Source organism: Hymenobacter aerophilus DSM 13606 (assembly GCF_000382225.1).
Taxonomy (GTDB): Bacteria; Bacteroidota; Bacteroidia; order Cytophagales; family Hymenobacteraceae; genus Hymenobacter; species Hymenobacter aerophilus.
This window is the reverse complement of sequence record NZ_KB907815.1, coordinates 1-91,192: the sequence shown is the minus strand read 5'-3', so window position 1 is coordinate 91,192 and position 91,192 is coordinate 1. Positions and strand designations below refer to the sequence as shown.

The 91,192-nt window shown below is 63.0% G+C and carries 79 protein-coding genes; 40 read left to right on the top strand and 39 right to left on the bottom strand.

The annotated features are described in order from the left end of the window. A partial coding sequence (locus tag H145_RS0112695) for an integrase core domain-containing protein (RefSeq protein ID WP_026351484.1) occupies positions 1-208 on the top strand: 208 nt, incomplete at its 5' end. 281 nt (positions 209-489) lie between these two features. Here the strand turns inward: H145_RS0112695 and H145_RS0112690 are convergent. The 5 genes from H145_RS0112690 to H145_RS0112670 form a co-directional block, all read right to left on the bottom strand. After that, a complete protein-coding gene (locus H145_RS0112690; RefSeq protein WP_026351483.1) occupies positions 490-1,353 on the bottom strand; it encodes a dienelactone hydrolase family protein in 864 nt (287 codons plus the stop codon). 108 nt (positions 1,354-1,461) lie between these two features. Beyond that, entirely contained in the window at positions 1,462-2,778 is a 1,317-nt protein-coding gene (locus tag H145_RS0112685; protein ID WP_019948533.1) for an ABC1 kinase family protein, read from the bottom strand. Positions 2,779-2,939: 161 nt separating this feature from the next. Further along, a complete protein-coding gene (locus H145_RS0112680) occupies positions 2,940-3,626 on the bottom strand; it encodes a TetR family transcriptional regulator C-terminal domain-containing protein (RefSeq protein WP_019948532.1) in 687 nt (228 codons plus the stop codon). Positions 3,627-3,668: 42 nt separating this feature from the next. Continuing rightward, positions 3,669-4,988 carry a cryptochrome/photolyase family protein gene (locus tag H145_RS0112675; RefSeq protein ID WP_019948531.1) on the bottom strand — a complete coding sequence of 440 codons (1,320 nt, stop codon included), beginning with the start codon at positions 4,986-4,988 and terminating at the stop codon, positions 3,669-3,671. A 31-nt stretch (positions 4,989-5,019) separates the two neighbouring features. Then, a complete protein-coding gene (locus H145_RS0112670) occupies positions 5,020-5,733 on the bottom strand; it encodes an SDR family NAD(P)-dependent oxidoreductase (RefSeq protein WP_019948530.1) in 714 nt (237 codons plus the stop codon). A gap of 209 nt (positions 5,734-5,942) precedes the next feature. Here H145_RS0112670 and H145_RS0112665 point away from each other — a divergent pair, with 209 nt between their 5' ends. From H145_RS0112665 to H145_RS21200, 5 genes are all read left to right on the top strand, one after another. Continuing rightward, positions 5,943-7,151 (top strand): OmpA family protein, encoded by a 1,209-nt coding sequence (locus H145_RS0112665; protein WP_019948529.1) that lies wholly within the window; start codon positions 5,943-5,945, stop codon positions 7,149-7,151. Between the two features lie 65 nt (positions 7,152-7,216). Then, positions 7,217-8,131, top strand: a complete 915-nt coding sequence (gene rhuM, locus H145_RS22270) for a virulence protein RhuM/Fic/DOC family protein (protein WP_169513192.1) — start codon at positions 7,217-7,219, stop codon at positions 8,129-8,131. Between the two features lie 238 nt (positions 8,132-8,369). Then, positions 8,370-11,819 (top strand): pyruvate carboxylase, encoded by a 3,450-nt coding sequence (locus H145_RS0112655; RefSeq protein ID WP_019948527.1) that lies wholly within the window; start codon positions 8,370-8,372, stop codon positions 11,817-11,819. 137 nt (positions 11,820-11,956) lie between these two features. Next, entirely contained in the window at positions 11,957-12,682 is a 726-nt protein-coding gene (locus H145_RS0112650) for a hypothetical protein (RefSeq protein WP_019948526.1), read from the top strand. A 98-nt stretch (positions 12,683-12,780) separates the two neighbouring features. Then, entirely contained in the window at positions 12,781-14,109 is a 1,329-nt protein-coding gene (locus H145_RS21200; protein ID WP_019948525.1) for a M20/M25/M40 family metallo-hydrolase, read from the top strand. A gap of 148 nt (positions 14,110-14,257) precedes the next feature. Here H145_RS21200 and H145_RS0112640 read toward each other — a convergent pair whose 3' ends face one another. The 8 genes from H145_RS0112640 to H145_RS0112605 all read right to left on the bottom strand — a co-directional run bounded on the left by H145_RS0112640 (position 14,258) and on the right by H145_RS0112605 (position 26,663). After that, positions 14,258-15,121, bottom strand: coding sequence for a transporter (locus H145_RS0112640; RefSeq protein ID WP_019948524.1), 864 nt, complete (start codon positions 15,119-15,121; stop codon positions 14,258-14,260). A 232-nt stretch (positions 15,122-15,353) separates the two neighbouring features. Beyond that, positions 15,354-17,828 (bottom strand): M1 family metallopeptidase, encoded by a 2,475-nt coding sequence (locus tag H145_RS21195; protein WP_019948523.1) that lies wholly within the window; start codon positions 17,826-17,828, stop codon positions 15,354-15,356. A 187-nt stretch (positions 17,829-18,015) separates the two neighbouring features. Beyond that, on the bottom strand, positions 18,016-21,180 hold the full coding sequence (locus H145_RS0112630; RefSeq protein ID WP_019948522.1) for an efflux RND transporter permease subunit: 3,165 nt from the start codon (positions 21,178-21,180) through the stop codon (positions 18,016-18,018). A gap of 126 nt (positions 21,181-21,306) precedes the next feature. Further along, positions 21,307-22,416, bottom strand: coding sequence for an efflux RND transporter periplasmic adaptor subunit (locus H145_RS0112625; RefSeq protein WP_019948521.1), 1,110 nt, complete (start codon positions 22,414-22,416; stop codon positions 21,307-21,309). Between the two features lie 118 nt (positions 22,417-22,534). Further along, on the bottom strand, positions 22,535-23,815 hold the full coding sequence (locus H145_RS0112620; RefSeq protein ID WP_019948520.1) for a TolC family protein: 1,281 nt from the start codon (positions 23,813-23,815) through the stop codon (positions 22,535-22,537). 186 nt (positions 23,816-24,001) lie between these two features. Then, a complete protein-coding gene (locus H145_RS0112615; protein ID WP_019948519.1) occupies positions 24,002-25,363 on the bottom strand; it encodes a sensor histidine kinase in 1,362 nt (453 codons plus the stop codon). 137 nt (positions 25,364-25,500) lie between these two features. Then, positions 25,501-26,175: a response regulator gene (locus tag H145_RS0112610; RefSeq protein WP_019948518.1), complete on the bottom strand. Its 675-nt coding sequence runs from the start codon at positions 26,173-26,175 to the stop codon at positions 25,501-25,503. Between the two features lie 146 nt (positions 26,176-26,321). Next, complete coding sequence (locus H145_RS0112605) at positions 26,322-26,663, bottom strand: tetratricopeptide repeat protein (protein WP_019948517.1); 342 nt, start codon at positions 26,661-26,663, stop codon at positions 26,322-26,324. Between the two features lie 72 nt (positions 26,664-26,735). Here H145_RS0112605 and H145_RS0112600 point away from each other — a divergent pair, with 72 nt between their 5' ends. From H145_RS0112600 to H145_RS0112585, 4 genes are all read left to right on the top strand, one after another. After that, on the top strand, positions 26,736-27,476 hold the full coding sequence (locus H145_RS0112600; RefSeq protein ID WP_019948516.1) for an electron transfer flavoprotein subunit beta/FixA family protein: 741 nt from the start codon (positions 26,736-26,738) through the stop codon (positions 27,474-27,476). A 109-nt stretch (positions 27,477-27,585) separates the two neighbouring features. Beyond that, on the top strand, positions 27,586-28,563 hold the full coding sequence (locus H145_RS0112595) for an electron transfer flavoprotein subunit alpha/FixB family protein (protein ID WP_026351481.1): 978 nt from the start codon (positions 27,586-27,588) through the stop codon (positions 28,561-28,563). 152 nt (positions 28,564-28,715) lie between these two features. After that, the gene (locus H145_RS0112590; RefSeq protein WP_019948514.1) at positions 28,716-29,336 is read left to right on the top strand and encodes a bifunctional nuclease family protein; all 621 of its coding nucleotides are present in this window, start codon (positions 28,716-28,718) and stop codon (positions 29,334-29,336) included. Positions 29,337-29,540: 204 nt separating this feature from the next. Next, positions 29,541-30,080, top strand: coding sequence for a YfiT family bacillithiol transferase (locus tag H145_RS0112585; RefSeq protein WP_019948513.1), 540 nt, complete (start codon positions 29,541-29,543; stop codon positions 30,078-30,080). A gap of 131 nt (positions 30,081-30,211) precedes the next feature. Here H145_RS0112585 and H145_RS0112580 read toward each other — a convergent pair whose 3' ends face one another. Beyond that, positions 30,212-30,997: an ABC transporter ATP-binding protein gene (locus H145_RS0112580; protein WP_019948512.1), complete on the bottom strand. Its 786-nt coding sequence runs from the start codon at positions 30,995-30,997 to the stop codon at positions 30,212-30,214. Between the two features lie 81 nt (positions 30,998-31,078). Further along, on the bottom strand, positions 31,079-31,810 hold the full coding sequence (locus H145_RS0112575) for an MlaE family ABC transporter permease (RefSeq protein WP_019948511.1): 732 nt from the start codon (positions 31,808-31,810) through the stop codon (positions 31,079-31,081). A 117-nt stretch (positions 31,811-31,927) separates the two neighbouring features. Here H145_RS0112575 and H145_RS0112570 point away from each other — a divergent pair, with 117 nt between their 5' ends. After that, positions 31,928-32,638, top strand: a complete 711-nt coding sequence (locus H145_RS0112570; protein WP_019948510.1) for an SDR family oxidoreductase — start codon at positions 31,928-31,930, stop codon at positions 32,636-32,638. A gap of 17 nt (positions 32,639-32,655) precedes the next feature. Here the strand turns inward: H145_RS0112570 and H145_RS0112565 are convergent, their stop codons facing one another. Both H145_RS0112565 and H145_RS0112560 read right to left on the bottom strand, forming a co-directional pair. Beyond that, the gene (locus H145_RS0112565; RefSeq protein WP_157541513.1) at positions 32,656-33,087 is read right to left on the bottom strand and encodes a hypothetical protein; all 432 of its coding nucleotides are present in this window, start codon (positions 33,085-33,087) and stop codon (positions 32,656-32,658) included. 26 nt (positions 33,088-33,113) lie between these two features. Continuing rightward, positions 33,114-33,869 carry a GIN domain-containing protein gene (locus tag H145_RS0112560; RefSeq protein WP_019948508.1) on the bottom strand — a complete coding sequence of 252 codons (756 nt, stop codon included), beginning with the start codon at positions 33,867-33,869 and terminating at the stop codon, positions 33,114-33,116. A gap of 37 nt (positions 33,870-33,906) precedes the next feature. Here H145_RS0112560 and H145_RS0112555 point away from each other — a divergent pair, with 37 nt between their 5' ends. From H145_RS0112555 to gldC, 7 genes are all read left to right on the top strand, one after another. Further along, positions 33,907-34,602 (top strand): SDR family oxidoreductase, encoded by a 696-nt coding sequence (locus tag H145_RS0112555; protein WP_019948507.1) that lies wholly within the window; start codon positions 33,907-33,909, stop codon positions 34,600-34,602. Positions 34,603-34,744: 142 nt separating this feature from the next. Then, a complete protein-coding gene (gene gldA, locus H145_RS0112550; RefSeq protein ID WP_019948506.1) occupies positions 34,745-35,665 on the top strand; it encodes a gliding motility-associated ABC transporter ATP-binding subunit GldA in 921 nt (306 codons plus the stop codon). 158 nt (positions 35,666-35,823) lie between these two features. After that, positions 35,824-36,549, top strand: a complete 726-nt coding sequence (gldF, locus tag H145_RS0112545) for a gliding motility-associated ABC transporter permease subunit GldF (RefSeq protein ID WP_019948505.1) — start codon at positions 35,824-35,826, stop codon at positions 36,547-36,549. Between the two features lie 112 nt (positions 36,550-36,661). Continuing rightward, complete coding sequence (gene gldG, locus H145_RS0112540) at positions 36,662-38,410, top strand: gliding motility-associated ABC transporter substrate-binding protein GldG (protein ID WP_240471700.1); 1,749 nt, start codon at positions 36,662-36,664, stop codon at positions 38,408-38,410. 29 nt (positions 38,411-38,439) lie between these two features. After that, positions 38,440-38,724 (top strand): hypothetical protein, encoded by a 285-nt coding sequence (locus tag H145_RS0112535; RefSeq protein WP_019948503.1) that lies wholly within the window; start codon positions 38,440-38,442, stop codon positions 38,722-38,724. Positions 38,725-38,914: 190 nt separating this feature from the next. Beyond that, positions 38,915-40,039: a DNA polymerase III subunit beta gene (gene dnaN, locus H145_RS0112530; protein ID WP_019948502.1), complete on the top strand. Its 1,125-nt coding sequence runs from the start codon at positions 38,915-38,917 to the stop codon at positions 40,037-40,039. A gap of 162 nt (positions 40,040-40,201) precedes the next feature. After that, positions 40,202-40,540, top strand: a complete 339-nt coding sequence (gldC, locus tag H145_RS0112525; RefSeq protein WP_019948501.1) for a gliding motility protein GldC — start codon at positions 40,202-40,204, stop codon at positions 40,538-40,540. Positions 40,541-40,636: 96 nt separating this feature from the next. Here gldC and H145_RS21190 read toward each other — a convergent pair whose 3' ends face one another. The 5 genes from H145_RS21190 to H145_RS21185 form a co-directional block, all read right to left on the bottom strand. Beyond that, entirely contained in the window at positions 40,637-41,143 is a 507-nt protein-coding gene (locus H145_RS21190) for a hypothetical protein (RefSeq protein ID WP_019948500.1), read from the bottom strand. 222 nt (positions 41,144-41,365) lie between these two features. Then, positions 41,366-41,902, bottom strand: a complete 537-nt coding sequence (gene dcd / locus H145_RS0112515) for a dCTP deaminase (RefSeq protein ID WP_019948499.1) — start codon at positions 41,900-41,902, stop codon at positions 41,366-41,368. Between the two features lie 117 nt (positions 41,903-42,019). Continuing rightward, positions 42,020-42,904 (bottom strand): hypothetical protein, encoded by an 885-nt coding sequence (locus H145_RS0112510; RefSeq protein ID WP_019948498.1) that lies wholly within the window; start codon positions 42,902-42,904, stop codon positions 42,020-42,022. A 205-nt stretch (positions 42,905-43,109) separates the two neighbouring features. Then, positions 43,110-44,441, bottom strand: coding sequence for a glutamate-1-semialdehyde 2,1-aminomutase (gene hemL, locus H145_RS0112505; protein ID WP_019948497.1), 1,332 nt, complete (start codon positions 44,439-44,441; stop codon positions 43,110-43,112). Between the two features lie 99 nt (positions 44,442-44,540). Continuing rightward, positions 44,541-46,292 carry an ABC transporter substrate-binding protein gene (locus H145_RS21185; RefSeq protein WP_083937782.1) on the bottom strand — a complete coding sequence of 584 codons (1,752 nt, stop codon included), beginning with the start codon at positions 46,290-46,292 and terminating at the stop codon, positions 44,541-44,543. A 259-nt stretch (positions 46,293-46,551) separates the two neighbouring features. Here H145_RS21185 and H145_RS0112495 point away from each other — a divergent pair, with 259 nt between their 5' ends. The 8 genes from H145_RS0112495 (at position 46,552) to H145_RS0112460 (ending at position 56,536) form a co-directional block, all read left to right on the top strand. Further along, positions 46,552-48,045 carry an NADP-dependent isocitrate dehydrogenase gene (locus H145_RS0112495; protein WP_019948495.1) on the top strand — a complete coding sequence of 498 codons (1,494 nt, stop codon included), beginning with the start codon at positions 46,552-46,554 and terminating at the stop codon, positions 48,043-48,045. A 211-nt stretch (positions 48,046-48,256) separates the two neighbouring features. Next, on the top strand, positions 48,257-48,949 hold the full coding sequence (locus H145_RS0112490; protein WP_019948494.1) for a TetR/AcrR family transcriptional regulator: 693 nt from the start codon (positions 48,257-48,259) through the stop codon (positions 48,947-48,949). Between the two features lie 39 nt (positions 48,950-48,988). Next, positions 48,989-50,701, top strand: coding sequence for a peptidase domain-containing ABC transporter (locus tag H145_RS0112485; protein ID WP_019948493.1), 1,713 nt, complete (start codon positions 48,989-48,991; stop codon positions 50,699-50,701). 59 nt (positions 50,702-50,760) lie between these two features. Then, a complete protein-coding gene (locus tag H145_RS0112480) occupies positions 50,761-52,146 on the top strand; it encodes an HlyD family secretion protein (RefSeq protein ID WP_019948492.1) in 1,386 nt (461 codons plus the stop codon). 100 nt (positions 52,147-52,246) lie between these two features. Continuing rightward, on the top strand, positions 52,247-53,710 hold the full coding sequence (locus tag H145_RS21180; RefSeq protein WP_019948491.1) for a TolC family protein: 1,464 nt from the start codon (positions 52,247-52,249) through the stop codon (positions 53,708-53,710). Between the two features lie 296 nt (positions 53,711-54,006). Continuing rightward, complete coding sequence (locus H145_RS0112470) at positions 54,007-54,771, top strand: DUF1361 domain-containing protein (RefSeq protein WP_019948490.1); 765 nt, start codon at positions 54,007-54,009, stop codon at positions 54,769-54,771. Between the two features lie 81 nt (positions 54,772-54,852). Next, positions 54,853-56,274, top strand: a complete 1,422-nt coding sequence (gene dgt, locus H145_RS0112465) for a dGTP triphosphohydrolase (protein ID WP_019948489.1) — start codon at positions 54,853-54,855, stop codon at positions 56,272-56,274. Positions 56,275-56,326: 52 nt separating this feature from the next. Next, on the top strand, positions 56,327-56,536 hold the full coding sequence (locus H145_RS0112460; protein WP_019948488.1) for a hypothetical protein: 210 nt from the start codon (positions 56,327-56,329) through the stop codon (positions 56,534-56,536). A 41-nt stretch (positions 56,537-56,577) separates the two neighbouring features. Here H145_RS0112460 and H145_RS0112455 read toward each other — a convergent pair whose 3' ends face one another. The 4 genes from H145_RS0112455 to H145_RS23370 form a co-directional block, all read right to left on the bottom strand. Continuing rightward, entirely contained in the window at positions 56,578-59,850 is a 3,273-nt protein-coding gene (locus tag H145_RS0112455) for an AsmA-like C-terminal region-containing protein (protein WP_019948487.1), read from the bottom strand. A gap of 116 nt (positions 59,851-59,966) precedes the next feature. Beyond that, entirely contained in the window at positions 59,967-60,443 is a 477-nt protein-coding gene (locus H145_RS0112450; protein ID WP_019948486.1) for a nucleoside deaminase, read from the bottom strand. A gap of 521 nt (positions 60,444-60,964) precedes the next feature. Next, positions 60,965-61,342 (bottom strand): hypothetical protein, encoded by a 378-nt coding sequence (locus H145_RS0112445; RefSeq protein ID WP_019948485.1) that lies wholly within the window; start codon positions 61,340-61,342, stop codon positions 60,965-60,967. Between the two features lie 71 nt (positions 61,343-61,413). Beyond that, positions 61,414-61,584, bottom strand: a complete 171-nt coding sequence (locus tag H145_RS23370) for a DUF2256 domain-containing protein (protein ID WP_019948484.1) — start codon at positions 61,582-61,584, stop codon at positions 61,414-61,416. A gap of 209 nt (positions 61,585-61,793) precedes the next feature. Between H145_RS23370 and H145_RS0112435 the strand changes: the two genes are divergently transcribed. Both H145_RS0112435 and H145_RS0112430 read left to right on the top strand, forming a co-directional pair. Continuing rightward, the gene (locus H145_RS0112435; protein ID WP_019948483.1) at positions 61,794-62,534 is read left to right on the top strand and encodes a class I SAM-dependent methyltransferase; all 741 of its coding nucleotides are present in this window, start codon (positions 61,794-61,796) and stop codon (positions 62,532-62,534) included. Between the two features lie 132 nt (positions 62,535-62,666). Beyond that, positions 62,667-63,095: an acyl-CoA thioesterase gene (locus H145_RS0112430; RefSeq protein ID WP_019948482.1), complete on the top strand. Its 429-nt coding sequence runs from the start codon at positions 62,667-62,669 to the stop codon at positions 63,093-63,095. Positions 63,096-63,173: 78 nt separating this feature from the next. Here H145_RS0112430 and H145_RS0112425 read toward each other — a convergent pair whose 3' ends face one another. The 4 genes from H145_RS0112425 to H145_RS0112410 all read right to left on the bottom strand — a co-directional run bounded on the left by H145_RS0112425 (position 63,174) and on the right by H145_RS0112410 (position 67,259). Further along, complete coding sequence (locus tag H145_RS0112425; protein WP_019948481.1) at positions 63,174-63,710, bottom strand: DinB family protein; 537 nt, start codon at positions 63,708-63,710, stop codon at positions 63,174-63,176. Between the two features lie 187 nt (positions 63,711-63,897). Then, entirely contained in the window at positions 63,898-64,881 is a 984-nt protein-coding gene (locus H145_RS0112420; protein ID WP_019948480.1) for a pyruvate dehydrogenase complex E1 component subunit beta, read from the bottom strand. 96 nt (positions 64,882-64,977) lie between these two features. Further along, positions 64,978-65,406, bottom strand: coding sequence for a hypothetical protein (locus H145_RS0112415; protein ID WP_019948479.1), 429 nt, complete (start codon positions 65,404-65,406; stop codon positions 64,978-64,980). 38 nt (positions 65,407-65,444) lie between these two features. Beyond that, positions 65,445-67,259 carry a tetratricopeptide repeat protein gene (locus H145_RS0112410; protein WP_019948478.1) on the bottom strand — a complete coding sequence of 605 codons (1,815 nt, stop codon included), beginning with the start codon at positions 67,257-67,259 and terminating at the stop codon, positions 65,445-65,447. Positions 67,260-67,421: 162 nt separating this feature from the next. On the opposite strand from H145_RS0112410, the gene H145_RS0112405 reads away from it, so the two are divergent. Continuing rightward, positions 67,422-67,640, top strand: coding sequence for a PspC domain-containing protein (locus H145_RS0112405; protein ID WP_019948477.1), 219 nt, complete (start codon positions 67,422-67,424; stop codon positions 67,638-67,640). Between the two features lie 205 nt (positions 67,641-67,845). Here H145_RS0112405 and H145_RS0112400 read toward each other — a convergent pair whose 3' ends face one another. The 4 genes from H145_RS0112400 to hutH all read right to left on the bottom strand — a co-directional run bounded on the left by H145_RS0112400 (position 67,846) and on the right by hutH (position 72,976). Further along, on the bottom strand, positions 67,846-68,877 hold the full coding sequence (locus H145_RS0112400; protein ID WP_019948476.1) for a glycosyltransferase family 2 protein: 1,032 nt from the start codon (positions 68,875-68,877) through the stop codon (positions 67,846-67,848). Between the two features lie 130 nt (positions 68,878-69,007). Continuing rightward, entirely contained in the window at positions 69,008-69,343 is a 336-nt protein-coding gene (locus H145_RS0112395) for a YbaB/EbfC family nucleoid-associated protein (protein WP_019948475.1), read from the bottom strand. Positions 69,344-69,420: 77 nt separating this feature from the next. After that, the gene (locus tag H145_RS0112390; protein ID WP_157541502.1) at positions 69,421-71,370 is read right to left on the bottom strand and encodes a T9SS type B sorting domain-containing protein; all 1,950 of its coding nucleotides are present in this window, start codon (positions 71,368-71,370) and stop codon (positions 69,421-69,423) included. A gap of 106 nt (positions 71,371-71,476) precedes the next feature. Further along, on the bottom strand, positions 71,477-72,976 hold the full coding sequence (hutH, locus tag H145_RS0112385) for a histidine ammonia-lyase (RefSeq protein ID WP_019948473.1): 1,500 nt from the start codon (positions 72,974-72,976) through the stop codon (positions 71,477-71,479). 234 nt (positions 72,977-73,210) lie between these two features. On the opposite strand from hutH, the gene H145_RS0112380 reads away from it, so the two are divergent. Next, the gene (locus H145_RS0112380) at positions 73,211-73,405 is read left to right on the top strand and encodes a hypothetical protein (protein ID WP_019948472.1); all 195 of its coding nucleotides are present in this window, start codon (positions 73,211-73,213) and stop codon (positions 73,403-73,405) included. A gap of 29 nt (positions 73,406-73,434) precedes the next feature. Here H145_RS0112380 and hisS read toward each other — a convergent pair whose 3' ends face one another. From hisS to H145_RS0112365, 3 genes are all read right to left on the bottom strand, one after another. Then, positions 73,435-74,862: a histidine--tRNA ligase gene (hisS, locus tag H145_RS0112375; RefSeq protein WP_019948471.1), complete on the bottom strand. Its 1,428-nt coding sequence runs from the start codon at positions 74,860-74,862 to the stop codon at positions 73,435-73,437. A gap of 89 nt (positions 74,863-74,951) precedes the next feature. Beyond that, positions 74,952-75,317, bottom strand: coding sequence for a hypothetical protein (locus H145_RS0112370; protein WP_019948470.1), 366 nt, complete (start codon positions 75,315-75,317; stop codon positions 74,952-74,954). A 129-nt stretch (positions 75,318-75,446) separates the two neighbouring features. Beyond that, on the bottom strand, positions 75,447-76,106 hold the full coding sequence (locus H145_RS0112365; protein ID WP_019948469.1) for a DUF2459 domain-containing protein: 660 nt from the start codon (positions 76,104-76,106) through the stop codon (positions 75,447-75,449). Positions 76,107-76,325: 219 nt separating this feature from the next. On the opposite strand from H145_RS0112365, the gene H145_RS21175 reads away from it, so the two are divergent. The 5 genes from H145_RS21175 to H145_RS23360 all read left to right on the top strand — a co-directional run bounded on the left by H145_RS21175 (position 76,326) and on the right by H145_RS23360 (position 80,662). Beyond that, a complete protein-coding gene (locus H145_RS21175; RefSeq protein WP_157541501.1) occupies positions 76,326-76,700 on the top strand; it encodes a hypothetical protein in 375 nt (124 codons plus the stop codon). A gap of 133 nt (positions 76,701-76,833) precedes the next feature. Beyond that, entirely contained in the window at positions 76,834-77,622 is a 789-nt protein-coding gene (locus H145_RS21170; RefSeq protein ID WP_019948467.1) for an MbnP family protein, read from the top strand. 177 nt (positions 77,623-77,799) lie between these two features. Continuing rightward, positions 77,800-78,822, top strand: a complete 1,023-nt coding sequence (locus H145_RS0112350; protein WP_019948466.1) for a hypothetical protein — start codon at positions 77,800-77,802, stop codon at positions 78,820-78,822. A gap of 155 nt (positions 78,823-78,977) precedes the next feature. Further along, the gene (locus H145_RS21165; RefSeq protein ID WP_019948465.1) at positions 78,978-80,102 is read left to right on the top strand and encodes a cytochrome-c peroxidase; all 1,125 of its coding nucleotides are present in this window, start codon (positions 78,978-78,980) and stop codon (positions 80,100-80,102) included. Between the two features lie 233 nt (positions 80,103-80,335). Further along, on the top strand, positions 80,336-80,662 hold the full coding sequence (locus H145_RS23360; protein WP_157541498.1) for a hypothetical protein: 327 nt from the start codon (positions 80,336-80,338) through the stop codon (positions 80,660-80,662). A gap of 312 nt (positions 80,663-80,974) precedes the next feature. On the opposite strand, the gene H145_RS0112340 is transcribed toward H145_RS23360, so the two are convergent. Then, positions 80,975-83,497 carry an outer membrane beta-barrel protein gene (locus H145_RS0112340; protein ID WP_083937781.1) on the bottom strand — a complete coding sequence of 841 codons (2,523 nt, stop codon included), beginning with the start codon at positions 83,495-83,497 and terminating at the stop codon, positions 80,975-80,977. A 663-nt stretch (positions 83,498-84,160) separates the two neighbouring features. Here H145_RS0112340 and H145_RS0112335 point away from each other — a divergent pair. The 5 genes from H145_RS0112335 (at position 84,161) to H145_RS0112315 (ending at position 90,653) form a co-directional block, all read left to right on the top strand. Next, positions 84,161-85,408, top strand: a complete 1,248-nt coding sequence (locus H145_RS0112335; RefSeq protein WP_019948463.1) for an efflux RND transporter periplasmic adaptor subunit — start codon at positions 84,161-84,163, stop codon at positions 85,406-85,408. A gap of 180 nt (positions 85,409-85,588) precedes the next feature. After that, the gene (locus tag H145_RS21160; RefSeq protein ID WP_019948462.1) at positions 85,589-87,064 is read left to right on the top strand and encodes a TolC family protein; all 1,476 of its coding nucleotides are present in this window, start codon (positions 85,589-85,591) and stop codon (positions 87,062-87,064) included. Between the two features lie 345 nt (positions 87,065-87,409). After that, on the top strand, positions 87,410-88,078 hold the full coding sequence (locus H145_RS0112325) for an ABC transporter ATP-binding protein (RefSeq protein WP_026351476.1): 669 nt from the start codon (positions 87,410-87,412) through the stop codon (positions 88,076-88,078). Between the two features lie 125 nt (positions 88,079-88,203). Continuing rightward, the gene (locus H145_RS0112320) at positions 88,204-89,454 is read left to right on the top strand and encodes an ABC transporter permease (RefSeq protein WP_019948460.1); all 1,251 of its coding nucleotides are present in this window, start codon (positions 88,204-88,206) and stop codon (positions 89,452-89,454) included. After that, the gene (locus H145_RS0112315; RefSeq protein ID WP_019948459.1) at positions 89,451-90,653 is read left to right on the top strand and encodes an FtsX-like permease family protein; all 1,203 of its coding nucleotides are present in this window, start codon (positions 89,451-89,453) and stop codon (positions 90,651-90,653) included. Before H145_RS0112320 ends, H145_RS0112315 begins: the two co-directional genes overlap by 4 nt. A gap of 276 nt (positions 90,654-90,929) precedes the next feature. On the opposite strand, the gene H145_RS0112305 is transcribed toward H145_RS0112315, so the two are convergent. Continuing rightward, on the bottom strand, positions 90,930-91,192 hold a 263-nt coding region (locus H145_RS0112305; protein ID WP_019948457.1), incomplete at its 5' end, for an IS5/IS1182 family transposase.

The window sequence follows — 91,192 nt, the reverse complement described above, 5'->3', positions numbered from 1 at the left end:
GCATCAGCGCGTGTACTCGCTGGCGCAGGCACAAACGGTACTGCAACAGGCCGTGCACCTCTACAACTACCAGCGTCCCCACCTGAGCTGTGACATGCTGGTGCCGGATCAGGCGCATCAGAAAGAGGGGAAGCTGAAACGGCGATGGCGCAACTACTACCGCCAGCAGGTCGTGGACGATAGCGTGGTCAACGAAAAAACGGACTAACTTCGGTTGGTCAATAGAAATCCGGACTAACAACAAAAACGGTCAACGCTTTTCAGGACGGGTCAAACAAGTGAAAGTCAGTTAAAAGGTAGCTATTTGCGCACTTACACACCAGGATGCGCCTGCTCTTTCTGCCGAAACGGAAAAGAAAAAGGCTGCCTCATTGAGGCAGCCTTTCGGGATTAAGACTACGTATCCTCCGGCTACACGCAAAGTAGAGTCATGCTCACAACCGTCTACAAAATCCGTGAAATCCGTTAAAATCCGCGCTAATCCGTGGTCTACTTGAGCTTGAGGTTCTTCTTGAGGTAGGCTACCGATGCGGCGTGGGCGTCCTCGGCCAGAGCCTTGCTGTATTTGGGGTTGGAGGGGTTGGCGAAGGCGTGGTCGGCGTCGTAGGCTTTCACGGTGAGGCCTTTTTTAGCGGCCTTCATGTTCTTTTCGAACTCGGTTACCACTTCCTGATTGATCCACTGGTCCTGCTTGGCGAAAATCATCAGCACATCGGTGTTCAGGGTTTTGAGCTTGGCCACATCCTTCTCGGGCATACCGTAGTACATCACGCAGCCCACCGCCTGCTTGCCGGCCAGCAGCGCCGTTTGCAAACTCCAGCCGCCACCGAAGCACCAGCCGATGCTGGCTACCTGGGCCCGGGGCCCGGCGTGCAGCAAAGCGCCTTTGATAATGGCTTCGGCCCGGGCAGTCTTCACACCCTGCATCAGCTTGCCGGCCTCGTCGGCCGTGGCGGCTACCTGGCCATCGTACAGGTCGAGGGCAATGACGTTGGTGCCGGGCAACTCCTTGGCCAGGCGGGCGGCCTCCTGCTTGATGTAGTCGTTGAGGCCCCACCACTCGTGGATGACGAAGAGGTACTTGTCTGAGCGGATGTTGGGCTTGATTTCGAAGGCCTTGCTCGTGCCGCCGTCGGTGGTCGTGAACTCTATCATCTCGCCGCCGCCAGCGTAGCGGAAGGGCAGGGGCGCATCGTGGCCACCCGAGAAATCCACATTGGAAGCCAGCATAGCGAAGGTTTCGGTGGCGTTGGGGCCGGCGGCCGGCTTGCTGCAGCAGCTCATGGAGGTTTGGGCCGAAGCCATGGAAACCACGCTCAGCAGCGCGGCGCAAAGGGTCCAGAATCTTTTCATGGGGAGAAATAAAAGGGTGCGAAAAATACCCCGACCCTTTTCGTGTAGCTACACTGATAGGTCGGGGTTGCTCTTAACCGAAAGACAGTAGATTGGTTTTGCGCCCCGCTATTCGGCGCCGGTGCGGATGCTGGCCCGGAGCTCGGTGAGCAGCGCGTAGAGGCCCACGTAGGTGCGGTTGAGGTAGATAAAGTGCTCGGAGCCGCGGGGTTCGCGCTGCTCCCGTAGCTCGGGCTGCTGCATCAAATCGTCGCCGAGGGCGTAGAGGGCCTGCATGTAGCTGGGGTCGCCGAAGTCGAAGCGGGGTTGGCGGAACGGGCGGCCCACCAGTTCCAGCGAGGCCTGCATGGTGCGCACGTAAAAGTCGCGGCGGGCGGGCGCGTCGGCGGAGTGCAGCACGCCACCTTCTTCGAGCAGGGCGGCCAGCCGGGCCGGGTCGGCCAGGGTTTCGGGGGTGAGCAGGGCCGTGAAAAGGCGGTGCACATCTTCGGGAATTTCCTTCACGCAGCCGAAATCGAGCACGCCCACGGTGCCGCCCTCGTCGGCGCGGAGTAGGAAGTTGCCGGGGTGCGGGTCGGCGTGTACCCGGCGCAATTCGTTGAGCTGGAACATATAAAAGTCCCAAAGGGCTTGGCCGAGCTGATTGCGCACCTGCTGGCTGGGCTCCGTCAGCAGAAATTCGCGCAGGTGCTGGCCCGGCAGCCAATCCATCGTCAGGATGCGCGCCGCCGACAGCTCGGGGTAGTAGCGCGGGAACTGTAAATGGGCTAGGTTGTTGCAGGCGGCGGCAATTTCCTGGCCCCGGCGCAGCTCCAGGGCGTAGTCGGTTTCCTCGATAAGGCGGGTTTCCACCTCCTGCATGTAGGGGCGCACGGTGGCCTCATCGAGGCCCAGCACCCGCAACGCCAACGGCTTCACCAGCCGGATGTCGGAGCGGATGCTGTCGGCCACGCCGGGGTACTGCACCTTCACGGCCAGCTCCCGGCCATCCTTACGGGCGAAATGCACCTGCCCGATGCTGGCCGCCTGCCGGGCTTCGCGGTCAAACTCATCAAACAGCTCAAACGGCGACTTGCCAAACGCATCGCGGAAGGCCTTGACCACTAGCGGACCCGAGAGGGGCGGAGTCTGGTACTGGGCCTGGGCAAACTGGTCGGCGTAGGCGATGGGTAGCAGGTTTTTCTCCATTGCCAGCATCTGGGCCACCTTCAGCACCGAGCCCTTCATCTCGCTAAGCGTACCGTACAACTCGGCGGCGTTGGCCGCGTGCAAATCGGCCATCGTACTATCGGCGCCTACGGCCCGCTTGGCGTAGTGCTTCACGTAGTTGGCCCCCACGTTGAGGCCGGTTTTAGCAAACCGCGCCGCCCGCGCCACTTTGGTGGTCGGCAGCGAGGTGAGGGACTTGGCAGGGCTATCGGACATTAGAAAAGGGTATCGAGGGATGGTACTAACGAAACTGAACGTCATTCAGAGCGAAGCGAAGAATCTCGCATGCAACGGTAACTCCTTGCGTCAGGAATACTTTAGCACGCGAGATTCCTCGCTTCGCTCTGAATGACGTTCCAGCAACTGACAACTAAAAATTACCGCCGGTGCCGCCGGCTGTGCAGCAGGAAGCGCACGAAATCCACGGCCGAATCGAGGGTGTTGCGGCCCACGAGGTCGAAGCTGAGCGTGACGGCTTTTTCGATGGCGGCATCGGTGCGCTCAAAGTCCACGGTGTCGTCTTTGGCGAAGAAGCCAAGCACGAACAGCACTTGCTGCCAGAAGAAGCGGGGGTAGCCGTCCTGCACAAGCTTGCGGCTGGCTACCTCGTCGGTGCGGCGGCCTTCGCGCAGGATTTCTTCCACGAACTCCTCAAAATCCTGGCGGAAATCGTCGAGCACGCGGGGCGTGAAGCCAGGCATCGGGCGGCGCTCGAAGGAGCGGCGGACGCTTTGCAGGGCGTAGCTGCGGTTGCGCTTGAGAATCTCAATCAGCGTGTAGTAGAAGCCCAGCAGCTTTTCGCGGGCACCGTACTGCTCCCAAACCGGCTCGCGGGCGGCCGTTTCGCGGGCTTCGCGGCCAAAGTCGGCCCAGATTTCGCGGTCGATGGCGTCGAAGTTGGCGTACACCCGGTAGAACTCCTGCTCGGGCAGGCCCAGCTTTTTGGTGAGCTTGTACACCGACTGCGGTGGATGGCCCTTTTTGAGGACGTAATCGAAATATGCCTGCTTGATGCGGGCCTTGGGCGTGGCCGCTTCGGGCGCGGCAGTGGTCGGCTGTTTCATATCAGAGGTATAACAAGAAGCTGTACAGTAGGGTTTCGCACGCTACCCCGCGGCCCGGTAGGCCGCTCGCAGCGTATCAATAGCCCGCTGCCGGGCAAATTTGTGCTCCACGATGGGAGCGGGGTAGGCGGCCGTGCCGTATTCGGGCACCCACTGCTTCACGTAGGCCAGGTCGGGGTCGTAGGTTTCGAGCTGACTTTGGGGGCTGTACACCCGAAACCACGGGGCGGCCACCACGCCGGTGCCGGCCATCCATTGCCAGTTGCCCACGTTCTGGCTCATGTCGTAGTCGAGCAGCGTGTCGGCAAAATACCGGTCGCCCCAGCGCCAGTCGATGAGCAGGTGCTTTACCAGAAAGCCGGCCGCCGCAATGCGGGCCCGGTTGGGCAGGTAGCCGGTAGCGTTCAGCTCGCGCATGCCGGCATCCACGAGCGGGTAGCCCGTCTGGCCCGCGCACCAAGCCGCAAATTCGTCTTCGTTGTTGCGGTAGGGCACCTGGCGCAGGCGCGGGTCGAAGCTTTCGGTGGCCGTGCCGGGGTAGTGCCAGAGCAGCATCATGAAGTAGTCGCGCCACACCAGCTCGGCCAGCAGCTTGGGGTTGAGCTCCCGGGCCTGGCGCATCAGCTCGCGTACGCTCAGGGTGCCGAAGCGCAAGTGCACCGAGCGGCGCGTGCTACTGTCGACGAGGCCCGGCCGGTCGCGGGTTTCGTGGTAGTTGCGTACCAGCGCCTCGGTGGGCAACTCGTTGGCCGGTACGAACTGCTCGCGTCGCGCAAAACCCATCTCGGCCAGCGTGGGCCGTACCGGCACATTGGCCAGCGCGTGCAGGTGCTCCGCTGTAAACAGCTCGGCCGAAGGGTACGGCGCCAAGTCTGGGTCCTGCACTTTCTCCAGCCAGGCTTTGCGGTAGGAGCCGAACGTGCGGGCCGGTTTGCCCGACTTGCCCAGTAGCTCGTTTTTGGCGAAAATCACCTGATCCTTGAACGCGTAAAAATCCGCGCCGTGCTGCCGGGCCAGCGCGGCCACGGCCCCGTCGCGCTCGGCGGCGTAGGGCTCGTAGTCTTCGTTGGTATAGATGGCGGCCACCTCATACTGGCGCAGCAGCTGCTCAAAAACTTCCAGGGGCCGGCCGTAGAAAGCCAGAAAAGAGCCGCCGGCTGCTGCGGTTTCGCGGCTCAGCCGTTCCACCTGGTCGTAAATGAACGTGACGCGGGCATCCTGCCGGGAAGGCAGCAAATCCAGGATTTCGCGGTCGTAGATGAACAGCGGCAGCACCGGATAGCCGCTTTGCAGAGCGGCCGCGAGGCCCGCGTTGTCGTGCACCCGCAGGTCGCGCCGGTGCCAGAAAAGGACGCATTTCATCGGCGGGCAGAAGGAAGTTCAACCAAGGTGTTTACTTCAGATTGCCCATGCCGCCATCCACGTTCATCACCTGTCCGGTGATGAATGAGCCGTGGTCGGAGAGCAGGAAAGAGGCCATGTAGGCCAAATCCTGGGGCTGGCCGATGCGCTGCAGCGGGTGGCGCTTGGCACCGGCTTCCTGCTTTTCGGGCGTGTTGAGCAAGGCGGCGGCCAGGGGCGTATCGGTGAGCGAGGGCGCCACGCAATTCACGCGGATGTTGCTGCCGGCGTACTCGGCGGCCAGCGCGCGCGTGAGGCCCTCCACGGCCGCTTTAGCTGTGGCAATGCTGGCATGAAACGACATGCCCGTATCGGCCGCCACGGTGCTGAACAGCACGACGGAGGCGCCATCGGCTTTCTTGAGCCGCTTCATGCAGGCCTGCAGCACCTGCACCGCGCCCAGCACGTTAAGCTGGAAATCGGCCTGAAAATCGGCCAGCGGAATCCGCTCGAAGGGCCGCAGCTTGATGGAGCCCGGGCAGTACACCACGCCGTGCAGCACCTCGGGCAGCGCGTCGAGGGCGGTGCCCAGTAGCTGGGTCACGTCGAGCTCCACGAAGGTCGTGTTCAGCTCGGCCAGCTCGGGCGAGTGGGTGCGCGAGGCCGTGTAGAGGTTGGCGTTGAGCTTGCTGAGCAGCCGGGCCGTGGCCAGCCCAATACCCGAAGAGGCGCCAATGATGAGAATGTTCTGGTCCGCGAATTCCATGCGTGGGAGGTTAGGTGAGGGGGCGGCCAGAGAACTAGGACATGCAGGGAAGGTTTCTGGCCGTTGGCAGGAAATGACGGAGCGGTGAAATATCTGTCATTATAAATATAATTAAATAGAGAAATAATTTTGTATTTTGATGTGCATCAGTCAGCATTGTGCTTACATTGGGTTACTGATTTATTTGGTTCGGTCTTCAATACATTCTTATGAAACGCTTCTCTACTTTCCTGCTGCTCGTTCTGCTGGGGCTGCTGAGTCTGGCCACGCCCGGAGTGGCCCAGGAGCTGGTGGGCATCGTCGGCAACGTGATGGCGCCCAACAACCAGGCCCTCGAAAAGGCGGCGGTAGTAGTGGTGCACGGGCCCAGCCAGACCCGCACCACGACCACCACCGATGAGGCCGGTAACTTCGCCTTCAAGGGCCTGGCAGTGGGCGGGCCTTACCTGCTACAGGTCAGCCAGACCGGTTTTCAGCCCCAGAAAATCGAGAACATCTTTCTGCTGGCCGGCAAAACGGCCAACGGCACGTTCGTGCTTTTCCCCGTGGAAAAAGGGCCGAACCAAACGCCCAACCGCGACTACCTGACCTATATTCAGCAGTGCCGCATTATTCCGCCGGGCGAGGCGGCCACGGCTGCCCGCGCGAAGGCCGCAACTGCTGCCAAACCGGCCGGCCGCCCGGCGGCCGTTGCCACCAAACCAGCCGCCGCTCCGCCAGCCACTCCGGCAGCAGTTGCAGCAGCCGCTCCGGTAGCTGCCGCAACTCCTTCGCCGCCTACCTCAGCCCAACCGGCTGCAGCGCGGCCAACTGCTCCTCTGCCGGCGGCCGCCGCCCGGAGCCGGCCGCGCTACCAGCCGGGAAGCCGCCGGGCGGGCACCATTGCGCCGCCGCTGGTAGACGGGCACTACGACGCGAAATCGGGTTACTACATTTACCACACCGGCACGCCCATCACGCTGCCGCTGCCCAAAGGCCAGCAGGTGCGTAATGTGGGCCGCCAGTCCACCGAAAGCCAGCTTTACCAGTTCCTGAGCAGCCCCCGCCAGCAGGTAGATACCGTGGACCGCACCCGGGGCTGGATCAGCTTCGACCGGGTATTCTTCATGACGGGCCAGGCCACGCTCACGCCCGAATCGAGAAATCAGCTCAAAAACATTGCGCTTTTGCTGCAGAGCTATCCGCAGGCCCGCCTCAAAATAGGCGGCTACACCGACAGCGTGGGCAACTACCAGATGAACCGGCAGCTGAGTGAAGCCCGCGCCCGCACCGCTTGGACTGCCCTCGTGGAAATGGGCGTGAGCCCCTCGCGCCTCGAAGCCCGCGGTTACGGCCCCAACTACCCCATAGCCTCCAACGAAACTGCCGCCGGCCGCGCCATGAACCGCCGGTTGAGTTTGCGGGTGCTGACGAAGTAGGCCGGAGTAGTAGTCGAAATGCAGTAGTTTCAAGTGCGCGCTAGCATCCCTTCCGCTTTACTTCCATGTCCTCTTCCAATATCCTGCTCTACCAGTCGGCCGATGGGCTAACCCGCCTTGACGTGCAGCTTCAGCACGAAACTGTTTGGCTCACCCAAGCCCAGATGGCGGAGTTGTTCGACACAACCAAGCAAAACATCAGCCTTCATACCCGGAATGCATTTCGTGAGGGGGAATTAGAGGAAAGTTCAGTTGTCAAGGATTTCTTGACAACTGCCGTCGATGGCAAGAATTACCAGACCAAGCACTACAACCTCGACGTAATAATTTCAGTCGGCTACCGCGTGAAGTCCCGCCAGGGTACCCAGTTTAGGCAGTGGGCTACACGGACGCTGCGTGAGTTTCTGGTGCAGGGATTTGCATTGAATGAAAAGCGGCTGCGCCAGGATGCCCAGCAGCTGCGGGAACTGAAACGGCTGCTGGCCCTGCAGGGTGAAATAGTGGAGAATCAGGAACTCACGCCCGACCAGACCACGGCGCTACTCCGAGTGCTCAGTGACTACGCCCGCGCCCTCGACGTGCTCGACCAGTACGACCACCAGCGCCTGCGCGTCGTGGCCACCTCGCCCGATACGCCGTTCGAGCTAACCTACGAGGCGGCTATGCGGGCCGTTGATGGGCTGCGGGCTCAGTTTGGCGGTAGTACGTTGTTTGGGCGCGAGAAGGACCAGTCGTTTGAAAGTTCGGTGCGCACCATCTACCAGAGCTTTGGAGGCGAGGAACTGTATCCGAGCGTGGAAGAAAAAGCGGCCAACCTGCTCTACTTTGTAGTGAAGAACCATTCGTTCTCTGACGGCAATAAACGCATTGCCGCCTTTAGCTTCGCTGACCTTCGGTTCTGTTCGTATGGTTTATGGACAAAAACGGCTGCCTCTACAAGCCCGACGGTTCGCGCCGCCTCGCCGATAATGCCTTGGTAGCCCTCACACTGCTTATTGCTGAAAGCAAGCCCGAAGACAAGGAGGTGATGGTGACGCTGGTCGTAAACCTTATCAACCGGGAAAACTGAGTTGTCGAAGCCAGTGGCCAGGTTAGACGGGCAGCAACAGAGCTGAGGCGGCACAAAATTTCGCTGTCAGCAAATATTCGCTAACGTTTTTGCGTCGCCTTCCGTAGCTTGCGGCATCTTCCTTCGTGACCCCTATTCCTTCCTGCCGCATGAATATCCGTCGTTTACTGGTCGCCAACCGCGGCGAAATTGCCATTCGCGTGCTGCGCGCCGCCACCGAGCTGGGCATCCGCACCGTGGCCATCTACACCTACGAAGACCGCTACTCGCTGCACCGCTACAAGGCCGACGAGGCCTACCAGGTGGGCCGCGACGATGACCCGCTCAAGCCCTACCTCGACATTGAAGGTATTATCCGGACAGCTAAAGAGAATCAGGTTGATGCCATTCATCCCGGCTACGGCTTCCTGAGCGAAAACGCCACGCTGGCCCGCCGCTGCCGCGAGGAAGGCATCATCTTCGTCGGCCCGCGGCCGGAGGTGATGGATGCGCTGGGCGACAAGGTGGCCGCCAAGCGCGTGGCCGTGGAGTGCGGCGTGCCCATCATCGAAAGCAGTGAGCAGGACCTGACCGACCTGGAGGTGGCGCTGGTGGAAGCCCACCGCATCGGCTACCCGGTGATGCTGAAGGCGGCCAGCGGCGGCGGCGGCCGGGGCATGCGCGTCATCCGCGACGATGAGCAACTGGAGCGCGGCTTTTTTGAGGCCCGCAACGAGGCGCTGAAGGCCTTTGGCGACGACACCGTATTTCTGGAGCGGTTCGTGGAGCGGCCCAAGCACATTGAGGTGCAGTTGGTGGCCGACAACCACGGCGGCCTCACGCACCTCTACGAGCGCGACTGCTCGGTGCAGCGCCGCTACCAGAAAGTGGTGGAAGTAGCCCCCTCGTTGCACCTGACGCCCGAAATGCGCGAGCAGCTCTACGAGTACGCCCTTCGCCTGGGCCGGGCCGTGGGCTACAACAACGTGGGCACTGTGGAATTCCTGGTGAACCCCGAGCTCAACCGCATCTACTTCATAGAAGTGAACCCGCGCATCCAGGTCGAGCACACCGTGACGGAGATGATTACCGGCGTCGACCTGATTAAAACCCAGCTCTACGTGGCGGCCGGTTACCGCCTCACCGACCCCGAAATCAACCTGGGGCCCGAGGTGGTGCCGATGAAAAACGGCTACGCCATCCAGTGCCGCATCACCACCGAAAACCCTGAGCAGGATTTCAAGCCCGATTACGGCACCATCACGGCCTACCGCTCGGCCGGCGGCTTCGGCATCCGCCTCGACCAGGGCTCGGTGTACAGCGGGGTGCGGGTGTCGCCGTTCTTCGATTCGCTGCTGGTGAAGGTGTCGACCCAGGCGCCCACCCTGGCCGATGCGGCCCAGAAGATGGCCCGCACCCTCGACGAATTCCGGGTGCGTGGGGTGAGCACCAACATCCAGTTCCTGCAGAACATCATTGCCCACCCGGTTTTCATGGCCGGCGAGGCCAACGTCGACTTCATCAAAGACCACCCCGAGCTGTTCCGCTTTCAGCAGCGCCGCGACCGGGCCACCCGCATCCTGCGCTTTCTGGGCGACGTGAGCGTGAACGGCCACGCCGACGTCGCGGGCAGCGTCGACCCCAAAAAGGAGCTGCGCAAGCCCCGCCTGCCCGAATCGGACCTCACGGGCCCACCGCCGGCCGGCACCAAGCAGCTGCTCACCGAGCTGGGCCCCGAGGGGTTCTCCAAGTGGCTGCGCGCCGACCCCCAAATCCACTACACCGACACCACGCTGCGCGACGCCCACCAGAGCTTACTGGCCACCCGCATGCGCACCTTCGACATGCTGAAGGTGGCCGGCCGCTACGCCCACGAGCACCCGCAAACCTTCTCGCTGGAGTGCTGGGGCGGGGCCACATTCGATGTGGCGCTGCGCTTTTTGCACGAAGACCCCTGGGAGCGGCTGGCCAAGCTGCGCGCCGCCGTGCCCAACATTCTGCTCCAGATGCTGATTCGTGGGGCCAACGGCGTGGGCTACAAGGCCTACCCCGACAACCTGACCGAGCGGTTCGTGCAGCAGGCGGCCGAAACCGGCATCGACGTGTTCCGCATATTCGACTCGCTGAACTGGATGCCGGGCATGGAGGCCTGCATTGGCTTCGTGCGCAACAAAACCGACCGGCTCGCCGAGGCCAGCATCTGCTACACCGGCGACCTGCTCGACGTGAGCCGCCACCAGAAGTACAACCTCGACTACTACCTGCGGCTGGCCCGCCAGATTGAGGACGCCGGCGCCCACATCCTCTGCATCAAGGACATGGCCGGCCTGCTGAAGCCCTACGCCGCCCAGGAGCTGATTACGGCCCTGCGCGACACCATCAGCCTGCCCATCCACCTGCACACCCACGACACCAGCAGCCTGCAGCCGGCCACCTACCTCAAGGCCGTGGAGGCCGGCGTTAACGTGATTGATGTAGCCCTAGGCTCGCTCTCGGGCCTCACCTCGCAGCCCAACTTCAACTCGGTGGTGGAGATGCTACGCGGCCAGCCCCGGCACCGCGAGTTCAACCAACTCTCGCTCAACGAATTCTCGACTTACTGGGAAACGGTGCGCGAGTACTACTACCCCTTCGAGTCGGGCCTGAAGGCGGGCACCTCGGAGGTGTTCCAGCACGAAATTCCGGGCGGGCAGTACTCCAACCTGCGGCCCCAGGCCCAGGCGCTGGGTTTGCTCGACAAGTTCGAAACCGTGAAAACGACCTTCGCCGACGTCAACCAGCTGTTCGGCGACATCGTGAAGGTCACGCCCTCGTCGAAAGTAGTCGGCGACATGGCGCTGTTCCTGGTATCCAACGACCTGACCACGGCCGACGTGCTGGCGAAGGGCGAGACGCTCAACTTCCCCGAGTCGGTGCGCCAGCTGTTCCGCGGCGACATTGGCCAGCCCGAAGGCGGCTGGCCCGCCGACGTGCAGGCCGTGGTACTGAAAGGCGAGCAACCCTTCACCGACCGGCCCAACGAACACCTGGCCCCGATTGACTTCGAGCAGGAGCAGGCCAATTTCAAGGAAAAGTTCGAGGTCGAAGGCAAGTTCACCGACGTGCTCTCGTGGCTGCTCTACCCCAAGGTGTTCGAGCAGTACTGGGACTTCCGCCAGCAGTACGGCGACGTGTCGGTGGTGCCGACGCCGGTGTTTTACTACGGCCTGCAGCCGGGCGCCGAAACGCTCATTGAAATTGCCCGCGGCAAGAGCATCATCGTGGGCCTGCAGAGCATTGGCCCGGTGGACGAGGACGGCAACCGCACGCTGTTCTTCACCCTCAACGGCCAGACCCGCAACCTCAAAATCCGCGACCAGTCGGTGGAGGTCAAGCGCATTATGAACCCGAAAGCCGACAAAGCCAACCCCCGCCAGCTGGGCGCGCCCCTGCAGGGCCTGCTGAGCCGGGTGCTGGTGAAAAGCGGCGAGCCGGTGCGCAAAAACACGCCCCTGTTCATCATCGAAGCCATGAAGATGGAAACCACCATCACCGCCCCCGACGACACCACCGTGCAGGCCGTAAACCTGGCCGAGGGCACGCTGGTAAACGCCGACGACTTGGTGCTGACGCTGGGGTAGGGTAGGCGAGCAGGAAAGGAGAAAAGCCCAAGGCAAGGAAGGTTGAATCCTGTCATGCTTCGGGCTTTTCAGCGGCACTGGTTACTGGCCTGAAAACCGTAGCTTTAGCTTTTCTGTCTTTGCTATATCATTCGGTTATGAAAGCTAGATATATTGCCCTGCTGGCGGGTCTGCTGCCGCTCAGTGCCGCCGCCCAGCAGTCGGCTGCCGACCAAATGGGGGCTGCCGGGCAGGCCAACCTCAATAGCTTAGTGGCAGGTGCTCCCACCGTAGTTCCGGGGGGCAACAGCGCCAACACCGTGGGCTCGCCTTACCTAGACAAACGGTGGCTGCCGGCCCGGCTGAAAATGAGCAATAACCTGCCGCTGGCTCCGGTGCCCATTAAGGTGGACATCCTGAACCAGCGACTGCTGATGCGGCCTCTGAATAAGCCTACTGATTCGCTGCAACTCAACGACCAGCTCGTAGCGGGTTTCGAGCTGGATGAGCCGGCTACCCCACTCGCGCCGGCCCGCACCCGCATCTTCCGCCGCTTCACCGAGTCGCCCAACCCGCGCCACCAGGCCGACTATGTGGAGGTGCTCCACAAAGGCCGCTACACGCTGCTCAGGCGCTATATCAAGCAGCTTAATAAAGCCGATTCGCACCAGGCATATGGCAGCAGCCGCAACTACGACGAGATTCTGGACAGCAGCCAGTATTTCCTGCTACGGCCTGACAAAAAGTTGGTGCCTTTAAAGCTGACACTGAAAATGCTGCAGGCCGCCGCGCCCGAGCTAGCCCTGAAAACCGTTTCCGGAGCCGAGACAGCTAAAACTGACACCGACTGGGCGGCGGTATTGGCCACTGCAGAAGCCCGGTAAGTGCTTCGTGCTGCAGGTTTTAGAAAATTGCGCCGGTGAAATAAGAATACTGTAGAAGCACTATGCGTAAAATCCGGGGCAAGATTCTATTTTGCGCCATGGTTAAAGCTATTGTTCTCGTTTTGCTGCTCGGGCTGTCGGGCGGTTCGGTTTGTGCCCAGAAAAAGCCGGTGAAGCAGCCCGCCGCCCCCGGCGTGTCGGCCGCCACCGTGGAGCGCGTGGTGCGGACGCTGGCCGCCGACGATATGCTGGGCCGCGCTTCGGGGCAGCCGGGGGGCGAAAAAGCCGCCGATTTTCTGGTGGCCGAGTTCCAGCGCATCGGGCTGGAGCCGCTGCCGGGCCTGACTGACTTTTCGCAGTCGTTTCCGGTGTACGAGGCCCACACCAAGCCCATCCTGGTATCGGTGGACGGAGCAGTGGTGCCGGCCGAGCGGTATGTGCTGGTTTCGGGTCAGCCCAAGCTGAACTGGATGCATTACGACGAGCCCTCCCCCCGCGTCATAACCATCGGGGCCAAGGACAACCTGCTCAAGGAAATCCGGCCGCTGCTCAACCCGCAGGCCAACACTATTGTGTTCGTTGATACGGCACAGGCGAAAGCGTTTAAGCGCGTGGCCGGCTTTGTGGCGCGTGCCGGGCTGCGGCCCGATAAGCCGGCGCCGTTTTCCACCCTGCTTGTGCTGGGCGCGGCCCCGGCCGGCCCGCTCAAGTTTCTGGTGACGGCTACCACCGACATCCGCACGGTGATGCTGCGCAACGTGGTGGGCGTGCTGCCGGGGCTGGATAAGAACCGGGCTCAGGAGCAGGTTGTGTTCAGCGGCCACTACGACCACATCGGGATTCTGCCCGCCGTGGCCGGCGACTCGATTGCCAACGGGGCCGACGACGACGCCAGCGGCACCACGGCCGTGGTGGCGCTGGCCGAGTATTTCAAGCAGCGCCACAACAACGCCCGGCCGCTGGTATTCGTGGCCTTCGTGGCCGAGGAAATTGGGGGCTTCGGGGCCCGCTACTTCTCGCAGCAGCTACCGCCCGCGCAGGTGGTGGCCATGTTCAACATCGAAATGATTGGCAAGCAGGCCAAATTCGGGCCCAACACGGCCTTCATCACGGGCTTCGATAAGTCGGATTTCGGCCGTTTGCTCCAGCAGAACGCTCAGGGTTCGGTGTTCCGGTTCGAGCCCGACCCGTATCCCGAGCAGAACCTGTTCTACCGCTCCGACAACGCCACGCTGGCCCGCCTGGGCGTGCCGGCCCACACTATCAGCACCGACCAGATTCCGACCGACAAGCTCTACCACTCGGTCAATGATGAAGTGGAGAGCCTCGACCTGCCCAACATGACGGCTGTCATCACGGCCATTGGCCGCGCCGCTGCCCCCATCATCAGCGGCCAGCAAACCCCCACCCGGATAGTTGGTGAGTAGAAAAGTCCTGTCATCCTGAGCGCAGCGAAGGACCTTGTCCCACCAAGAAAGAACCGCTATTATGGCCGTTCTTGGTGGGACAAGGTCCTTTGCTGCGCTCAGGATGACAGGATAGTTCGCTCACTCAGCAAGCCACTCACTCGCTCACTCACTTGCCCAACCGGGCGCTGATGCCAGCGCCGATGCTGAAGCCGCCAGCGGCTGGCGTGAGGCCGTGGCCGGCGGTTACATCGAAGCGCAGGCCGGGCAGGGGGCGGTAGTAAAGGCCCGATGTCAGGCCCGGGAGCCAGCCCTGCTGGCGCTGCCAGGTGGCGTAGGTTTCGGCCAGAAACCCAAAGTGGGTGCCCGCGCCCAGCGGGCCGTTGAGGGCCAGCGTGGTCAGGTACTGGCCCTGCTTGGTGCCCTCGGCTTTAAAACCCTGCTGGCGGAAGCCGAAGTTGCCTTCCAGCCCGTACCGCTGCCCCAACTGCTGCGACACCAGCAGCCGGCCCCCGGGCTCCAGCTGCTTGCCGGTAAAGCTGGCGTCGCCGTTGCGCAGGTTCATGTCGAGCAGCACCACTACCTGCGAGCGGGCATTCTGGGTGCTGGAAGCCAGAAATTTGGCACCCACATTGAGCGGGGCAAAGCCCGCCGGGCCGGCGAAGGGCAGCGCGGGCGTATCGCCGAGGGGGCGGGGGGCGGTTGGGGTGCGCAGGTAGTGCTGGGTGGCGCGCAGCTCGATGTGGTTGAAAAAGCCCACCCGCAGCGTGCTGCCCCACACCTGGCGGCCGGCGTAGCTGTTGTTGCCGCCCGCATCGTAGCGCGTCAGGCCGGTTTCGAACTGAAACTGGCCGGGATACAGCATGTTGGTGGTGATGGTCTGCCCGGGCCGGTCGGGGCGGATGAGGCGCACGAAGGGCGACTCGCTGTTGGGGTTGAACGCGGCCTCGGCGTCGGCCGATTGAGCCAGGGTGCAGACCGGGGCCGCCAGCAACGGCAACGCGCCGGCAATCAGCAAGGTGGTTTTGCGCATGGCCCCCAAGACGCCCAGCCGGCGCGAATGGTTCCTGCCGCTAGTGCTTAACTGCTAGCGAGTTGTGCTTATCGTATAGCAACTTGGGCTCAGCCAATAACGACTAAAGTATCAGCGTAAAACAGAAAAGTCCTCACCGCAACTACGGTGAGGACTTTCACATATACCCCCTAAGCCCTAAGCCCTAAGCCCTAAACCCTAAGCCCTAAGCCCTAAGCCCTAAGCCCTAAGCTTACTTAGCGGCCCTGATGGCTTCTTCGGCCGCTTGGATGATGGCCTGCTGGTCGGCGGGCTTGTTCTGCTTCACCTTCTCCAGCATGGCCAGCACGGGTTGGTCGAGGCCGTACTGCTTGTACTGGATGGCCATTTGCTGGAGGCGGGCCACACCCTCGCGGAGCACGGTCGGGTCATTCAGGCGGGCCATGAAACCTACAAGGCTTTCCATCATCTGGAACTTACCCTGCGGGCCGGCCGCATCGAACTTGTCGCGCACGTAGGGCCAGGTGCTGGCGTCGCCCACCTCGGCGTACACGCTGGCAATGGCGGCGGCTACATCGGCTTTGGCATCGGGCTCCAGCGCCTTGGCGCGGGCCAGGGCCTGCTTGGGCTGCACAGCGGCCAGGCCTTCCAGGGCGGCCCCCTGCACGGCGTACGACTGGCTGTTGAGCGACTTTAGAAACAGCTTCTCATCTTTCTTGTCGCCGGCCGCTGCCAAGGCCTGTAGCATAAGTGCCTGGTTGTTGGTGTTTTTCTCCTGCGCCAGCTGCTTGCGAATAAGCGGAGTGGCCGCTTTAGCCACTGCTTTGTCATCGAGCTTGAGGGAGGAAAGGGCGGCGCGGCGGATGAACTCGCTCTTGTCGCTCAGGGCCGCGAAAAGCAGCTGGCGGGCGGCCGCATCGGTGGGCGGCAAGGAAGCCGCTTGAGCTACCGCTTCGCGACGGTCCACGTAGCGCGGGGCGTGGCGGTACTGATAGGCGAACTGGGCGAAGGGCTTGTTGTCCTGCTTCTGCCACAGCGTCGTCTTGTCGGCGTCCACGTTCACGAGGTCGGGCTGGGTGGCGGCGGGCAGGCGCAGCACTTCGGTGGCCTTGCGCAGCACCACCTTGTGGCGGGTGGGCTTGCCGCTGCTGCTGTACACATCAATGGCCATCGGCAGCTCAAACACCTGGCCCGGCTGGTTCTGCTTGATGGTAACCACCTGCTCCTTATTGAGCTGGTCGTAGCTGTAGTCGATGGAAACCATGGGGTGGCCCGCGCCGAAGTACCACTGGTTGAAAAACCAGTTCAGATCCTGGCCCGACACGGCCTCGAAGGCCAGGCGTAGCTGGTGGGCTTCGGCGTTGCCGAACTTGTTATCGGTGAGATACTTCTGCAGGCTCTTGAAAAATACTTCGTCGCCGAGGTAGTTGCGCAGCATGTTCAGCACCTGGCCGCCTTTCTGGTAGCTTACCAGGTCGAACATGTCTTCCTTGTCGGCGTAGTGGAAGCGCACCAGGTTTTTCTGGGCGTCGCGGGGGCTGCGCAGGTAGTTGCGCATGTTCTGGTAGGCGTGGGCGTCGCCGGCCTCCTGGCCGTACTTGTACTCGGCCCACAGCGCCTCCGAAAAGTCGGCAAACGACTCGTTCACCGTCAGGTTGCTCCAGCTTTCGGCCGTTACCAGGTCGCCAAACCACTGGTGGAACAGCTCGTGGGCAATAACCGACTCGCCCCGGTCGTACTCGGCATCCAGCGCCTCGCGGGCATCCTTCTGCAAAAAGTCGCCGTGCAGCGTGGCGGTGGTGTTTTCCATGGCCCCGCTCACGTAGTCGCGCACCACAATCTGCGCGTACTTGTTCCACGGATACTCCACGCCGAGCTTCTTGGAGAAGAACTCCAGCATTTCGGGCGTGTTGCCGAAAATCTGCTTGGCGAAGGGCGCGTACTTGGGCTCCAGGTAGTAGTTCACCTCCTTGCCCCGCCAGGTGTCCTTGGTAATCTTGAAGTCGCCCACGGCCATCATAAACAGATAGGGCGCGTGGGGCAGGTCCATTTTCCAGGTGTCGGTGCGGGTGCCGTCGGCGTTGGGTTTCTGGCTGATTAGCGCCCCGTTGCTCAGCGTCACGTACTTGGCCGGCACGGTCATGGCAATTTCCTGGGTCGTCTTCTGGTTGGTGGCGTCAATGGTCGGAAACCACACCGACGAGGCTTCCGTCTCGCCCTGGGTCCAGATTTGCACCGGCTTGCCGGCCACGCTGCTATCGGGGTTGATGAAGTACAGGCCCTTGGCATCAGTAATGGCGGCGCTTCCCTTGGTTTTCATCTCGTCGGGCTTGGCCACGTACTCGATGTACACGGTGTAGTCCTGGCCGGCGGGGTAGGTTTTATCGAGCTTGATATCGAGGAATTCGCCCGTGTTTTTGAAGGTCAGCGCTTTGGCATCGCCCTGGCCCACCATCGTTACCGAACCGATATCCATGCCCTTGGCATCGAGGCGCAGCGAGTCGGTGGGGTAGGCGTGGGGCTTCAGCGTAACCCATTCCTTGCCAATGAGCTGGCGCTTGCCGTAGTCAAAGCGCACGTCGAGCTTGGTGTGCACCAGGTCGTTGATTTTGGTGCGCGAGGCGCGGTAGGTGGCCAAAGCCACCGAATCGGGGCGGGCGGGGGCTTGCTGGGCCAGGGCCGGCGTGGCAAACAGCAGCCCGAGAGCCAGCAGGAAGGGTTTGTTCATCGGAGTAAGTAGGAGGGGAAACGAGGCTGCTAGTTGCAAACTTTTCGGCACAGATGCGCTACAAAGATGCGGCGGCGCCAGTAGTGCCTACAGATGCCAAAAGCAGGGCCGGGGTTGCGCCTTCGGGGATGCGAAAAACCAGTTGCGCAACTCCGGCCCGTCAGCCTAACCTACCCGGCCCGGCCCGTTAGCCCACCAGTACCGGCTCGCGCTTCTGCTGCGGGTGCAGGGTGGGGGCGTCGGTGGAGTGGGTGTGCGCGGCGCGGTAGGCCCGCTCGAATATCAGCGGGAAGATGAACAGCGTGAGCAGCGTGCCGGTAATCAGGCCGCCAATTACCACAATGGCCAGGGGCTTGCTGGTTTCCGAGCCGATGCCGGTGCTGAGGGCGGCCGGCAGCAAGCCAATGGTGGCCATCAGGGCCGTCATCACCACCGGCCGCACCCGCGACGTCAGGCCGTCGGCAATGCTGCGGTCGAGGCTCAGCTTGCGCACCATGTTCTGCTTGAATACCGATATCAGAATCACCCCGTTCTGAATGCAGATACCAAACAGGGCAATGAAGCCGATGCCGGCCGAAATGCTGAAGTTGGTGTGCGTAAGCAGCAGGGCCGCAATGCCGCCGATGATGGCAAACGGCACGTTCAGCAGCACCAGTCCGGCATCCTTGAGGTTGCCAAACAGCATGAACAAAATGAAGAAGATGAGGGCCAGCGACACAGGCACTACCTGGGCCAGCCGCTCGGTGGCGCGCCGCTGGTTTTCGAAGTCGCCGGTCCATTTCAGGCTGTAGCCCTTGGGCAAACCCACTACGTCGTTCACCTTTTTCTGGGCCTCGGCAATCGTCGAGCCCATGTCGCGGCCCCGGATGCTGAACTTGACGGCGGCGAAGCGGGTGTTGTCGTCGCGGTAGATGAGCGAGGGGCCGGTGACTTCCGAAATGGTGGCAATTTCCGACAGCGGCACGGTTTTGCCGTTGTGGGTGGGCACCATCAGGGCCGAAATTTCGGCGGGGCGCTGGCGGAACTGCTCCTGGTAGCGCACCCGAATCGGGAATTTCCGCTCGCCCTCGTACAGCTGAGTGGCCTGCTTGCCGCCCACGGCCATTTCCAGCACGGCGTTGGCGTCGCTTTTGCTCACGCCGTACTGGGCCATGCGCTCCTCGTCGAGGTCGACGTGCAGCTCGGGCTGGCCGATGTTGCGCAGCACGCCCAAATCGTCGATGCCGTCGATGCGTTTGAGCACGCCATACACCTGGCGGGCCTTTTCCTCCATCAGCCGGAGGTCGGTGCCGTAGATTTTGACGGCAATCGAGCCCTTCACGCCCGAGGCGGCCTCTTCCACGTTGTCGGTAATTGGCTGGGAGAAGTTGAAATCGACGCCCGGAAAGCGGCTGAGCTTCTGCTTCATCTGCGCAATCAGGGCCTCGCGCCGGTCCTTGTGCTTCATCCGGGCCTGCACTTCGGGTGTGTGCTTGAGCTGCACCAGAAACTCGTTGTTGTAGAAGCCGGTCGGGTCGGTGCCGTCGTTGGGCCGGCCGGTCTGGCTCACTACGTCGCCCACCTCCGGGAAGCTCAGAAACACGCGCCGCATCTCGTTGCCCAGCTTGTTGCTTTCGTCGAGCGAGATGCTGAGCGGCAGCTGGGCCCGCACGTAAATCGAGCCTTCGTTCAGCTCGGGCAGGAACTCGGAACCCAGAAAGTGAAACGAGCCCAGGCCCAGCACCACGGCCGCGGTGGCCACCAGCAGGCTGGCCGTTTTGCGGGCGTAGGTGAAGGCAAAGATCCGTTGCGCCCCCCGGTTCACGGCGCGCACGAAAAAGTTGTCCTTTTCCACCACGTTCTTTTTGAGCAGCAGCGAGGCCAGCACCGGCACGAGCGTAAGCGTAAAAATCAGCGCTCCGAGCAGGGCGAAGCCCAGCGTCCAGGCCAGGGGCGAAAACACCTTGCCTTCTACCTTTTCGAAGGAGAAAATGGGCAGCAGGGCCGTGATGATGATGGCCTTGGAGAAGAAAATGGCCTTGCCCATGTCGCGGCCGGTTTTCTTGATGAGGCCCAGCTTGGCGAGCTTGTTGAACCGGGGCATGCCCACCTTGTGGGCTTTGTGGTCGAGGGCCACAAACAGCCCCTCCACCATCACTACGGCCCCGTCGATGATGATGCCGAAGTCGATGGCGCCCATGCTGAGCAGGTTGGCGCTCATGCCCCGCAGCCGCAGGCAGATGAAGGCAAACAGCAAAGCCAGCGGAATAATAATGCCCACAATAACCGTCGTGCGCCAGTCGGCCATAAACAGGAACACGATAACCGTCACCAGCACCATGCCTTCGAGCAGGTTGTGAATCACGGTTTCGGTGGAGAAGTCGATGAGCTGCTGCCGGTCGTAGAAAGTGCTGATTTTGACGTCGGAGGGCAGAATCTTATCGTTCAGCAGCGCCACTTTCTCCTTGAGCCGGGCAATTACCTCCGTCGGGTTTTCGCCCTTGCGCATCACCACAATGCCTTCGAGCACATCATCGTGGTAGCCCCGGCCCACGCGGCCCAGCCGCGGCAGCGCCGACTCGTGCACGAGGGCCACGTTCTTCACCAGAATCGGGGCCCCGTTCACGTTTTTGACAACCGTGTTGTTGATATCGGCGATGTTGTTGAGCAGGCCGATACCGCGCACCACGTAGTTCTGCTGGCCCTGGCTGATGACGTCGCCGCCCACGTTGATGTTGCTGCGCTGCACGGCGTTGTAGAGGTCGAGCGGGGTGAGGCCGAAGGTCTGCAGCTTGCCGGGGTCGGCGCTGATTTCGTACGCTTTCACCTCGCCACCGAAGCTGTTCACGTCGGCCACGCCGGGCACGGCCTTCAGGTTGCGCTCCACCACCCAGTCCTGCAGGGTTTTCAGCTCGCGGGTGGTTTTGGTTTTGCTTTGCAGCGTGTAGCGGAAAATTTCGCCCGTGGGGCCGTAGGGTGGCTGCACGTCGGGGTCGGCGCCCTCGGGCAAATCGGCCTGGCTGAGCAGGTTGTTCACCTGCACGCGGGCAAAGGCGTCGTCCACGCCATCGTCAAAAATCACCTTCACCACCGACAGCCCAAACAGGGTAGTGGAGCGGATGCTGGTTTTTTTCTGAACCGGATTGAGGGAGATTTCGATGGGGGCCGTCACGAACTTCTCCATCTCTTCGGCCGAGCGGCCGGGCCACTGGGTGATGATGGTAATTTCGGTGTTCGTTACGTCCGGGAAGGCCTCAATCGGCGTGTTGCGGTAGCTGATGACCCCGGCCACGATAACGGCCAGCGTCATCAGAAATACAAAGCCCCGGTTGTTAAGCGAAAAGGCAATAATGCCCTGGATGAATTTGTTCATTTGTCTTGAGCTGCAAGCTGCCAGCCACAAGCGGCAAGCTTGGGGCAGGCAAATAGGTAAGCAGGAAAAAGTGCTGGTAGAGCGTCAAAGCTTGCCGCTTGTAGCTGGCAGCTGGCAGCTCAAATACTAATCATTCAGCTCGTTGTACACCAGCAGCGGGTTCTGGGCGATGATTTGTTCGCCCTGCTGCAGGCCCGATGCCACGTAGGCGGTGCTGCCCACGGTTTTAGCCACCTGCACTTCGCGGGTTTCGATGTGGTGCCGGTCGTTGAAGACCAGCACGAAATGGCGGTTTTTGTCGAAGACCACGCACTTGGCGGGAATGGCCAGCATTTGGGCGGTGCCGGTGGTCGATACCTTGATTTGGGCGTACATCGCGGGCTTAAGCAGGTAGCCAGGATTGGCCAGGCGCACGCGCACCTTCATCGCCTTGCTCTCGGGGTCGAGCACGTTGAACACCTTGTCGATGCGGCCGCTGAAGTGCTGGTCGGGGTAGGAGAGGGTCGTCACGTCGGCCGCGTAGCCCTGCTGCACCCGGCTGATATCCGACTCGAATACGTTGGCCATAATCCACACGTCGTCGAGGTTGCTTATGGTGAACAGGCTACCCACGTTGTCGGCGTTGAACTGCATGTGGTCGGTCACGTTTTTCTCGGTGACGAAGCCCGAAATCGGGGCCCGCAGCGTGTAGGTGCCATCCGCCGATACGCCGTACACGCTCAGCTGCTTGCGGCTCTTGCCCACGTTGCTCTGGGCCTTGCGCAGCTCCTGGCGCGCCAGGCTCACGTCGCGCTCCGAGGCCAGCCCCAACTTGTACTGGTCGTCGAGCACCGAGAGGTTTTTGCGGGCAATGGCGAGGTCGGTGCCGGCGGTGCTGCTCTGATTCTGCAGGTCGGCAATTTCCGAGCTCCGAATCACGGCCAGCACCTGGCCCTTGCTTACGTGGTCGCCCAGCTCCACGCTCAGCTGCTCCACCACGCCGCCCACCAGCGGGTATACCTGCACGGTTTTGTCGCCGTCGGCGGCAATCTGGCCGGTCAGCGTCAGCTCGTCGCGCACGGGCTCCAGGCGCACCGTGTCAATCCTCAGCTCCCGCAGCATCTGGTCCGACAGGGTAAAGCCCGCCTCGGCCTTGGGGCTGACGGCGGCACTCTGGTCGTCGCTCTTGGAACAGCCCGCCAGCGTCAGGAGCGTGAGCGAGAAGGTAAAGGGGAGGAGGGGGCGGAAGCGGGGCATATGGTTGGGGCTTGAAGGCGGGCGAGGGTCCCAGGGCTAAAGCCCTGGGCTACGGAGGGGAAAAGACTGCTGAATGGGCTGCTGACTAGCCCGGGGCTTCAGCCCTGGGACGTTGGGGCTAGCGGAACACCGGCCGGCCCACGGCGTAATTCAGCTGCTCGAAGGCGCGCACGCGGATGGCGCGCAGGTTGTTGAGCTGCAGCAGGTTGTTCTTGTAGCTCTCGTAGAAATCGAGGTACTCGACAATGGTGAGGTTGCGCTTGGCAAAGCTCTGGTCGATGCCCACCATCAGGCGGTCGAAGTCGCCGGTATCGCGGCCGGCCCCCTGGTAAAGCGCATCGGTCTGGTAGGCCTGGCGCCAGGCTTCCTGCACATCGTTTTCGGCCTGCAGCTGCTGCTGGCTCAGCTGCGCCCGGCTGATGTCAACCTGGTTCCGGGCCGTGCGGATGTTGCCCTGGTTGCGGTTGAACAGCGGCACGGCCACGCCCAGCGTCAGGGCGTTGTAGTTCTGGATGTAGTTGCCGGCCCGGTCGTACACGTAACCCACGGCCAGGTCGGGGGTGGCCAGGGCGCGCTGGTAGCGTAGGTTCTGGGTTTGCTGCTGCACGGCCGCCTGCCGGGCCCGCACGTCGGCGCGGTTTGCCTGGGCCGAGTCGATGAGCTGCTGCTCGGAGTGGCCGGTTAGCGTCAGGGCCCGCAGGCGGGCGTCGTCGGCCTGGAGCAGGTAGTAGGTGCCGGCTTCATCGCGCAGCAAAATGCGCAAATCGGCCTGCTGGGCGGCTATTTCGGCCAGCAGCGCCTGCCGCTCGTTGCGCAGCTGAAAGAGGAAAGCCTTGAGGCGGACAACTTCCTTGAGGGCAATGTTGCCCTTCTCGTACTGGCTTTGGTACAGGTTCACGGTGCGCTGGAAGCTGGCCACTTCCATATCGTACACCCCCACGCTTTGCTGCTTGTAATACAGGTCGTAGAACGTGCTGCGGAGCTGGTAGCGCAGCGTGCGCAGCAAATCATCGAACGTAAACTGCTCAATCAGCATACCCTGGCGGGCCACGTTGGCGGCGGCGCGGCGGCGGCCGGCCAGCGCAAACAGCTGCTGCACCTGCACAATGGTATTGCCTTGGCGCGTTACATCAAGCGCACGGTGGGTGTACTGATTGTAGGCGTTCTGCTCGACGGAAATCGTGGGGTTGTCCCAGAGGCGGGCCTGCTGAATCTGGGCCTCGGCGGCCGAAATGCTGTAGCGCTGGGCCAGCAGCTGCAGGTTGCCGGCCAGAAACCGCTGCTCGGCCTCGGGCAAGGTGAGGCGCAGGGTGTCGGAACCCAGCGGGGCCGCCGTAGCGGAAAGAACGGAAAAGCAGGGTAAAAGCGCCGCTGTCAGCAGCAGGAAAAAGCGAAGCATAACCGGGTTCGGGGTTGGTTATGCAAGAGTACGCCCCCCGTATTAGGAGCAAATTAGAGCCGGATTAGAAACAGATTAGAATGGAAAAAACAGTTGCTAGCTGACAGCTATCAGCTGCTAGCTTCCGTTTTTTGAGCTAACAGCTAACAGCTAACAGCTAACAGCTAACAGCTAACAGCTAACAGCTTAAAATACCACTTCGACTACCGTGCCTGCGCCCAGCTCGGAGGATATGTGCAGCTCGCCGCCGTGCAGCAGCACAATGCGGCGGGCCAGGGCCAGCCCTACACCGTGGCCGCTCACCACCCGAGCATTATCGGCGCGAAAGAAGGGCTGGAAAACCTGCGGCAGCGCCTTGCCGCTAATGCCAATGCCGTGGTCGGTTATCCGGATGCAGCGCTGGCCGGCCCGGTAATCGAAGTGCACCTCCACCGCCTGCCCGGGAGCCGAGTACTTGAGGGCGTTGTCGAGCAGGTTGGCCAGCGCCCGAACCAGCAGCTGCCGGTTGCCCGTAATTTCCAGCCGCTCCGAGTCGGTGGGCAGCTCGCCCAGCGCAATCTGAACGCGGCGGCGCTGATCGGCCGGCAGCGCCTCGCGGGCCTCCCACAGCAGCTCGTCGAGGCGAATATCGTCGGGGCCGGTGAGGCTGGTCTGGGTGCTGGTTTGGGTGAGGTCGAGCAGGTTGTTGAGGAGCTGCTTGAGCTGCTGCAACTCCCCCAGCACCGAGGCCCCGCCCGCCCGGTACTCGGCCGGGGCCCGCTCGCGGCTGAGCAGCACCTGCAGCTCGCCAATGGTGGCCGTAAGCGGTGTGCGCAGCTCGTGCGAGGCGTTGCTGACGAAAGTGCGCTGGGCCTCGAAGCCTTCCTCCATGCGCTCCAGCATGCGGTTGAACGTGCGGGCCAGGCGCGCCAGCTCATCCTGCTCGGAGCCGGTACCCGCCTGCACCCGCAGGTGCAAATCCTGGGTCGTAATGCGGTCGACCTGGTCGTTGACGGCGGCAATCGGGGCAAGGGCACGGCCCGCAAACACCCGCCCGGCCCCGTAAATCACCAGCAAACTCACCACGAAAATGCCGGCCAGCATTTCGGCCAGATGCTCCAGCCGGGCCCGGCCCGAGCGGTTTTGGGCGGCGGCCACAATAATAAAGTCGCCCTGGTTGTCCTGATAATACAAGCCCACTGCCTGCCGGGGGCCCAGGTCAAAATATACTTCCTTCTCGATGGGAATGCGGGCCAGCACCTTGCCCGGAATGCTGATGCGCTTGTCCTGCTCGATAAAGCGAGGCTGAAACTGCCGGTCGTAAATCTGCAGCACTTCGCCGGTCAGCGTGCGCAGGTAGCGGCGCTGAAACTTGCGGAAAGACTCGACGCCCAACTCGTCCTGCTCCAGAAATACGTAGCCCGTCACCTGGGCCCGGTCGCGCAGCCGCTGCTGAAACTCCACGTGCGTGTAATCGACCTGCAGCACAAAGGCCGTGAGCAGCGCCCCCAGCAGCAGCACCGCCACCAGCCCCAGAAACAGCCACGTCAGTCGGTTACGAATAGTCATGCGGTGGTGATTTGGTGATTTGGTGACGTGGTGATTTAGTGGTTTGGTGATTTGGTGAGCTGAAAGAACGTTATGCTGCGCCTGTGGCGAATTAAGCCCACCAAATCACCACGTCGCCAAATCACCACCTCGTCAAATCACTCGCTCCGCAGCACGTAGCCCATGCCCACCACGGTGTGGATGAGCTTCTGCGAAAAGCCCTTATCTACCTTGTTGCGCAGGTAGTTCACGTACACATCCACCACGTTCGAGCCGGCGTCGAAAGAGTCTTCCCAGACGTCGGCGGCCAGCTCGGCGCGGCTGAGTACGCGGCCGGCGTGGCGCAGCAGCAGCTCCAGCAGCCCAAACTCGCGGGCCGTGAGCCTGATGGGCTGGCCGGCGCGCATCACGGTTTTGGCCGCCGTATCGAGCGTGAGGTCTTCGAAGATGAGCACCGCGCTTTTGGCTTGCTGGCCCCGGCGGCGCAGCAGGGCCCGCACCCGCGCCAGCAGCTCCGGAAAATCGAAAGGCTTTACCAGGTAGTCGTCGGCTCCGCCGCCAAAGCCCAGTAGCTTATCCTGGGTGGTGCCCAGTGCCGTGAGCAATAGCACCGGCGTCTGCTGGTCCTGGGTGCGCAGGGCCGCCAGCACCTCCAGCCCGCTGAAATGGGGCAGAATCACGTCCAGAATGATCAGGTCGTAGGCGTGGCCCAGGGCCAGCTGCCGGCCAAAGCGCCCGTCGTAAGCCACCTCCACCTCGAAGCCCTCCTCCTCCAGCCCCCGGCGGATAAAGGCCGACACCTTGGGCTCGTCTTCCACCAGCAGGATTTTCATGGGGCAATTTAGACTTGGAAGCTCTCGGTATTCTATCGTTCTACTGTCCCGGCATCCCAGGGCTAAAGCCCTGGGCTAATCAGCGTTCCAATTGGCGTGCTGCGTAGCCCAGGGCTTCAGCCCTGGGACACTGGAACGCTAAGCGGCTAATCCTCGTCCTCGTAATCGAGGCCCAGCAGCTGGTTGAGGGCCTGCTGAATTTCGCTGGCCGCGTGCAGCTGGCCGGCTTTGCGGGCCACGCGCAGGCCCTTCTGGTAAACTTTTTCGGCTTCGTCGGGCTTTTGCAGGTGCTGGAGCATCTTGCCGGCGTGGTAGTACGTACCCACATAATCGGGGTGCTCATCGAGCAGCGTCTGATAGTAGCGCATGGCCGTTTCGGGCGCCGTTTCGCGGTATTCGGTGGCCAGCGCATAGATGGTAAAGGCGTCTGTAGGGTCGTCTTCGTAGAAGGCCAGGAGCTGTTGCAGACGGCTGGGCGCGGTTTCCATAGGGCAGGAGTTTTGAGTATCTTCGCCCAAATTTGACACTTTCTTTAGTTTCTTCCATATAAGCAGCCGTAGATGAAGTTTCTCGTTTGCATCAGCAACGTTCCCGACACGACCACCAAAATCACCTTCACGCCCGATAACAAGGAGTTCAACAAGGCCGGTGTGCAGTTCGTGATTAACCCCTGGGACGAATACGCCCTGACCCGTGCCATTGAGCTCAAAGAAGCCCAGGGCGGCGGCACCGTTACCGTGCTCAACGTTGGCGAGGCCGACACCGAGCCCAACATCCGCAAGGCCCTGGCCATCGGCGCCGACGACGCCATTCGCGTCAATGCCCACCCCAAAGACGCCTTTTTCGTGGCTAAGCAGATTGCCGCCATTGCCAAAGACGGTGGCTACGACGTCATCCTGATGGGCAAGGAAAGCATCGATTACAACGGTTTCCAGGTGCACGGCATGGTGGGCGAGCTGCTCGGCATCCCGACCGTGGCCCCGGCCATGAAGCTCGATATGAATGGCAACACCGCCACGCTGGAGCGCGAAATCGAGGGCGGCAAGGAAATCGTGGAGGTGAACACGCCCTTCGTGGCCTCCTGCCAGCAGCCCATGTGCGAGCCCCGCATCCCCAACATGCGCGGCATCATGACGGCCCGCACCAAGCCCCTGAAAGTAGTGGAGCCCACCGCCGATGCCCCCCGCACCGAGGTCGACCACTTCGCGCTGCCGCCCGCCAAGCAGGGCGTCAAGCTCATCCCCGCCGAAAATGCCGGCGAGCTCATCAAGCTGCTGCGCAACGAAGCGAAAGTTATCTGAAACTGAATTAATAATTAGTAATTAAGAATTAGTAATTGCTGCGGAAGCATTTGCCGAAACTGCAAAGTCAATTCTTAATTACTAATTGTTAATTATTAATTAAATAAAAATGTCAGTATTAGTAGTTGTTGAATGTGATGGCGGCGAGGTGAAGAAGTCCTCGCTGGAGGTAGCTTCCTACGCCAGCCAGGTGGCCCAGATGCTGGGCACCACCGCCACGGCCGTAGCCGTGGGCGAGGCTACCGAGGCCAATCTGGCCAAGCTCGGCGAGCAGGGTATCGGCAAGGTGCTCTACGATTCGGAGCCCCGCCTGAAAGATTTTGTGAACGGCGCCTACACCAAGCTCATCGCCGCCGCTGCCCAGCAGGAGGACGCGAAAGTGATTGTGCTGGCCAACTCCAACATCGGCGCGGCCGTGGGCTCGCGCCTGTCTATCCGCCTCGAAGCCAGCCTGGCGACCAACGTGGTGGAGCTGCCCAAAACCGATGGTGGCAAGTTCGTGGTGAAGCGCGGCGCCTTCTCGGGCAAAGCCTTTGCCGATGTGGAGCTGGAAAGCGACCGGAAAATCATCGCTGTCAAGAAAAACTCGATTGAGGCCCTGCACGAGGACGGCAAAACGGCCCCGGTCGAGTCGTTCTCGGCCCAATTGACCGACGCCGACTTTGCCGACGCGCCCAAGGAAGTTATCATGCAGGACCAGGCCGGTGGCGTGCTGCTGCCCGAGGCTGACCTCGTGGTATCGGGTGGCCGCGGCATGAAAGGCCCCGAAAACTGGAACCTCATCGAAGACCTGGCCAAGGCCCTCGGCGCGGCTACGGCCTGCTCCAAGCCCGTATCCGACGTTGACTGGCGCCCTCACCACGAGCACGTGGGCCAGACGGGCATCACCGTGTCGCCGAACCTGTACATTGCCTGCGGCATTTCGGGCGCCATCCAGCACCTGGCCGGCGTCAACTCCAGCAAGGTGATTGTGGTCATCAACAAAGACCCCGAGGCGCCGTTCTTCAAGGCGGCCGACTACGGCATTGTAGGCGACGTGTTCGACGTGCTGCCCAAGCTCACCGAGGCCGTAAAGCAGCTGAACTAGCTATAAGTGGATACCAGGTAAATACTGTCATCCTGAGCAGCGCGAAGGACCTTTACAGAAGGTAACTTCAAAAGGATTAGCTTCTGTATAGGTCCTTCGCAAGCTCAGGATGACAGTATTTATTCAGTTCTCCAGACCATAACCACCACCTTGTGAAAAAAATACCGCTCGAAATTCTGGGCCTCTCGTCCAGCCAGTCGCAGTCGGGCTCGTTCGCGCTTATTCTGGGCGAAAAGACCGGCAACCGCCGCCTGCCCATCATCATCGGCATGTTCGAGGCGCAGAGTATCGCCATCCAGATCGAGAAAATCAGCCCCAACCGGCCGCTGACGCACGATTTGTTCCGCTCGTTTGCCGAGCAGGTCCACGTGGCCGTGCTGGAGGTGGTGATTTCCGACCTCAAAGAAGGCGTGTTCTACTCTAAAATCGTGTGCTCCGACGGGGCCAGCACCTTCGAGCTGGATTCGCGGCCATCCGATGCCATTGCCATCGGCCTGCGCTTCGGAGTGCCCATTTTCACGGTGGAAAGCGTGCTCAGTGAAGCCGGTATCATCCTGTCTGACCTCGACGAAACCGACGCCGAAGATTCGGACGACGATGATGATGACGACGACATCGATACCGACGAGCCCCGCGCTACGCCCACGCCCCGCGAGCCCAGCGGCCAGGTGTCGCTCGACGAGCTGACCAAGATGCTGGCCCAGGCGCTGGAGCGCGAGGACTACGAGAAAGCCGCCAAAATCCGCGACGAACTCAACAAGCGCAACGACTAGCTTCATTTTAGCTGTTAGCTTACAGCCGCTAGCTGATAGTTTCCGGGCTACGTCAGGCCGTTGTAGCCTGAAACCCCGCTTGAACATAAGGTTCAGGCGGGGTTTCAGGTTTTAATAGATGGGGCTACCTGCGCTTTCCTGTTTTGCCCGATTATCCAATCCAAAAGCTGTCGGTTAACCGCCGCAGCTGATAGCCCAAAAGATATGTCCGACGACGCCCGTTATCCCATCGGCCAGCCCGAACTGCCCACCGAGCCGCTCGACCGGGGCGCCCGCACGGCCTATATTGCCCACCTGGCCACGCTGCCCGACCTGGTGCGGGCCGCGGTGGCCGGCCGCTCGCCCGAGCAACTCGACCAGCCCTACCGCCCCGGCGGCTGGAGCGCCCGCCAGCTGGTGCACCACCTGCCCGACTCGCACCTGAACGCCTATCTGCGCTTCAAGCTGGCCCTCACCGAAGATAACCCCACCATCAAGCCCTACGACGAAGCCGCCTGGGCCGAGCTGCCCGATACGGCCGCCACGCCGCCAGCCGTGTCGCTGGCGCTGCTCGAAGCGCTGCACATCCGCTGGGTGCGCCTGCTGCGCAACCTCACCGATGCGCAGTGGCAGCGCACCTACTTCCACCCCGATTCCAACCGGGCGTTCACGCTCGATCAGGCGCTGGTGCTCTACTCCTGGCACGGCCGCCACCACCTGGCCCACCTACGCCGCGCCGCCATGGCCGATTCGGTGAGTGAGTAAAAAAAGCTGTCATCCTGAGCAAAGCGAAGGACCTTATTACGCTGAAACGAGTCGTTGTTACGGCCGTTTCAGCGCAATAAGGTCCTTCGCTTTGCTCAGGATGACAGGCGTGTTCGCCAACTAACTTACTTCTACAGATTCTCTACGCCGCTGTGGGTTTCGTCGTCGATGCGTTTGGCGGCGCGTACGAGGCTGCTGCTGAAGATGAACTCCTTGAGCTCGGGGACCTGGGCGTTGAGGATTTCGTCCTTGGTGCCGTCCCAGAGCTTGAGGCCTTTGTAGAGGAAGATGATATGGTCGCCGATTTCCACCACCGAGTTCATGTCGTGGGTGATGATGACGGTGGTGATGTTGTATTCGTAGGTGATTTCCTGGATGAGCTCGTCGATTTTGAGGCTCGTGAGCGGGTCGAGGCCGGAGTTGGGCTCGTCGCAGAACAGGTAGGTGCAGTTGGGGGCAATGGCGCGGGCAATACCCACGCGCTTTTTCATGCCGCCCGAAATTTCGGAGGGCATCTTGTCGCCCGCGTTTTCGAGGCCCACGCGCTTGAGGCAGAACTCCACCCGGTCGCGGCGCTCGGCGGCGCTCATTTCGGGCGTCAGCATCTGCAGCGGAAACTCCACGTTCTTGGCCACCGTCATCGAGTCGAACAGGGCCGAGCCCTGGAACAGCATCCCGATTTTGCGCCGGATTTCCTGCCGGATCTGCACTTTGTTGTTGGTGAACACGGTGCCATCGAAGGTGATGCTGCCCAAATCAGGCTGCATCAACCCCACCACGCACTGCAGCAGCACCGATTTGCCGGTGCCCGAGCCGCCGAGCAGCAGATTGCACTTGCCCGTTTCGAAGGTGCAGCTGATGCCCTTGAGCACCGGATTCCCGTCGAAGCTCTTCTCGATGTTATGAATCTCGATCATAGAATATAAGTAATGGCGGAGAGCCTAGAAAAGCCGCAAAAGTTGCTCTGCGCGCTTGCTCAGGCCCCACCGCCCATCCGGCTACAGCAGAATAGCGGCCAGCACGAAGTCGGCAATGAGAATGGCGATGATGGAATTGTTGACGGCCGTGGTGCTGGCCGTGCCCACTTCGAGGGCGCCGCCTTCGGTGTAATACCCCTTGAAGGCCGAAATGGCCGACACCAGGAAGGCAAATACCACCGACTTAATCAGGGCAAACACGATGTTGTAAGGAATAAAATCGGAGCGGATGCCCTCGATGTACTCCTGGGCCGAGATGGAGCCGGTGAGCGAGCCGGCCAGGTAGCCCCCGATAATGGAGAGGGCCATGGCCAGCACCACCAGCAGCGGAAACATGAGAATGGCGGCCAGAATGCGCGGCAGCACCAGATACGAAGCCGAGTTGATGCCCATTACCTCCAGCGCCGACACCTGCTCGGTGATGCGCATGGTGCCCAGGCCGCCGGCAATGCTGGAGCCCACCTTGCCGGCCAGCACGATGCTGGTGATGGTGGGCGCCAGCTCCAGAATCGTCATTTCGCGCACCATGTAGCCGATGGTGCTTTTAGGAATAAGCGGGTTGGTGAGGTTGTAGGCAATCTGCACGCAGGTTACGGCCCCGATAAAGGCCGACACGATGGCCACAATGAAGATGGAATTCACCCCAATCGTGACGCACTCGTCGATGGTGCGCTTCCAGAGCACCGCAAACCGCTCTTTGCGCACGAGCATACTCTGCATGAAAAGCAGAAACTGACCAAATGATTTGACCATAAAACGAAAAAACAGACAGGAAAAGCGGATACTTGCGCCGGAATAAGGCGGAGCGGAAGCCCGGCCGTTGGCCGGTGCTGGTTTCCCTACGTAAAAACAGCTATGCTAAACAAAGGAATGCAAAAAAATATCGTGGTAACGGGCGGCACCAAAGGAATTGGGCGGGCGCTGGTGTTCCGGTTTCTGCGCGCCGGCTACCCGGTCGTCACCTGCGCCCGCTCGGCCCCCGATTTAAAGGACCTGCAAACCGCCGCCGCCACGCTGGTGCCCGGCGCCGTGCTGCACACCCACGCCGCCGACCTGAGCGAGCAGCCCCAAACGCGCCGCTTCACCGATTTTGTGCAGCAACAGGGCCCGGTAGCGGTGCTCGTCAACAACACGGGCGCTTTTATTCCCGGAAGGTTGCAGGACGAGCCCGCCGACGGCTCGCAGCTGCGCCAGATGCTGGCCGTGAACCTGCTCAGCGCCTACGACGTGACGCTGGCGCTGCTGCCCGACATGCTGGCGCAGCACGAAGGCCACATTTTCAATATCTGCTCCACGGCCAGCATCACGGCGTACCCCAACGGCGGCTCGTACGGCATTGCCAAGCACGCGCTGCTGGGCTTCAGCAAAAACTTGCGCGAAGAAGTAAAGGAAAGCGGCCTGCGGGTAACGGCCGTGCTGCCCGGCGCCACGCTCACGGCCAGCTGGGAGGGCGTCGATTTGCCCGCCGAGCGCTTCATCAAGGCCGAAGACGTGGCCGACGCCATCTTCGGCGTCTTCAGCCTCTCGGGCCAGGCCGTAGTCGAGGAGCTGCTGATTCGACCCCAACTGGGCGACTTGTAGGCCGGTAGGGGCGCAGCCTAGCGGCGGTTGGCGCCCAGGCTGCGCCCGTAGGTTAGGTAGAGGAAGTACAGCGCCAACGCCCAGAAGCTGAGCGTCCGCAGGCGCCCCGCAGCATTTGTCAGCGCCGAAAAGTTAATGGCTGCCGCGTTCAGGCTGCAGCTGAGCACGAAAACCAGCTTCAGCACATCGAGGGCAGTTTTCGGGGTCTTGCGAGCAAACCACCAGCCGTAGGTCAGCGCCAGCCCCACCGCCCCACCCAGCAGCAGGCCATTCGCGCCCTCCCAGTGCTGGATTTTGAACAGGACGCCAACCACAATTCCGGCCGCCGCCAGCAGAACAGTCGCCAGGAAGCCGGGGTCGTGGCGCAGGGTGCCGTGGCGGGCAATCAGCAGCAGCAGGCCCGCCGGAATGAGCAGGACCAGGCCCATAACGAGCAGTACAGAAAGCATAATAAACGGGTTAGTGGAGAGCTGAGCTATTCTGCCTGGAGTTTTCCCCGGCCCGTTACCTTCAGTTCCAGCAATTTGGGGGTAGGGGAGTAGAACACGGTGCCGGAGCCGGCATGCGCGCCGGCCAGCAGCTGCGAAGCCCGCACGTGCGTGTCGCCGGCGCTGCTGGCGTTGGTTTGCAGATACATGTAGCGTAGCGGAAGCTTCTGGGCGTAGAGGCTGCCGCCGCCGCCCAGCGTGTGGTGCAACTCGTAGGTCGAGCCGGTCAGGTAGATGTCGCCCAGCTCGTACTGGTCCATGCCGATGTAGCGGCTGATAAGCTGCAGGCGCAGGTCGCCGGCGCCCACCAGATGCGGGAAAATCGTGTCCTGCCGGAACGCGCCCTCGGTGCGGATATCGGCCTGGCCGCGCAGAAACAGGTCGGTGAGGCGGGGCAGGTGCAGCCGCACCTCGCGGGGCGTATCGTAGCGGCGCACCCAGTTGCAGCGGCTAGTGTTGCGCACCGTCAGCATGCCGTCGGCTACTTCCAGCCGGATATCGTCCTGCAGGTTTTTGCCGGCCCGTACTTCGGCGTAGGTGGCCGTGTCCTGCACCAGTATCACCGTGACGTTGTCGTAGGTGGTCAGGCGCTGGAAGGGGGGCAGGCTGCGGCGCTCCGTGGTGATGCTGCCGGTGCTGGTGAAACAGCCGGCTTCGTTGTCTTTCTGGCAGCCGGCCAGCGCGGCCATCAGGGCCAGGACCGTGGCCGCGCGCAAAACCCGGCCGGGGGCGTTACCTTGCATCTTCAAACAGAAACCCCACATTATAGCACTTCGCGCGATGGATTTGAGCGGCAAGGTAGCCATTATCACAGGCGTCAGCAAAGGAATCGGGCTGGCCACCGTCGAGGCCCTGCTGGCCCGCGGCATGCACGTAGCCGGCTGGGGCCGCACCGCGCCCGCCAGCTTTCAGCACCCGCGCTTCCACTTCATCGAGTGCGATGTGCGCAACGAAAAAGCCGTGCAGAAGGCCCTGGCCGCCACTCAAAAGCAGTTGGGGGAAGAAGTGCACGTACTGGTGAACAACGCCGGCCTGGGCATTTCGGGCGCCGTTGCTGGCTTCTCCTCGGACGACTGGCACCTGATGTTCGACACCAACGTGCACGGCACGTTTTACTGCACCCAGGCCGTGCTGCCCGCCATGAAAAAGCAGCAGCTGGGCCACATTTTCAACATCAGTTCCATTGCCGGCACCACGGGCATCGAGAACATGGCCGGCTACTGCGCCAGCAAGTTTGCAGTGCGCGGTTTCTCGCAGTCGTTGTTCAAGGAAGTGCGCAAAGACGGCATCAAGGTTACCTGCCTGTACCCCGGCTCCACCCAAACCAACTTCTTCGACGACATCCCCGGCACCGACGCCAACGACTCGATGATGCAGCCCCAGGACATTGCCGACACCATCGTCTACGCCCTGGAAACGCCATTTAATTTCCACCTAGTGGATATTGAAATGCGGCCGTTGCAGCCGAAGAAGTAGGCATAGAGGAAGTGTGAAAAAGAACGTCATTCAGAGCGCAGCGAAGAATCTCGCATGCTGACAACGTAACGTTAGCCGCTCAACGAATTCATGCGAGATTCTTCGCTGCGCTCTGAATGACGTTTTAACCAGCAGTTGATACATGGTAGAAGTTCAGCACCTCACGAAAACCTTCGGCACCCAGGCCGCTGTGGATGATATCAGCTTTTCGGTGGGCAAGGGCGAAATCCTGGGCTTTCTGGGGCCGAACGGGGCGGGCAAATCCACGACCATGAAGATGGCGCTGGGCTATTTGCCGCCCTCGGCCGGCACGGTGGTCGTGGAGGGGTTTGATGTGCGTACGGCCCCGCTGGAAGTGCGCCGCCGGGTGGGTTACCTACCCGAGCACAACCCGCTCTACCTCGATATGTACGTGCACGAATACCTCGAATTTATCGGTTCGGTACACGGGCTGGGTGGCAGCGGCCTGCGCCAGCGGGTACGCCAACTGGTGGAGCGGGTAGGGCTAGGTCACGAACAGAACAAGCTCATCGGGGCCCTCAGCAAAGGCTACCGCCAGCGTGTGGGCCTAGCCCAGGCCCTCATCCACGACCCCGGCGTGCTCATCCTCGACGAGCCCACCACCGGCCTCGACCCCAACCAAATCGGCGAAATCCGCCAGCTTATCCGCGAGCTGGGCCAGGACAAAACCGTCATCTTCAGCACCCACATCCTGCCCGAAGTAGCCGCTTTGTGCAGCCGCGCCGTTATCATCAGCCGCGGCCGCCTCGTGGCCGACTCACCGGTGGCCGAGCTGGGCGCCCGGGCCGCGGGCGAAACCGTCATCCGCGCCGAATTTGAGCAGCCGATTGACACGGCGCCGCTGCTGGCGCTGCCCGGCGTGCAGGCCGCCGAGCTGGAAGCCGGTACCACCTACCGCATCCGGGCCCGCGCCGGCACCGACCAGCGCGGGGCCATTTCGCGCCTCGCCGCCGCCCAGGGTTGGGTGCTGCTGGGCCTGCGCCAGGAAGAACAGAGTTTGGAGCAGGTGTTCCAGCAGCTGACGGAAGGCGGGAAGAAGTGAGAAAAGAACGTCATTCAGAGCGCAGCGAAGAATCTCGCATGCTGACTTTACAGCAGCAACCCTAAAGAGTGCGTGCGAGATTCTTCGCTGCGCTCTGAATGACGTTCTCCAGTACTGCTTTCTTTCCCTTCAGCACATCAAAAAATCAACCCCCAACCATGCTTGCCATACTGCGCAAAGAATTCAACAGCTTCCTGAACTCGCCCGTGGCCTACGTGGTGCTGGGCGTGTTTCTGGTGGCTACCGGGCTGTTCGTGTGGGTGTTCCCGGATAGCTCGGTGCTCGATTACGGGTTTGCCGACTTGCAGACGCTGTTCAATATCGCGCCCTGGATTTTCCTGTTTCTGATTCCGGCCCTCACCATGCGCACGTTTGCCGAGGAAAAGAAGGCCGGCACGATGGAGCTGCTGCTCACGCGCCCGCTCACCGACACCCAGCTCATCGGCGGCAAGTACCTGGCCTGCCTGCTGCTGGCCCTGCTGGCGCTGCTGCCCACACTGCTCTACTACTACTCGGTCTACCAGCTCGGCGACCCGCAAGGCAATATCGACTCGGCGGCTACAGTGGGCTCGTACCTGGGTCTGGCGCTGCTGGCGGCGGTTTTTGCGGCCATCGGCGTATTTGCCTCGGCCCTCACCCGCGACCAGATTGTGGCCTTTCTGGCGGCCGTGGTGGGTTGCTTTCTGGTATACTCCGGCTTCGATTCGCTGGCCTCGGTGTTCGATGGCGCGCCGGCCTACTACATCGGCCAGCTCGGCATTGCGGCTCACTACCGCGACTTGAGCAAGGGCCTCATCGATTCGCGCGACCTGCTCTACTTCTTCACCCTGAGCGCCATCATGCTGCTGGCCACCCGGGTGGCGCTCCAAAGCCGCAACTGGTGATTTCTTAAGCTGATAGCTAGTAGCTGATAGCTGTTAGCTTTCTGTGCTAATGGCTCTGTTTAGGGCTGTCAGCTATTGAGAGTGAGTTTAAACAACTTTTTTGCGTGCATTCGTGAGTATTGAACCAGAACAGGAGCTAACAGCTAACAGCTCTCAGCTAACAGCTCAAAACCCAACAGCTCAAATCAAAAAGCGCGACCTGACCCGGTTTGCGGTGCTGCTGGGCGTGCTGCTGCTGCTCAACTTTCTGGGTGGGCTGTTCTTCTTCCGGCTCGACCTGACGGAGGACAAGCGCTACACCATGTCGGGGGCCACCAAAGAGCTGCTGGAGAAGCTGCCGCAGCCCGTAACCGTTACGGTGTACCTCGACGGCGACTTCCCGCCGGCGTTCCGGCGGCTACAGCAGGGCGTGCGCGAAACGCTGACCGAAATGCGCGTGTACGGTGGCGCCAACCTGCATTTTGTGTTCGTCGACCCCTCGGCGGCGGCCACCGAGCAGGCCCGCAACGAGTTCTACCAAACGCTGTTCAAAAAGGGGCTGACGCCCACCAACCTCGGGGCCAACGACAACGGCAAGCGCACCGAGAAAATCATCTTCCCCTGGGCCGTGGTTTCAGCCGGGGGCAAGGAGGAAAAAGTGCTGCTGCTGCGCGGCAACCAGGCCGAATCGCCCGAAGTACGCCTTAACCAGAGCATCGAGGGGCTGGAGTATGAGCTGGCCAGCGCCATCCGCCGCCTCAGCCCCGGCCCGCGCCTGCGCATCGGGGTAGTGGAGGGCCACGGCGAGCTAACCAACCTCGAAGCCGGCGACCTGATTGGCTCGCTCAGCCGCGACTACGACGTGTTCCGGGTGAGCCTCGACAAGTCGCGTCCCCAGGACCTGGCCTCGCTCAGCGCCCTCATCGTGGCCAAGCCGGCCCAGTCCTACACCGAGCCCGAAAAGTTCAAGCTCGACCAGTTCATCACCCACGGCGGCAACGCGCTGTTTTTCGTGGATGCCATGCGCGTGAACCTCGACAGCGCCAGCCGCGGCGGCATGCTCGCCTTCCCGCTCAGCCTGAACCTCGACGATATGCTGTTCAAGTACGGCCTGCGCATCAACCCCGACTTGCTGCTCGACCTCAACTCGGGCGTCATTCCGCTCGTCACGGGCCTGAACGGCGACAAGCCCAAGGTCGAGCCCATGCCCTGGCAGTTCTACCCGCTCATCAACCAGTTCAGCCCGCACCCCATCACCCGCAACCTCGATGCGGTGTACACCAAGTTCGTGAGCAGCATCGACACGGTGAAGGCCGTGGGCATCCGCAAAACGCCGCTGCTGTTCACCTCGCGCTACACCCGGGTGCTGCCCTCGCCGGTGCCCGTGAACCTCAACGACGCCCGCCTGCCCCCCGACCCCAAGCTGTACACGGCCCGCAACAAGCCGGTCGGCTACCTGCTTGAAGGTCAGTTTCGCTCGCTGTTCGCCAACCGCGCCGAGCCCGGCACCAGCCGCTTTCTGCCCGAAACCAGCCCCGAAAACCGCCCCGCCAAAATCCTCGTCATCTCCGACGGCGACTTCGTGCGCAACGACATCGACCCCAAAACGGGCCGCCCGATGCGCCTGGGCTTCGACCGCCTCGCGCCCACCGAATTCGCCAACCGCGAGCTGGTGCTCAATGCCGTCGATTACATGCTCGACCAGTCGGGCCTGATAGCGGTGCGCGGCAAGCAAATCACGCTCCGCCCCCTCGATAAAGTGCGCGTAGCGGCCGAGCGAAGCCGCTGGCAGCTGCTGAACCTGGCCGCCCCGCTGGTGCTGCTGGGCCTTTTCGGGCTGGTGCGCGCCTGGCGCCGCAAGCGCCGCTACGCGCGGTTTTAGTAGCGGGTGTAAGGTAACCAGACACAATTATGCTCGGCGAATTCATCGGCGAAATACTGGTTGAAGGCCTGCTGGGCTCCCCGTGGCACGGCATAAAGGCTTGCGTCGGCTTCGGATACCTGTACCTGCGCTACTGGCGGCCGCGGCGGGTGCGCGAGCAGCTGGCCGGGCGCTACGGCGGCCGCTACGCCACGGCTGGCTCGGCAGTGCTGACGGGGCTGCTGCAGGGGCTGGGCGTGGCGCTGCTGCTGGCATTGGCGGCGACGGGGTTGCTGCTGCTGGCAAAGGCCCTCTGGGTCGCTATTGGGCAGTAAAATAAGTCGTGCCATTGGCTGCTAACCTGCGGGCGGTGGGAGTGAGGCCGGCACTATGATGGCTGTTTTGCGGTGTTGGCACCACGGCTGCCACATTCCCGGTCCACGCCGCCCGGCCCCGCTAGCAAACCCCGGCCGCGTTGCCTATCTTTGCTCATTACCCAAACTGCCTTCCAACTCAACTCTCCCTATGAAGTTCATCGTCTCGTCTTCCGCCCTGCTCAAGCAGCTCCAGAGCATCAACGGCGTGGTTACGAACAACCCCGTGGTGCCTATTCTGGAGAACTTTCTCTTTGAAATCGAGGACGGCAAGCTGACGATTACGGCCTCCGACCTGGAGACGAGCATGATGACGGAGCTGCCCGTGGAGGCCCGCGAAAGCGGCCGCATTGCCGCCCCCGCCCGCATCCTGCTCGACACGCTCAAGAACCTGCCCGACCAGCCCGTTACCTTCACGCTCGACGAGGAAACCTACAGCATCGAAATTGCCAGCTCCAACGGCCGCTACAAGCTGGCCGGCGAGAATGCCACTGACTTCCCCCGCGTGCCGGTGGTAAAGGGCACGGCCCCGGTTGAGATGCCCTCCTCGTCGCTGAGCCGGGCCATCAACAAAACCATCTTCGCCGTGAGCACCGACGAGCTGCGCCCGGCCATGACCGGCATTCTGGTGCAGCTGGCCGACAACCAGGTAACCTTTGTGGCCACCGACGGCCACCGCCTGCTGCGCTACCGCCGCTCCGACGTGGGCGCGGGCCAGACCAGCAACATCATCATCCCGCGCAAGGCCTTCAACCTGCTTAAGGGCGCGCTGCCCTCCGAGGCCACGCCCGTGCGCATGGAGTTCAACGCTTCCAACGCCTACTTCAGCTTCAACCAGATGCGCCTCGTGTGCCGCCTGATTGATGAGCGCTACCCCGACTACGAGAACGTCATTCCGGTCAGCAACCCCAACAAGCTCATCATCAGCCGTCAGGAGCTGCTGAACTCGGTGAAGCGCATCAGCATCTACTCCAACAAAACCACCCACCAGGTGCGCCTGCGCCTCGCGGGTTCCGAGCTGACGGTGTCGGCCGAAGACCTCGACTTCAGCAACGAAGCCAACGAGAAGCTGGCCTGCCAGTACGATGGCGAGGACATGGAAATCGGCTTCAACGCTAAGTTCCTGCAGGAAATGCTGAGCAACATCGACTCGGAGGAAATTACGCTGGAGCTGAGCACGCCCAACCGCGCCGGCCTGCTGATGCCCACCACCCCCGACGACCACGAGAACATCCTGATGCTGGTGATGCCCGTGATGCTCAACAACTACGTCTGATCACGGATTAGCGCGGATTTTAGCGGATTTCACGGATTTTGTAGATGGGCCCGTCGAACGACTGTTCCCAGGATACCATTCATGAAATCCATCCGGATTCGTGCTGCTTCGTGACCCGCCTACAAAATCCGTGAAATCCGTTTAAATCCACGCTAATCCGTGATGAAGAAATCTGAAATCCGCTTCAGCATTGCCCTCGACGACCAGAAGGTGCCCGAGGCCATCAGTTGGTCGGCCACCGATGCAGGGCCCGATATTCACTTTGCCAAAGCCATCAACATCGCCCTTTGGGACCGGGACGAGCGGGGAACGATGAAAATTGACCTCTGGACCAAGGATATGCCCGTCGATGAGATGAAGCATTTCTACGTCGATACCATCGGCGCCATGGCCGAAAGCGTGCTCACCGCCACCAACGACACGGTAATGGCCACCAAAATGCGCGAGCTGTGCCGCCAGCTGATGGACCACATCGAGGAGGAGCAGCAAAAGCAGAAATAACGCGGTAGCTGCCAGCCAGCCAAGCGGCCGTATCAAACACCAAAAAGCCCCGCCGGCATCATGCTGGTGGGGCTTTTTGTGTCAACTTGTACGATGCTACTTGGTTTTGCTGGTAGCGGCGGGGCCAATAGTGGCGCCCTTGCTGCTGGCCGGGGCCGGGTCCTTCACCGACTTCACGAAAGCATCGTTGGTCGTCTGGGTTTTGTAGTTCATGCTGAAGGCGTTGTACTCCTTGCGCGAACCGTAGTAGTTGCTGTACTGGTCGGTGCTGAGCACCGCCTGCAACTCCTTGTCGCGCTCCTTGCACACGGCGTCGCACTGGTCTTTAATCAGCTTGTCGTTGCCTTCATTTTGCTGAATGATGGCAATGATGCGCGCTTGCTTATCCTCGTTGATGGCCTGAATACGGGTTTTCTGGTAGCCGTTGAGGCGCAAATCACGCGTCATCTGGTACGACAGCTCGCGGGCGTGCTGCTGGCCGGGGTTGAGGCGCGGGGAGGGCTTGGTTTTATCCTGCTTGACAACCAGCGGGGCGCGTTGCTGGGCATACACGCCAAACGAAGTCAGGAGCAGAGCGGAGGCGAGGGCAAGTATCTTTTTCATCGGGAAAGAATAGCGTGAATAGATGGGGCAAGGACAAATCCTTGATTGCCAGCCGGCGCGTAAGCCGGGGCTTGCCCCTCCCTAACGAAAAATGATGCCAGGTAGTTTACTCCGCGGCCCTGGGCGGCCCGATACCTGCTTAAAAGCAACCGGCCCGCGCAACGGCCCAGGCCGCCCCGCGGGCTGATTGCCAAGCGGCTTACTAGGGCCGTTTGCGGTTGCCTAGAAGGCGTTTTTCCACATCATCGACTCGACGGGCTTTACCGTGCGCTCGTTGTATTTGGCGTTGGGCTTGCGGTTGTAGAGGTTCTCTACGTCGCCCTCCACCGTGAAGTAGATGAGCTGGCCCACCGGCATGCCGTGGTAGATGCGCACGGGCATCGACACGCTGATTTCCAATGTCCAGGTGTTGCAAAAGCCGATGTCGCCCTTGCCGGCGGTGGCGTGAATGTCGATGCCCAGGCGGCCGACGCTGCTCTTGCCCTCCAGGAAGGGTACGTGGGCGTGGGTTTCGGTGTACTCCTCGGTTACGCCCAGATACAGCGTGCCGGGCTGCAGCACAAAGCCCTCGGCCGGTATTTCAAACACGTCGATTTCGTTGTGCTTGCGGGCGTCGAGTACGGCGTCGCGGTAGGTGGCCAGGTAGCGGCCCAGGTGCACATCGTAGGAGTTGGTGCCCAGGCAGCTGCGCTCGTAGGGCTCAATTACAATGGTGCCCCGCTCAATTTCGGCAAGAATCTGCTGGTCAGAAAGAATCATTTTGTTGAATTAGGGATTTTGAATTTTTAATTATGAATTAGCTGGAATAAATTATTGGGCTGCTTTAAAAAAGCAAGGCAACCAATTAATTCAAAATTCAGAATTTAAAATTCATAATTATTCCCCTTCCTCCTCGTAGCGGTCTTCGGGCAGGGCGCGCGAAGCGGTGCGGCGCGGCCGCTGCGGAAGGGGTTCGGGCGCGTCGTCGGCATCGGTATCGGCAGGAAGTACGGTGTCGAGGCGCTGCTGCAGGGCCGGCGCTACGCTGAGCACCAGGTAGAGCAGCAGCAGAAACGAGCCGATGAGCAGCATCAGGCTCAGGTAATCGAGCCAGTCGTGGCGGGCGGGCACGTCGAGCGGGCGGGGACCGGCGTAGGCGGGGGCCGCGGCCAGGTCGGCTTCGGGCTGCGGGTGCGGGTCTTCGGCTACGGCCGTGGCGGGGGCCAGCGTGGCGGGCGCGGCGCCATCGGCGGCAGCCGGTACGGTGGCCACGTCGGCAGCTACTTCGTCGGGGGTGGGGTCCTGCGAGGCGTTGAACTGGGCCGCGCTCTGCTTGATGAGCCGTTGCAGCGTACGCACCAGCGCCACCCGCTCATCGCGCGGCAGCACCCGGATAAAGAACTCGAAGTTGCGGTCGACCAGCAGGCTGTTGAGCTGCTTCTCGAACTCCAGTAAATCGGTGCGGCCCTTGCCAAACTGGCCCTTAAACCGCTCCGAAACGCCGTTGTAGTTGCGAAATAGCTTCTTCAGGTCTTCGCGGCCGAAGTAGGTGTCGAACTCGGCGCGGGCCTTGGTCGAGCGCAGACTTACCGGATACTTGGCGCGGGTGAACGACTTGTCGTACACCGTTTCCATCGTCCGGAAATTCAGCTCATCGACGGTGCGGTCGAAGAGGCGCTTGTTGGCCGCGGCCGGGCCGGTAACCGTCTGGGCCGTCAGCAGCAGGGGCAACACGAGCCCCAGCAACAGGAAAAGCAGCGGCAGCGGGCGAAATCGGAACATGTAAGCGCGGTTGATTCGCGCAAAGGTCGGGTTTTTACTGATTAGTTGTTAGCTAAAAGAACGTCATTCAGAGCGCCGCGAAGAATCTCGCGTGTTGATGTTATAATGATGCACAACGTCAACACGCGAGATTCTTCGCGGCGCTCTGAATGACGTTCTTTCTCTAATCCCTAATCCCTAATCCCTAATCCCTAATCCCTAACCCTTACAACCCATGCGCCTCTATCATCGACTCGCGGCAGGCGGTCAGGTAGCGGTCCACGAGGTCGTCGGTCATAGAGATGCTGATGAACAGGGCTTCGTAGAGGGCCGGAGCCAGGTAGATGCCGCGGTTGAGCATGGCCCGGAAGTAGCGGCCGAACGCCTCGGTGTCGGAGGTTTTGGCCTCGTCGAGGTTGCGCACGGGCTGGTCGGTGAAGAAGACGCTGAACATCGAGCCCACGCGGTTGACGGTGTAGTTCAGGCCCAGGTCGGCGCAAATCTGGCGGGTGCCGTCGGCCAGGCGGGCCGTGATGCGGTCCAGCTCGGTGTACAGTTCGGGGTGCTCCTGCAGGTAGGTGAGCTGAGCGATGCCGGCGGCCGTGGCAATGGGGTTGCCCGAGAGGGTGCCCGCCTGATATACTTTGCCGGCCGGGGCCACCTGGTCCATAATATCCTGGCGGCCGCCGTAGGCGCCCACGGGCATGCCGCCGCCGATAATTTTGCCCAGTGTGGTCAGGTCGGGCGTGATGCCGAACAGCTCCTGGGCGCCGCCGCGGGCGAGGCGGAAGCCGGTCATCACCTCATCAAAAATGAGCACGATGCCGTGCTTCGTGCACAGGTCGCGCAAGCCCTGCAGGTAGCCCTCGGCCGGGGCCACCAGGCCCATATTGCCCACCACGGGCTCCAGAATCAGGGCCGCTACCTGGCCTTCGTTGGCCAGAATGAGCCGCTCGGTGGCAGCCAGGTCGTTGTAGGGGGCCGTGAGCGTGTCGAGGGCCACGCCCTGCGTGACACCGGGCGAGTCGGGGGCGCCGAGCGTGAGGGCGCCCGAGCCGGCGGCAATCAGAAATGAGTCGCCGTGGCCGTGGTAGCAGCCCTCGAACTTGATGATTTTGTCGCGCCCCGTGAAGCCCCGCGCTACCCGGATGGCCGACATGGTGGCCTCGGTGCCCGAGTTCACCAGCCGCACCTTCTCGATGCTGGGCACCATTTTCTTGATCAACTCGGCCATTTCCACCTCGCGGCGGGTGGGCGCGCCAAACGAGAGCGAGTCGCCGGCGGCCTTCTGCACGGCGTCCACTACAATGTCGGGGGCGTGGCCCAGAATCATCGGGCCCCAGGAGTTGATGAAGTCGAGGTACTTATTGCCGTCTACGTCGGTCAGCCAGGCCCCCTTAGCCGACTGCATGAACACCGGATGCCCGCCCACGGCCCGGAAGGCCCGCACCGGCGAGTTGACGCCGCCCGGAATGTGGTGCTGGGCGCGGGTGAACAGGGCGTCGGAAGTGGCGAGGTTGAGGGCCGTTTTAGTATGGATTATGGAGTCGTGAGACATGAGAAGTAGCGTAAGAGGAAGTTAAAATCGGACCGTTTCAGTCGAGATTCGAGTTACGGGTATCTAACTACTCAATACCCATTACTCAATACTAAACAACTACCGGAAGCCTACCGGGTTCAGCACTTCCACCTCCAGCCGTTCGAGCTTGGTGATGGGCACGTACTGGTTGTCGTGGGCGCCGTCGGGGTAGCCGATGCCCTGGAACACGGCCCCCGACACCGGCCCGCTGCCCGCCAGCGGCTGCTGGAACGCCGGGCCGTACTGGTGCAGCTGGCTGCCGAAATAGTAGAGCAGCTCGAAGCCCGTATAGGCAAACACCGAGGGCGGCAGGTTCATTTGCTGCGAGTAAAGCTGGCGCACCCGCCGCACCCCGGCGCTGTTGCGGTCGAGGTACTTAGGATGGATAAAGTACACGTCGCGCGAGTCGAGCTGGTCGAGGCTGAGACGGTTGTTGTCGAGCCAGGAGGCGTAGGTGATAAGCGGCGGCTTGGCATTCTGCACCCGCAGCGCCGAAAGCGTAAACACGCCCGCTTTAGGGTTGTCAGACGCCACGACGAGGTGGCCGATGGTCTTCAGATCGATGCCCCCGAAGCCGGCCGCCAGCGAGGTTTCGTCGTCGGACTTGAGGCGGCGCAGCTGCAGTACTTTGCCGCCCAGCGCCTCGTAGGCCTGCTTGTAGGCCAGCCCGAACGCGGTTTCGTCGTTGGTGTCTTCGTAGAGCACCACGGCCGTGCGCGGGCCACCCAGGCGGGTGTAGGCGAACTGCGCCGCCTGCCGGGCCTGGGTGGTGGTGGCGGGCTCGAACAGGTAGTGCCAGGCATTGTCGAGCACTAGGCTGCCATCCTGCGACAGCGGGTTGACAACGGCAATCTGGTGCTGCTGGGCGTACTGGGCCAGCAGCTTCGAGCCCGACTTATAAATGGGGCCAATGATGAGGTCCATGCCGGCCAGCTCGGGCAGCGTGAGCACCTGCTTGAGCTGCACGGTATCGGCGCCGGTGTCGTAGGCAAAGAGTTGCACCGGCCGGCCGGCGCGCTGGAGCGAGTCCTGGGCCAGGCGCAGGCCGGCGTACAGGTCAGTCACGAACTGGTTGCGGCGGCGCTTTTCCCAACTCGTATCATTGAACTCGAAGGGCAGCAGCACCCCGATGTTGTAGCTGCTTTTTTTGGTGCCGCCCAGCCGGGGCGTGTAGGCGTTGCGGTCGAGCTTAAAGCGGCTGATGAGCTGGTCGAGCTGGGGCTGGTCGGCGCTGGTGTACCAGCCGCCGCTTATCAGCTTGTCGGCGAAGGCCCGGCCCAGGGCGGCATCCTGCGGAAAATCCTTCAGCAACGCCTGGAAGGTCGCTTTCTCGCCGATGCGGGGCAGGTAGGCGGCTTCCATATTGGCCCGCTCGGCGGCCAGCGTGCCGGCCGGCAGCCCGTTCAGCACGGCCAGGGCGTTGGCGTAGTCCTGCTGCTCAAACGAAATCTGACCCTGCAGAAACAGGGCTTCGGGCAGGCCGGCCCAGTTGGCGTAGCGGTTGCGCAGCAGGTTAAGCATCTGCTCGGCTTCAGCCCATTTTTTCAGGCGGCTGGCGGCCACGGCGTACAGGTAGGCGGCTTCCGGGGCCCGCGCGAACTTGGCAGTGGGCAGCGTGAGGGGCTCCAGCTCCTGCATGGCCAGCGCGTAGGAGCCGCGCTCCACCAGAATCTTCCCGTTTTTGTAGTGTAAATCCTGGTCGGGGGTAGCGGCGGCCGGGGCCGCGGGGCCGCCCGGTTTGGCCGCCGACCGGGGCTGGGCCCGCAGCGGCGGAGTGGGAGCTAGACCGGCAAGCAGCAGCACCAGGGGTAGGAGGGTAGATAGCCTCATAGACCGAAAAACCAGGGAAGGAGCGGAAAAACCACGGAGCCACCACCAGCGCGGCCCGCGCCGCAAAGGTAAGGAGTTGCGGCCGGGATGCTAAAATGGCCGGCAAACCCGAGCGGAAGGCTGACGGCTGTTTACGAATGGCCGGATGAAGGGGATGCTTTTAGTTTTGATAGCTTTACTATTATTTGTGAAAGTCATTATACATTTGGGCCATCAACCGGAACGTCTCCGGCTTTCACTTTTCCCCTTTTCATTCACTATGCAGTCCACCAAAGTACCCATCACAGTGGCCGTCGGCGACGGTATCGGCCCCGAAATCATGACCCAAACGCTGCGCATTCTGGAAGCGGCCGGCGCGGCGCTGGCGCCCGAGTTTATCGAAGTGGGCGAGCAGGTGTACCTGGCGGGCCACGCCTCGGGCATCGGGCCGGAGGCCTGGGATTCGCTGCGGCGCACCGGCGTGCTGCTGAAGGCGCCCATCACGACGCCGCTCGGCGGAGGCTACAAGAGCCTGAACGTAACGCTGCGCAAAACCCTGGGTTTGTACGCCAACGTGCGGCCCACCCGCTCGCTCTACCCGGCCGTATTCACCCGCCACCCCGACCTCGATATCGTGATTGTGCGCGAGAACGAGGAGGACCTCTACGCCGGCATCGAGCACCAGCAGACGCCCGAAGTGGTGCAGTGCCTGAAGCTGGTGAGCCGGCCCGGCTGCGAGAAAATCGTGCGCTACGCCTTCGAGTACGCCCGCAAGCACGGCCGCAAGCACGTGACCTGCATGACCAAGGACAACATCATGAAGCTCACCGATGGGCTGTTTCATAAGGTGTTCATGGAAATCGGGCAGGAGTACCCCGACCTGGGCCAGGACCACCAGATTATCGACATCGGCACGGCCCGGCTGGCCGACACGCCCGAACGCTACGACGTAATCGTGACGCTGAACCTGTACGGCGACATTATTTCGGATGTGGTGGCCCAGATAGCCGGCTCGGTGGGCCTGGCGGGCTCGTCGAACATCGGCGACCAGGGCGCCCTGTTCGAGGCTATCCACGGCTCGGCCCCCGATATTGCCGGCCGGGGCATTGCCAACCCCTCGGGCCTGTTGCAGGCCGCCGTGCTCATGCTCGTGCACCTGGGCCAGCACGACGTGGCCGCCCGCGTGCACAACGCCTGGCTCTGCGCCCTCGAAGACGGCCTGCACACGGCCGACATCTACCGCCCCGAAACCAGTGCTGTTAAAGTAAGCACCGAAGGGTTTGCCGACGCCGTAATAGAGCGCCTGGGCCGCATGCCGCAGCAGTTGGCCCCGTTTAAGGCAGGTGAGGCAGCCGAAACCAGTCGGCCCGCCGCCAGGGCTACTGCGGCCTACGAGCGGCCCGTGGTGGCGCAGCAGCTGGTGGGCTCCGACTTGTTTGTGTGCTGGAGCGGTTTCGACCCCAACGAGCTGGGCGGGCAGCTGGTCCGGCTGGCGGGACCCGATATGAAGCTCAAACTCATCACCAACCGCGGCGTGAAGGTGTACCCCAACGGCCACGACGAAACGTTCTGCACCGACCACTGGCGCTGCCGGTTTGTGGCCGCCAACGCCACGGCCGCCACGGCCACCGAGGTGGGCTACACGCCGGTGCAGTTCGGGCAGGTGCTCGATTTGCAGCGCCGCCTGACCGAAGCCGGCGTCATGGTCATCAAAACCGAAAACCTGTACCTTATGGACGGGCAGCGCGCTTTCTCGCTGGGACAGGGCGAATAAGCGGCGCGCCAAGGCTTTCTTTAATCGAAATTTAAGCCTGATTTAACCCTGATTTAAGTTCGGCCTTGCCCCACCTAAGTACCTTTGCCAAACATTCCGGGAGGGAAGTTCCGCAGCTGGCTTTGGTGGGGTAAGGCGAATTTGTGCGCCGACGCGGTAGCATCACTATCAAGTAGTAAAGTGCTGCCCGCCGCCTTTCTTGCATTTGACTATGAATCCATTACGCATTGAGCTGAATGAACGCCTGTACCTGCGCGACCCCCAGGACACGGAGCTGGGCCGCCGGCTGGTGGCCGAGAGCGTGAAGCTGCTGGATGAAATCGGGCTGGAGCAGTTCACGTTTAAAAAGCTGGCCCAGCGCATGGAATCAACGGAAGCCTCGCTCTACCGCTACTTCGAAAACAAGCACCGGCTGCTGGTGTACCTGGTGTCGTGGTACTGGGCCTGGCTGCGCTACCAGATTCGGTTTCACACCCACAACGTGCCCGACGCCGCCCAGCGCCTGCGCCTGATTCTGGGCATTCTCACCCGCGCCCACCACGACGACCCCAGCACCCCGTCGCTCGACGAAGCGGCCCTGCACCGCATCGTGGTCAACGAGGCCTCCAAGGCCTACCTCACCCACGATGTCGACCAGGACAACCAGGCCGGGCTTTTCCGCGAGTACAAGCGCCTGGTGGCCGAAGTGGCCGAGGTGGTGGCCGAGCTTAACCCCGCCTACCCGTACCCGCGGGCGCTGGTGAGCACGCTGGTAGAGGCCGCCCGCAAGCAGCACTTCTTTGCCCGCCACCTGCCCGGCCTCACCGATACCCCGGGCGCCGGCGAGCAGGAGCAGAATGTGTGTCATTTCCTGGAAAGCCTGGCTTTTGGCGCGCTGCGCGAGCAGCGTGGCGTGGCGCTTTAGCCGACTTCTTTTCAATACTTCCCCCGCCTTTACCCGTTTATGGCCAACGCCCCGGCAACCTCGCTCACCCCCACGCAACGGCTGTGGAAGCTGCTGCACAGCGAGCGGCGCGACATCACCTACCTCTATATGTATGCGGGCCTGGCGGGCCTCATCAGCCTCACGCTGCCGCTGGGGGTGCAGTCGGTTATCGGCTTCGTAACGAGCGGCGACGTGAGCACCTCGCTGGTCGTGCTCATTGGCTTTATCGTGTTCGGCACCATTGCCGTGGGCGGCTTGCAGGTGATGCAGCTCTACCTGGTCGAGTTTATTCAGGAACGGCTGTTTGCGCGCATCAGCTACGACTTTGCCGTGCGCCTGCCCCGCGTGCGTACCGAAGCCCTGAACGGGCAATACCTGCCCGAGCTGATGAACCGCCTGCTCGACGCGCCCACCCTGCAAAAGGGCCTCACCACGCTGCTCATCGACTTTTCGGCCGCCGCCCTCCAGATTCTGTTCGGCCTGCTGCTGCTCTCGTTCTACCATCCGGCCTTCATCCTGTTTGGCCTGGTGCTGCTGGGTCTGCTGGCGCTGCTGGTTCGGGCTACCGGTCCGGGCGGCCTGAAAAGCAGCCTCGTCGAGTCGAAATACAAGTACCAGGTGGTGGCCTGGCTCGAAGACGTGGCCCGCACGGTGTACACGTTCCGCAACCCGGTGCGCCAGCAGCTGGCCATCGGCCGCACCGACGAGCTGGTGGATAGCTACCTGACGGCCCGGCAAACGCACTTCCGGGTGCTGGTGACGCAGTTTTGGGGCTTCGTGGCGTTTCGGGGGCTGATTACGGCCGCGCTGCTCATTATCGGCTGCTGGCTGCTGATTACCAAACAGCTCAACATCGGCCAGTTTGTGGCGGCCGAAATCGTGATTATCCTCATCATCACGGCCATGGAAAAGGTGCTGCTCAAGCTGGATGTGGTGTACGACGCGCTGACCTCGCTCGACAAAATCGGCTACGTGCTCGACCTGCCCCTGACTGCCACCAGCGGCGGCACCTACGAGCTGCCCCGGCCCAGCCCCCTGGCGGGCCTCGGCGTGCAGCTGCACGGCCTGAGCTACCGCTACCCCGACAATGCCAGCGAAACGGTTACCGATTTGTCGCTCCGGCTGGCTCCGGGCGAACGGGTGGGCCTGGTGGGCTTCGATGGCTCGGGCAAAAGCACGCTGCTCAGCATCATGGCCGGCCTGCTCGAAGGCTACGACGGCGTGGTTGCCTACGGCGACCGGCCCCTGCGCGACCTGGCCCCCACCTGCCTGAGCCGCGACCTGGCCGACAATATTTCGCATCAGGCCCTCTTTGAAGGGACGCTGCTGCAGAACATCACCATTGGCCAGGCCTTTATCGAGCCCGCCGATGTGGCCTGGGCCCTGGAGCTGGTGGGCCTGCGCGATGAGCTGTACGCCCGCGTTCAGGGCCTCAACACGCCCATCGGCGTGGGCACGCCGCTTTCTGATAGCGCCCGCCAGAAGCTGCTGCTGGCCCGCGCCCTGGTTAGCCGGCCCCGGTTGCTGCTGCTGGATAACCCGCTGCCGGGCGTCGAGCGCACCGAGCGCCTGCGCATTCTGGGCCGGCTGCTGGCGCCCACCGAGCCCTGGACCGTGCTGGTAGCCACCCACAGCCCCGATGTGCTGCAACTCTGCGACCGGGTGGTGCTGCTGCGCGACGGCCGCCTGGCTGCCGAGGGCAGCTACGACACCATTGCCCGGCTGCTGTAGCCGAACCGGCTTGCGGAACAGCCGCCCACCCCTTCGCCTTTCTATTCTGTCGCTTACCTATGAACCCGGTAAAACCGCCCCTGGAAATACCCGACCCGCTGACGGCCGGCTTCCGCTCGTATCAGCGGGTGCAAACGCCGCGCACCGGCCGGGTGCTGGCCCGCTGGCTGGCCGTGCTGGGCGTGCTCGTGGTGCTGGCCGGCTTCCTGCCCTGGACCCAGAACATCCGCTCGTACGGCAAGCTCACCACCCTGCGGCCCCAGGACCGCCCCCAGAACGTGCCCAGCACCATTGCCGGCCGCATTGCCAGCTGGCGGGTGCGCGAGGGCCAGCGCGTGCAGCAGGGCGATACGCTGGTCGTCATCACCGAAATCAAGGAGAAATACTTCGACCCCCAGCTGCTGGAGCGCACCCGCGAGCAGCTGGAAGCCAAAATTTCGGCTCTGGAGCAGAACGAGGGCAAAACCGCCGCCCTCGGCAACCAGCAGCAGGCCCTGCGCACCGGGCTGGCCGTCAGCCTCAGCAAAGCCCGCAATAAAGTGGCCCAGAGCCGGCTGAAAGTCAGCTCGGAGGAGGCCACCCTGCGGGCCGCCGAAAACGACTTCGCCATTGCCCGCGAGCAGCTCGACCGGCAGGAAGAGCTGTACCGCCAGGGCCTCAAGAGCCTGACCGAGCTGGAAGGGCGCCGCCTTAAGTTCCAACAGAGCCGCGCCAAGCTGCAGGAAGAGCAGAACACGCTCGACCAGGCCCGCCAGGAGCAAACCAACGCCGGGCTGGAGCTGGCATCGTTGCAGGCCGAGTACCAGGACAAGCTGGCCAAGTCGGAGTCGGACCGGCGCTCGGCCGTAGCCTACCAGTTCGACTCGGAAGGCCAGATTGCCAAGCTGCGCAACGAGCTGGCCAACCTCAGCATCCGGGCCGGCTACTACGCCATCCGGGCCCCGCAGGACGGCTACGTGGTGCGGGCGCTCAAGCAGGGAATTGGCGAAATGGTGAAGGAGGGCGAAGCCGTGGTGACGGTGCTGCCCATCGCGCCCGAGCTGGCCGCCGAGCTGTACGTGCAGCCCATGGACATTCCGCTGCTGAGCGTGGGCCGCGAGGTGCGGCTGCAGTTTGATGGCTGGCCGGCGCTGGTGTTCAGCGGCTGGCCGGGCTCTAGTTTCGGCACCTTCGGGGGCCGGGTGGCCGTCATCGACAACGTGGACTCGCAGGGCCAGTACCGGGTGCTGGTAACGCCCGACCCCGACCTGGAACCCTGGCCCGCGCCGCTGCGGGTGGGCTCGGGCGTGTACGGCTGGGCCCTGCTCGACGACGTGCCCATCTGGTTCGAGCTCTGGCGCCAGCTCAACGGCTTCCCGCCCAACTTCGAAGGCGTGCCCACCAGCGCCCACCAGAACAAGGATAAAGTCGTTAAACCCGCCGCCGGCCAGGACGATGCTTATTAAAGCGGCAAGCTACAAGCTGCAAGCCACAAGCTTTTTGAACGTGCTTGCCGCTTGCCGCTCACGGCTTGCCGCTCCTAAACCAACCCCCATGTTGCTCCGAATGCTCCTGTTTGTCCTCACGCTGCTGCCCGCCATTTCGGTTCGGGCTCAGGTGCCGGTAGGGCTTGCGGGGAGCACGCCGGCGGCCGATTCGGGGCGGGTGTTTGGCCTGGCCGATTTGCTGGGCTACGTGGCCCTGCGCCACCCTGTTGCCCGGCAGGCGGGGCTGCTGCCCGAGCGCGCCCGCCAGGAGGTGCGCTACGCCCGCGGCCTGTTCGACCCCACCGCCACCAGCAAGTACTCCGGCAAAACCCTCAAGGGCCAGCAATACTACCACGACTGGGACACCCAGCTGCGGGTGCCGGTCTGGTACGGGTTCGAGGTGAAAGCCGGCTACGAGCGGGGTACCGGCAAGTACATCAACCCCGAAAACTACACGGCCCCGGCAGGCCTGAGCTACGTGGGCCTGAGTGTGCCGCTGGCCCAGGGCCTGCTGATAGACGAGCGCCGGGCCGCCGTGCGCCAGGCTCAGGCGTTGCAGGGCCTGGCCGAAGCCGAGCGGCGCGGCGCCCTCAACAAGCTGCTGCTGCAGGCTGCCAAAGACTACTGGAACTGGAACCTGAGCTACCGGCAGTTGGAACTGCGCCGCCAGAACCTGGCGCTGGGCGACGTGCGCTTCCGGGCTGTGCGCCAGCGCGTGCGGCTGGGCGATTTGGCCGCCATCGACTCGGTGGAGGCGCTGGGCGAGCTGCAGAAGCGCCAGGCCGAGTTCAGTGAGGCCCAAATGGAGTTCCAGAACGCCACGCTGCAACTCAGCAACTACCTCTGGAACGAGCAGCAGCAGCCCCTGAGCCTGCCCGCCACCGCCCGGCCCCAGCCCTTGCCCGCCCCCGCCGACTGGCGCACGCTGCGCCCCGATTCGGTAGCTGCCCTCACGGCCCTGGCCCAACAAATTCATCCGGAGCTACAAAAGAGCCGAGCCAAGCTGCTGCAGCTGTCCGTCGAGAACCGGCTGTTGCGCAACAAGCTGCTGCCCAAGCTCACCCTCGACTACAACCTGCTGCAGGCCGGCCAGCCCTTCGGCCCCGAGGCGCCCGCCAGCCTGCGCGGCCGCTACCTCGAAAACAACTACAAGCTGGGCCTGAGCTTTGCCTACCCGCTGCTGCTGCGCCAGGAGCGGGCCAAGCTCCAGCTCAACCGCCTCAAGCAGCAGGACGCCGAGCTGAGCCTGCAGCAGGACGCCCGCGAAATTGAAACCGGCGTGCTGACCGTGGCCAACAGCTGGGCCGCCCTGCGCGAGCAGCTGGCCCTGCAGGCCCAGGTAGCTGCCAATGCCGGCCGGCTGCTGAACGGCGAGCAAATCCGCTTCGAAAACGGCGAAAGCTCGGTGTTCCTGCTCAACGCGCGCGAGGCCAAGCTGCTGGAAGCCCGCCAGAAGCTGGCCGAGCTGCAGGCCAAGTACGCCCAGACCCAGGCCACGCTGCGCTGGGCCGCCGGCGGCATTGCCGAGGAGCCACAGCCGTAGCGCATGCCGCGTTACGGGGGCAAACCCGCCCGCTGCGCGTTCAATTTGCCGGGTTACGGATTTGATTCGTTATATTGAAGGGTTGATTTGTCCTGTTATAAGCTTTATTTATCATGTTGCGGGTCTGATTTGCCCCGTTAAAGGTTTGATTTGTTGCCTTACGAGTCTGATGTGCTCTGCTAAGGATTCGGCTTGCCAGGTTACGGGTCTGATTTACCGCGTTACGGGTTCAACTTGCCCCGTTATAGGTTCGATTTGCCGCGTCATTACCCCAGTCGGCCGCGTTACGGCTTTGCTTGTTTGCGGACCTGACGCGCCTGGGCCAGGTACCGCGGCAGTTCCGGACACTTGAAATTGCCGTATTTGCGGGTATGTCGATGTCGGTTAGCACCTTTTCCCAAACCCAACTGCGGCGGCGCCTGAGCCTGCTGCTGGTGCTGGGCCTCTCGCTGGCTCTGAGCGTGGGCCTGATTACCGGCCGGGTGCTGCTGACGCGCCAGATCAGCTTTATTTTTCTGCTCTGGAACCTGTTTCTGGCTTTGGTGCCGTTTGGGCTGAGCACCATGCTGGGCCTGGCCGCCGGCCGGCTGCGGCTGCGGCTGCTGCTGCCGGTGGGCGCGGCCTGGCTGCTGTTCTTTCCCAACGCGCCCTACATCCTCACCGACCTGTTCCACCTGCACCCGCGCCCCGGCGTGCCCTACTGGTACGATTTGGCCCTGCTGCTGAGCTGCGCCTGGAACGGGTTGATGCTGGCCTACGCCTCGCTCACCGACATGCAGCAGCTCGTAACGCGCCGGCTGGGCGCGCTGGCCGGCTGGGGCTTTGCCGCGCTGGCGCTGTTGCTGAGCAGTTTCGGCATCTACCTGGGCCGCTACCTGCGCTTCAACAGCTGGGATGTGCTCACCAACCCCATCAACCTGTTCTACGACATCCTCACGCGCCTGCTGCACCCGCGGGCCTACCTCGGCACCTGGGGCGTTACGCTGCTCTACGGCCTGTTTCTGCTGCTCGGCTACGCCACCGTGCGCCTGCTGGGCCGGATGGGGGAGGAGCGTAGTTGAGCTGCAAGCCACAAGCCGCAAGCTGCTGTTCGAAAATCAACTTGCAGCTTGTAGCTTGCGGCTTGTAGCTCTTTTAATGCCATGCTCCACCTCACGCCCCCCGACGAAAACGCCCCCACCATGCGCTGGGGCCAGCTGCTGAGCCGCCGCCGCTACCCCGAGCAGCCGCAGCTGCACGTCGTGAGCGAGGCCGCGCCGGTACGCGGGGCCTTCGTGGCCGACTACGACCGGGTGGTGTTTAGCTCGGCCTTCCGGCGGCTGCAGCGCAAAACCCAGGTGATGCCGCTGCCCGAAACCGACTTCGTGCACACCCGCCTCACGCACTCGCTCGAAACGGCCTGCGTGGGCCGCTCGCTCGGCCGCCTCGGGGGCCGGCTGCTGCTCGAAGAAACCGAGGGCCTGGCCACCGAGCTGCCCCACCTCGACGCCGACTTCGGCGACATTGTGGCCGCCGCCTGCCTGGCCCACGACATCGGCAACCCGCCCTTCGGCCACTCGGGCGAGGACGCCATTTCGGCCTACTTCCGCAGCCCCGCCGCCGAGCCCTTCGTGCGCATGCTCAGCGAGGGCCAGCGCGCCGATTTGCAGCATTTCGAGGGCAATGCCGCGGGCTTCCGGGTGCTCACCCACACCTACGCGGCCCACAGTAGCGGCTCGGCGGGCCTGGGCCTGACGTACGCCACGCTGGGCGCGTTCAGCAAGTACCCGCGCCCCTCGGTGCTGCCCGAGGCCGGCTGCACCGAAGGCATCAGCGAGAAGAAATACGGCTACTTCCAGACCGAAGCCGGGCGGTTTGAGGAGGTGGCCCGCGAGCTGGGCCTGCTGCCCAAGCCGGCCGACTCGGAGGCTGCCGGCTTCTACCACCGCCACCCATTGGCTTTTCTGGTAGAGGCCGCCGACGACATCTGCTACCGCATCATCGACTTCGAGGATGGCCTCAAGCTGGGTTTGATTCCGAGTGGGCCGGGGCTGGCGCTGCTGCGCGATATGCTCGGCGATGCGCCCACCCGCCGCGGCTCGGTGGAGTGGCGCGACTGGCGCGAGGAGCTGGGCTATCTGCGCGCCCGCCTCATCAACCAGCTCGTGCAGCAAACCGCCCGCCGCTTCGCCGACCGTGCCCCCCAGCTGCTGCGCGGCCACCTCGACGAGCCGCTGGTGCGCCAGCTCGACTGCTGGGAGCAGCTGCAGGAAGTTCACCGCCTCACCGTGCAGCACCTCTACCAGAGCCGGCCGGTGCTCGAAATTGAAGCGGCCGGCTTCGAGGTGCTCGGCGGCCTGCTCGATGCCTTTCTGGCCGCCACCTTCGACCCCCAGGACAGCGCCCGCTCGCGCAAGCTGCGCCAGCTGCTGCCCGAGCAGTTCCGCGCCACCGGCCCCCAGCAGGGCGCGGCCGCCTACGAGCAGATTATCCTGCTCACCGACTACATCGGCGGCCTCACCGACCAGAACGCGCTCAGCCTGTTCCGTACTATTCGCGGCATCGACCTGCCCAAAGGTTTCTGAGGCTTGCTGGGCGGCATCACCGTCTTACAGCTAATTCCGCAGCTTTTCTGCCATGAAGATTCACCATCCACTGCACCTTTTTGCGCTTATTCTGACGGCCTTCGCGGCGGGCTTCCTGCTCAGTGGCATTCTGAAGGATTATGAGGCGACCGGGCACTCGGAAACCGTATTTATCGTGCTGCTGGCGCTGGCTTGCCTGTCGCTGGTATCGTTGGTGTCGCTCGGTTTCCGGAAAGCGCCTTTCAGGAACTCGGACCGGTAATCTTCCGACTTTTCGCCGGCCGGCGCCCGTATTCAACGTCTTCAATCGGCAAAAAAGCGGAGCAGGCGTTGGTACTTTTCCTGCACTTCGGCTTGTTGCTGGCGCTGCTGCTGTTTTTTAAAGAGGCGCACTTTGTAGCGGCTGCCGGGCTCCCGATGCAGCTGCAGGTAGATGAGGCCCCGGCTGCGGCGGTCGGTGGCCTCGCCGGTCCTGATTCGCTCGATGCGCTTGCGGTTGTTGCCAAACAGGGTTTGCAGCGGACTCAGGCCCACAAACAGGTCGGCGCGGCCGTCGAGGCCGTACTCGCCGGTTACCTGCAGATCGGTCAGGTTGCTGCTCAGGTTGAGGTCGGGAATCAGCAGCTGGCCCTTATCGAGCAGGAAATCGGCCTGCACCGGCTCGAAGTAGAGGTGGCCGGTGCGGCGCGGGCTCAGCATGCGCAGCGCCTGCATCAGGGCATCCACTTCCAGCAGCTCCAGGTTCAGCAAATCGGCCTGCACCAGGGCACGGGTGGTGGCCAGGCGGGGCAGAAAAGTCTGGTCGAGGTTGGTGCGGATGGTGGCTTCGGCCTGCATGCGTCCCCGCACGTTGGCGGGGCCCAGCACATCGAGGCCCAGCGGAGCGGCCAGGGCAAACAGCTGGGGCAGCTCCACGTTGCGCAGCTGCATGTGGGCCCGCAGCGGGTGGTGGCTGGCGCCCGAGTCGGTGCGCAGGATGCCGTTCAGCGCCAGCTCGCCCCCGAACGCCTGCACCGAGCAGCTTTCCAGCCGGGCCCGGCCGGTTTCAAGCATGGTTTTCAGCTTGAAATTGGTGCCGCGCAGCACGCCGTAGTGCATGCGGTTGGCCGTTACATACACCTGCCCGGTAATAGTACCATCCAGAAACGGCGACGTGGGCCGGGCCGGCCGGCCGGGGCGCGCGCCGCGCCTGACGGTTGCCGCCGCGGCCCGGTCGGCGCGCCGGCCGCGTCCGGTGGGCTGGCTGCTGCCGCCGAGCTGGTCGGACTGCGGCATGGTGCCCAGGTCGGCGAGCAGCTGCAGAAAGCGCTGCACATCGAGCGTATCGTAGTGCAGCTCTACGGCGGCGCGGGCGTTGGCCAAATGAATGCCTTCCAGCGCCGCCTGCGCCCGAATGCGGCCCTGCCCGCCGGTGCTGGTGCGAAAAGTCAGGTCGGGAATCCGGAAATCGGGCCCGGTCTTGTCTACGTGGAAGCGTAGCCGCTGCAGGCTGCGGGTGCCCTTCAGCTGCAGCTGCTCAATGGCCACCTCGATGCGGCCGCTGGTGGCCAGCAGCAGCTCGCGCAGCGTAGGGTCGGCGGTGGTGTTGCCCGGCCCCGGTGGGCGGCGGGGCGGGCGCGAAATGCGGGCCAGCAGCCGCTCGTAGTTCAGGCTGGGCACCTGCACCGTCAGGCGCACCTGCACCGGCTCGGCGCCGGTTTCGTCGGTGGCCCAGTGGGCCTGCCCGCCCAGCTGTCCACCCCAGACCCGTACCCGCAGCTCGCGCAACGCCACCTGGTGGCCATCGTGGTGCACGGTAGCGGCCAGCTCGCGCAGCGTATCGCCGGCCAGCACCAACTGGGCGCAACGCAGGCGCACGCCATCGAGGCGCAGGCCCGCCGGCAGGATGCTCAGCATGTCGGCCGCCTGGGCCGGGTCGGTGGCAGGGCGGCGGCGGGGCTGGCCGGCCGGAGCGGGGGGGGCGGTCAGCAGCCGCCGCAGCTCGGGCAGGCGCAGCTCGTCCACGCTCACCGAGCCGCTGATGTGGGTGGTGGGGTGCTGACCGCTCAGGTAGGCCAGCAGGTTGGTGGTGGCGGCGTTGGCCTGCAGGTGCATGCCGTTGAGCTGGCCGGCCAGGTTTTCCAGTTGCCAAAGGCTGTCGTTCAGGCGCACCCGCCCGCTGAGCGCCCGGATGTAGGCCTGGCGGTGCGGAACATCAAAAGAGGCCCTTTCCAAGCTGACAGTGCCCTTTACGGCAACCGGCAGTCGCAGCCGGTGCTTGCCCGGCCCGGCCCGCCGCGGCCGGAAATCGGGCAGCCAGCCGTCCAGCTCCAGGTCGAGGGCGGCCTCGCCGGCCCGCGCCCGCCATAGCTCGGGCACTACCACCGAGGCCAGCGTCTGCAGCTCGGTGCGGCCCTGAATGCGGCCCTGTACCCGGGGGCGGGTGAAGTCGCGCACGGTGAGTTGGGCGTCGAGCTGGCCGGCCGTGGAGTAGATGCGGCACTGCTCGAAGGTGAGGTAGGTGGTGCGCGCATTGTGGCCCGGGCCGTTGTCGAACACGCCGCGGGCATCCCAGCGGCGGATGCGGCGGGCGGGGTCGGGCCACTGCACCCGGGCGTTGCGCAGCTCGAAGCGCAGCACCGTGCGCGGGCGCACCGTGGGCCCGCTCAGGCCCCGGATGGTGTAGCTGATGCGGGCGTGGCTGGGGCTGCGGGTGCCCTCCAGATACTGCTCCAGGTTGTCGGGCAGGGCCACGCGCAGCACTTTCAGCAGCGGCTGGTAGCCCCGGAAATGCAGGTTCAGGCGGGCCCCCCGGGGTTCGCCCGGCCCGGCGCCGCGGTGCGTGCCGCTGATGTGCACGGTGTCGCCGCTGAGCGTGGCCCGCGTGCGCCGGAACGTGCCCTCGCGACGGCCAAAGTCGTAGCCGTAGCGCACCTGCGCCACCACGTCTTCCTGCGAGAAAATGAGGCTGCGGCTGCTGCGCAGGTAGTTGAGGCGGCCCGCCAGCCGGCCCCGCACGTGGGCTACGCCGCCGCGGGTACGTACGGCCAGCCGCCCACGCGCCACCCGCGCCGCAAAGCCGCTGTTGTGCAGCTCGTTGCGGTCCGACACGCGCAGGTTGACAATAATCAGCGAGTCGAGGTCGAAGTCGGGTGGCAGCTGGGGCTGGTCGCGCCGGGGGCCGCGGCCGCGCAGGCCCCAGTCGTGGCCGGCCGAGTCGGTGAGCTGGCGGAACTCGGCGTTGTGCAGCGTCAGGCGCTGCACCTCGAAGCGGCCGTGCCAGAGCGGGCGCAGGGCCAGGCGCATATCGGCCCGGCCCACGCGCAGCACTTCCACTGCCCGGCGGGCCGAGGTGTCGGTGAGGGAAAGGTGGTGCAGCGAGGCCGTGAGGTACGGAAAGTCGCGCAGCAGCGAGTAATCGAGCGTCAGCGGGGCCAACACCAAGTCGGAGTGGGCCGCCAGCCGCTGCCGCACCAGCTGCGTCAGGCGCTGGTGCCCCCACTCCGACTGCAGGGCCCACAGTCCCGCCCCCGCCAACAGCAGCACCGCCAGCACCAGGCCAGCCAGAATCCGCAGTAGCAGGGGAAGAAACCGCATATATTTAAGCTGTTAGCTGGTATTTCGAGCTGTTAGCTGAGGGCTATTAGCTGTTAGCTTTTTCCGTTGAACGAAAGCTATTAGCTAATAGCTCTCAGCTAGCAGCTTCAGAAAAACTAGTAGTCGGTACGGGCCTCGTGCTGCTCCCAAGCGCGGAAACCGGCCAGCGACTCGTCGCGCAACAGCTGCTGCATGGGCAGGCGGCGCTGGTCGAGCGGCTTTTCCAGCTCCTCATAAATGAAGTGGTCGTCGAAGCCGATGGCGGCGGCGTCTTCCTTGGTGTTGCCGTAGAACACGCGGCGCGGGCGGGCCCAGTAAATGGCGCCCAGGCACATCGGACAGGGCTCGCAGCTGGTGTACAGGTCGCAGTCGGTGAGCTGGAAAGTGCCCAGCTCGGCGCAGGCCTTGCGGATGGCGTCTACTTCGGCGTGGCAGGTGGGGTCGTGGGTGCTGGTTACCTGGTTGAAGCCGCGGGCAATAATTTCGCCGTTGCGGACAATTACGGCGCCAAAGGGTCCGCCGTGGCCGGCCTGCATTTTTTCAATAGAAAGGCGAATGGCTTCGCGCATGAACTCGGGGTTGGGAGCTTCCATCAACTAGAAGGATAAAGGGGGAAACGAAACGGCCACCCCTGCGGGAGGCCAATAACGCGCAAATTACAACTTCGGCCGCCGGTTACCGCCCCGCTTCCGCGGGCGCGCCCCGACGAATTCAGGCCGCCCCGCCCGAAACGACCGGGCCCTCAAAATTTAGCTGACCGGTTTGCAACCTTTCGGCCCGCTTGTTGCCTCTTGCTTTCTGAAGACCCTAACAGCTGTTTTACTAAATGCTGCCGTCGCGAGCAGGCTTTGGCCTGATAGTTGACAGGAGAGATTTGAAAGAATAGTTTATTAGGTGTTTTGGTTGTGGAAAAGGGCTCCGGTACTACCGGAGCCTTTTTTGTTTATTGGTATTTTAGGCGTTGTATAGCAGTTAGTTAAGCCAGGCAACGGCAGTTTGCGCAACTACCGCCGCCGGCCCAAACAGCGGCGTCGGCAACGCCGGAACCAGGGCCCGGAGGTTGCCGACGCCGCTGTTTGGGCCGGACGCAGGGGAGCAGTAAGTAATCTGGAGCTTAAATAACCAGCCGCAGCTCGTAGCCGGAGCCGGGCGCGGGCACGCTGAAGGCACCCACGCGGCTGGGGCCGTAGCCGAGGTTGATTTTTATCCACTCGTCGCGCACGGGTAGCATCCCGATAATTTCCTGGCGCTGGGCGGCCAGGTCGTCGCGCAGGTTTTGCAGCTCGTTGCCCGATTCGGCGGTGGGCTGGGGGAAGCTGCCGGGGGCGGGGCGCTGGCCCAGGGCAACGGCCGGGGCAGGCGGCGGATCGAGGGCTACGTTGGTAGCGGCAATTTCGGCCTGGGCCAGCTCTTTTTCGGCGGCCAGGTAGGCCTGCAGCTTTTCTTCGAGCGGCTTGAGTTCGGGAGCGAGGTAATCGAGGTTGCTGGCCATGCGGCAGGAGGGGTTACAGGGAGGAAAGAGTGCCCATCTGAACGCAGAATGGGCCCGCAAGGATACACCAGCTAGCGCGGGCCAGGCTCGGGCGGAGCCGGTTTGGGGCGGTTGCGCTGGCATTTCTCGCCGCAGTATTTCACCTCATCCCAGCAGTTGCGCCACTTTTTGCGGTAGGCAAAGGGCCGGCCGCAGGTCAGGCAGAGTTTGGTGGGCAGGTGGGGTTTCTGGTGTGAAGCCAAGGGAGCGAAACGTAAGTTGCGAAATGTAGCAGCAGCGGCCGGAACTGCTTACGGGGAAACTGCCGGGCCGGCCAGTCTGGAGGGTTATGGCAGATTGTGGCGGGTTGTGGCGGCGGTTGTTTTGGGGCGGCGGCAGCGGCGGGCGTTCAAAAGGCTGGCCCCGGCGTCCGGTTTGGCCCGCTGCGGCCGAGCAGCCGTATCTTTGCCCCATGTCTACCCCTCAAACTTCGGCCCCCGACCCGCTGGGGCACGCCCTGCTCGACTACCAGCAGGGCCGGCTCAGTGCCACGCTGGCCGTGCACAGCTCCGTAACCGACGAAGAAGTGCTGCCCGCCGCCTACTTTTTCCGCCCGCTCTGGGAGATGCCCGACCTGGAGCGCACCGCTCTGGAGCATTGCCAGGGCCGCGTGCTCGACCTGGGCGCCGGCGCCGGCTGCCACGCCCTGGAGCTGCAGGCGCGCGGCTTCGCGGTGAAAGCCGTCGATATTTCGCCCGGCGCGGTGCAGGTAATGCAGCAGCGCGGCGTGCGCGAAGTGGCCTGCCACGACCTGTTCGACCCGGCGCTGGCCCAGCAAAACGAGCGGTTCGATACGCTGCTCATGCTTATGAACGGCCTGGGCCTGACGGGCACGCTGGAGGGGCTGGAGCAGTTTCTGCAGCACGCCAAAACCCTGCTCAACCCCGGCGGCCAGATCCTGGCCACGTCTTCCGATATCAGCTACCTCTACGAAGACGAGGACGGCGCCCTGGTGTTCAACCTCAATGGCCCCTACTACGGCGAGGTGCGCTACTCGATGCAGTACGGCACGGAGCAGGGCGCCGAGTTCAGCTGGATTTTCGCCGACCCCAGCCTGCTGCAGGACTGCGCCACGGCCGCCGGCTACGAGGTGGAGTTTGTAGAGGAAGACGAACAGCAGCAGTACCTGGTACGCCTTTCTTTGAGCTTTTAGCTGAGAGCTGTTGGCTGTTAGCTTTCGTGCCACGGTTTTGGTTGGAAACCAACCACAGAATAATCCGCAAACCCCATTTCATCAAGAACAAAAAGCTATCAGCTAACGGCTGTCAGCTAAAAGCTCCCCAAAATGTTTGACCGCACTTACACCGTCCGCTGGGCCGATATGGACCCCAACGGCCACATGCGCCACTCGGCCTACACCGATTACGCCGCCCAGCACCGCATCGAGTTTCTGGCGGCCAGCGGCTTCACGCTGCCCTACTTCGCCAAAACCGGCCTGGGGCCCATCCTGTTCCGCGAGGATACCCGCTTTCTGAAGGAGCTGCACATCAACGAGCAGCTGCGTATAACCGGCGAGCTGGCGGGCCTGAACGCCGATGGCTCGCGCTGGAACATGGTGCACACGCTCTACAAGCCCGATGGCCGGCCCGCTGCCACCGTCAGCGTGGAGGGCGCCTGGCTGGATTTGCGCACCCGCAAGCTCACCACGCCGCCGCCCGAAATTACCGCCCTCATGGCCGAGCTGCCCCGCCACGAGTCGTATCGAGACTTGTAAATTGGGTGATGAGGTAAAAGGTGAGGGGGTGATGAGGTGGCTACTAGCTGCTCCATCACCTCCTCACCTTTAACCCCCTCACCCTACTTTCGCCGCAATGCGTTCCACCTGTTTCTGGTGGTGTAGCACGTGGTCGAGCATGAAATCGAGGGTTTGGTGGATGGTGAGCATGCCCGAGCGCGGGTGCTTGAAGATGGCCCGGCTCAGCAGCTTGCCCGGATACTCGTTCAGCAGGCGCTCCAGATGGCGGCGCGTAGCCTCCCACTGGGTGCGCAGCTCGGGCAGGGCGGGCACCTCGGTGGGCGTCAGCTCGGCCAGGTAGCGCGGCACTTTGAAGCGCAGCCCCGGCAGCCGCAGCGCCAGCCGCAGCAGCCGCGACTTCAGAAACGTGGCCAAGCCAGCCTGCTGCAGCTTGTCGGCCTCGCGTAGCTTCTTTTCGACGTATTGGCCGATGCCGGTTTCCGATACCAGCAGGTGCTGCACTACCTGCGCCGCCGACCATTGCCCCGGCCCCGGCGACACGGTGGCCCGCTCGCCCAGCGCCTCCACGCTGGCCAGCAAATGGTTGGTGGCGCGCTCCAGATGTTCGAGGCGAAGATGCAGACGGTGGTTCATAAGGAAGCAAGCGGAAATGCGTGGGAGGGAAGCTGAGCAACAGCGGGAAAAGGTACGTAATAACGTGTCCGTCCGGCCATATCCCGTGCCCGAAAACAAAAAGGCCCGCTTCGAGCGGGCCTTTTCAATTACAAATCCGAATGAGCTTTGTCGGGAGACGAGGCAATCGGCTGAAACGGGCGGCGGATTAGCCTTTCACGTACAGCACGTCCTTTACGGCTTTCACGGTGCGCTCCACGTTGGGCAGCGAGGCCTCGATGAGGGTGGGGGCGTAGGGCAGGGGTACATCCATGCAGGTGATGCGACGGATGGGGGCGTCGAGGTAGTCGAAGGCACGGTTCTGCACCATGTAGGCCAGCTCCGAGCTGATGCTGGCCAGCGGCCAGGCTTCCTCCACCACCACCATACGGTTGGTTTTCTTCACCGATTCCACCAAGGTGTCGTAGTCGATGGGGCGCACCGAGCGCAGGTCGATTACTTCGGCCTTCACGCCGTCCTGAGCCAGCTGGTCGGCGGCTTCGAGGGCCACTTTCATCATCTTGCCAAAGCTGACAATGGTCACATCAGTGCCTTCGCGCACTACGTTGGCTTTGCCAATCGGAATCAGGTACTCCTCTTCGGGCACCTCGCCCTTGTCGCCGTACATCAGCTCCGACTCCATGAAAATCACCGGGTCGGGGTCGCGGATGGCGCTTTTGAGCAGGCCTTTGGCGTCGTAGGGCGTCGAGGGCACCACCACTTTCAGGCCGGGGCAGTTGGCGTACCAGTTCTCGAAGTTCTGCGAGTGCTGGCTCGAAAGCATGCCGGCGTTGCCGGTTGGCCCGCGGAATACAATGGGGCAGGAATACTGCCCGCCCGACATCGAATAGATTTTAGCGGCCGAGTTAATCACCTGATCAATAGCCACCAACGAGAAGTTGAAGGTCATGAACTCGATGATGGGCAGCAGGCCGTTGATGGCCGCGCCCACACCGATGCCGGCAAAGCCCAGCTCGGCAATCGGCGTGTCAATCACGCGCTCGGCCCCGAATTCGTCGAGCATGCCCTGGCTTACTTTGTAGGCGCCGTTGTACTCAGCCACTTCTTCGCCCATCAGAAACACGCGCTCGTCGCGGCGCATTTCTTCACTCATGGCTTCACGCAGGGCTTCCCGGAATTGGATGGTCCGCATAATCAGGTAGGAAAATCAGAAAATCGGTAAAAGAAAAAAGCCGGCGCTAAACCGGCCCGTAAAGCTACAAAGGGTGGCGCGGTTGGGCAAACGGGTTCAGGATTCCAGTTCCAGGCGCACCGTATCGGCATTTACTTTGATGCCCCATCCGTTCTGGAAGCACATCGTCAGGTCGTAGTGAGCTTGAGCGTCTTCGTTGAAATATATGTTCTCGAACTCATCGCGGGCTTCAGGTGGTGTGCGGCTTAAATGGGCCAATATCTCGTCTTCCAAAAAAGGATAGTCTGGGTCACGCTCATTAATTTTCAGGTAGGCTACACCCTCAAATACCAGCCGCAGCTTCTGGTAAGGCAGTTCGGCGGCCTGACTCCCAGACGGCTTTTGCCACTCCAATAGCAGTCGCATCTGGGGCTGTAGCTGGTATACCAAGCGTACGAAGTTGAAGTTGTTATGTAAGTCCGCGTAACCGTTGGGCCATTCCAAGCCAATATACTGGCCATAGATGGTGAAGTTTGTTAGTTCCATACGAGGTGATAAAGGCTTTCACTACATCATTTTCCTGCCTACCGCAGCGCCTCCAGAAACTTCTTGCCTTTGGTGAACTCGCGGAACTCCAGGTCCTCGACGGCGCGGTTGGCGTAGCTGCGGTCGAGTTGCACGGCGCGGCGTAGGTGGGCGGCGGTGGCGGCCTCGTTGTGCTGGCGGGCGGCCGTTACGGCCAGGCTGTAGTACACCAGCGGCTCCTGGGGGCGTAGGGCCAGCGCCTCCTCGTAGATGGCGGCGGCGCCGGGGTAGTTGCCCTTCAGCACGTAGATGAGGGCCCGGTTCATGATGTTCTGGTAGGAGCGCGGGTTGCTGTAGCTGAGGCTGCGCAGGGCCTCGTCGGGCTGGCCCATCTCAATTTCGAGGGCGGCTTTGTCGGCGAAGGCCTTGCTGAGCATGGCCGGCGTGCCGCCCAGCTTGATGGCGTAGTCGTAGCTCTGGCGGGCTTCGGGCAGGTCGTGGGCGCGGTGGTAGGCGGTGGCCACGCGGTAGAACAGCTCGGAAGTGGGGTTGCGGTGGGCGGCCAGCGTGAAGTTGACCGCCGCCCGCCGCTGGTAAGCCCGAATAACCTTGGGGTTGGTTTCCTTCTCGGAGCGCATCAGCAGCACCGCGCCCAGGTTGTAGTAGGCCTGCCAGGCACCGGTGGTGGCCACGGCGGTTTCAAAAATGCGCTGCTTTTCGGCCAGCAGCGGCGTGAGCGAGGCCGAGTAACGCAGCTCCTCGGGCGTGAGGGCGTCGGCCTCAGTCTGCTTCTCCACAATCTTTTTAGAGAGCAGATACACCTCCGAATCGTAGCGCTTGGGGGCCGTGTAGCGCACCGACACCGTACCGAAACGCAGCACCGGATAGATGTACTGCTCCAGGTAATCGAAGAAGCTGAGCGCGTGCAGGCGCTTCTCCTTCTCGGCAAACGAGCCGGGCGAGTCGTTGATGAGCAGCACTACCGAGTCGATCTGGGCCGGCTTGAGGGCCGACTGCTGCACCTTGCTCAGAAACAGGTCCCAGCGGCGGCGGTAGGCCTCAGTTTCAAAGTCGATGTCGCTGACTTTGTTGAGGTAGGCGCTTTCACTCACGCGTTTCTTGAAGTAGTTGGCCAGCGCCTGCACGCGGCGGTCGGGCAGGCGTGGGTCGCGGCGGTCGAGCGAGTCGGGCGAGTGGCCGGCCACAATCGTTACTTTCTCGGTGCGCTGGTTGGCCTCAATAAAATCTTCGAGCGCCGCCACATTAGTACCCAGAAAGTTGCGGATTTCGGCCTTGCCGGCATCGAAGTAGAAGGGCAGCACCCGCGTGCCGCTGCGGTCGTTGCTCACGGTTTCGGGCAGCAGCGTCAGCAGCGAATCCTGGCGCACTACCAGCTGGCTCGTGGTCACGATGCCGCGGGCCAGCACCTGCTCGGGGCCTTTCAGGCGCGCGCCGTTGGGTTTGGTCAGGCGGGCATCGGGGCGGGCCAGCAGCTCGCCGGGGCTCTTTTGGGGGGCGTAGGGGAAGGTGAATTCGCGCCGGATGACGAGCATGTTCTTCTGCTGCTCGTCGTACACGTATTCGCCCGTCAGGAACGTGAGCCGGCCCACGGTGTCTTCGCGCAGGCCGTTCTGGTAGCGGTAGCTCAGGGCGATGTTGTAGGCCGCGCCTTTGCGCAGGTGGGCCACCGGCACTTTGGCCGTCACCTCGAAGCGCACCTGCTGGCCGCTGCTTTCGAGCACGGGGGGCGCCACGGTAATCGACTGGCCGTTCTGGGCGGCTTTCAGCACGTTGGGCAGGGGCGAGCAGGCCGGTAGCAGGCCGGCGGCCAGCAGGGCGGCCGCGCCGGGCAGCAGGCGCAGAAGGTGGGGCATAGGCAACGACCCCGCGGGGTCAGAAAATTTTAAACTCAAACGACAAAAGGTGGCCCACCGACGTATCTTGCCGCGGGCTTTCTGCGTAAGTGCTTGACACCGGGGCGAAATCATCGTATATTACTCCAGCTAAACCAGTATCAGGCCGCTAAAATTACCCTTATGCACCGAATTACCGATTTCATTGAAAAGCAGAGCTTCGGCGTATGCGAGGCCATCGGCAACCGGGTGGGCTTTTCCAGCAGCAGCGTGCGGCTCTCGTTTGTGTACGCCTCGTTCTTCACCTTTGGCTCGCCCATCGTGCTCTACTTTGCCCTGGCTTTCTGGCGCAACGTGCGCCACGCCCTGCGCCGCCAGCGCAGCACCGTGTGGGATTTGTAGGGCTTCTGATGTAGATATGAGATTTTGGAGCTGAGAAGTGAGCCTCTCAGGGGTCTGTTTGTTATGGCAAGCAGACTTTTTTTATGCCCCTTACCCAACCTGAGCCAGCCGGCACCCCGTACCGTTTCTCACTTCTCACTTCTCACTTCTCACTTCTCACTTCTCACTTCTCACTTCTCACTTCTCACTTCTCACTTCTCACTTCTCACTTCTCACTTCTCACTCCCAGCTGCCGGAAAAACCGTTTGCCCCGGCCGAAATAGTCCCAGACGAGGCTGCCGGCGTAGGTGCCGGCCCGCTCGTGCAGCCGCAGGCGGGGCGGGAATTGCTGCCGCCGGATGTTCCAGTAGCCCAGCCGGCCCACAAAGTGCCCGTGCGCCCGCAGCACGGCCCGGAAATCGGCCAGCTGGCCCTGCAGCAGCAGGCGCAGGGCCGCCACCCAGTCGAGGGCGACGCGGCCGATGAGGACGGCGGGTAGCTCGGCGGGGTGCGCGTTGAGGTAGACCAGGGCCAGGCCGTTGCGGAAGTTGAGGTAGGTTTTGCGCGGGTTGGACTTGTGCAGCGTGCCGCCGCCCACATGAAACACCGTGCTGGCACCCTGATACCACACCTGCCAGCCCGCATTCTGCAGCCGCCAGCACAGGTCGATTTCCTCCATGTGGGCAAAAAAAGCCGGTTCCAGCCCGCCCATTGCGTGCCAGGCTTCAGCCCGCACCAGCAGGCAGGCCCCGGTGGCCCAGGCCACCGGCCGGGCGTCATCGTACTGGCCGGTGTCGGTTTCGAGTGTGTCGAAGAGGCGGCCGCGGCAGAAGGGGTAGCCCAGTGAATCGAGGTAGCCGCCGCCGGCCCCGGCATACTCGAACAGCTGGCGCGTGGCCGGGTCGGTGCTGTACTGCCGGATTTTGGGCTGGCAGGCGGCAATGCGCGGGTTGGCTTCGAGCAGTTCGCGCTGGGGCGCGAGCCAGCCGGGCGTCACCTCCACATCGGAGTTCAGCAGCACGTAGTAGCGGAACTCGGGCCCGAGCTGCGCCAGGGCGCGGTTGTAGCCCTCGCAGAAGCCCAGGTTACCGCCATTCTCAATTAGCCGCACCGCCGGAAATTCGTCCCGTAACATCGCCACCGAGTCGTCGGTGGAAGCGTTATCGGCCACGAATACGGTAGCGCCGGCCGAGTGGGCCAGCACGGCGGGCAGGAACTGGCGCAGGTAGGCGCGGCCGTTCCAGTTGAGGATGACCACTGCCACATCGGCGCAGAAGTTGTCGGCGGCGGAGGCTTCAGGCGGTGCCTGCTCGTTGGTTGACAGTTGCAGAAGGCAGGTTGTTAGGGGCTGACAGCTATCAGCTAAAAGCCAATAGCTCAACAAAAAACTACATCCCGAAACCGCTCAGGTCCATGCCGGGGATGTTGGGCATGAAGCCGGCAGTGGTCTTTTTAAGCTCCTCCTGGGCCTTGGCGGCAGCTTCGTCCATCACCTTGTTCACGGCGGCCACTACTAGGTCGGCCAGCATGTCGCGGTCCTGGGGCTGCAGCAGGCTGTCGTCAATTTCGAGCTTGAGCAGGCGGCGCTGGCCGTTGGCCGTGGCCCGCACCAGCCCGCCGCCCGACTCGGCCGTGGCCGTCAGGTACTGCAACTGGTCCTGGGCCTGCTTCATCTTCTCCTGCAGGTCCTTCATCTTGCCCATCATGCCAGCCATATCAAACATAGTCGCGTCGTTTCAAAAGGTGAAAATTATCTTCCCAAAGATACGGCCGCAAGCCGGAAACCGACCAGAACAGCCCTTTAGCGCAGAATCGTGATGCTGCCGTACTGGCGCACGCGCTGGCCCTGCTGATCGAGGGCCTCGAACTGCCAGGCGTAGGCGCCCGGCACCGGCGCGGCCCCGTTGATGCGCCCGTCCCAGCTGCGGGCGCGGTCGGTGGTCTGGAACACGGTCTGGCCGTTGCGGTCGATGATGGTGAAGCGGAAGTTGTCGAGAAAGCGGCCTTTGAGCTCCAGCACGTCGTTGAGGCCGTCGCCGTTGGGCGTGAAGGCGGTGGGCAGCACCAGTTTCACCGGGCGCAGCACCTCGGCCACATTAGAAAAAGAGGGCTCCGACAGCCCCGCCCCGCGGGCCTCAATGCGGTAGCGTATGGTCTGGCGGTCGGGGTCGGGCTGTAGATCGAGGTAGGTGAGGCTGGCGCCTACCTCCACGCTGGAAACCACCGCACCGTCGGCCGCCAGCCCCAGCACCCGGTAGCTTACCGGCGCGGCTGCGTCGGACCCCGTGGCCGTTAGCGCCGACCAGGTGAGGCGGATTTCGGGGCCGTTGGGGTTGGTGGCGGCGGCCGTCAGCTGCACCACGCACACGCCGGCGCCGGCCGGGGCGCGGTTGCCGCAGGCATCCTCAAACTCGACGGTGTAGCACAGCGGCACGGCCGGGTCGGGCGTTACCAGCGAATCGAGCAGGCGGCGGGCGGGCGTGGCAGCCAGCGGCGCGCCGTTGCGCTGGTAGCTCAGCTGGCCGCCGCTGGTCAGGCCCGGCACTTCGGCCCGCAATTCCACCTGGCCCTTCAGGTTGAAGCCCGCCCACAGCCGCGGCCGGGCTGGCGGCGTGGTCGAAAGCGCCGTCAGGCCGACTTCATTGGAAACCGATGTGGCTGGCCCGCTGCTCAGGCTGATTTGGTAGCGGTAGGTGGTGCCGCAGCTTACGTTTGGGTCGGAATAGGTGGTAGCGCCGGCCGGCAGCGGCAGCACCACGCTGGTGCTGCCCTCGGTACGGGTGAGCGTATAGGTGCCGCTGCCGGCGCTGGCCCAGCTAAGCTGGTTGCGGCCGTTGAGGGCGGTGCCGGTGAGCTGCACCGAGCAAATTTCGTTGGAAGGCAGGCTGAGAACCGGCGTCTGGCACTGATCCTGAAGCAGCAACCGAAAGCAGCCCGTCAGCGGGGGCGCGGAAATTGTAAGGGGGCTGGCGGCCGTTACGGGCCCCAGCGGGCGGTAGCCGCCCGGCGCGCCGGCCTCGGCCACCTGCAGTTGGTAGCGGTACTCGGGCTGCAGGGCCTCGAACTCCAGCTGCACTGTGCCCTCGGTGGGCCGCGTGAGGCGGCGCAGCACCGGCGCTATAGGGGTGGGCAGCGGCGTGAACGGTTTGGTGCTGACACCCTCGCACAGTCCGGCCGTGGGGTTGCGGCCCGATACGGTAACGGTAGTGGCGCCGCTGCCGACCGGGTAGCTCACGGCTGCGCCGCGCATTGCCGGAACCCGCGGCCCCGTACCCACCTGCACGAAATAATCGGGGTAGCTGGTATCGGTAATGGTTACCTGCACCAGCCCCGGCGAGCAGACGCTCAGCTCGAAAGTGGGCGCCGAGGCGGCCAGCACTTCGTAGGGCTTCGAGAAAATCACGCCCTGACTAACGCCGGCCTCCCCCTGCGTATTCTGGGTGATGACCAGCGGCCCGGCCGCCGTCGGCGTGAACGTGGTTGTGGTGTCGGTGAAGCCGGTGCAGATGGTGGTGGGGCCCTGCCGGTAGTAAATCTGGGCGGGGTCGAGCGGGCGGGTACTGCGGTTGCGCAGCCGCACCGGCCGGCCCACGCACAGCAGCTTGGGCAGCAGCTGGCCGGTAGCGGCATCATAAACATCGAAGGCGGCCCCGGTACCGGTCTGCGACACACATGGCGCTTGGGCCCGCACCACCGAACTGCTTAGCAGGCCGGCCAGCAGCAGAACCCAAAGCAGGAATGCGGTTTTCATCATGACCAGCCTAACGCCACAAGCGCCGAAATCTTTTCCCGAAGAAACGCAAAAAGCAGCTGGCAGTGAGGCTCGGCCTCCAGCACCGACCTTACGTCGCCCGGCCTTACTCCCAGGCGTAGGAGCGCACGAAGTCGGCGGCGGCGGCCAGGTCGGGGTACATGATTCGGTCGTGGGCTACGAAGGGTACCTTTTCGCGGAAGGCGGTGACCAGTGCCTCCAGCGGCGCCGAGCTGCGGCCGGGGCGGCGGAACTCCAGGGCCTGGGCCGCATTCAGCAGCTCGATGCCCAGCAGCTGCTCCACGTTGACGACCACGCGCAGGGCCTTGGTGGCGGCGTTGGCGCCCATGCTCACGTGGTCTTCCTGGCCATTGCTGCTCACCAGGCTGTCCACCGAAGCGGGCGTGCAGAGCTGCTTGTTCTGGCTTACCAGCCCGGCGGCGGCGTACTGCGGAATCATCAAACCCGAATTCAGCCCCGGCTCGGCCACCAGAAACGGCGGCAGCCCGCGCTGCCCGCTGATAAGCTGGGCCGTGCGCTGCTGCGAGATGCTGCCCAGCTCGGCCACGGCAATAGCCAGCATATCGAGCCCTAACGCCAGCGGCTGGCCGTGGAAATTGCCGCCGCTCAGAATGGCGTCATCCTCCGGAAAAATCGTGGGGTTGTCGGTGACGGCGTTGCACTCGATTTCGGCGGTGCGCTCCACGTAAGCCAGCGCGTCGCGCGAGGCGCCGTGCACCTGGGGCATGCAGCGCAGCGAGTAGGGGTCCTGGACGGCAGTTTTGGGATGCTGCTGCAGCTCGCTGCCGGTTAGCAGCGCCCGTAGCCGCTCGGCCACCAGCAGCTGGCCGGCGTGGGGCCGCAGGCGGTGCAGGCGCGCATCAAACGGCTCGCGCAGCCCGTCGAACCCCTCCAGCGAGAGGGCGCCGATAACGTCGGCGGCGGCGGCCAGGCGGCGGGCCCGCAATAGCGCATGCACGGCGTAGGCCAGCATAAACTGGGTGCCGTTGAGCAGTGCCAGCCCTTCCTTGGCCCCCAGCACAATCGGCTCCCAGCTGAATAAGCTCAGCGCGTCGGCGGCGGCCAGCCGGTAGCCTTCGTAGTTGACTTCGCCCAGGGCCAACAGCGGCAGGCAGAGGTGGGCCAGCGGGGCCAGGTCGCCGCTGGCGCCCAGGCTGCCCTGCTCGTACACCACCGGCAGCATGCCGCGGTTGTAGAAATCGAGCAGGCGCTGCACGGTGGCCACCTGCACGCCGCTGTGGCCGTAGCACAGGCTCTGGGCCTTCAGCAACAGCATCAGCCGCACCAGATCGGCCGGCACCTCGGCGCCCGTGCCGCAGGCGTGCGACATCAGCAGATTCGTTTGCAGCTGCTGGCGTTGCGCGGCCGGAATAGCCTGTCCGCACAGGGCGCCAAAGCCGGTATTGATGCCGTACACGGCCGTATCGGGGTCGCGCTCCAGGCGCTGCTGCAGGTACTGATGGCCGGTTTCGAGGCGCTGGCGGGCCTCCGGGCCGAGCATGACCCGGGCGCGGGTGCGCAGCAGCTCATCGAGGGTGTCGAGGGTGAGGGATGCGGAGGGCGAAAGAACGTAGTCGGCGGCCATAAGTGGGAGAGGGGGCTTGAACCTTAAAAGTAGGCATTCTGCCCACGTCGGCTACCCTTCAGCTTAGCCCGCCAGCTGCCCGCTGACTAAGCTGAAGGGTAAGCCGGAAGGCGCGAAAAATACGGTTAGGCAACCGGAGAAAAACAGGATTTAAATCCGTAATTGTTGCGCTTGTTTCTGATGAAGCGGTTTACGATATTTGAAGTACTGCTCTGATCCTTATTTTATTACGCTATGGAATACAACGCCAAATTCGGCCCCAGCGCCCAGACGCCCGATCAGCGTCGGTTCGTGCTCCTGCGCCTGCTCGACGCTATTCCCAGCCTCCGCACCCGGGCCACGCCTTACGCCCGCCAGCTCTACAACCGGTACGTAGAAGGCGAGATGAGCTGGCACGAAGTCCGCCAGGCGCTGAACATGCAAAGCTAGCGGTGGGCCGCCGCGCGTAGCAGCGCTGCCTATGCTGCGGCCAGCTCGGCCAGCACCTGCTCCAGCGTTAGGGTCTGCTCCTGGCCGGTGGCCAGCGTTTTCAGCTTGAACTGGCCCGCGGCGCGCTCCTCGGGGCCCTGCAGCAGCACGTACGGAATGCCTTTGCCATCGGCGTACTTGAACTGCCGGCCCAGCTTGCCTGGCTCAGGATACAGCTCGGCGGCCAGGCCCTCGGCCCGCAACCGGGCCAGCACGGGCAGCACCGCCACCTCGCTTTCGGCATCGAAATTGGCCAGCAGGCAGCGCGAGGTGCTGGTTACGGCCTCCGGGAACAGGTTGAGCTCCTCCAGGCAGTCGTAGAGCCTATCTACGCCGAACGAGAAGCCCACGCCCGACACGCCCGGCAGCCCAAAGGCACCCGTGAGGTTGTCGTAGCGGCCGCCACCGCTTACGCTGCCCATGTTCACGTTGTTGATTTTGATTTCGAAAATGCAGCCCGTGTAGTAGCTCAGGCCGCGGGCCAGCGTCACGTCGAACTCCAGGTTGTCCCACTTCTCGAAGCCGAAGCCGCGCAGGTAGTCGAGCACGCGGCGCAAATCCTGCAGGCCCTTGTAGCCGTCGGCGCCGGGCGTATCGGGCTCCACGCCGGCCGTTACGAAGGCGGCCAGCAGCCGCTCCAGCTTCTCCTCAAACGAGCCGGCCACACCCAGCAAATCGAACAGCTTTTCAATGGCTTCGGCCGAGAAGCCGCGTTCGGTCAGCTCCTTTTCCACGCCCTCGCGGCCAATCTTATCGAGCTTGTCGATGGCCGTGAACAGGTCGATTTCGGTGCCCTCGCCGCCCAGGGCCTGGTAAAAGGCGCCCAGCACCCGCCGGTGGTTTATTTTGATGGTGTGCTCGCTCAGGCCTAATGTAGTAAGAGCCTCGCTCATCATGAGCACGATTTCGGCTTCGCAGAGCAGCGAATCGGTGCCCACTACGTCGGCGTCGCACTGGTAAAACTCGCGGTAGCGGCCGCGCTGGGGCCGGTCGGCGCGCCACACTGGCTGAATCTGGTAGCGCTTGAAAGGGAACACCAGCGTGCCGCGGTTCATTACCACGTAGCGGGCGAAGGGCACCGTCAGGTCGTAGCGCAGGCCCTTTTCGGCCACTTTGGGCAGCACCGCCCGCGGGCCGGCCAGCAGGTCGGCGGGCGTTACTTCTTCCTTGATAACCTCGCCCTTCTGCTTTTTAAGGAAGTTGCCCGAGTTGAGCACCTTGAACAGCAGCTGGTCGCCTTCGTCGCCGTACTTGCCCGTCAGCACGCTCAGGTTTTCCAGGGTCGGGGTTTCGAGCGGGGCGTAGCCGAACTTCTCGAACACGCGGCGAATCACGCCAAAAATATAGTTGCGGCGGGCCACCACGGCCGGGCCAAAGTCGCGGGTGCCTTGGGGAATGCTGGGTTTCTGGCTGCTCATCGGGGCGAAGGAATCGGAATGCGGAAGTATGGCCGCAAAATTCGTGCTTTCCGCCGGACTTTCCCCGCTGGCGTTGCGCCGGCCGAAAATCAGCTGGCGCGGGCAGCCTCAAACTCGATTTCCTGCATGGCATCGAGCACCGAGGCTACCAGCACGGGCTGCGAATCGGGGTCGAGGCACTGGAAGCGGTGGCGGCTGGCCTGCGGCGTATGGCACAGAATCAGCTGGCGCGACTGGGCCCGCAGCACGAAGGCGTAGGCCAGCAGCAGGTCGATGGCGTCGTTGCTGAGCGTGTCTAACAGGCTCAGATCGACTACCACGGCAGGTTTGGCGGCCCGACTAGCGCGGTGCAGGGCGCGGGCCAGCACGTCGCCGTCGGCGGTGGTAGTGGCCAGGCAGGATAAAATAAGCAGATAAGCCTGGGGTAATTCCTCGCGTTGTATTTCCAACTTCATCCCGATCCTCTTGATAAACGATACTGTCCTGCTGTAAAGCGGAAGAATCGCCCGGCAAGTTACGAGCTGAACAATGAATTAATATAATTTTAGCGGGATAAGTAAATTTTATCCTCCTGAAAGGCTGGTTCAACGGGCAAACCGCGCCGTTCGGCGGGCCTGCGCCAGCACCGGCGCCGCCAGCGGCGACTTCAGCGGGGCCCGCAGCCCGGCCCGGCGCAGGCCCCGGGTGGTCCAGTCGTTGCAGGTGCGCAGGGCGTGGTAGCGGCTTCGGGCCCGCAAGAAAAAGTCGGTGCTGCCGTAGCCGGCCGGCTGGCGCAGCGGCCGGCGGCCCACCGAGTCGGGCGCGGCCAGCGCGGCCTGCACGTGCGCCACCAGCCGCCCATACTGCGCCACCGACACCCGCAGCGGCACGACCAGCGCCCCCGAGTCGGGCGCGGTGCGGTAGAAACTAGCGTGAACCAGCGTTTTGGAAGGCAGCAGCGCCCGCAGCACGGCGCCCGGGCCGGGCGTGCGGCCGCCCATCGAGCCCAGGAAGAAGCCCTCGTTGCCCCAGCCGAAGCCTACGTAGCGGTAGCGCCCGAACCGGGCCGTGAGGGTTGGCTGGTTGAGCTCGGCCAGCCAGTCGTGGCCGGTTTGCGGGTCGCGCACGGGCAGCACCAAATCGGTATGCACGCCATTGGACACCACGAATACCGGCACGCCGCCCGGTGTCTGCCGGAACTGCCGGTTGACCGGCACCGCCGCCCCGGTCATCAGCAGGAAAATAAACGCCACAAATGCCGCCATGAGGGAGAAGTGAGGGAGATGAGCCGGTTGTCATTCTGAGCATGTGGCGCATCAAGCCAGGGACGAAGAATCTCGCGTGCCAAAGAAAACTGCTAACAATAGGATTAGCATTGCCCGCGAGATTCTTCGCGCTGCTCAGAATGACAACCGGTTCACTACGCACCGTTCCCTGTTCACTGTTTCAAACGTACATTTGCCGCCGAACTAGCTGTTTTGGCCGTGTACCGCCTGCTCGCGTATGTGCTTTGCTCCCTGCTGCTGCTCCAGACTCTGGAGCAGGAGTTGCTGGTAGTGAACTACGAGCTGAACCAGGCCCGCATTACGGCGCGCTACTGCGTGAACAAGGCCCGGCCGCAGCTCAAGTGCAACGGCAAGTGCCACCTGGCCAAACAGCTGCGCCAGGCCGACGACGCCGACAAAAAGGCGCCCGCCGGCAGTGTACGGCTCAAGTTTGAGCTGGTACCGGCCCCGGCCCGGCTGGCCCTGACGGCCCCGCGCCGCTGGCCCGCCGCCCCGGCCCGCTACGCCGCCCCTGCCGCGCCGCGCTACGCCGATGCCCCGGCCCGCGGGGTGTTCCGCCCGCCGCTGGTTTAAACCCGCGTCCGCCCCGGTTTTCGCGCCCGGAAACCGCCACGACTGCCGTGCCGCCCCCGTTGGGCGTGGCCCGGGGCCGCGTACCGGTACGCGGCCAGCCGGTTTATTTCCTTTAGCCTTAGCGTTTTCAAGTATGTTTTTTTCGCGTTTCGCGTCCGTGGCCACTTCGCTGGCCCTGGGTGCCCTGTTGCTGGGCAGCTGCACTGATAAAAAAGATGACCCCGCGGCCGAGCCGCAAACCAGCGTGTTTTCGGTGGAGCTGGAAAACACGGTGGGCAACCGCAGCCTAAACCTCGATACCGACACCTATACCACCGCGGCCGGCGACCAGTTCACTATCAGCACCTTCAAGTATTACCTCTCGAACCTGGAGCTGCTCCGGGCTGATGGCAGCGCTCTGGCCCTGCCCGACACCTACTTTTTGGTAGACCATGCCAATAAGGCCAGCCAGAAACTGGAGCTGAGCACCGTGCCGGTGGGCGACTACACCGGCCTGCGCTTCGTGGTGGGCGTCGATAGCGCCCGCACCAAGGCCGGCAATTTCAGCGGCGTGCTCGGCGACGACCAGGGCATGTGGTGGGAGTGGAGCAAGGAGTTCATCAACGTGAAGCTGGAAGGCACCTCGCCGCAGGCGGCCAAGGGCGGGCTGGTGTTCCATATTGCCGGTTTCAAGGGCGCCAACGGGGCCAACAACACCATCCGCACCGTTACGCTGCCCTTCCCGAGCGGCAGCAAGCTGCTGGTGCGCCCCGACCACACGCCCGAAATCCATCTGCAGGTAGATGCGGCCCGGATGTTCAGCGGCCGCAATACCATCCGATTTGCCACGGTGAGCAACACGATGGGCGGCCCCGCCTCGGTGCAGGTGGCCGATAACATTGCCGCCGGTATGTTCAGGATTGACCATTTGCACGCGAATTAGAGACGTGAGAGGCGAGAAAGAATTGTCATTCTGAGCATGTGACGCATCAAGCCAGGGACGAAGAATCTCGCGTGCTATGCTAATCCTGTCGTCAGAAATTACTTTGGCACGCGAGATTCTTCGCTGCACTCAGAATGACAGACCTGTTCTCACCTCTCATATCTCACTTCTATAGATATGAAGAACTCCTTCCGACTCCTGCTGGCGGCCCTTTTGGTGGGGCTGGCCACGCCGGCCGCGCGCGCCTGCGACATCTGCGGCTGCTTTATGGGCATCACGCCCTACGACAACCAGAGTGGCTTTTCACTCATGCACCGCTACCGCATTTTCAACGGCTACCGGGCCCTGGACCAGTCGCCCGATTTCCGGCCCGACGGGGCCCGCATCTTCTTCCCAAATAAGCTGAACTCCGACGAAGGCTACGCCCACAGCCACCGCGGCGACCCGACCGATTTTGAGGCCTTTCGGGTAGTGGAGCTGCGGGGCAAGTACTTTCTCTCGCAACGCGTGGAGTTGAACGCCTTCGTGCCCTATGTCATGAATACCTCGCAAATAAACGGCCGGCAGCTGAATGCCAGCGGCCTGGGCGACGTGACAGTGTTTGCCGGCTACCACCTCATCCGGGCCATCGAAACGGCCGGCGTGCAGAGCCGCCTGGTGGTGGGCGGCGGCCTGAAGCTGCCCACCGGCGAGTTTGACCGCCAGACGGAGCAGGGCCGGCGCTACCCGCTGCTCAACCAGGTGGGCACCGGCACCACCGACGGCTTCGTGTACGCCAACTATATCGGCAGCTACCGCGGGGCGGGCCTGAGCGTGAACACCAGCTACCGGCGCACCACCGAAAACCGGTTCCGCAACAGCCTGGCCCCGAGCACGGCCACGTTTGCCAGCCTGTTTTACCGGGTGCCGCTGGGCGAAAACTGGCAGCTCTACCCTTCGGCGCAGTTTTTCTACGAGAAAACCAAGGGCGAAATGCTCGACGGCCACCTCACCGGCGAGCACGCCATGAACAATGCCCTGCTCGGCCCCGGCCTCGACGTGTATTACCAGAACTTCTCGCTGAATACCAGCGTGCAGCTGCCCGTGTACACCGCCACCACCGACCATCCGGCCAGCGCCGGCCGGCTGGTGGTGTCGGTGGGCTACAGCTTCAAGCAGACCAAGTACCTGCTGCGCAAAAGGGCCGCGCCGGGAAATTGAACTGTTAGCTGTAAAACGCCGTCATTCAGAGCGAAGCGAAGAATCTCGCGTGCTGGCAATGAATTGAACTCCTGCCATCAGCACGCCGGGTTCTTCGCTTCGCTTTGAATGACGGTGTTATTGGAAGAAACGCTCTATTCTCAGTCTTTCCGAGCATGAAAACCGCCTTCAACTATTTCCTGCACCGGCTGGGGCCGCTGGCCGTGGCCGGTTTGCTGTTGACTACCGCCTGCGGCCCCGCCGCCGACGACCCCATCCCCGAGCCGTTTGGAGCGCCCACGCCCTACGTGCTGCAGCTGCCGCCCCAGTTTCCGAAGCCGCCCGCCCCGCCCGCCGACAATCCGCTGACGGTGGAAGGCGTGGAGCTGGGCCGCCACCTGTTTTATGAGAAGGCTTTGTCGCTCGACAACAGCAAGTCGTGCGGCTCGTGCCACCAGCAGAGCAAGGCCTTTACCGATGGGCTGGCGCGGGCCGAGGGCGTGGGCGGTACCCGGCACGGCCGCAGCGCCATGGCGCTGCAAAACCTGCTCTGGGAGCCGCGCCTGACTTGGGATGGCGCCCACACTAGCCTGGAGCAGCAGGCGCGCGTGCCCATCGAAAACCCGCTGGAGCTGCACCAGCCGCTGGCCGCCGGCGTAACCCGGCTGCAAAAGCTGGCCAAGTACCCCGAGCTGTTTGGCAAGGCCTTCGGCACGAGCCAGATAACCGAAGACCGCGTGCTCAAGGCCCTGGCTCAGTTCGAGCGCACCCTTATTTCGGGCAACTCGCGCTTCGACCGCTACCGCCGCGGCGACCAGGATATACTGACGGCCGATGAGGTGCGGGGCATGGAGCTGTTCAGCGTCCACCCCAACGGCCGCCTCCGGGGCGGCAACTGCTCCGACTGCCACGGCGGCACGCTGCAAACCGACCGCAACTTCCGCAACAATGGCCTCGACGCCACCTTCGGCGCCGACCTGGGCCTGGGCGCCCTCACGGGCAAACCCACCGACCACGGCAAGTTCCGGGTGCCCTCGCTGCGCAACATTGCCCTCACGGCCCCCTACATGCACGACGGCCGCCTGGCTACCCTCGAAGACGTGCTCGACCACTACAACGAGCACGTGCAGTTCAGCAGCCCCAACCTCGACCCGCTGATGCTCAACACCACCAACGACCCACTCCAAATCAGCCCCAACCTGGAACTTACGCCCCAGGAAAAACGCCAAATCGTGGCGTTTTTGAAGACGCTGACCGATGAGGAGTTCGTAAAGGACTCGCGGTTTGCGGCGCCGGAGTAGGTGCGCCTCTAGCTGCTTGATTTGGCCAAATTGCCTGCTTCGGCTTCCGCCTAATGACTTATAAGTATGTGGGGGAATTTTCGGCAAGCAAACCCGATTTGGCTTGCTTGCCGAAAGTTTGTTGCGTACCTAGTGTCGCTTCCCGAAACTCGCTGCCACACAGAGTTTCGGCAACTCGGATGTTGGCGGTAAGTCTGACAAACAACATTAATCGAATATTCCAAACTTGAGGTATGACAGCAGAAAATAATTTAACAATGACAGAAACGAGTCAGAGCGCTGTAAGTAAAATTTATTCAAAAAAAGCAATTTGGGGGTTTTCAATACTCTTTGCTCCGATTTTTGGTGGAGTATTATTAAGACAAAACTTAATTGACGACAACAGGAGAAAAGAAGCGAATATTATCTTGCTGGCTTCGATAGTATTCTCTATGTTAACTATATTCATAGTGAACAGCCTTGAGACGAAGACAAGCTCATTGACATATCTATTGAATATGGGATGGGGAGCAATTCTGTCAGAATACTTCTTTAAAAAATATTTTCCAAAAGATAATTAAGAATATAAAAAAATTTGGAAGGCATTGATAATTTCGATTGTAGTAGTTATTCCATTCTTATTAGCGTTGATTTATGCGCCAGCAGATTAAACTTGCCAATGAAAGGCATTTGGCAAAAAGTTGGTTTAGTGATTAAGTGAAGCTTTGCGCTTCGTGTCAAGTTCAGAGCAGGCAGATAGTCTAGTGCTTCGCAATCCGCTTCTTCGCTAAGCCGTACCGTTAGCTTCAAAGCACAAAGCCCCTGACGTCAGCACGAACGTCAGGGGCTTTGTGCTTAAAAAAGGTGTGGCACTACACACAATAACTGGCAGCTTACCCCCCAAACCCGCCGCCACCGCCTTTCGGCGCGGCTTCGATACGGCCGGCTTTGGCCTTGCTGGCGCCCACGTACCAGGTGAAGCCCAGCCAGCCGACGCGGGTTTCGGACTTGGTGTAGATGGTGGATTGCAGCTCGGGCGAGTTGACTTCGGCGCGGCGCACCTGGGTGTTGAGCAGGTCGGAAACACGCAGCGTGAGGGCGGCGCGGTTCTGCCACAGGCGCTGGCGCAGGGCAATATCGAGGCCGCCGGTGGCCAGCTGCCGGCCCTGGGCCGTGAGGGTGGCCGAGCGGTAGGCGCCGGTCAGCTGCACGTCGAGGGTGGGGGTAGGCGAAAAATTCTGGTTGAGGCGGGCCGTGCCGGTAAGGGCCTGGCGCGAGCCGGCGTCGAGGGCGTTGGTATTCAGCTGGGCACGGTACAGCGAGCCGTTGACCTGCACCCGCCACCAGGCCGTAATTTGTTGGCTCCAGGTCAGTTCGAGGCCCACATTAGTGGTAGAGCCCAGGTTGCGGTAGGTTTCCACCAGCACCAGCCCGGCGGCGGGGTTGCGGTTCGTGGCCACCGTGTCCACATCGCGCAGGCGCTGAATGGAATTGTTGGTAAATCGCCCGAACAGCGTGGTCGTGATTTCGGCGCCGCCGGGCAGACTCAGCTGGTGGCCCAACTCCAGGTTATGGCTAAACTCGGCCCGCAGCTCGGGGTTGCCAAGGCGGTAGAAGCGTGGGTCCTGGTAAAGCGGCACGGCCAGCTGCTGCATAAAATTGGGCCGGCTGAGGCGGCGGGCATAGCTGAAACTCAGCTGCTGGGCCTGCTCGGCGGTTTTGGCCGTGTCGCGCCGGCCGCCGAAGCGGTGGCTGAGGCTGGCCGTCGGAAACAGGCCCATATAGTCAACGTCGAACCGGCCCCGGCCGCCCTCCACGGCCCCGTTTATGCCCGTGTACTCGGTGCGCAGGCCGGCCTGGGCGTTCCAGTGGTTGCCCCAGCCGCGCTGGTACGTGGCGTAGGCGGCCGGCACCGTCTGGCGGAAGCTGTAGGCCAGCGAGCGGGCCGGGTCGCGCACGTAGCCGCCGGGCACGTCGGGCTGCTGGTTGAACAGGTTGGCCGCGCCCTGGCTGCGCTGGGCTTCTACCTTGACGCCGGTTTCGATTTTGCCCTTATCGGCGGCCAGCGGCAGCGTGTAATCCACCTGCGCGAAGTACACGTTGGCATCCACCTTCATCTGCTGCCGCCAGCTGTTGATAGCGCCCTCGCCCAGCGTCTGGGTCACCGGAATATCGGCCCGGATGAGCACGGCGCCGGCCACGGCCGTCAGCTCGCGGCCGGGGTGCTTTTCCCAGCCGTGGCGGTAGCTGGCCACGTTTTCGAGCACCTTCACATCCACATCGAGCCGCTGCACGCCCTGCTGAGTGACAGTGGGCTCGCCGGCGCGGGTCGTGCTCAGCAGCTGCTCGTTGTAGTTGAATTCCTGCTGCCAGGTTGGGTTCACGCTCAGGCTCAGGCTCTGCTCTTTGCCCAAATCGAGGTTGAGGCCCAGGTTGAGGCTGTGCGAGGCGTCGCGCTCCTGGCCGTGGCCCTGCTGCCGGGTGCCCACCGGGCCGCTCGTCTGCTGAAAATCGGTGCGGTTGCGGTAAGTTTCGTCCTGGCGGTCGTAGCTCAAACTCAGGTTGGCGGGGCCCTGCTTGCGGTTGAGGCTCAGGCTGGCGTTGTACTTGTCGCCGGTGCCGCCGAGCACGCTGGCCGTGCCGTTTACGCCGTTTTGGGTTTGCTTTTTCAGGATGACGTTGATGACGCCCGTGCCCTGCGCGTCGTACTTGGCCGAGGGGTTGGTCATCACCTCGATGCGGGCAATGCGGGAGGCCGGAATCTGGTCGAGGCGCAGGCCGGGGCCGCCGTTGGAGCCGCCGCTGGGCTTGCCGTCGATAAGAATAGTCAGGTTCGAGGAGCCGCGCAGACTCACGGTGCCGCCCGCGTCCACGGCCACCGAGGGCACGTTGCGCAGCACGTCGGTGGCCATGCCGCCCACGCTGGCCAGGTCTTTTTCCACGTTGATAACGCGCTTGCCGGGCTCATTTTCCACCGTGGCCCGCTCGCCCGTCACCGTTACGCCCTTCAGCTCGGTGCTGATAGAAGCCAGCCGCAGCGTGCCCAGTGCCAGCTCGGGCGCAGTGGCCGTCAGCACCACCCGTCGCCGCAGCCCCTGGTAGCCCACCGCCGACGATTTGAGCAGGTAGGAACCCAGCCCCAGGTTTTCCAGCCGAAACGAGCCGTTTTCCAGCGTTTCGGCCCCGGCCACAAAGCTCGAATCCTGGGCCCGCAGCAGCACCACGCTGGCGAAGGGCAGGGGCTGGCCGTTGCCCTGCTCCAGCAAGGTGCCGCTGATGCGGCCGGCCGGGGCCACGGGGGCCGCGCTCTGGGCGGCGGCAGTCAGCGAAAACAATCCGAATGTGAGGCCCAGAACGGGCACAGCGAGGAACCCCAGGCCCCGAGGGGCCCGGCTGAAAATAGGGGAGGAAGTCATGGAGAAGGAAGGTTGAGTCGGAAAGTAAGGGCAAGCAGGGGCCGTTTCCGGTGGCCGCGGTTCCGCCGGATGGGCCTGATGGCCAAGTAATTCAGACGTGGAAGACAGGGGCGCTAACCGCCAGCAAAGGCGGGCGCCAGGCAACCGAAACACGCGGGGCGGCAGCGGGAAACCTGGGTTTCCGACCGGGGCCCACCGCCCGGCCCGGTTGGCGCGAAGGCGGTGCTCGGTGGGGGCCGCGCCGGGCTCCGCTGAAGGAGCTGCCGCGCGGCCGAGGGGTTATCTAATCAACAAGCCAAAGGTAACTAAAGGTACTATGCAACGCAAGGTACTGTTGAAAATAAATTCATCTTTTCCTATAAAGCGGCAGTTTTAAGCGTTTGGGCCGGTTTGCCAGCGGATGAAGCAGGCGGCTGGTGGGGTAGATGGTGCAGCCGGGGCAGCCGTTGCCTGGGGCGCCGAGTTTTTTGGAGCGGCGGCGCGTAGCCTGCTGGCTGTGGCGCGGGCTACACTTGCGCAACCGAACAAGCTGTCCGGAAGCGGACAGGTTTGTTCTTTGTTATTTGATAGAAATAAATAGTAAGATTTTGGTAATTAATGCTTTATCGAAATGGCACGGCCGTTGGCTACAGCTGGTAGAACCCTTTCTCTACCTGTACGAAAATGGACAGAGCCATTTCTTCTTCCACCCAAAACCGCCGCCAGCGCCGCCGCTGGCTATTTGGCGCGGGGCTGCTGCTGGCCCTGGGCGCGGCCCTGTTGGCCTTCCGCACGGTACTAAAACCCAGCCTGGAGCGCAACGCCCTGCTGCTGGCCCGCGTGGAGCGCGGCGACGTGGAAGCCTCGCTCACGGCGGCCGGCGTCGTTATTCCGGCCCACGAGGCGGTGCTCACGAGCCCCATTGCCAGCACTATCCGGCAGGTGCTGGTGGCCGTGGGCAGCCGCGTGCAGCCGGGCCAGCCCATTGTGGAACTCGACCGGGAGCTAACCGCCTCGGCCCTGGCTAAGCTCGAAGACGGCCAGCAGCAGAACCGCAACCGCGGCAGCCAGCTCCAGCTGGCCCTCGAAAAAGCCCTCCACGACTTGCAGGCCCAGCAGCGGGTGCAAACGGTGCGCATCAACAGCCTGCAATCGGCCCTGCGCGACGAGCAGTATTTGCTGAAAATAGGCGGCGGCACGGCCGAAAGCGTGCGCCAGGCCGAGCTGAACCTGCGGGTGGCCCAGCTGGAGCAGCAGCGCCTGACCGAGCAGCTGGCCAACCAGCGGGCCGCCAACGCCGCCGACCGCCGCGAGCTGGGCTTCACGGTGCAGATGCAGCAACGGAGCATTGCCGAGCTGGCCGGCAAGCTGGCCCAGGCCAACATCAGCAGCCAGCAGCCGGGCGTGCTTACCTGGGTAAACGACGCGCTGGGCACCACCGTGCAGGCCGGCGATGCGCTGGCCCGCGTGGCCGACCTGACCCGCTTTCGGGTGCGGGCCACCATTTCCGACGCCTACGCCGACGCCCTGCGCCCCGGCGACCCGGTGGTGGTGCGCATCAACGACCAGGATTTGCGCGGCACCATCAGCACCATCAGCCCGGCCGTGGATAAAGGCACCGTGACGTTCTACGCCGCCCTGGCCCAGGACCACCACCCGGCCCTGCGCCCCAACCTGCGCGCCGATGTGTTCGTGGTGACTAAAGCCCACCACAACATCGTGCGGGTCAAAAATGGCCCTTTCTACCAGGGCGGACGGGAGCAGCCGGTGTTCGTGGTGCAAAACGGCCAGGCCGTGCGCCGCACCGTGCAGTTCGGCGACAGCAACTTCGACTACGTGCAGGTAACCGGCGGCCTGCGCCCCGGCGAAGAAATCATCGTCTCTGACATGAAAGACCACCTGGACACGCCCGAACTGACGATTAAAGATTAGTGCGCTATGAGAAAGTTCTTCCTGTCGTCGCACCCCACCCCCCAGCCCCCTCCCCTCCGGGAGAGGGGGAGCCGGACGGATTCTGGCCTACTCCTGAGAGTAAGAAAAACGTTGAAATACATCCTTGCTGCGTTAGGATCCCCCTCTCCCGGAGGGGAGGGGGCTGGGGGGTGGGGTGCGATGGTGCTTCTGCTGCTCAGCTTCTCGGCCGCTGCCCAAACGGTCCCCGATACGCTAACGCTACCCCAGATTATCAACCAGGCCCTGAGCCAGTCGGCGGTGGCGCGGGGGGCGGTTACGAGCCGCGACCAGAGCTACTGGCAGTGGCGGGGCTACCGGGCCAACTACCGGCCCCAACTGGGCTTGCAGGGCACGTTGCCGGGCTACAGTCGGGCCGTTACGCCGGTGGTGCAGCCCGACGGCACCACCGATTTCCGGGCCGTGCGGCTCAACAACTCCAATCTGGCCCTCACGCTCAGCCAGAACATTGGCCTGACCGGCGGGCAGGTATTCGTGGCTTCGGATGTGCAGCGGTTTGACGATTTCAATGGGAAGATTCGCCGCTACAACAACCAGCCGGTGGCCCTGGGGTTGGTGCAGCCGATTGGGCGCTTCAACGAGCTGCGCTGGGCGCGGCGGCTGGAGCCGTTACGCTACCAGGAAAGTGGCCGGCAGCTGGTGGAGGAGCGCGAAACCATTGCCCAGCGCGTTACGGAGCTGTATTTCGATGTCCTGAGCCAGCAGGTAAGCGCCCAGGTGGCCGGCCAGAACGTGCAGGCCAACGCCGAGCTGCTGCGCCTGGGCCGGGAGCGGTACGGCCTGGGCCGCCTCTCGCAAAGCGACCTGCTGCGGCTCGAACTCAACCTGCTCACGGCCCGGCAGGCCGAAGCTCAGGCCCGCCTCGACGCCCAGAACGCAGCCGTGGAGCTGCAGCGCTACACTGGCCTGGCCGCCGAAAGTCTGCGCCTGCAAGTGCCGGCTGCCCCGCGGCTGACGGTGGTGCCGCCAACGCTAGCCCTCAGCCAGGCCCAGCAGAACCGGGCGCTGGTGCTGGGCTTCCGGCGGCGCCTGCTTGAAGCGGAGCGCGAAGTGGCCCGCACCCGCGGCACCACCGGTTTCCAGGCCACGCTGTCGGCCAACCTGGGCTACATCAACCAAGCCCCCAACCTCTGGGACACGTACGCGGCGCTGCAACAGCAGCAGCAGGTAAGCCTGAGCTTCGCGGTGCCGCTCGTGGACTGGGGCCGGCGGCAGGCCCTGGTGAAAACTGCCGAGCTGACCCGCCGGCAGGTGCAGACCGAGGTGCAGCAGGAGCAGTCCACTTTCGAGCAGGAAGTGCGGGTGCAGGCCGCGCAGCTCGGTACGCTGGCCGCGCAGTTGGCGCTGGCCGCCCGCGTCGATACGCTGGCCCGCCGCCGTTATGCCATTGCCCAGGCTACCTTCCAGGTCGGCCGCATCAGCCTCACCGACCTCACCATTGCCACCGCCGAAAAAGACCAGGCCCGTCGCGCCTACATCGAGGCCCTGCGCACCGCCTGGGTGGCCCATTACCGGCTGCGGGCGCTTACGCTGTACGATTTTGAGCGGGGTGAGGTGCTGGTGGAAACCCCACCCCCTAGCCCCCTCCCCTCCGGGAGAGGGGGAACTAGATTCTAGTTTTTAATCTAGCTCTAGAAAATTAACAGCCAGTCCCCCCTCTCCCGGAGGGGAGGGGGCTAGGGGGTGGGGTAGACGTAAGGCCTACAACCGCACACCCCGTCCGAAACCGGACACAATTCCGCGGCCTGTGAATACTGCTTTTTATAGCAAGTATCTGTAGATAAGTGTAATGTAAAATTGGCCCGCTGCTTGGCTACTCTACTATAACTACCCGCTTCCCCTGTTCGAAACCGGACAGTTTACTCTTTCAACTCTCGCCTTATGACCAACCTGTTCACTTCCACCGCCGCCGCTTCCCAGGCTCAGCCCGCAACTGCCCCGGCAACCGGCGTTGGCCGGGCCGTGCTCCAGCTCACCGGCATCGAGAAGGTGTACCAGACCCGCACCATCGAAACGGTGGCCCTCAACCACGTCAACCTCACCATCAACCAGGGCGAGTTCGTGTCGGTGATGGGGCCTTCGGGCTGCGGGAAGTCGACGCTGCTCAGCATTATGGGGCTGCTCGACGAGCCCACCAGCGGCACGCTGGAGCTGGATGGCCGGCCCGTGCAGAGCTACTCCGACAAGGAGCTGGCGCGGCTGCGCAACCACAAAATCGGCTTCGTTTTCCAGAGCTACCACCTGATAAACGACCTCTCGGTGCTCGACAACGTGGAGCTGCCGCTGCTGTACCGGAGTGGCGTGAGCGGCAGGCAGCGCCGGCAGCGCGCCTACGCGGCCCTCGAAAAAGTAGGCCTCGGGGCGCGCACAAGCCACTTTCCCAGCCAGCTTTCGGGCGGGCAGCGCCAGCGCGTGGCCATTGCCCGCGCGTTAGCCGGCGAGCCTGAAATCATTCTGGCCGACGAGCCCACCGGCAACCTCGACTCGGTGATGGGCGAGGAAATCATGGACCTGCTGCTGACGCTCAACCGAGAGCAGGGCACCACCATCGTCATGGTCACCCACGACGAGCAGCAGGCCTTGAAAACCCAGCGCCTCATCCGCTTTTTCGACGGCAGCCAGGTGAGCTGAACGTCATGCTGAGCTTGTCGAAGCATCTCTACTGCTTCGTTGCCAGAGCAACTTGATTACCATTGCGGTAGAGATGCTTCGACAAGCTCAATATGACCGTTTTATAATTCAAAATCCTGATAGTCATGCTTCTTAGTTACCTTAAAATTGCCTGGAAGGTGCTGCTGCGGCGCAAGTTCTTCACCTTCATCAGCCTGTTCGGCATCTCGTTTACGCTAATGATGCTAGTAGTGCTGTACGCGCTGTTCGACAACGCTGTGGGCCCAGCCCGGCCCGAACTGCGCGCCGACCGGCTGCTGTTCATTAACCGCATGATATTGCGCGGGCCTCAGTCGCAGAGTGCGTCCAGCGTGGGCTACGACTTTCTCAACCGCTACGTCCGCACGCTACGCACACCCGAGAAGGTGGCCGTGAGCGAGCGAGGGGCCGTCAACGTCACGCTGTACGTGGGCCAGCAGGTGGTGAAAGTGGACCGCTGCTACACCGATGGCAACTACTGGTCGGTACTCGATTTCGACTTCGTGGCCGGGCGGCCCTACAACGGGTCCGAGGTGCGCGATGCGGCCCACGTGCTGGTACTCAACGAAACCGTGGCCCGCCGCAGCTTTGGGTCGGCCGCCGCGGCCGTGGGCCAGCGCGTGCAGCTCGAAGGCCAGCCCTACCAGGTGCTGGGCGTAGTGCGCGACGTGCCCACCTCGCGTGAGCTGACTTACGCCGAATGCTGGTTGCCCATAACTACCACCACTGCCGACCTGCGCGACCCTGGTTTCATGGGTGACTACCAGGCCATCCTGCTGGCCCGCTCAACGGCCGATGTGCCGGCCATTCAGGCCGAGTACCAGCAGGTGCTGGCCCGGTTGCCCATCCCGGAGCCCGAGCAGTACAAAGAAATCCGCTCCTACGCCCGCACGCCGCTGGCCCACTACATGGCCAACCACAACAACGACGCCGGCCAGGATGGCGACGCGGCCAAATTCTGGCGGCAGTGGGTGGGGTTGGGGCTGCTGTTTATGCTGCTGCCGGCGCTCAACCTGGTCAATATCAATGTGAGCCGCACGCTGGAGCGGGCTGCCGAAATTGGGGTGCGCAAGGCCTTCGGGGCCACGGCCGGCACGCTTATCCGGCAGTTTTTGCTCGAAAACATCTTCCTGACCATGCTCGGGGGCCTGCTGGGGTTGGGGCTGGCCGCGCTGGTGCTCCACCTGCTCAACGAGAGCCAGTTTATTAACTATGCCCACCTAGGGCTGAACGGGCGCGTGTTTGGTGTGGGGCTGCTGCTGGCGCTGCTGTTCGGGGTGCTGTCGGGCGTGTACCCGGCCTATAAAATGTCGAAACTACCGGCTAACCAGGCCCTTAAAGGAGGAATTGCGCTATGATTCGCCATCTGTTTACGCTGATGTGGAACCGCCGCCGGGCCAATGGCCTGCTGGTTGTGGAGATATTTCTGGCCTTCGTGGTGCTGTTTGCCGTGAGCACCATTGCCGCCAACCTGTGGAGCAACTACCGGCAGCCGCTGGGCTTCGAGTATGACCAGGTGTGGCAGTTGAATTTCACGACCGGCTCGCAGCCCCGAGCCGAGCAGCTCGGCACCCTGCGCCAGCTGCTGGCCGAAATCCGAGCGAATCCGCAGGTGGCCGGCGCAGCCTCCACGGCTTCCAACACGCCTTTCTCGTTCAACGACAGCCAGACGCGGCTGGATTTTACCGACCCGCGCGACTCGACCCAGCGGCCCATTGGTCCCATCAATACATACGTGGTAGGACCGGAGCTGCGCGAGGTGATGGGCCTGGAACTTGTAGCCGGCCGCTGGTTCGGTCCGGCTGATGCAGTACAAGGCGCCCACATTCCGGTGGTCATCGACGAGCGGCTACAACGGGCCATGTACCCCGACGGCCGCTCGGCGCTGGATGGGCAGTTGGCGGGTGACAACGAACCACCCAGGCGCGTTATCGGGGTGGTACGCGCTTACCGCACCGACGGGGAGCTGCAGGAGCCGCTGCCGTCTATCTTCCAGGCCATTCAACCGGAAGACACGCTGTTTCTTGCCCAGTCGGTGCTGTTGCGAGTGAAGCCGGGCAGCGGGGCAGCCCTCGAAAAGCAGCTCACCGACGCCGTGCGACGCATTGGGCCCGGCTGGACGGGTACCATCCGCACGCTGCCCGACATGCATACCGTCCAGATGAAAGTGCGCCTGACCAAACCGCTGCTGCTGGGAGCTATGAGCGTGTTTCTGCTGCTGAACGTGGCGCTGGGGCTGCTGGGGGTGCTGTGGCTGAACATCAGCCGGCGGCGGGGCGAGCTGGGCGTGCGCCGGGCCATGGGCGCCACGGCCGGCGGCATCAGCCGGCAGGTGCTGGGCGAAATCCTGGTCGTGACTACCTTCGGCTTGGTGCTGGGGCTGCTGGTGGCGGTGCAGTTTCCGCTGCTGGGCGTGCAGAACGTGCGGCCCGATATCTACTTTACGGCCATGCTGCTAGCGGCCGGGGCGCTGTACCTGCTGGCCACGGTGTGCGCGCTGTATCCGAGCCGGCTGGCGGCCGGCATTCAGCCGGCCGTGGCGCTGCGCGAGGAGTGAGGCGGCTTTACTTGCCGAATACAGGTAAGCCAAGGCTTCGCTCGCCTAAAGTCCTATCTATTTGCTGTTTCCAATGTTTTACCATTTCGTCCCGCGCCTCCTGGCAATTCTGCTCATACTGAGCCTCTCGGTTGCAGGCGTAGCGCAAAGCGGGCGCCCCACGAAGATTCAGGCAATGGTAGTCGGCTCCGACCACCTCCAGCAGCTCTACAATAAACAGCCCGAGTCCGATGTCTTCAGCCCCAAAAAGCAGGCGGAGCTGGCTAGGAGCTGTTCTCAATTAAGGTAGAGCGTGATAACTCGTAGACAGATAAAGGAGTCAAACGTGCGGTCCAGCTTATCGTAGCGGGTGGCTAAGCGTCTAAATTGCTTCATTTTGCTGAACGTCTGCTCAATGTGGTGTCGCTGCCGATAGGCCACTGGGTCGAAATGAGGCATGTTCTTGCGCCGTGGATTCGGCTTAATGACCGCCTTGGCTCCTGCCTGCGCTATCAGGGCCCGCAACGCATCACTGTCGTAGGCCGCATCGGCCACTACTT

Excerpts from the sequence above, each read along its gene's own strand:
- H145_RS23360 (WP_157541498.1), top strand. The coding sequence starts at position 80,336 with ATGACAGCAGAAAATAATTTAACAATGACAGAAACGAGTCAGAGCGCT.
- H145_RS0112630 (WP_019948522.1), bottom strand. The coding sequence starts at position 21,180 with ATGAACAAATTCATCCAGGGCATTATTGCCTTTTCGCTTAACAACCGG.
- H145_RS0112370 (WP_019948470.1), bottom strand. The coding sequence starts at position 75,317 with ATGAAGTTGGAAATACAACGCGAGGAATTACCCCAGGCTTATCTGCTT.
- H145_RS0112380 (WP_019948472.1), top strand. The coding sequence starts at position 73,211 with ATGGAATACAACGCCAAATTCGGCCCCAGCGCCCAGACGCCCGATCAG.
- H145_RS0112595 (WP_026351481.1), top strand. The coding sequence starts at position 27,586 with ATGTCAGTATTAGTAGTTGTTGAATGTGATGGCGGCGAGGTGAAGAAG.
- H145_RS0112455 (WP_019948487.1), bottom strand. The coding sequence starts at position 59,850 with ATGCGGTTTCTTCCCCTGCTACTGCGGATTCTGGCTGGCCTGGTGCTG.
- H145_RS0112570 (WP_019948510.1), top strand. The coding sequence starts at position 31,928 with ATGCAAAAAAATATCGTGGTAACGGGCGGCACCAAAGGAATTGGGCGG.
- H145_RS0112535 (WP_019948503.1), top strand. The coding sequence starts at position 38,440 with ATGCTCGGCGAATTCATCGGCGAAATACTGGTTGAAGGCCTGCTGGGC.
- rhuM (WP_169513192.1), top strand. The coding sequence starts at position 7,217 with ATGTCCTCTTCCAATATCCTGCTCTACCAGTCGGCCGATGGGCTAACC.
- H145_RS0112425 (WP_019948481.1), bottom strand. The coding sequence starts at position 63,710 with ATGAACCACCGTCTGCATCTTCGCCTCGAACATCTGGAGCGCGCCACC.
- H145_RS0112555 (WP_019948507.1), top strand. The coding sequence starts at position 33,907 with ATGGATTTGAGCGGCAAGGTAGCCATTATCACAGGCGTCAGCAAAGGA.
- H145_RS0112690 (WP_026351483.1), bottom strand. The coding sequence starts at position 1,353 with ATGAAAAGATTCTGGACCCTTTGCGCCGCGCTGCTGAGCGTGGTTTCC.
- dcd (WP_019948499.1), bottom strand. The coding sequence starts at position 41,902 with ATGATTCTTTCTGACCAGCAGATTCTTGCCGAAATTGAGCGGGGCACC.
- H145_RS21190 (WP_019948500.1), bottom strand. The coding sequence starts at position 41,143 with ATGAAAAAGATACTTGCCCTCGCCTCCGCTCTGCTCCTGACTTCGTTT.
- dgt (WP_019948489.1), top strand. The coding sequence starts at position 54,853 with ATGCTCCACCTCACGCCCCCCGACGAAAACGCCCCCACCATGCGCTGG.
- H145_RS0112365 (WP_019948469.1), bottom strand. The coding sequence starts at position 76,106 with ATGGCGGCATTTGTGGCGTTTATTTTCCTGCTGATGACCGGGGCGGCG.
- H145_RS21165 (WP_019948465.1), top strand. The coding sequence starts at position 78,978 with ATGAAAACCGCCTTCAACTATTTCCTGCACCGGCTGGGGCCGCTGGCC.
- hemL (WP_019948497.1), bottom strand. The coding sequence starts at position 44,441 with ATGTCTCACGACTCCATAATCCATACTAAAACGGCCCTCAACCTCGCC.
- H145_RS21170 (WP_019948467.1), top strand. The coding sequence starts at position 76,834 with ATGTTTTTTTCGCGTTTCGCGTCCGTGGCCACTTCGCTGGCCCTGGGT.
- H145_RS0112395 (WP_019948475.1), bottom strand. The coding sequence starts at position 69,343 with ATGTTTGATATGGCTGGCATGATGGGCAAGATGAAGGACCTGCAGGAG.
- H145_RS0112640 (WP_019948524.1), bottom strand. The coding sequence starts at position 15,121 with ATGCGCAAAACCACCTTGCTGATTGCCGGCGCGTTGCCGTTGCTGGCG.
- H145_RS0112435 (WP_019948483.1), top strand. The coding sequence starts at position 61,794 with ATGTCTACCCCTCAAACTTCGGCCCCCGACCCGCTGGGGCACGCCCTG.
- H145_RS21160 (WP_019948462.1), top strand. The coding sequence starts at position 85,589 with ATGGTGCTTCTGCTGCTCAGCTTCTCGGCCGCTGCCCAAACGGTCCCC.
- H145_RS0112575 (WP_019948511.1), bottom strand. The coding sequence starts at position 31,810 with ATGGTCAAATCATTTGGTCAGTTTCTGCTTTTCATGCAGAGTATGCTC.
- gldA (WP_019948506.1), top strand. The coding sequence starts at position 34,745 with ATGGTAGAAGTTCAGCACCTCACGAAAACCTTCGGCACCCAGGCCGCT.
- H145_RS0112445 (WP_019948485.1), bottom strand. The coding sequence starts at position 61,342 with ATGGCCAGCAACCTCGATTACCTCGCTCCCGAACTCAAGCCGCTCGAA.
- H145_RS0112665 (WP_019948529.1), top strand. The coding sequence starts at position 5,943 with ATGAAACGCTTCTCTACTTTCCTGCTGCTCGTTCTGCTGGGGCTGCTG.
- H145_RS0112390 (WP_157541502.1), bottom strand. The coding sequence starts at position 71,370 with ATGAAAACCGCATTCCTGCTTTGGGTTCTGCTGCTGGCCGGCCTGCTA.
- gldC (WP_019948501.1), top strand. The coding sequence starts at position 40,202 with ATGAAGAAATCTGAAATCCGCTTCAGCATTGCCCTCGACGACCAGAAG.
- H145_RS0112340 (WP_083937781.1), bottom strand. The coding sequence starts at position 83,497 with ATGACTTCCTCCCCTATTTTCAGCCGGGCCCCTCGGGGCCTGGGGTTC.
- H145_RS0112495 (WP_019948495.1), top strand. The coding sequence starts at position 46,552 with ATGCAGTCCACCAAAGTACCCATCACAGTGGCCGTCGGCGACGGTATC.
- hutH (WP_019948473.1), bottom strand. The coding sequence starts at position 72,976 with ATGGCCGCCGACTACGTTCTTTCGCCCTCCGCATCCCTCACCCTCGAC.
- H145_RS0112620 (WP_019948520.1), bottom strand. The coding sequence starts at position 23,815 with ATGCTTCGCTTTTTCCTGCTGCTGACAGCGGCGCTTTTACCCTGCTTT.
- H145_RS0112510 (WP_019948498.1), bottom strand. The coding sequence starts at position 42,904 with ATGTTCCGATTTCGCCCGCTGCCGCTGCTTTTCCTGTTGCTGGGGCTC.
- H145_RS0112315 (WP_019948459.1), top strand. The coding sequence starts at position 89,451 with ATGATTCGCCATCTGTTTACGCTGATGTGGAACCGCCGCCGGGCCAAT.
- H145_RS0112565 (WP_157541513.1), bottom strand. The coding sequence starts at position 33,087 with ATGCTTTCTGTACTGCTCGTTATGGGCCTGGTCCTGCTCATTCCGGCG.
- H145_RS0112490 (WP_019948494.1), top strand. The coding sequence starts at position 48,257 with ATGAATCCATTACGCATTGAGCTGAATGAACGCCTGTACCTGCGCGAC.
- H145_RS0112335 (WP_019948463.1), top strand. The coding sequence starts at position 84,161 with ATGGACAGAGCCATTTCTTCTTCCACCCAAAACCGCCGCCAGCGCCGC.
- H145_RS0112560 (WP_019948508.1), bottom strand. The coding sequence starts at position 33,869 with ATGCAAGGTAACGCCCCCGGCCGGGTTTTGCGCGCGGCCACGGTCCTG.
- H145_RS0112430 (WP_019948482.1), top strand. The coding sequence starts at position 62,667 with ATGTTTGACCGCACTTACACCGTCCGCTGGGCCGATATGGACCCCAAC.
- H145_RS0112580 (WP_019948512.1), bottom strand. The coding sequence starts at position 30,997 with ATGATCGAGATTCATAACATCGAGAAGAGCTTCGACGGGAATCCGGTG.
- H145_RS0112685 (WP_019948533.1), bottom strand. The coding sequence starts at position 2,778 with ATGTCCGATAGCCCTGCCAAGTCCCTCACCTCGCTGCCGACCACCAAA.
- H145_RS0112350 (WP_019948466.1), top strand. The coding sequence starts at position 77,800 with ATGAAGAACTCCTTCCGACTCCTGCTGGCGGCCCTTTTGGTGGGGCTG.
- H145_RS0112485 (WP_019948493.1), top strand. The coding sequence starts at position 48,989 with ATGGCCAACGCCCCGGCAACCTCGCTCACCCCCACGCAACGGCTGTGG.
- H145_RS0112460 (WP_019948488.1), top strand. The coding sequence starts at position 56,327 with ATGAAGATTCACCATCCACTGCACCTTTTTGCGCTTATTCTGACGGCC.
- H145_RS0112420 (WP_019948480.1), bottom strand. The coding sequence starts at position 64,881 with ATGCGGACCATCCAATTCCGGGAAGCCCTGCGTGAAGCCATGAGTGAA.
- H145_RS0112625 (WP_019948521.1), bottom strand. The coding sequence starts at position 22,416 with ATGCCCCGCTTCCGCCCCCTCCTCCCCTTTACCTTCTCGCTCACGCTC.
- H145_RS0112655 (WP_019948527.1), top strand. The coding sequence starts at position 8,370 with ATGAATATCCGTCGTTTACTGGTCGCCAACCGCGGCGAAATTGCCATT.
- H145_RS0112650 (WP_019948526.1), top strand. The coding sequence starts at position 11,957 with ATGAAAGCTAGATATATTGCCCTGCTGGCGGGTCTGCTGCCGCTCAGT.
- H145_RS0112415 (WP_019948479.1), bottom strand. The coding sequence starts at position 65,406 with ATGGAACTAACAAACTTCACCATCTATGGCCAGTATATTGGCTTGGAA.
- H145_RS21200 (WP_019948525.1), top strand. The coding sequence starts at position 12,781 with ATGGTTAAAGCTATTGTTCTCGTTTTGCTGCTCGGGCTGTCGGGCGGT.
- H145_RS0112320 (WP_019948460.1), top strand. The coding sequence starts at position 88,204 with ATGCTTCTTAGTTACCTTAAAATTGCCTGGAAGGTGCTGCTGCGGCGC.
- H145_RS0112450 (WP_019948486.1), bottom strand. The coding sequence starts at position 60,443 with ATGGAAGCTCCCAACCCCGAGTTCATGCGCGAAGCCATTCGCCTTTCT.
- gldF (WP_019948505.1), top strand. The coding sequence starts at position 35,824 with ATGCTTGCCATACTGCGCAAAGAATTCAACAGCTTCCTGAACTCGCCC.
- H145_RS21180 (WP_019948491.1), top strand. The coding sequence starts at position 52,247 with ATGCTCCTGTTTGTCCTCACGCTGCTGCCCGCCATTTCGGTTCGGGCT.
- H145_RS0112405 (WP_019948477.1), top strand. The coding sequence starts at position 67,422 with ATGCACCGAATTACCGATTTCATTGAAAAGCAGAGCTTCGGCGTATGC.
- H145_RS0112610 (WP_019948518.1), bottom strand. The coding sequence starts at position 26,175 with ATGAAAATCCTGCTGGTGGAAGACGAGCCCAAGGTGTCGGCCTTTATC.
- dnaN (WP_019948502.1), top strand. The coding sequence starts at position 38,915 with ATGAAGTTCATCGTCTCGTCTTCCGCCCTGCTCAAGCAGCTCCAGAGC.
- H145_RS21185 (WP_083937782.1), bottom strand. The coding sequence starts at position 46,292 with ATGAGGCTATCTACCCTCCTACCCCTGGTGCTGCTGCTTGCCGGTCTA.
- H145_RS0112480 (WP_019948492.1), top strand. The coding sequence starts at position 50,761 with ATGAACCCGGTAAAACCGCCCCTGGAAATACCCGACCCGCTGACGGCC.
- H145_RS0112585 (WP_019948513.1), top strand. The coding sequence starts at position 29,541 with ATGTCCGACGACGCCCGTTATCCCATCGGCCAGCCCGAACTGCCCACC.
- hisS (WP_019948471.1), bottom strand. The coding sequence starts at position 74,862 with ATGAGCAGCCAGAAACCCAGCATTCCCCAAGGCACCCGCGACTTTGGC.
- H145_RS0112680 (WP_019948532.1), bottom strand. The coding sequence starts at position 3,626 with ATGAAACAGCCGACCACTGCCGCGCCCGAAGCGGCCACGCCCAAGGCC.
- H145_RS0112605 (WP_019948517.1), bottom strand. The coding sequence starts at position 26,663 with ATGGAAACCGCGCCCAGCCGTCTGCAACAGCTCCTGGCCTTCTACGAA.
- H145_RS0112600 (WP_019948516.1), top strand. The coding sequence starts at position 26,736 with ATGAAGTTTCTCGTTTGCATCAGCAACGTTCCCGACACGACCACCAAA.
- H145_RS0112670 (WP_019948530.1), bottom strand. The coding sequence starts at position 5,733 with ATGGAATTCGCGGACCAGAACATTCTCATCATTGGCGCCTCTTCGGGT.
- H145_RS0112675 (WP_019948531.1), bottom strand. The coding sequence starts at position 4,988 with ATGAAATGCGTCCTTTTCTGGCACCGGCGCGACCTGCGGGTGCACGAC.
- H145_RS0112615 (WP_019948519.1), bottom strand. The coding sequence starts at position 25,363 with ATGACTATTCGTAACCGACTGACGTGGCTGTTTCTGGGGCTGGTGGCG.
- H145_RS0112410 (WP_019948478.1), bottom strand. The coding sequence starts at position 67,259 with ATGCCCCACCTTCTGCGCCTGCTGCCCGGCGCGGCCGCCCTGCTGGCC.
- H145_RS21195 (WP_019948523.1), bottom strand. The coding sequence starts at position 17,828 with ATGAACAAACCCTTCCTGCTGGCTCTCGGGCTGCTGTTTGCCACGCCG.